This is a genomic window from Nocardia sp. NPDC060255 (assembly GCF_042727395.1).
GTDB lineage: Bacteria > Actinomycetota > Actinomycetes > Mycobacteriales > Mycobacteriaceae > Nocardia.
The window spans coordinates 1-109,940 of record NZ_JBHXAU010000031.1 but is presented as its reverse complement, the minus strand read 5'-3'; the positions used below and the strand labels follow the sequence as shown (position 1 = coordinate 109,940).

The 109,940-nt window shown below is 65.5% G+C and carries 125 protein-coding genes and 1 riboswitch (1 of these 126 running past the window's edge); of the genes, 68 read left to right on the top strand and 57 right to left on the bottom strand.

From position 1 onward, the window contains the following. From ACFWF1_RS38225 to ACFWF1_RS38200, 6 genes are all read left to right on the top strand, one after another. A protein-coding gene (locus ACFWF1_RS38225; protein WP_379292225.1) for a helix-turn-helix transcriptional regulator crosses the window boundary here: on the top strand, positions 1-548 show its 3' portion. Its footprint begins 433 nt before the window's first position; the window shows 548 of its 981 coding nt (coding positions 434-981); its start codon lies off the left edge, out of view; it ends in the stop codon at positions 546-548. Between the two features lie 324 nt (positions 549-872). Further along, complete coding sequence (locus tag ACFWF1_RS38220) at positions 873-1,436, top strand: hypothetical protein (RefSeq protein ID WP_379292224.1); 564 nt, start codon at positions 873-875, stop codon at positions 1,434-1,436. A gap of 17 nt (positions 1,437-1,453) precedes the next feature. After that, positions 1,454-2,035, top strand: coding sequence for a hypothetical protein (locus ACFWF1_RS38215; protein ID WP_379322266.1), 582 nt, complete (start codon positions 1,454-1,456; stop codon positions 2,033-2,035). 285 nt (positions 2,036-2,320) lie between these two features. Continuing rightward, positions 2,321-2,872, top strand: a complete 552-nt coding sequence (locus tag ACFWF1_RS38210) for a dihydrofolate reductase family protein (protein ID WP_379291063.1) — start codon at positions 2,321-2,323, stop codon at positions 2,870-2,872. A 46-nt stretch (positions 2,873-2,918) separates the two neighbouring features. Further along, on the top strand, positions 2,919-3,422 hold the full coding sequence (locus tag ACFWF1_RS38205) for a GNAT family N-acetyltransferase (RefSeq protein ID WP_379291061.1): 504 nt from the start codon (positions 2,919-2,921) through the stop codon (positions 3,420-3,422). A gap of 78 nt (positions 3,423-3,500) precedes the next feature. After that, positions 3,501-3,680, top strand: a complete 180-nt coding sequence (locus ACFWF1_RS38200; protein ID WP_379291059.1) for a DUF6011 domain-containing protein — start codon at positions 3,501-3,503, stop codon at positions 3,678-3,680. Between the two features lie 33 nt (positions 3,681-3,713). On the opposite strand, the gene ACFWF1_RS38195 is transcribed toward ACFWF1_RS38200, so the two are convergent. Next, positions 3,714-4,307: a DinB family protein gene (locus ACFWF1_RS38195; protein ID WP_379291058.1), complete on the bottom strand. Its 594-nt coding sequence runs from the start codon at positions 4,305-4,307 to the stop codon at positions 3,714-3,716. A 204-nt stretch (positions 4,308-4,511) separates the two neighbouring features. On the opposite strand from ACFWF1_RS38195, the gene ACFWF1_RS38190 reads away from it, so the two are divergent. Together ACFWF1_RS38190 and ACFWF1_RS38185 are read left to right on the top strand one after the other, a co-directional pair. Further along, positions 4,512-5,300: a glycerophosphodiester phosphodiesterase gene (locus ACFWF1_RS38190; protein ID WP_379291056.1), complete on the top strand. Its 789-nt coding sequence runs from the start codon at positions 4,512-4,514 to the stop codon at positions 5,298-5,300. 115 nt (positions 5,301-5,415) lie between these two features. Continuing rightward, positions 5,416-6,642: a lipase family protein gene (locus ACFWF1_RS38185; RefSeq protein ID WP_379291054.1), complete on the top strand. Its 1,227-nt coding sequence runs from the start codon at positions 5,416-5,418 to the stop codon at positions 6,640-6,642. An 88-nt stretch (positions 6,643-6,730) separates the two neighbouring features. Here the strand turns inward: ACFWF1_RS38185 and ACFWF1_RS38180 are convergent, their stop codons facing one another. Further along, the gene (locus tag ACFWF1_RS38180) at positions 6,731-7,165 is read right to left on the bottom strand and encodes a DUF4189 domain-containing protein (RefSeq protein WP_379291053.1); all 435 of its coding nucleotides are present in this window, start codon (positions 7,163-7,165) and stop codon (positions 6,731-6,733) included. A 182-nt stretch (positions 7,166-7,347) separates the two neighbouring features. Here ACFWF1_RS38180 and ACFWF1_RS38175 point away from each other — a divergent pair, with 182 nt between their 5' ends. After that, positions 7,348-8,088, top strand: a complete 741-nt coding sequence (locus tag ACFWF1_RS38175) for a VOC family protein (protein ID WP_379291052.1) — start codon at positions 7,348-7,350, stop codon at positions 8,086-8,088. Between the two features lie 60 nt (positions 8,089-8,148). Here ACFWF1_RS38175 and ACFWF1_RS38170 read toward each other — a convergent pair whose 3' ends face one another. Further along, a complete protein-coding gene (locus ACFWF1_RS38170) occupies positions 8,149-8,799 on the bottom strand; it encodes a TetR/AcrR family transcriptional regulator (RefSeq protein WP_379322265.1) in 651 nt (216 codons plus the stop codon). A 119-nt stretch (positions 8,800-8,918) separates the two neighbouring features. Here ACFWF1_RS38170 and ACFWF1_RS38165 point away from each other — a divergent pair, with 119 nt between their 5' ends. Next, entirely contained in the window at positions 8,919-9,911 is a 993-nt protein-coding gene (locus tag ACFWF1_RS38165) for a 4,5-dihydroxyphthalate decarboxylase (protein WP_379291050.1), read from the top strand. A gap of 46 nt (positions 9,912-9,957) precedes the next feature. Here the strand turns inward: ACFWF1_RS38165 and ACFWF1_RS38160 are convergent, their stop codons facing one another. Together ACFWF1_RS38160 and ACFWF1_RS38155 are read right to left on the bottom strand one after the other, a co-directional pair. After that, positions 9,958-11,004: a cupin domain-containing protein gene (locus ACFWF1_RS38160; protein ID WP_379291048.1), complete on the bottom strand. Its 1,047-nt coding sequence runs from the start codon at positions 11,002-11,004 to the stop codon at positions 9,958-9,960. Between the two features lie 233 nt (positions 11,005-11,237). Then, positions 11,238-11,816 carry a dihydrofolate reductase family protein gene (locus ACFWF1_RS38155; RefSeq protein ID WP_379291046.1) on the bottom strand — a complete coding sequence of 193 codons (579 nt, stop codon included), beginning with the start codon at positions 11,814-11,816 and terminating at the stop codon, positions 11,238-11,240. A gap of 198 nt (positions 11,817-12,014) precedes the next feature. Here ACFWF1_RS38155 and ACFWF1_RS38150 point away from each other — a divergent pair, with 198 nt between their 5' ends. The 4 genes from ACFWF1_RS38150 (at position 12,015) to ACFWF1_RS38135 (ending at position 16,302) form a co-directional block, all read left to right on the top strand. Further along, positions 12,015-12,746, top strand: coding sequence for a TetR/AcrR family transcriptional regulator (locus ACFWF1_RS38150; protein ID WP_379291044.1), 732 nt, complete (start codon positions 12,015-12,017; stop codon positions 12,744-12,746). Between the two features lie 59 nt (positions 12,747-12,805). Further along, the gene (locus ACFWF1_RS38145; protein WP_379291043.1) at positions 12,806-13,708 is read left to right on the top strand and encodes an NADP-dependent oxidoreductase; all 903 of its coding nucleotides are present in this window, start codon (positions 12,806-12,808) and stop codon (positions 13,706-13,708) included. A gap of 116 nt (positions 13,709-13,824) precedes the next feature. After that, positions 13,825-15,318 (top strand): MFS transporter, encoded by a 1,494-nt coding sequence (locus tag ACFWF1_RS38140; protein WP_379291041.1) that lies wholly within the window; start codon positions 13,825-13,827, stop codon positions 15,316-15,318. Positions 15,319-15,549: 231 nt separating this feature from the next. Next, complete coding sequence (locus ACFWF1_RS38135; protein WP_379291039.1) at positions 15,550-16,302, top strand: TIGR03084 family metal-binding protein; 753 nt, start codon at positions 15,550-15,552, stop codon at positions 16,300-16,302. A 3-nt stretch (positions 16,303-16,305) separates the two neighbouring features. Here ACFWF1_RS38135 and ACFWF1_RS38130 read toward each other — a convergent pair whose 3' ends face one another. Beyond that, positions 16,306-17,160 carry a DODA-type extradiol aromatic ring-opening family dioxygenase gene (locus ACFWF1_RS38130; RefSeq protein WP_379291037.1) on the bottom strand — a complete coding sequence of 285 codons (855 nt, stop codon included), beginning with the start codon at positions 17,158-17,160 and terminating at the stop codon, positions 16,306-16,308. A 70-nt stretch (positions 17,161-17,230) separates the two neighbouring features. Then, the gene (locus ACFWF1_RS38125) at positions 17,231-17,575 is read right to left on the bottom strand and encodes an EthD domain-containing protein (protein ID WP_379291036.1); all 345 of its coding nucleotides are present in this window, start codon (positions 17,573-17,575) and stop codon (positions 17,231-17,233) included. 104 nt (positions 17,576-17,679) lie between these two features. Between ACFWF1_RS38125 and ACFWF1_RS38120 the strand changes: the two genes are divergently transcribed. Together ACFWF1_RS38120 and ACFWF1_RS38115 are read left to right on the top strand one after the other, a co-directional pair. Then, the gene (locus ACFWF1_RS38120) at positions 17,680-18,162 is read left to right on the top strand and encodes a MarR family winged helix-turn-helix transcriptional regulator (RefSeq protein ID WP_379291035.1); all 483 of its coding nucleotides are present in this window, start codon (positions 17,680-17,682) and stop codon (positions 18,160-18,162) included. A 181-nt stretch (positions 18,163-18,343) separates the two neighbouring features. Beyond that, positions 18,344-18,979 (top strand): O-methyltransferase, encoded by a 636-nt coding sequence (locus ACFWF1_RS38115; RefSeq protein ID WP_379291033.1) that lies wholly within the window; start codon positions 18,344-18,346, stop codon positions 18,977-18,979. 66 nt (positions 18,980-19,045) lie between these two features. Here ACFWF1_RS38115 and ACFWF1_RS38110 read toward each other — a convergent pair whose 3' ends face one another. Beyond that, positions 19,046-19,678 (bottom strand): TetR/AcrR family transcriptional regulator, encoded by a 633-nt coding sequence (locus ACFWF1_RS38110; RefSeq protein WP_379291032.1) that lies wholly within the window; start codon positions 19,676-19,678, stop codon positions 19,046-19,048. A gap of 75 nt (positions 19,679-19,753) precedes the next feature. On the opposite strand from ACFWF1_RS38110, the gene ACFWF1_RS38105 reads away from it, so the two are divergent. Then, positions 19,754-20,620, top strand: coding sequence for an oxidoreductase (locus tag ACFWF1_RS38105; protein WP_379291030.1), 867 nt, complete (start codon positions 19,754-19,756; stop codon positions 20,618-20,620). Positions 20,621-21,209: 589 nt separating this feature from the next. On the opposite strand, the gene ACFWF1_RS38100 is transcribed toward ACFWF1_RS38105, so the two are convergent. Continuing rightward, positions 21,210-21,875: an SGNH/GDSL hydrolase family protein gene (locus ACFWF1_RS38100; RefSeq protein ID WP_379291028.1), complete on the bottom strand. Its 666-nt coding sequence runs from the start codon at positions 21,873-21,875 to the stop codon at positions 21,210-21,212. 471 nt (positions 21,876-22,346) lie between these two features. On the opposite strand from ACFWF1_RS38100, the gene ACFWF1_RS38095 reads away from it, so the two are divergent. Then, complete coding sequence (locus ACFWF1_RS38095) at positions 22,347-22,757, top strand: hypothetical protein (RefSeq protein ID WP_379291026.1); 411 nt, start codon at positions 22,347-22,349, stop codon at positions 22,755-22,757. A 104-nt stretch (positions 22,758-22,861) separates the two neighbouring features. Here ACFWF1_RS38095 and ACFWF1_RS38090 read toward each other — a convergent pair whose 3' ends face one another. After that, entirely contained in the window at positions 22,862-24,013 is a 1,152-nt protein-coding gene (locus ACFWF1_RS38090; protein ID WP_379291024.1) for an epoxide hydrolase family protein, read from the bottom strand. Positions 24,014-24,073: 60 nt separating this feature from the next. Here ACFWF1_RS38090 and ACFWF1_RS38085 point away from each other — a divergent pair, with 60 nt between their 5' ends. Continuing rightward, positions 24,074-25,036, top strand: a complete 963-nt coding sequence (locus tag ACFWF1_RS38085; RefSeq protein WP_379291070.1) for a helix-turn-helix transcriptional regulator — start codon at positions 24,074-24,076, stop codon at positions 25,034-25,036. A gap of 129 nt (positions 25,037-25,165) precedes the next feature. Here the strand turns inward: ACFWF1_RS38085 and ACFWF1_RS38080 are convergent, their stop codons facing one another. After that, positions 25,166-25,921, bottom strand: coding sequence for a multiprotein-bridging factor 1 family protein (locus tag ACFWF1_RS38080; protein WP_379291023.1), 756 nt, complete (start codon positions 25,919-25,921; stop codon positions 25,166-25,168). 251 nt (positions 25,922-26,172) lie between these two features. On the opposite strand from ACFWF1_RS38080, the gene ACFWF1_RS38075 reads away from it, so the two are divergent. Continuing rightward, positions 26,173-26,442: a hypothetical protein gene (locus ACFWF1_RS38075; RefSeq protein WP_379322264.1), complete on the top strand. Its 270-nt coding sequence runs from the start codon at positions 26,173-26,175 to the stop codon at positions 26,440-26,442. Between the two features lie 263 nt (positions 26,443-26,705). Here the strand turns inward: ACFWF1_RS38075 and ACFWF1_RS38070 are convergent, their stop codons facing one another. Continuing rightward, positions 26,706-27,113 (bottom strand): hypothetical protein, encoded by a 408-nt coding sequence (locus ACFWF1_RS38070; RefSeq protein ID WP_379291019.1) that lies wholly within the window; start codon positions 27,111-27,113, stop codon positions 26,706-26,708. A gap of 164 nt (positions 27,114-27,277) precedes the next feature. On the opposite strand from ACFWF1_RS38070, the gene ACFWF1_RS38065 reads away from it, so the two are divergent. The 3 genes from ACFWF1_RS38065 to ACFWF1_RS38055 are packed head-to-tail and all read left to right on the top strand — an operon-like array spanning position 27,278 to position 29,159. After that, positions 27,278-27,802, top strand: coding sequence for a MarR family winged helix-turn-helix transcriptional regulator (locus tag ACFWF1_RS38065; protein WP_379291017.1), 525 nt, complete (start codon positions 27,278-27,280; stop codon positions 27,800-27,802). A gap of 56 nt (positions 27,803-27,858) precedes the next feature. Continuing rightward, entirely contained in the window at positions 27,859-28,272 is a 414-nt protein-coding gene (locus ACFWF1_RS38060) for a hypothetical protein (protein WP_379291016.1), read from the top strand. Further along, a complete protein-coding gene (locus tag ACFWF1_RS38055) occupies positions 28,269-29,159 on the top strand; it encodes an NAD(P)H-binding protein (RefSeq protein ID WP_379291068.1) in 891 nt (296 codons plus the stop codon). The genes ACFWF1_RS38060 and ACFWF1_RS38055 overlap by 4 nt, the downstream gene beginning before the upstream one ends. Before the next feature lie 3 nt (positions 29,160-29,162). Here ACFWF1_RS38055 and ACFWF1_RS38050 read toward each other — a convergent pair whose 3' ends face one another. Further along, positions 29,163-30,425: an FAD-dependent monooxygenase gene (locus tag ACFWF1_RS38050; protein WP_379291015.1), complete on the bottom strand. Its 1,263-nt coding sequence runs from the start codon at positions 30,423-30,425 to the stop codon at positions 29,163-29,165. Positions 30,426-30,855: 430 nt separating this feature from the next. Here ACFWF1_RS38050 and ACFWF1_RS38045 point away from each other — a divergent pair, with 430 nt between their 5' ends. Continuing rightward, entirely contained in the window at positions 30,856-31,608 is a 753-nt protein-coding gene (locus ACFWF1_RS38045) for a transporter substrate-binding domain-containing protein (protein ID WP_379291014.1), read from the top strand. Between the two features lie 105 nt (positions 31,609-31,713). Here the strand turns inward: ACFWF1_RS38045 and ACFWF1_RS38040 are convergent, their stop codons facing one another. Continuing rightward, positions 31,714-31,989 carry a hypothetical protein gene (locus tag ACFWF1_RS38040; RefSeq protein WP_379291013.1) on the bottom strand — a complete coding sequence of 92 codons (276 nt, stop codon included), beginning with the start codon at positions 31,987-31,989 and terminating at the stop codon, positions 31,714-31,716. Between the two features lie 166 nt (positions 31,990-32,155). Next, positions 32,156-32,746 carry a CGNR zinc finger domain-containing protein gene (locus tag ACFWF1_RS38035; protein ID WP_379291011.1) on the bottom strand — a complete coding sequence of 197 codons (591 nt, stop codon included), beginning with the start codon at positions 32,744-32,746 and terminating at the stop codon, positions 32,156-32,158. Between the two features lie 102 nt (positions 32,747-32,848). On the opposite strand from ACFWF1_RS38035, the gene ACFWF1_RS38030 reads away from it, so the two are divergent. Continuing rightward, entirely contained in the window at positions 32,849-34,021 is a 1,173-nt protein-coding gene (locus ACFWF1_RS38030) for an epoxide hydrolase family protein (RefSeq protein WP_379291010.1), read from the top strand. A 72-nt stretch (positions 34,022-34,093) separates the two neighbouring features. Here ACFWF1_RS38030 and ACFWF1_RS38025 read toward each other — a convergent pair whose 3' ends face one another. Further along, a complete protein-coding gene (locus tag ACFWF1_RS38025; protein ID WP_379284122.1) occupies positions 34,094-34,513 on the bottom strand; it encodes a Dabb family protein in 420 nt (139 codons plus the stop codon). A gap of 304 nt (positions 34,514-34,817) precedes the next feature. Between ACFWF1_RS38025 and ACFWF1_RS38020 the strand changes: the two genes are divergently transcribed. After that, positions 34,818-35,216, top strand: a complete 399-nt coding sequence (locus tag ACFWF1_RS38020; protein ID WP_379291009.1) for a PPOX class F420-dependent oxidoreductase — start codon at positions 34,818-34,820, stop codon at positions 35,214-35,216. Here the strand turns inward: ACFWF1_RS38020 and ACFWF1_RS38015 are convergent, their stop codons facing one another. From ACFWF1_RS38015 to ACFWF1_RS37995, 5 genes are all read right to left on the bottom strand, one after another. Continuing rightward, on the bottom strand, positions 35,217-35,423 hold the full coding sequence (locus ACFWF1_RS38015; RefSeq protein WP_379291008.1) for a hypothetical protein: 207 nt from the start codon (positions 35,421-35,423) through the stop codon (positions 35,217-35,219). It abuts the gene before it with no gap. A gap of 77 nt (positions 35,424-35,500) precedes the next feature. After that, positions 35,501-36,055, bottom strand: a complete 555-nt coding sequence (locus ACFWF1_RS38010; RefSeq protein ID WP_379291007.1) for a hypothetical protein — start codon at positions 36,053-36,055, stop codon at positions 35,501-35,503. Beyond that, entirely contained in the window at positions 36,042-37,439 is a 1,398-nt protein-coding gene (locus tag ACFWF1_RS38005) for a WXG100 family type VII secretion target (RefSeq protein WP_379291006.1), read from the bottom strand. The genes ACFWF1_RS38010 and ACFWF1_RS38005 overlap by 14 nt, the downstream gene beginning before the upstream one ends. Further along, on the bottom strand, positions 37,436-37,723 hold the full coding sequence (locus ACFWF1_RS38000) for a hypothetical protein (RefSeq protein WP_379291004.1): 288 nt from the start codon (positions 37,721-37,723) through the stop codon (positions 37,436-37,438). Before ACFWF1_RS38000 ends, ACFWF1_RS38005 begins: the two co-directional genes overlap by 4 nt. Beyond that, positions 37,720-37,881, bottom strand: a complete 162-nt coding sequence (locus tag ACFWF1_RS37995; RefSeq protein ID WP_379291003.1) for a hypothetical protein — start codon at positions 37,879-37,881, stop codon at positions 37,720-37,722. The genes ACFWF1_RS38000 and ACFWF1_RS37995 overlap by 4 nt, the downstream gene beginning before the upstream one ends. A 244-nt stretch (positions 37,882-38,125) precedes the next feature. Here ACFWF1_RS37995 and ACFWF1_RS37990 point away from each other — a divergent pair, with 244 nt between their 5' ends. Further along, positions 38,126-38,596, top strand: a complete 471-nt coding sequence (locus ACFWF1_RS37990) for a GNAT family N-acetyltransferase (protein WP_379291002.1) — start codon at positions 38,126-38,128, stop codon at positions 38,594-38,596. Between the two features lie 142 nt (positions 38,597-38,738). Here ACFWF1_RS37990 and ACFWF1_RS37985 read toward each other — a convergent pair whose 3' ends face one another. Further along, a complete protein-coding gene (locus ACFWF1_RS37985; protein ID WP_379291000.1) occupies positions 38,739-39,344 on the bottom strand; it encodes a TetR/AcrR family transcriptional regulator in 606 nt (201 codons plus the stop codon). Positions 39,345-39,422: 78 nt separating this feature from the next. Between ACFWF1_RS37985 and ACFWF1_RS37980 the strand changes: the two genes are divergently transcribed. Further along, positions 39,423-40,082, top strand: coding sequence for an O-methyltransferase (locus tag ACFWF1_RS37980; RefSeq protein ID WP_379290998.1), 660 nt, complete (start codon positions 39,423-39,425; stop codon positions 40,080-40,082). 78 nt (positions 40,083-40,160) lie between these two features. Here the strand turns inward: ACFWF1_RS37980 and ACFWF1_RS37975 are convergent, their stop codons facing one another. Beyond that, a complete protein-coding gene (locus tag ACFWF1_RS37975; RefSeq protein ID WP_379290997.1) occupies positions 40,161-40,646 on the bottom strand; it encodes a MarR family winged helix-turn-helix transcriptional regulator in 486 nt (161 codons plus the stop codon). Positions 40,647-40,839: 193 nt separating this feature from the next. Here ACFWF1_RS37975 and ACFWF1_RS37970 point away from each other — a divergent pair, with 193 nt between their 5' ends. Together ACFWF1_RS37970 and ACFWF1_RS37965 are read left to right on the top strand one after the other, a co-directional pair. Further along, the gene (locus ACFWF1_RS37970) at positions 40,840-41,736 is read left to right on the top strand and encodes an LLM class flavin-dependent oxidoreductase (protein ID WP_379290995.1); all 897 of its coding nucleotides are present in this window, start codon (positions 40,840-40,842) and stop codon (positions 41,734-41,736) included. Next, positions 41,726-42,166, top strand: coding sequence for an SRPBCC family protein (locus tag ACFWF1_RS37965; RefSeq protein WP_379290993.1), 441 nt, complete (start codon positions 41,726-41,728; stop codon positions 42,164-42,166). The genes ACFWF1_RS37970 and ACFWF1_RS37965 overlap by 11 nt, the downstream gene beginning before the upstream one ends. Before the next feature lie 85 nt (positions 42,167-42,251). On the opposite strand, the gene ACFWF1_RS37960 is transcribed toward ACFWF1_RS37965, so the two are convergent. The 3 genes from ACFWF1_RS37960 to ACFWF1_RS37950 form a co-directional block, all read right to left on the bottom strand. Then, on the bottom strand, positions 42,252-42,509 hold the full coding sequence (locus ACFWF1_RS37960; protein WP_379290991.1) for a thioesterase family protein: 258 nt from the start codon (positions 42,507-42,509) through the stop codon (positions 42,252-42,254). A gap of 69 nt (positions 42,510-42,578) precedes the next feature. Further along, positions 42,579-43,904, bottom strand: a complete 1,326-nt coding sequence (locus tag ACFWF1_RS37955; RefSeq protein ID WP_379290989.1) for a DoxX family protein — start codon at positions 43,902-43,904, stop codon at positions 42,579-42,581. A 105-nt stretch (positions 43,905-44,009) separates the two neighbouring features. After that, complete coding sequence (locus ACFWF1_RS37950) at positions 44,010-44,582, bottom strand: DUF6959 family protein (protein ID WP_379290987.1); 573 nt, start codon at positions 44,580-44,582, stop codon at positions 44,010-44,012. Between the two features lie 109 nt (positions 44,583-44,691). Between ACFWF1_RS37950 and ACFWF1_RS37945 the strand changes: the two genes are divergently transcribed. From ACFWF1_RS37945 to ACFWF1_RS37930, 4 genes are all read left to right on the top strand, one after another. Next, positions 44,692-45,015: a putative quinol monooxygenase gene (locus tag ACFWF1_RS37945; RefSeq protein WP_379290985.1), complete on the top strand. Its 324-nt coding sequence runs from the start codon at positions 44,692-44,694 to the stop codon at positions 45,013-45,015. 217 nt (positions 45,016-45,232) lie between these two features. Further along, complete coding sequence (locus ACFWF1_RS37940) at positions 45,233-45,550, top strand: DUF222 domain-containing protein (RefSeq protein ID WP_379290984.1); 318 nt, start codon at positions 45,233-45,235, stop codon at positions 45,548-45,550. Positions 45,551-45,656: 106 nt separating this feature from the next. After that, complete coding sequence (locus tag ACFWF1_RS37935; protein WP_379290982.1) at positions 45,657-46,082, top strand: hypothetical protein; 426 nt, start codon at positions 45,657-45,659, stop codon at positions 46,080-46,082. A gap of 384 nt (positions 46,083-46,466) precedes the next feature. After that, the gene (locus ACFWF1_RS37930; RefSeq protein WP_379290981.1) at positions 46,467-47,651 is read left to right on the top strand and encodes an alanine--tRNA ligase-related protein; all 1,185 of its coding nucleotides are present in this window, start codon (positions 46,467-46,469) and stop codon (positions 47,649-47,651) included. A 62-nt stretch (positions 47,652-47,713) separates the two neighbouring features. On the opposite strand, the gene ACFWF1_RS37925 is transcribed toward ACFWF1_RS37930, so the two are convergent. Next, a complete protein-coding gene (locus tag ACFWF1_RS37925; RefSeq protein WP_379290980.1) occupies positions 47,714-48,052 on the bottom strand; it encodes a hypothetical protein in 339 nt (112 codons plus the stop codon). A gap of 130 nt (positions 48,053-48,182) precedes the next feature. Continuing rightward, positions 48,183-48,629, bottom strand: coding sequence for a MarR family winged helix-turn-helix transcriptional regulator (locus tag ACFWF1_RS37920; RefSeq protein ID WP_379290978.1), 447 nt, complete (start codon positions 48,627-48,629; stop codon positions 48,183-48,185). Positions 48,630-48,713: 84 nt separating this feature from the next. Here ACFWF1_RS37920 and ACFWF1_RS37915 point away from each other — a divergent pair, with 84 nt between their 5' ends. After that, entirely contained in the window at positions 48,714-49,109 is a 396-nt protein-coding gene (locus tag ACFWF1_RS37915; protein ID WP_379290976.1) for a nuclear transport factor 2 family protein, read from the top strand. A gap of 283 nt (positions 49,110-49,392) precedes the next feature. Here ACFWF1_RS37915 and ACFWF1_RS37910 read toward each other — a convergent pair whose 3' ends face one another. After that, positions 49,393-50,037 (bottom strand): hypothetical protein, encoded by a 645-nt coding sequence (locus tag ACFWF1_RS37910; protein WP_379290974.1) that lies wholly within the window; start codon positions 50,035-50,037, stop codon positions 49,393-49,395. A gap of 172 nt (positions 50,038-50,209) precedes the next feature. Between ACFWF1_RS37910 and ACFWF1_RS37905 the strand changes: the two genes are divergently transcribed. After that, entirely contained in the window at positions 50,210-50,779 is a 570-nt protein-coding gene (locus ACFWF1_RS37905; RefSeq protein WP_379290973.1) for an HIT family protein, read from the top strand. A gap of 5 nt (positions 50,780-50,784) precedes the next feature. On the opposite strand, the gene ACFWF1_RS37900 is transcribed toward ACFWF1_RS37905, so the two are convergent. After that, the gene (locus tag ACFWF1_RS37900; RefSeq protein WP_379290971.1) at positions 50,785-52,350 is read right to left on the bottom strand and encodes a nitrilase-related carbon-nitrogen hydrolase; all 1,566 of its coding nucleotides are present in this window, start codon (positions 52,348-52,350) and stop codon (positions 50,785-50,787) included. A 104-nt stretch (positions 52,351-52,454) separates the two neighbouring features. On the opposite strand from ACFWF1_RS37900, the gene ACFWF1_RS37895 reads away from it, so the two are divergent. The 3 genes from ACFWF1_RS37895 (at position 52,455) to ACFWF1_RS37885 (ending at position 54,445) form a co-directional block, all read left to right on the top strand. Continuing rightward, positions 52,455-52,889, top strand: coding sequence for a MarR family winged helix-turn-helix transcriptional regulator (locus ACFWF1_RS37895; protein WP_379290969.1), 435 nt, complete (start codon positions 52,455-52,457; stop codon positions 52,887-52,889). A gap of 62 nt (positions 52,890-52,951) precedes the next feature. Beyond that, positions 52,952-53,911: a sigma-70 family RNA polymerase sigma factor gene (locus ACFWF1_RS37890; protein WP_379290967.1), complete on the top strand. Its 960-nt coding sequence runs from the start codon at positions 52,952-52,954 to the stop codon at positions 53,909-53,911. Positions 53,912-54,019: 108 nt separating this feature from the next. Beyond that, on the top strand, positions 54,020-54,445 hold the full coding sequence (locus ACFWF1_RS37885; RefSeq protein ID WP_379290965.1) for an SgcJ/EcaC family oxidoreductase: 426 nt from the start codon (positions 54,020-54,022) through the stop codon (positions 54,443-54,445). Positions 54,446-54,622: 177 nt separating this feature from the next. Here ACFWF1_RS37885 and ACFWF1_RS37880 read toward each other — a convergent pair whose 3' ends face one another. Together ACFWF1_RS37880 and ACFWF1_RS37875 are read right to left on the bottom strand one after the other, a co-directional pair. Further along, the gene (locus ACFWF1_RS37880; RefSeq protein ID WP_379290963.1) at positions 54,623-54,826 is read right to left on the bottom strand and encodes an alpha/beta fold hydrolase; all 204 of its coding nucleotides are present in this window, start codon (positions 54,824-54,826) and stop codon (positions 54,623-54,625) included. Positions 54,827-54,866: 40 nt separating this feature from the next. Further along, a complete protein-coding gene (locus ACFWF1_RS37875) occupies positions 54,867-55,559 on the bottom strand; it encodes a TetR/AcrR family transcriptional regulator (protein WP_379290961.1) in 693 nt (230 codons plus the stop codon). A 115-nt stretch (positions 55,560-55,674) separates the two neighbouring features. Here ACFWF1_RS37875 and ACFWF1_RS37870 point away from each other — a divergent pair, with 115 nt between their 5' ends. The 3 genes from ACFWF1_RS37870 (at position 55,675) to ACFWF1_RS37860 (ending at position 58,772) form a co-directional block, all read left to right on the top strand. Beyond that, the gene (locus ACFWF1_RS37870; protein ID WP_379290959.1) at positions 55,675-56,238 is read left to right on the top strand and encodes an ester cyclase; all 564 of its coding nucleotides are present in this window, start codon (positions 55,675-55,677) and stop codon (positions 56,236-56,238) included. Positions 56,239-56,241: 3 nt separating this feature from the next. After that, complete coding sequence (locus tag ACFWF1_RS37865; RefSeq protein WP_379290957.1) at positions 56,242-57,087, top strand: MBL fold metallo-hydrolase; 846 nt, start codon at positions 56,242-56,244, stop codon at positions 57,085-57,087. 110 nt (positions 57,088-57,197) lie between these two features. Further along, positions 57,198-58,772, top strand: coding sequence for an AMP-binding protein (locus ACFWF1_RS37860; RefSeq protein ID WP_379290955.1), 1,575 nt, complete (start codon positions 57,198-57,200; stop codon positions 58,770-58,772). A 237-nt stretch (positions 58,773-59,009) separates the two neighbouring features. On the opposite strand, the gene ACFWF1_RS37855 is transcribed toward ACFWF1_RS37860, so the two are convergent. Next, the gene (locus tag ACFWF1_RS37855) at positions 59,010-59,675 is read right to left on the bottom strand and encodes a hypothetical protein (protein ID WP_379290953.1); all 666 of its coding nucleotides are present in this window, start codon (positions 59,673-59,675) and stop codon (positions 59,010-59,012) included. Positions 59,676-59,804: 129 nt separating this feature from the next. Between ACFWF1_RS37855 and ACFWF1_RS37850 the strand changes: the two genes are divergently transcribed. After that, a complete protein-coding gene (locus ACFWF1_RS37850) occupies positions 59,805-63,677 on the top strand; it encodes a hypothetical protein (protein ID WP_379290951.1) in 3,873 nt (1,290 codons plus the stop codon). Between the two features lie 182 nt (positions 63,678-63,859). On the opposite strand, the gene ACFWF1_RS37845 is transcribed toward ACFWF1_RS37850, so the two are convergent. Then, a complete protein-coding gene (locus tag ACFWF1_RS37845) occupies positions 63,860-64,129 on the bottom strand; it encodes an NAD(P)H-binding protein (protein WP_379290949.1) in 270 nt (89 codons plus the stop codon). Here ACFWF1_RS37845 and ACFWF1_RS37840 point away from each other — a divergent pair. The 4 genes from ACFWF1_RS37840 to arfB all read left to right on the top strand — a co-directional run bounded on the left by ACFWF1_RS37840 (position 64,013) and on the right by arfB (position 67,842). Continuing rightward, entirely contained in the window at positions 64,013-64,780 is a 768-nt protein-coding gene (locus ACFWF1_RS37840) for a TetR/AcrR family transcriptional regulator C-terminal domain-containing protein (protein WP_379290947.1), read from the top strand. The genes ACFWF1_RS37845 and ACFWF1_RS37840 overlap by 117 nt on opposite strands. A 228-nt stretch (positions 64,781-65,008) precedes the next feature. Next, entirely contained in the window at positions 65,009-66,118 is a 1,110-nt protein-coding gene (locus ACFWF1_RS37835; RefSeq protein ID WP_379290945.1) for an NAD(P)/FAD-dependent oxidoreductase, read from the top strand. Between the two features lie 37 nt (positions 66,119-66,155). Next, positions 66,156-67,130: an RNA polymerase sigma factor SigJ gene (sigJ, locus tag ACFWF1_RS37830; protein ID WP_379290943.1), complete on the top strand. Its 975-nt coding sequence runs from the start codon at positions 66,156-66,158 to the stop codon at positions 67,128-67,130. Positions 67,131-67,413: 283 nt separating this feature from the next. Beyond that, entirely contained in the window at positions 67,414-67,842 is a 429-nt protein-coding gene (arfB, locus tag ACFWF1_RS37825) for an alternative ribosome rescue aminoacyl-tRNA hydrolase ArfB (RefSeq protein ID WP_379290941.1), read from the top strand. 84 nt (positions 67,843-67,926) lie between these two features. Here arfB and ACFWF1_RS37820 read toward each other — a convergent pair whose 3' ends face one another. Beyond that, on the bottom strand, positions 67,927-68,349 hold the full coding sequence (locus tag ACFWF1_RS37820; RefSeq protein ID WP_379290939.1) for a hypothetical protein: 423 nt from the start codon (positions 68,347-68,349) through the stop codon (positions 67,927-67,929). A 268-nt stretch (positions 68,350-68,617) separates the two neighbouring features. Between ACFWF1_RS37820 and ACFWF1_RS37815 the strand changes: the two genes are divergently transcribed. Then, complete coding sequence (locus ACFWF1_RS37815) at positions 68,618-69,106, top strand: hemerythrin domain-containing protein (protein ID WP_379290937.1); 489 nt, start codon at positions 68,618-68,620, stop codon at positions 69,104-69,106. 611 nt (positions 69,107-69,717) lie between these two features. Next, positions 69,718-70,302 (top strand): hypothetical protein, encoded by a 585-nt coding sequence (locus ACFWF1_RS37810; RefSeq protein WP_379290935.1) that lies wholly within the window; start codon positions 69,718-69,720, stop codon positions 70,300-70,302. Between the two features lie 375 nt (positions 70,303-70,677). Here ACFWF1_RS37810 and ACFWF1_RS37805 read toward each other — a convergent pair whose 3' ends face one another. Both ACFWF1_RS37805 and ACFWF1_RS37800 read right to left on the bottom strand, forming a co-directional pair. Further along, positions 70,678-70,890 carry a hypothetical protein gene (locus ACFWF1_RS37805; protein ID WP_379290933.1) on the bottom strand — a complete coding sequence of 71 codons (213 nt, stop codon included), beginning with the start codon at positions 70,888-70,890 and terminating at the stop codon, positions 70,678-70,680. A gap of 648 nt (positions 70,891-71,538) precedes the next feature. Then, positions 71,539-72,363, bottom strand: a complete 825-nt coding sequence (locus ACFWF1_RS37800) for a HEAT repeat domain-containing protein (protein WP_379290931.1) — start codon at positions 72,361-72,363, stop codon at positions 71,539-71,541. Positions 72,364-72,496: 133 nt separating this feature from the next. On the opposite strand from ACFWF1_RS37800, the gene ACFWF1_RS37795 reads away from it, so the two are divergent. After that, positions 72,497-73,105, top strand: a complete 609-nt coding sequence (locus tag ACFWF1_RS37795) for a hypothetical protein (protein WP_379290929.1) — start codon at positions 72,497-72,499, stop codon at positions 73,103-73,105. Positions 73,106-73,297: 192 nt separating this feature from the next. On the opposite strand, the gene ACFWF1_RS37790 is transcribed toward ACFWF1_RS37795, so the two are convergent. Further along, positions 73,298-74,029: an alpha/beta hydrolase gene (locus ACFWF1_RS37790; protein ID WP_379290927.1), complete on the bottom strand. Its 732-nt coding sequence runs from the start codon at positions 74,027-74,029 to the stop codon at positions 73,298-73,300. Between the two features lie 656 nt (positions 74,030-74,685). Further along, positions 74,686-75,165 carry a hypothetical protein gene (locus ACFWF1_RS37785; RefSeq protein WP_379290925.1) on the bottom strand — a complete coding sequence of 160 codons (480 nt, stop codon included), beginning with the start codon at positions 75,163-75,165 and terminating at the stop codon, positions 74,686-74,688. Positions 75,166-75,230: 65 nt separating this feature from the next. On the opposite strand from ACFWF1_RS37785, the gene ACFWF1_RS37780 reads away from it, so the two are divergent. From ACFWF1_RS37780 to ACFWF1_RS37770, 3 genes are all read left to right on the top strand, one after another. Beyond that, positions 75,231-75,923: a TetR/AcrR family transcriptional regulator gene (locus tag ACFWF1_RS37780; protein WP_379290923.1), complete on the top strand. Its 693-nt coding sequence runs from the start codon at positions 75,231-75,233 to the stop codon at positions 75,921-75,923. Between the two features lie 605 nt (positions 75,924-76,528). Then, positions 76,529-77,092, top strand: coding sequence for a dihydrofolate reductase family protein (locus ACFWF1_RS37775; protein WP_379290921.1), 564 nt, complete (start codon positions 76,529-76,531; stop codon positions 77,090-77,092). A 215-nt stretch (positions 77,093-77,307) separates the two neighbouring features. Beyond that, complete coding sequence (locus tag ACFWF1_RS37770; RefSeq protein WP_379290919.1) at positions 77,308-78,510, top strand: glycoside hydrolase family 76 protein; 1,203 nt, start codon at positions 77,308-77,310, stop codon at positions 78,508-78,510. Positions 78,511-78,749: 239 nt separating this feature from the next. Here the strand turns inward: ACFWF1_RS37770 and ACFWF1_RS37765 are convergent, their stop codons facing one another. Continuing rightward, a complete protein-coding gene (locus ACFWF1_RS37765; RefSeq protein ID WP_379290917.1) occupies positions 78,750-79,355 on the bottom strand; it encodes a TetR/AcrR family transcriptional regulator in 606 nt (201 codons plus the stop codon). Positions 79,356-79,510: 155 nt separating this feature from the next. Here ACFWF1_RS37765 and ACFWF1_RS37760 point away from each other — a divergent pair, with 155 nt between their 5' ends. Beyond that, the gene (locus tag ACFWF1_RS37760; RefSeq protein ID WP_379290915.1) at positions 79,511-80,710 is read left to right on the top strand and encodes an FAD-dependent oxidoreductase; all 1,200 of its coding nucleotides are present in this window, start codon (positions 79,511-79,513) and stop codon (positions 80,708-80,710) included. Between the two features lie 23 nt (positions 80,711-80,733). Here the strand turns inward: ACFWF1_RS37760 and ACFWF1_RS37755 are convergent, their stop codons facing one another. Then, on the bottom strand, positions 80,734-81,102 hold the full coding sequence (locus tag ACFWF1_RS37755) for a hypothetical protein (RefSeq protein ID WP_379290913.1): 369 nt from the start codon (positions 81,100-81,102) through the stop codon (positions 80,734-80,736). A 543-nt stretch (positions 81,103-81,645) separates the two neighbouring features. Between ACFWF1_RS37755 and ACFWF1_RS37750 the strand changes: the two genes are divergently transcribed. Continuing rightward, entirely contained in the window at positions 81,646-82,347 is a 702-nt protein-coding gene (locus ACFWF1_RS37750) for a DUF2306 domain-containing protein (RefSeq protein WP_379290912.1), read from the top strand. Between the two features lie 56 nt (positions 82,348-82,403). On the opposite strand, the gene ACFWF1_RS37745 is transcribed toward ACFWF1_RS37750, so the two are convergent. Further along, on the bottom strand, positions 82,404-82,592 hold the full coding sequence (locus tag ACFWF1_RS37745; protein WP_379290910.1) for a hypothetical protein: 189 nt from the start codon (positions 82,590-82,592) through the stop codon (positions 82,404-82,406). Positions 82,593-82,796: 204 nt separating this feature from the next. Between ACFWF1_RS37745 and ACFWF1_RS37740 the strand changes: the two genes are divergently transcribed. Next, positions 82,797-83,696 (top strand): class I SAM-dependent methyltransferase, encoded by a 900-nt coding sequence (locus ACFWF1_RS37740; RefSeq protein ID WP_379290908.1) that lies wholly within the window; start codon positions 82,797-82,799, stop codon positions 83,694-83,696. Positions 83,697-83,857: 161 nt separating this feature from the next. Here ACFWF1_RS37740 and ACFWF1_RS37735 read toward each other — a convergent pair whose 3' ends face one another. The 3 genes from ACFWF1_RS37735 to ACFWF1_RS37725 form a co-directional block, all read right to left on the bottom strand. Then, positions 83,858-84,733 (bottom strand): MBL fold metallo-hydrolase, encoded by an 876-nt coding sequence (locus ACFWF1_RS37735; protein WP_379290906.1) that lies wholly within the window; start codon positions 84,731-84,733, stop codon positions 83,858-83,860. 10 nt (positions 84,734-84,743) lie between these two features. Next, positions 84,744-84,811: riboswitch (guanidine-III (ykkC-III) riboswitch) on the bottom strand. Between the two features lie 60 nt (positions 84,812-84,871). Further along, a complete protein-coding gene (locus ACFWF1_RS37730; protein ID WP_379290904.1) occupies positions 84,872-85,621 on the bottom strand; it encodes a HEAT repeat domain-containing protein in 750 nt (249 codons plus the stop codon). Between the two features lie 53 nt (positions 85,622-85,674). Beyond that, a complete protein-coding gene (locus tag ACFWF1_RS37725; protein ID WP_379290902.1) occupies positions 85,675-86,370 on the bottom strand; it encodes an SDR family NAD(P)-dependent oxidoreductase in 696 nt (231 codons plus the stop codon). 92 nt (positions 86,371-86,462) lie between these two features. On the opposite strand from ACFWF1_RS37725, the gene ACFWF1_RS37720 reads away from it, so the two are divergent. From ACFWF1_RS37720 to ACFWF1_RS37705, 4 genes are all read left to right on the top strand, one after another. Continuing rightward, positions 86,463-86,915 (top strand): MarR family winged helix-turn-helix transcriptional regulator, encoded by a 453-nt coding sequence (locus ACFWF1_RS37720; RefSeq protein ID WP_379290900.1) that lies wholly within the window; start codon positions 86,463-86,465, stop codon positions 86,913-86,915. Positions 86,916-86,984: 69 nt separating this feature from the next. Further along, on the top strand, positions 86,985-88,976 hold the full coding sequence (gene ligA / locus ACFWF1_RS37715; RefSeq protein ID WP_379290898.1) for an NAD-dependent DNA ligase LigA: 1,992 nt from the start codon (positions 86,985-86,987) through the stop codon (positions 88,974-88,976). Between the two features lie 266 nt (positions 88,977-89,242). Next, positions 89,243-89,572 carry a hypothetical protein gene (locus ACFWF1_RS37710; protein ID WP_379290897.1) on the top strand — a complete coding sequence of 110 codons (330 nt, stop codon included), beginning with the start codon at positions 89,243-89,245 and terminating at the stop codon, positions 89,570-89,572. Positions 89,573-89,598: 26 nt separating this feature from the next. Further along, the gene (locus ACFWF1_RS37705) at positions 89,599-89,859 is read left to right on the top strand and encodes a hypothetical protein (protein ID WP_379290895.1); all 261 of its coding nucleotides are present in this window, start codon (positions 89,599-89,601) and stop codon (positions 89,857-89,859) included. Positions 89,860-89,865: 6 nt separating this feature from the next. Here the strand turns inward: ACFWF1_RS37705 and ACFWF1_RS37700 are convergent, their stop codons facing one another. Together ACFWF1_RS37700 and ACFWF1_RS37695 are read right to left on the bottom strand one after the other, a co-directional pair. Next, positions 89,866-91,305, bottom strand: a complete 1,440-nt coding sequence (locus ACFWF1_RS37700; protein WP_379290893.1) for a carboxylesterase/lipase family protein — start codon at positions 91,303-91,305, stop codon at positions 89,866-89,868. Positions 91,306-91,333: 28 nt separating this feature from the next. Next, complete coding sequence (locus ACFWF1_RS37695; protein WP_379290891.1) at positions 91,334-92,239, bottom strand: MBL fold metallo-hydrolase; 906 nt, start codon at positions 92,237-92,239, stop codon at positions 91,334-91,336. A 101-nt stretch (positions 92,240-92,340) separates the two neighbouring features. Here ACFWF1_RS37695 and ACFWF1_RS37690 point away from each other — a divergent pair, with 101 nt between their 5' ends. After that, on the top strand, positions 92,341-93,222 hold the full coding sequence (locus tag ACFWF1_RS37690) for a helix-turn-helix domain-containing protein (RefSeq protein ID WP_379290889.1): 882 nt from the start codon (positions 92,341-92,343) through the stop codon (positions 93,220-93,222). 26 nt (positions 93,223-93,248) lie between these two features. Here ACFWF1_RS37690 and ACFWF1_RS37685 read toward each other — a convergent pair whose 3' ends face one another. Beyond that, positions 93,249-93,944 carry a DUF2993 domain-containing protein gene (locus ACFWF1_RS37685; RefSeq protein WP_379290887.1) on the bottom strand — a complete coding sequence of 232 codons (696 nt, stop codon included), beginning with the start codon at positions 93,942-93,944 and terminating at the stop codon, positions 93,249-93,251. Positions 93,945-94,180: 236 nt separating this feature from the next. Between ACFWF1_RS37685 and ACFWF1_RS37680 the strand changes: the two genes are divergently transcribed. The 4 genes from ACFWF1_RS37680 to ACFWF1_RS37665 all read left to right on the top strand — a co-directional run bounded on the left by ACFWF1_RS37680 (position 94,181) and on the right by ACFWF1_RS37665 (position 99,354). Next, positions 94,181-96,151 (top strand): S9 family peptidase, encoded by a 1,971-nt coding sequence (locus ACFWF1_RS37680; protein ID WP_379290885.1) that lies wholly within the window; start codon positions 94,181-94,183, stop codon positions 96,149-96,151. Between the two features lie 159 nt (positions 96,152-96,310). Next, positions 96,311-97,714 carry a cytochrome P450 gene (locus ACFWF1_RS37675; RefSeq protein WP_379290883.1) on the top strand — a complete coding sequence of 468 codons (1,404 nt, stop codon included), beginning with the start codon at positions 96,311-96,313 and terminating at the stop codon, positions 97,712-97,714. A gap of 56 nt (positions 97,715-97,770) precedes the next feature. Next, on the top strand, positions 97,771-98,844 hold the full coding sequence (locus ACFWF1_RS37670; RefSeq protein ID WP_379290881.1) for a hypothetical protein: 1,074 nt from the start codon (positions 97,771-97,773) through the stop codon (positions 98,842-98,844). Between the two features lie 162 nt (positions 98,845-99,006). Continuing rightward, the gene (locus ACFWF1_RS37665; RefSeq protein WP_379290879.1) at positions 99,007-99,354 is read left to right on the top strand and encodes a hypothetical protein; all 348 of its coding nucleotides are present in this window, start codon (positions 99,007-99,009) and stop codon (positions 99,352-99,354) included. A 17-nt stretch (positions 99,355-99,371) separates the two neighbouring features. Here the strand turns inward: ACFWF1_RS37665 and ACFWF1_RS37660 are convergent, their stop codons facing one another. From ACFWF1_RS37660 to ACFWF1_RS37635, 6 genes are all read right to left on the bottom strand, one after another. Beyond that, positions 99,372-99,560: a hypothetical protein gene (locus tag ACFWF1_RS37660; protein WP_379290877.1), complete on the bottom strand. Its 189-nt coding sequence runs from the start codon at positions 99,558-99,560 to the stop codon at positions 99,372-99,374. 142 nt (positions 99,561-99,702) lie between these two features. Beyond that, complete coding sequence (locus ACFWF1_RS37655) at positions 99,703-100,341, bottom strand: DUF3558 family protein (protein WP_379290876.1); 639 nt, start codon at positions 100,339-100,341, stop codon at positions 99,703-99,705. Between the two features lie 213 nt (positions 100,342-100,554). Next, positions 100,555-101,145, bottom strand: coding sequence for a DUF1877 family protein (locus ACFWF1_RS37650; protein ID WP_379290875.1), 591 nt, complete (start codon positions 101,143-101,145; stop codon positions 100,555-100,557). A 25-nt stretch (positions 101,146-101,170) separates the two neighbouring features. Beyond that, positions 101,171-101,605: a YdeI/OmpD-associated family protein gene (locus ACFWF1_RS37645; protein ID WP_379290874.1), complete on the bottom strand. Its 435-nt coding sequence runs from the start codon at positions 101,603-101,605 to the stop codon at positions 101,171-101,173. Between the two features lie 38 nt (positions 101,606-101,643). Beyond that, the gene (locus ACFWF1_RS37640) at positions 101,644-101,937 is read right to left on the bottom strand and encodes an iron chaperone (RefSeq protein ID WP_379290873.1); all 294 of its coding nucleotides are present in this window, start codon (positions 101,935-101,937) and stop codon (positions 101,644-101,646) included. Between the two features lie 210 nt (positions 101,938-102,147). Next, entirely contained in the window at positions 102,148-102,501 is a 354-nt protein-coding gene (locus ACFWF1_RS37635; RefSeq protein ID WP_379290871.1) for a VOC family protein, read from the bottom strand. Positions 102,502-102,661: 160 nt separating this feature from the next. Between ACFWF1_RS37635 and ACFWF1_RS37630 the strand changes: the two genes are divergently transcribed. Then, entirely contained in the window at positions 102,662-105,481 is a 2,820-nt protein-coding gene (locus tag ACFWF1_RS37630; RefSeq protein WP_379290869.1) for an ATP-binding protein, read from the top strand. 8 nt (positions 105,482-105,489) lie between these two features. On the opposite strand, the gene ACFWF1_RS37625 is transcribed toward ACFWF1_RS37630, so the two are convergent. Together ACFWF1_RS37625 and ACFWF1_RS37620 are read right to left on the bottom strand one after the other, a co-directional pair. Then, positions 105,490-106,119: a glyoxalase gene (locus tag ACFWF1_RS37625; protein WP_379290868.1), complete on the bottom strand. Its 630-nt coding sequence runs from the start codon at positions 106,117-106,119 to the stop codon at positions 105,490-105,492. Positions 106,120-106,357: 238 nt separating this feature from the next. Beyond that, positions 106,358-106,924 (bottom strand): DUF1120 domain-containing protein, encoded by a 567-nt coding sequence (locus ACFWF1_RS37620; RefSeq protein WP_379291067.1) that lies wholly within the window; start codon positions 106,922-106,924, stop codon positions 106,358-106,360. 826 nt (positions 106,925-107,750) lie between these two features. Between ACFWF1_RS37620 and ACFWF1_RS37615 the strand changes: the two genes are divergently transcribed. Continuing rightward, entirely contained in the window at positions 107,751-108,131 is a 381-nt protein-coding gene (locus ACFWF1_RS37615; protein WP_379290867.1) for an avidin/streptavidin family protein, read from the top strand. 100 nt (positions 108,132-108,231) lie between these two features. Here ACFWF1_RS37615 and ACFWF1_RS37610 read toward each other — a convergent pair whose 3' ends face one another. After that, on the bottom strand, positions 108,232-108,777 hold the full coding sequence (locus ACFWF1_RS37610) for a DUF2199 domain-containing protein (RefSeq protein WP_379290866.1): 546 nt from the start codon (positions 108,775-108,777) through the stop codon (positions 108,232-108,234). 219 nt (positions 108,778-108,996) lie between these two features. On the opposite strand from ACFWF1_RS37610, the gene ACFWF1_RS37605 reads away from it, so the two are divergent. Continuing rightward, a complete protein-coding gene (locus ACFWF1_RS37605) occupies positions 108,997-109,614 on the top strand; it encodes a DUF6461 domain-containing protein (RefSeq protein WP_379290864.1) in 618 nt (205 codons plus the stop codon). Positions 109,615-109,940: the final 326 nt, after the last annotated feature.

Here is a 109,940-nt window from a genome sequence, read left to right as displayed (position 1 = left end):
CCATCGTGGCCGCGGTCCGGCGCGCGGTGCTGGCCGGACACAAGCTGCGTATCCATTACGCAGCGGTGGACCAGCTCCCGGAGTGGCGCACGGTGGACCCGATCGGCTTGGTCACCGTGCGCGACCAAGGCTTTCTGCTGGCCACCAGAGCCGGCGCGGACCGCACCTACCGGCTGTCGCGGGTCTTGGCCGCCGAGGAACTCCCCGAACTCGCACAGCGACCGGACCGGGTCGATCTGGACCGGGCCTGGCAGGAACGCAGCACGCAGTTCCGGGCCGCGGGCGACCAGGTCTCCGTACTGATACGGGTGAACCCGGCGCAGCGGGCGGAACTGTTGAGCACCGCACTCGCCGTCCGCGCCGAAGAAACCGACGCGGACGGCCGGCTGCGACTGGAGGTGACCTTCCAAGATCCGAAACACGCCGAATGGGCGCTGTGGCAGCTCGGAGCGAACGCGGAAGCCCTTGCCCCCCAATGGTTACGCACTGCTATGCACAACCGTGCCGCCGAAATCGCCGCCCGCTACGAAGCGCCATCCGGAAAGTGACCACGTGCTCGTCGGATTCGATGAAGTCGACCAAGTTCGGGCCAACCCGACGCCACGCCCCAACAACCAACCGCCACTTGACAAATCAGCGGGACTTAAACACTGACCTCGACTTCTGCCAACGAGCCCGCGTGCAGCGCTACACCACCTTCACGGGGCACTGCTGGAACTCCTCGAAAGTGGTGTGGCGGTGCTAAAGCGCTGTAGCGCAATGCGGTGTCGGCTGTCTGAACGACTACAGATTCTTACGTCACGGTGCGACGCTCGTCCAATGACCAGCGCTGGATCCACAGCGCAGGAATCTCTCTGATCCGAGGCCTCGCGATGGAAGCACTCACCGTAGTCGGCGTCATCGCGGCGCTGCTGTTCGTCGGATGGTTGGTCGCGACGGTCACGAACAAGGTCGAGGAAACGGCGACAGACCTCACCGACAAAGCAATCTTCGGTCGAGCGCGCCGGACCGCGAGCGACCTGGGAACGTCGGCGCTGAGAATTCGGACGTCCGTTCCGTCCGACAAACTGTGGGAAGAGCTCGCCTACCGCCTGCCGCTGCCTTCGAGTAAGCCGCGCTCCGTCCAATCATTATACGTCGCAGGCGAATTCCCGAGCTCCACGCCCGGGAACCACGGAATGCGCGTCGACTGGAACGACTGCATCCGATCCGGCATCTTCGTCGTGGGCGAGGAGGACAGCCGGACCGTCTGCGAACACGCGATGCTGCAATGGGCCGACAACGGACAAGTCATGCGCAACGCAGTGACACATTTCGAAACGCTCCGAGAGAACCTCGTCGCGATCGTCCGGTCCATGGATCCGGCATCACGCGCCGTTCTAGTCGACGAGAACGATCGGGAAACTCCATTCACCTCCGCGCGACAAGCGTCCTGAACGAAAGCCGACTCACGATGCAAGGACTGCTCATCATCGTCGGATTCCTGATCGTCGTCACGATGGGAATGTGGCTCCTCGAGACCGTTGTCGGCGGTCTGGTGTCCGGCTTGTTCGCGGTGGTCGCCGCACCATTCAAGGCCGCTGGCCGAGCACGCGAGAAGAACAAGATGGACACCTACGTCAACGGTATCGACTTCGATACCGCGGCGCCTGCCGAGCGACTGCGCGAGGCACTTGCCGATCACTTCAACAAAGGTGAACTACATCCCGCAAACAAAGTCATCGTCCACACCGATGAACCCGGAAGGTTCATCATCGGCGTCGCTTGGCACGAACAAGTCGAATTCACAATGGAAGACGGCACAAAAGGGCACGGCTCCGGTCTCCCCGTGATAGTCGCCGAAATTACCTACCAGCCGCGTGGACCACGCACCATCGGCAACATGAAGCTGACCCGATTCCCACACGACGCGGGCTGGGCGGAGAACGCGGTCATGGAGGTCATCTTCCCGTGGTGCTACGCACCGATCCACGACCTCGACCCAGCCGTGCGAATCAGCAAGCATCAAGCCGTGACACGCACAGGGATCGCATGACCGACTCGCCCTCGCGCGATGCCCCCATCAGTTCCCTCCGAGCAGTGCTGCCGTTATGGACTGTCCGCCTCCAGTACCAATACCGTCATGTCCAGGAGTCTTTGGTAGTACTCGCGACCGTAGTCGTCCAGCTCGGGGATAACCCGAATGAGGGGACGTTCGGCAGACATACTCAGCAGGCGTGGCACGCTGAAGAAGGAACCGCCGCTGGACGCTTAGCGGAATCGGAGGTCTGTCACTGGTGTTCGCCGATGAGTTTCGAGCGCGCAGGAGGTCTAACCGGTTATGAGGAAACTGATCTACGGGTTCAGCGTGTCCCTGGACGGCTATATCAACGACCGTGACGGCACCATCGACTGGAGCAACCCGGACGACGAGCTGCACCAGTTCCACAACGATCGCTACCGCGACATCGAGATCTCGCTGCACGGCCGCCGCCTGTACGAACTGATGGCCGAGTACTGGCCGCACGTACCCGAGGACGCGCCGCCGATCCAGCGTGAGTTCGCCGGGCTCTGGACGTCGAAGCCGAAAGTCGTCTTCTCGCGGACGCTCACCGAAGTCCAGTGGAACAGCACGCTGGTCAGCGAGAACGCGGTCGAGGAGGTCCGCAGGCTCAAGGCCGAGGGCAACGGCGTCATGGAGGTCGGTGGCGCGAGCCTCGCCGCCGCACTGATACCCCACGACCTCATCGACGAGTACCAGATATTCCTCATGCCGATAGCGCTCGGCGGCGGCACACCGTTCTTCCCATTGCTGGACAAGCGCATTCAGCTCCGATTGACCGAGACGAAGCACTTCAACACCGCGGTGATGCTGCGCTATCACGTCGAGTGAGCGGATCATCGCCCGGCTAGTCCACTACGAGCCGCATACTGCCCGCATGAAAGACCTGGTTATCCGGACGGCAGGCCCGGGAGATCTGTTGGCTGTCTTGGCAATCCACGACCAACTCACATCTGACGACGCATCGCGCCACTCGGCGACGGATCGTCAGCAGCGAACCTGGGCGCGGATGATGCAGCGGTCCGGCGATCTCACGGTCTACCTCGCCGAGATCGACGGCGAGCCGGTCGGGACCGCCACCCAACTGCTGATGCCGCACGTGACTTACGACTGTGCGCCAACCGCGTTCATCGAGGCCGTCGTCGTCGAATCCAGCTACCGCCGCCGGGGAATCGCCAGCGCGATGATGCGGCGCTTACTCAGTGACGCGCGAACGGCCGGGTGCAACAAGGTTCAGCTCTTATCCCACAAGCGCCACGCCGCCGACGGGGCACATCGGCTCTACACCTCGCTGGGATTCGAGCCGGAAGCAGAGGGATTCCGCCTGTACCTGCGGCAAGTCCCGGCGGCGGTACAAGCTGCCAAGGACGCCGCGTCCTAGCGTGCGGTAGGCACCGTTTTGTGTCGGTGCCCTGTGTCAGGCTGGGAACATATCGACCCACGGCCGGAGGAGAGTTGGATGGCCGAGACTGACAACAAGCCTGAGGCCAGACTCGTTGCGCACTGTCGGCGCTGCCACGGTTGGCTGCTGTCCACGGAATCGGTCGCACTCGGGATCGGACCGACCTGCGCGATCCGTGAACGTGCCGAACAGCGCGCCGCCGCACGAGAGTTGACGCTGTTCGATATCGCAGCTTGAGTCTGTCTCGGCCTCGAATACCAGAAGTCCCGGTCAGCCGAGTCCGGCCGCCTGCTTCGCGGCGTCCTCCAGCTTGGACCGATAGTGCTGCCACCAGGTCGGGTCGCCGGTGGGCATGTTGTCGTTGCCGGCGAGCAGGCCGGCCGCGCCGTCGATGAGTTCGCGGAGGATATCGGCGTGTCCCGCATGCCGATTGGTTTCGGCGGTCACGTGCACGAGGACCCGGTGCAGTGTGACGGTTCGGTGGTCCGCAGACCACCATGGAACCGAGCCTTCGGCGGCGAGGTCGAGGCTGTCGATAGTGGCGTCGGCATGCGCCCAGGCCCGGCGGTAGAACCCGATGATGTCCGCACGCGACTCCGCGGCGGTGGCCCACATGTCGGCGGTGGGATCGGCCTCGAAATCGTGCTGGTTGATGGCTTCGTCGTTCGGCCGGCCGAAGGTGTCCCCGAAGTAGCCGAACTCGACGGTGCCGAGATGTTTGACCAGGCCGAGCAGGTTCGTGCCGGTAGGGGTCACGGGCCGGCGAACGTCATACTCGGACAGCCCCTCGAGCTTCCACAACATGACTTCGCGAGCATCCCGCAGATAACGGTGCAGATCCGATTTCGGATCAGAAACTGTCATGCCGAGCACTCTGCCAGAGCCCCACCCGAATTTGCCTCGCCACCAACAACATCCACTTGCCGAGCGGCACCCACTGCCTGCGATGGGTGGCCGGATGCGTTCTGGTGATCGGTTCGCTCTCTCCGCATTCTGCGGCCGACACTATGTTCGCCGGGCCGCAAACGGACAGGTCGATGACAGGAACGCCTGTGGCACAATCACTTTGTGTCCGCGACCACTGAGGGTGTCACAGTTGTTGCACATCGAGGTCTGGCGGCCGGCCTCCCGGAGAACACGTTGGCTGCGTTCAAGGGCTCGGTCGCGCTTGGGGTGGACGGTATCGAGATCGATCTTCGGGTGACCGCCGATGGACATGTGGTCGTGATGCACGACGACACGGTGGATCGGACCACCGACGGGCACGGCCGAGTCGTCGATTTGACGCTTGCCGAGATCAAAGCGCTGGATGCCGGTCGCTATGCCGGTCCGCAGTTCGGTGGCGAACGAGTGCCGACCTATCGGGAAGTGCTCGAGGTGCTGCAAGGCAGTCGAATGCAGTTGCTGCTGGACATCAAAGACTGTCCACCAGACGCGATCGCGGCGGTAGTGGACGTCACCGCGCAATATTCCGCATCGCGCGAGGTGATCGTCGGGCCGCGCACTGTCGCCGACTTGCGTGCATTCAAGAAACTCGATCCGCGGTTGCGTGCGCTGGCGTTGGTGCCCGGGCGTCAGGATGCGCCACCGGAATTGCCCGTCATCACGGAATTCGTTGACGCGGGAGCAGATCTCATCCGGCTCTGGCCTGGGTGGATCCTCACCGAGGAAGGTGCGCAGCTCGTCCGGACGGTGCTCGAGTTGGGGACGCCGGTGTGGACTTGCGCCGATACCCTCTACGGCGATATCAGGGCCGACGAGCCAGCGGATGATCTCCGTCGTCTTGTCGACGCTGGTGTCAGCGGCATTATGACCAACCTTCCGGAGCTCCTGCTCGACATCGTGCGCTCGCACTGATCGCCTAGTTCTGAAACGCGAACTGCGCGACAAGTATTGGCACAGTCGACTGCCTGGTGCATTAAGCTCCCGGACACGCGAACTAGAACAGGTTCTCCGGGGAGGGGCTGACGCTATGCGGGCAGTGTGGATCGTGATGTTGCGGGCTGCGGTTGTTGCCGTGGTTTTCGGGTTGGTGGCGACGGGGGCCGGTTGGGCTGTGGCGGTGCCGCTGCCGGATCAGGATTCGTTCTACGCCGCACCTCCCGGTATTGCGGGACTGCCTAATGGCACAGTGGTCGCGTCCCGGGCGATCGAGGCGGAGTCCTTCCTGATACCACTGCCGGCGGACGCGTGGCAGGTGCAGTACAAGACGATCGACAATCACGGGCGGCCCAGCGCTTACGTCGCCACAATTCTTGTGCCGCAGCAAGAATGGACCGGCATCGGTCCTCGTCCGCTGGTTTCGTATCAGGTCGCGGAAGACGGTGTCGGCTCGAAATGTGCACCGTCCTATGCGTTGCGCGGCGGCATCGACGGCGGTCCGAGTAACGCGTTCGCCGAGACGGGGGTGATTCGTCTTGCGCTGCAACAGGGTTGGGCCGTGGTGGTGCCGAACTATCAGGGGCCCGATTCGGACTTCTCCGGTGCCGACGGATATGCCCACGGCGTGCTGGACGGTATTCGCGCCGCCAAGTCGTTCGCACCGGCGGCTATCGACCGCGCCGCTCCGATCGGCCTGTGGGGGTACTCCGGCGGGGCGCAGTCCACCGCTGTGGCAGTCCAGGCACAGAGCGTCTACGCCCCGGAACTGCAACTGACCGGCGTGGCACTGGGCGGGGTGGCGCTGATCTGGAGGCCACCATGTCGGGCTTCAGCGGCGGCGTCGCGGGCGGTGCGGTCGTCGTCGGACTGGGCCGGCCTGAACCGGTCCTATCCGGCGGCGAATGTGCTTCAGTACCTCAATGAATCGGGCCGCGCGATGCTGGCCGCCGGCCACACCGATTGCCTGCATGACGCCGCGCTCGCGCACCCGTTTCTCAACGCGGCGGACTTGGAGGCTTGGCCCGGCTCGATCACGGACAACGCCGAGTTGAGCAGCGTCGTCCGCATGGCCAGCCCACTGTTCCGCGCAGGCTCCCCCACCGCGCCGGTGCTGCTCTATCACGCGATCGCCGACGAGTTCGCCCCCATCGGTGCCGCCCGGGCACTCGCCGGAAAATACTGCGCCGCAGGGATTCCGGTGCAACGAGTGGAGAGCCCGATCGGCGAGCACGGCACCGAAGCCGCGACCGGACTCCCCACCGCCCTGACCTACCTGGCCGACCGCTTCACCGGAAAGCCCGCTCCCAGCACCTGCTGACGAACGCTCATCATCGAGATCGGACGATGCGCCGACGCCGAGAAGACCCGACCCCCAACAGGTTCCGGGTCTTCCGAGCCGACTGCGGTCAGCGCGCGTTGGCGGTGCAGACCACCTTGCTGACCTCGGCGCCGGACTTGTCCGCGGAACCGACATTGGCCAGCATCGCCGGCGGGTAGACCCGGGCGAGACTGGTGTAGGCGGCGAACAGTGCGAGCTGGCGGTCGGTGCCCGCGCCGGTGGCGACGGCGTGCTTGGTGTAAACCAGCGCACCGCAACCGTTCGACCAGTCCACCAACAGGATGCAGTCGGTGACGCCGCCCTGACCGCACGTGTCGAGCGCCTCGTCGACGGCATCCTCACGGCTCAGCGCGTCGATGCTGGTGCCGTAGCTCCAGTCCGAGGCACTGAACGCGATCGCGCCGTACAGGCCGGCCGCATTCGCCGTGCCGGCGCCGAACACCGACCCGGCCGCAAGACCCACCGCCGCGATCGCGACGCCGGCCTTACCCATGAACTTCATCAAGCACTTTCCTTTGTGAACACGTGTAGCGGACGTTGACCGACGAATCATGGCGCATCATTGTCCGATTCGCGCAATTCGCCCTGGCGAGATCACACTCCCCGCCGGCAGCTATCACCGCAACGGTTCGACGACGGTATTCGGGTATGTCGTGGCGGGACGGTGTGCATAGGATCGCCGACATGGCGACACGGCTTGTGCAAGTCAATATCAAGGCTCGGGACGACTCCGCGCTCGGCCAGTTCTGGGCGGACGCGCTGGGCTGGGGCGTTTCCAGCGAGGGCCCCGGGGTGACCAACGTCGGACCCGTTGGCCTGGCTTGGCCGGACGCCAGCACCCTCTACGTCGATGTCGTCATCGTCCCGGATCCCGAAACGGTGAAGTATCGGGTGCACATCGATCTCGCCACCACGTCGGTGGCCCATCAATCGGAATGGGTTGCGCGCCTGCAGGATCTCGGCGCGACGCCCGCCGACGTGGGGCAGGGCGATGTCCCGTGGACGGTGCTGGCCGACCCGGAGGGCAACGTGTTCTGTGTGCTGGAACCTCGGGAGATCTACCGGGACACCGGGCCGATCGCCGCGGTGGTGGTCGACTGCGCGGATCCGCGGGCCATGGCCCGATTTTGGGGCGGGGCGATGGACTGGACCCTGCACGACGTTACCGATGACCACGCGACGTTTCGTTCGTCCAAGGGTGTCGGCCCCTATCTGGAATTCATCCGCAGGCCCGGTGTGCCGACCGTCTGGAACCGCTTCCATCTCGACCTGCTGCCGTATGCCGGTGCCGATCAAGCGGCGGAAGTCGCCCGACTGCGGGCGCTGGGCGCTACCGACCGAGACCTCGGCCAGGGCGATGTGCCGTGGACGGTCCTGGCCGACCCGGAGGGCAACGAGTTCTGCCTCCTCGGCCCGGGGCGCTGACCGCCCTCACAGCATTTAGCAGAACATACTGTGCTGCAATAGTTTTCGACTGTCGAACCGTTATGGTTCGACCGTGTCAGCGCGGAACAGTCCAGTGTCGTTCAGTACGACGCGGACGTCGTGCGCGAAGCCGGCGGTGTCGTCGAGCCCGAAGGCCGTGTGCTGCAACACAAAACCGTGCAGCAATGCCATCACCACCCGCGCACCGCGATCGGGATCCAGCTCGGTCGACACACTGCCCGCCCGCTGACCATTGCGGAGCGCGTCCGCGATACGTCCGCGGACCTGCTCGAAGCCCGCCTCGGCCTGCTGTCGCAGCCCTTCATGGCGTAGCAGCTCACCCCAAGCCTGGACGGCTACGCGCAGCAACTCGTCGACGGGGACGGCCTGGCCCGTCGCGTCGATGGCGACGTCACCGCTCACCGGGTCGACCGCCGCCGCGACCAGATCGGCGACCGTCATATCGCCGTTCACCTCGACGAGACGCTCGACGGGAGCGAACATCACACGGAAGGCGTCGCCCGCGATCTCGACGATGATCTCTTCCTTGCCGGCGAAGTAGCGGTAGGGAGCGCCCACCGAGACGCCCGCTTCGGCGGCGATATCGGGCATCGATGTCTGATGGAACCCGTCCCGCGAGAAACAGCGGCGCGCCGCCGCCACGATTTGCGACCGGTTCGCTGCCCGATGGTCGTCGGTGAGGCGCGGCACGGGACCCCTCTTTCGTTCCGTGAATGAACGATCATTCGCCTTGACAGTAACAGGCTCTCCCCGCCACGATAAAAAATGAAAGGTCGTTCACGGAAGCGGCCGGGAGAGGGAGTTCTGTCATGACCGATCCACAGCTCGAGCTGGGCGTCTACCGGTACGAGCACACCGAGCCACTGTTCGACGGGCGAGTCGCGATCGACGGCGTCGACGCACACCTGAACACCTCACCGCTCATCTCCGATGTCTTCCAGCGCATGGCCAAGGGCGAGCTGGACATCGCCGAGTACGGGCTGACCTACTTCCTGCGTTCGTTCGACCTCGCAGATTCGCCGTTCCTGGCCCTGCCGATCTTCCCGAACCGCAACTTTCGCCACTCGGCACTGTTCGTGAACGTAGACAGCGGAATCGAACGGCCAGCGGATCTCGCGGGCAAGACGGTCGGCGAGTTCGCGCTCTACGGCTCCGATCCGGGCGTCTGGGTGAAGGGCATCCTGGCCGACGAATACGCGGTGACGCCGGACCAGATCGACTGGGTCATCGGCGGCACCGACCATCCCATCCCCTCGTTCGACTGGATCCCGCAGCCGGTCCCGGACGGCGTCCGAGTCCGCCACACCGACGGCGACCAGACCTTGGCCGCCATGCTCGAAGCGGGCGAGATCGACGCCCTGTTGTCGGTCGATGTGCCGCAGAGCCTGCTCGACGGCTCGACGCAGACGATCCGCCGACTATTCGTCGATTATGAAGCGGTGGAACGGGATTACTACCGCCGCACCGGCATCTTCCCGATGATGCACGTCGTCGCGATCCGCCGGGAACTGGCCGCGGTGCCCGGCCTGGTCGCCTCGGTCTGCCGGGCCTTTTGCCAGGCCAAAGACATTGTGCAGGAGCACTATCGGGTTAATGCGGCGAAGCAGCACATGGCCGTGATCACCCCTTGGTTCAGCGAACTGTTCGCGGAGAACCGTGCGCTGCTGGGCGAGGACTGGTGGCCCTATGGTCTCGACGCCAACCGCAAGGTCGTCGACACTTTCCTCCGCTATCACCACGAGCAAGGCCTGTCCAAGCGCCTCCTCACCTGTGCGGATATCTTTGTCCCCGGAACCTATTGAGCCTCAACGTCTTTGCCGCGTAAGCCACAGCCGGTCGGGGTCACGCTCAGTCGGCGATGGGGTCGAGCGGGTTGCGGCGAGTGACGAGCAGCGGGTCGGCCGGGGTGAAGGGGAGTTCGGGGAGGGCGTCCAGCGCGACGCCGAACGTTGCGGCGAGGACCTTGCGCGAGTAGGCGCTCGTCGACGCCCGGTAACCGATATCGGCGGGAGTCGGCTGGTCGAAGAAGATGAGCAGGTGAGTTTCCGGTGCCTCGACGACCTCGATGTGGTGCGGGTAGGCGCGCGGGACGAAGTAGACCTCGCCCTCGCCGACGATGTAGGTGTCCAGCGCACCGTCCGGGTTCATGATTGTCATCCGCGCCGAACCCTTGTGTACGTAGCCCATTTCGGCGGTCACCGGATGCCAATGTGGTTCGCGCATACCGTCTTCGGCGATTCGCAGGGAATACATCGAGATGTCGTGCAGCGCAGGCCAATACTGTTCCCGGGCAAAGCGGACCGACCCGGCCGAGGACACCAGCGGTGGCGCCATCGCTTCGACGGCGAAGTGGTGCGGGTCGCCGAAATGGGCGTTCGCCGGGATGTCGGGAGCACCTTCGCGGCCGACGATCAGCTTGGCGGTGGTGCTGCGCCGGATGTTCGTGAAGTCCTCGGACGGCAGGTCGTAGGTGTTGCCGAGCACCGCATCGGTCATCGCGCCGAGGGCGGCGCTGAAGCCGAAGTCTTCCGGTCGCTCGTGCCGGAACGCCAGGATGAATTCCGCGTCGGTGTCGCCGACGTTCTCCACGTGGTGCAACGCACCGGATTCGATGTGGAACATCTCGCCGGCGCTCACCAGGAACGAGGAGAATTTGCTGCCGTCGTCCAGTACCGACACCAGCGCTTGGCCGGCCGTGCAGTAAGTCAGTTCGGTGGCGTTGACATGCCAGTGCGGCTCGCGGATCGCGCTGGGCGCCAGCGTCAGGCGTTTGATGGACAGCCCGGACAGCACCGGGAAGTTGTCGGCGGTGAGCCGGTGGATCGAACCGAGCTCGCTGCGATATACCTCTTCGCCATCCAATAGTGAGGCGACATGGATCGACGGTTTACGCATAGCTCCACCTTGTTCGCAGGGACAAGATCATGCGCGTCGAGCATCCCGATGTTACTCGCGCGTTCGATCAGCGCAGTACGCGGAATGGCAGCGTGTGGCGCACCGTTCCGTCGAGCCGCGACCGAGCTGACGAGCCTTCACCTGATCACGAAAGGTGAAGGCATCAGCCAACTTCGACCATATCAGCGGAGACAGGCTCAGCGCCGCCGGTGTGCACCAGCCCACACGAGGGCTCAGGGGTGCAGGGTGGGCCGGTAGACGAGTTCTTGGATGTTGCCGTCGAGGGTGCGGCTCTCGATCAGCTCGAGGTCGAAGTCGGCCGCGCCCTGGAAGATCGGGGCGGCACCGTTCTGACCGGTGATCACCGGGAACAGCGTCACCTGGACGCGGTCGACCAGGCCGGCCGCCATCAGCGCCCGGTTCATCGACAGGCTGCCGTGCGAGCACAACGGCACGTCGGACTCCTTCTTGAGCCGGGCGATGACGTCGACGGCGTCACCGCTCGCGACGGTCGCGTCCGGCCAATCGAGCGGTTCGTGCAGCGTGCTCGACACCACCGTCGCCGGCAGGTTCCGCATCCGGGTGACCCACGGATCACCCACCGTCTCCTCGAGGCCTGAAGTCAGCAGTTCCACGAACATCCGATAGGTGTTGGCCCCGAACACCATTCGCTGCTCGGCCTCGAACAGGGCGAGGCGATGGTCGAGCAGTTCGGGGCCCTGCTTGCCCCAGTAGCCACCCCAGTCGCCGCCGCTGACACCGCCGAAGCCGTCGAGGCTGGAAAAGACGTCGAAGGTGTACGTGGCAGTCATGATGTTCTCCTCAAGCGTGGTTGATCGGGTACGTCGATAGAGACGGGACACCACGGCGAAACTCATCGCCGTTCGACTCAGGAAGTCCGGTCGCCTCGGCGCCAAGCCACAAAACCATCAGAACGACTGAACACTGTTCGTCTACGAACAGTGTTCATCTATTGAACAGTGTTCGTCCGCCGTGCTACGGTGGGGACTGTGGCCGAGAAGAGTCCCCCGAACAGGGCTGTTACGCGTGATCAGTGGGAAGCGCAGATCGCGGCGCTCGACGCGACGGAAGCACCGCGGCGAGTTCGTAAGGAGCCGATCACGGTCGGCGGGATCCTCGCGGCCGCGTTCGGGTTGGTCGAGGCCGAGGGGTTCGACGCGTTGACCATGCGTCGTGTCGCTGCGGCGCTCGGGACGAGTCCGGGTGCGCTGTATGCGCATGTGCGGAACAAGGCGGAGCTGGACGATCTATTGATCGGGCAGCTGTGCCGGAAAGTGACTATCCCCGAGCCGGATCCGGCGAATTGGCGCGCGCAGATCGCTGACGTGTGCGGGCAGTTGCGTGACCAATATCTGCGCTATCCGGGGATATCCCGCGCGGCACTGTCGGCGGCACCGAACAGCCTCGACACGTTGCGGATCGGCGAGGGCATGCTTGCGATCCTGCTGGCCGCCGGGGTGTCGCCGCAGAACGCCGCGTGGGCGGTCGACTCCGCAGTGCTGTACGTCGCCGCGTACAGCTTCGAGGCCTCGCTGCGCCGCGATCCGGTCACCGACACCGACGGACGGACCTTGGATCGAGCCGAACATATCGCTCGACTGAAGATGTTGCCTCCCAAGCACTTTCCCAACATGGTCAGCTATGCGCACGAGCTGACCACCGGCGACAGACACGAGCGGTTCGACTTCACCCTCGAACAACTGTTTCGCGGACTGGACTAGGTCGCGACAGACCACAGCAATCGACCGGCCCGCACTCGGGCCGAGGACGGACGACAATCATGAAGGCAGCTCGTTTCGACCGATTCGGGGGCCCGGAGGTCCTGGAGATCGTCGATCTACCCGACCCGCACCCGGGCCCCGGCCAGGTCCGGATCGCGGTGCAGGCCGCGGGCGTCAACGCCAGCGACTGGAAGAAACGCGAAGGGCTGATGGATCAGGAACTTCCGCAGACCTTGGGTTACGAGGCGGCGGGCGTGGTGGATGAGCTCGGCGCGGGCGTCACCGACGTCGCGCTCGGCGACCGGGTGTTCGGATTCAGCGCCGACGGCGCCGCACAGGCGGAACTGGTGGTGTTGTCCTACTACGCACCGATTCCGCCCTCGGTGGGATTCGCCGAGGCCGCCGCATTGCCCGCAGCCATGGAGACGGCCGCGCGGGCGCTCGACCAGCTCGGCGTCGAGGCCGGTCGCACGGTACTGATCAACGGTGCGTCCGGCACAGTCGGTAGTGCCGCAGTGCAGTTGGCAGTCGCCCGCGGCGCGCGGGTGATCGGCACCGGCAGTCCGGCCTCCCATGATCTGCTGCGCTCACTGGGCGCGGAACCCGTCGCCTACGGCGCAGGCATGAGTGAACGGGTCCACGCGCTCGCGCCCGAGGGCGTCGATCTGGCGCTCGACATCGCGGGCAGCGGTGTGCTGCCCGAGCTGATCGAACTCGCCGGAGGTCCGGAACACGTCATCACACTCGCCGATTTCACCGGCGCTGAGACATACGGCGTGCGGTTCTCCCGAGGATCTTCCGGTCGAGCGCTCTACGTAATCGACCAGATCGGCGAGCTGGTCGAGTCCGGACAGTTCACACTTCCCGCCGTGCAGACCTTCCCGCTGACCGAGGTCGCAGAGGCACACCGTGCCGGAGAGTCCGGTGGGGTGCGCGCGAAGCTCGTGCTGCTCCCCCACTGACCTCCGCTACCCGAATAGCTCCTGCGTGACCCGAGTGTGTCGCGCCCACAACACGATTCGCGATGCCGCACGCCCGCATCGGCGTTGACGCCTGCACACCTGACTGAGAGGTCACCATGAGTTCTGCCATCTCATCGATTCGTTCCGACCACCCGACAACCGGCAACGCCGGCCGCAACCGCTGGCTGGCCTTGATCGTGCTGAGCCTGGCCCAGCTGATGGACATCGTCGACAACACCATCATGAACATCGCCCTACCCAGCGCCCAGCACGACCTGGGCTTCTCCACCGACGACCGGCAATGGGTGGTCACCGGTTACGCGCTCGCCTTCGGCAGCCTCCTGCTCCTGGGCGGCAGGCTCTCGGACTTCTTCGGACGCAAGCGAATGTTCCTCATCGGCGTCGGCGGATTCGCCGCCGCCTCGGCGCTCGGCGGGGCGGCCGGTGGTCTGGAAATGCTGCTCGTCGCGCGGGTCGCCCAGGGCGTGTTCGGTGCGCTGCTCGCACCGGCCGCGCTGTCCCTGCTCTCAGTTACGTTCGCGGACAACGCAAAAGAACGCGGCCGCGCGTTCGGCATCTTCGGCGCGATCTCCGGCGCGGGCGGCGCATTGGGACTGCTGCTCGGCGGGATCCTCACCCAGGGACTGTCGTGGCGGTGGTGTCTGTACGTGAACATCGTGATCGCCGCGATCGCGTTCGCCGGTGCGCTGGCGGTCCTGCGTGACGGCGACCGCCCCGAACGAGTCCGGCCCGACATCGCGGGCACAGCGACTGCGGTCTTGGGCCTGGCCGGTCTCGTCTACGGACTCGGCAACGCCGAATCCCACGACTGGCACAACCCTGCGACGCTCGCGCCGATCATCGCGGGAGCCCTGCTGCTGGCCGCCTTCGTGCTCATCGAACGCCGCGCCCCGCATCCCCTGCTGCCCCTGCACGTGGTGCTCGACCGCGTCCGCGGTTCGGCTTACCTGACCGTAGCGATCACCGGTACCGGCATGTTCGCGGTCTTCCTGTTCCTCACCTTCTACCTGCAGAACACGTTGGGGTTCAGTCCGATTCAGTCCGGTGCCGCGTTCCTTCCGATGATCGCCATGGTGATGGTGGGTGCGGTGTTCTCGGGAACGGCGCTGCTGCCGCGCACCGGGCCGCGCCCGCTCATCCCCGGCGGTTGCCTGCTCGCGGCGACCGGAATGGCGCTGCTCACCGGCATCGGCACCGACTCCGGTTATGTCACCGGCGTGCTGCCTGCTTTGCTCGTCATCGGCCTCGGATTCGGCTTCATCTTCGGCCCGATCCAGAACGCCGCGACCAGCGGCGTCGCACCGCATGACGCCGGCGTGGCCTCCGCGACGGTCAATACCGCCCAGCAGATCGGCGGGGCCATCGGGTTGGCCGTGTTCAGTTCGCTCACCACGACCGCCATCAACGACTACCTCACCACCCACGCCGCGACCGCGACCCAACCGACGACCATCGCACAAGCGACGATCAGCGGCTACCACCTGGTGTTCTGGATCGCCGCAGCAGTGTTCCTCGGCAGTGCCGCGCTGGCCGCACTACTCTTCCGCTCGGGCCCGCTACCCGCCAATCCGAATGTCGCCGTGCACTGAAACCGGATTGGCAGCCGCGCCACCCCATCCGTAGCCACCGAGGCGAGTTGCCCGTCAGTTTTCAGTAACTCTGCAGGTCACAGGGTTTGCGGCGCCTTGATCGGCTCCCATAGGCTCGGCGGAAACGAGCAAGGCGTCGTAGATCACCGGCTCTGTCCGTCCAGACGGGATAAACCCGTTGCCGTCAACGTGTGTGAGAGTGCTACTGGGATGTTGGATTACGGCATTGACATGTCCGACGTGCAGCGCGACGTCGCACTGCCCGACTTGGTGGCCGAGGGCTACGAGCTCGACGCCCTGGTATCGGCGCAGGCCGACTGGTCCGAGGACACGCCCGCGGTGGGGTGGACGATCGCCCACCAGATCGCCCATCTCGCTTCCGCCGACGCGAACGTGCTCATCGCCATCCGGACCCCGGAGGCGTTCGACGCCGTGCTGAAGCACGCGGAAACCCTTGGCCCCCAATACCGTGATATCGATGCCGCCGAGGGTGCGGCCCTCCCCCGAGCGGAACTGCTGGAACAGTGGCGCGCCGGTCGCGTCGAGGTGGCGGCGGCGCTCCGTGACATTCCGCTGGACCAGCCGTTTCCGTGGTATGGCGCGGAGCTGACCGCGAAGCTCATGGTGCCGCTTCGCCTGATGGAAACGTGGGCGCACGGGCAGGACATTTTCGACACGCTGGGTGTCACCCGCCATGCGACGAATCGGCTCCGGCCGATAGCTTCGATGGGCGTCGTAGGACGAGAGCTGTCCTTCTACACTGCCGAATTACCCACTCCCGCAGAGCCTTTCCGGGTCGAACTGACCGGCCCCGACGGCGCGGCCTGGGCGTGGGGCCCAGCGGATGCCGAACAACGGGTGCAGGGCAGTGCCCTCGATTTCTGTCTCCGCGTCACCCAGCGCAGGCCGCTGGCCGAGACCGACCTCACCGCAGTCGGCGCGGACGCCCAGAAGTGGCTCGACATCGCCCGTATCTTCCTCTGAAGCTCAGTTCATCTGCACCGAGCGGATCGAGTTGCCCATGACCATGCGGTCGATCGCACTGATGGCACTGCCGGGATCGCTCGCGGCGCCGACCGTAACCAGCAGGGGCACATAGTGATCGGCCGTCGGATGCGCGACCGCGGCGCCGGGCGCCTTGCGCCGGTAGTCGGTCAGGGCATCGACATCGCCGCGCCCTAGCGCGTCGACCGCCCATTCGTCGAAAGCTTTGGTGTGTGCGGCGAGATCCGGGCGGCGGAACACCGCGAAGCTGTGGGTCATGAAGCCCGAACCGATGACCAGCACGCCTTCGTCGCGCAGTGATCGCAGGCGTGCGCCGAACTCGACCAACGCCGCGGGATCGAGGCTGGGCATCGACAGTTGGACGACCGGAACGTCGGCCGCGGGATACATCGCCATGAGTGGGATGAACGCACCGTGGTCGAGGCCTCGGTCGGCGCGCTCGTGCACCGTGGTCGCCGGACTGAGCGTGGCCGTCAGCCGACGGGCGAGGTCGGTCGCGTCCGGGGTCGCGTAGGGCAGGGTCTTGTAGCGGGGATGGAAGCCGCTGAAGTCGTAGTAGAGCGGGGTGCCCGCGGCCGCGCCCGAGATCGCGGCCGGTGCGTCCTCCCAGTGTGCCGAAATGATCACGATGGCTTTCGGTTTGGGCATGGACTGCGCCCAGGTGAACAGGTCGTCGAGCCATTGCGGGTCGTCGAGGGTGAAGGGTGCGCCGTGGCTGATGAACAGGCTCGGCAGCGCTCCGTCGGCGGGGACCCAGAGCCGGTGCTCACCGGCCTGAGGGAGGACCCGTGCGAGGTGGTCGTCGTAGGCCCCGGCCGGGCGGTGCGAAGTGGTCATGTCGTTCCTTATCGGAAGCGGGTGCGACTCCGGGCGGCCTGATCGTCAGATCGCCCGGAGTCGTTGGGGCTCAACCGAAGATCGGGGTTTCGGTGGTGTAGAGGAAGCGGGTCTGCGAGCGGTCGATGAACTTCTCCTCGTCCGCGGCGATGGTCGTGGTGTAGGTGTCGGAGGTGAACCAGCGGGCGGCGTCGGCGATGTCGTCGACCCATACCTCGGCGACACCGTCGTAGTAGGCGGTGGTGATGCCGGGGATCTCGTCGTCGGTGGGCAGCAGCTGGACGTAGCGCCGAACCGGGACCTCGCCGCTGGGCACGCTGGCGATCAGTGGCGTGTGCTGCTGCGTCCAGTACTCCACGAACTCCTCGTGGGTGAGGTCTGCCCGCCGGGTCAGGAAGACGCTGAGCTTGATCATTGGGAACTCCTCGAGATTGACTTGCCTGGGCAACTCGAACCATAGACCCTCTTCACTTGCCTAGGCAACTACTTTCTCTTGCCTGGGCAAGTAGTCTGGACCGCATGGACGAACCGACACCCTGGCTCGACGCCGAACAGCAGGCCCTCTGGCAGGACCTGCTCACCGTCGTGATCGCGCTGCCCACGGCCCTGGATCGGCAGTTGCAGCGCGACGCGGGCATCTCGAACTTCGAGTACAGCGTGCTCGCCCGGCTGTCGATGGCCGATCAGGAGACCATGCGGCTCAGCGAGCTGGCCAAGGTCTGCAACAGCACGCTCCCCCGGCTGTCGAAGCTGATGGACCGCTTCGAGGTTCGCGAGTGGATCGTTCGTAAGATCGACCCGAGCGACGGTCGCTACACCTTGGCGACACTGACCGACAGCGGTCGGCAGAAGGTGGTCGACAGCGCCCCGGGACATGTCGAGCAGGTGCGCCGACTCGTGTTCGACCCGCTCACCACCGCGCAACGCCGCCAGCTGGGTACGGCACTCTCAGGCATCGCCCAGACCGTGCGACGGGAAACCGGCGGTAGCCCTGCCGAATAACCCTTCACCACAGTCGAATCCGATTCGCGCTGTCCACCTGCGCCCGCCGCACGCAAGGTTGGCCGTTTCGAGGTCTTAGATGGCCGTCCACCGCCAATCCGCCATATTAGCCTTGCCTTATAACCAAGCCCGTAGGGAGGCCGCCCAATTTACTTTGGGCCACAACGGATTAGGGGACCTGATGATGACCGACACGCACCGCCCGCTCCGCGACCCCGCCGTCGATGCCGTCATCGCCAGGCTCGCTGCGGCGCAACAGTATCGGCCAGATGACCCACGCGACGGTCGTGCGCGCGATCCGCACGACTACAGCAAGTACGGCTACTCGATCGCGCAGGAGCAGGGTGACCTGATCTACCTGCTGTGCCGTGGCATTCGGGCCACCCGGACCGTCGAATTCGCGACCTCCGTCGGCATGTCGACGCTCTACGCGGCGGCCGCCGTGCGCGACAACGGCGGCGGCACGGTGATCGGCTCGGAGATCGTGCCGACCAAAGTCACCGTCGCCCGGGCCAATCTCGCCGAGGCCGGACTCGCCGACTACGCCGAGATCCGCGAGGGCGACGCGCGCACCACACTGCGCGACCTCGGCGGTGCGGTCGACTTCGCGCTGATCGACGGCTGGCTCGGCGCCGAACCGTCGCTGGCCCGCGAGGTCATCGAGATCATCACGCCGCAACTGAACATCGGTGCCTATGTCATGAACGACAACGCCGAACCCGATTTCCTTGCCTACGTCCGCGATCCGGCCAACGGCTTCCTGTCGGTGACCTTGCCGCTGCACGGCGGCACCGAACTGTGCGTGAAAGTGGCTTAGCCATAGGCAACCTCAGCGGAAAGGTCGCACTGGTCACCGGCGGCAGCCGCGGCCCGGTCGAGCTCCTCACCGCCACGCGGAGCGCCCCGGTGCCATACCCAGCGCATTGAGCCACAGATGCGTAAGGGTCACCGCGGTGTCGTCGAGTGAGATGCCGGACTTCGATGCCTGATAGAATGCGCGCTCGGTCATCCAGACGAGCGCGGTCGTCACAGCATGCGCGCCGGTCGGGGCGTCGTTATCGGGCAGCCCGGCGCGTTCGGCGATCGCTCGGGTGATGTCGCGGATAGCGGTGACGGCGGAATGCCAACTCTCGCCGACAGCCGCGACAGTGGGGGTGAGCTCGACGGCCGCACGCATGACGTTGCCATGATCGCGCCACATGTCGCGGGTCTGGTCGATGCTGCGGCACAGGGCGTGCGCCGGTTCGCCGGAGGCGTCGGCAGCTTCGATTTCCGCGCGCAGCACGGCCACGGTTCGTTCGACCAGCGCGGCCAGGACCGCGTTCTTGGAGGCGAAGTAGAAGTAGAACGCGCCCCGGGTGATGCCGACCGCCTTGGTGATGGTCTCGATCGTCATACCGTCGAATCCGATGGTGGCCAGCTGCTTTTCGGCGGCGTCGAGGATGTCCCGCTCACGCTGGTCACCCTTGGTGGGCGTGGCGCGGCGGCGGCCGCGGGTAGTTCCGGTCTCGGGCACGGACATGATTCTACCCCGAGGCGATTATTTTCTACACTGTGTCAATAATGAGTGACAGAGTGTAGATTTCTTGACATGACTGATCCGACCACCGGCAAGACCTTCCTCATCACCGGCGTGAGCTCCGGCTTCGGACAGGCGATCGCGCGCAAGGCCATCCAGGACGGTCACGTCGTGGTCGGCACGGTCCGGCACGAAGCCGACGCCGCGCGGTTCCAGGCGCTGCATCCCAGCCGCGCCATCGCGCGCGTTCTCGATGTCACCGACGACGATGCGGTCCTGGACACGGTGCACAACATCGAATCCACGATCGGTCCGATCGATGTCGTCATCGCCAACGCCGGATACGGCCACGAAGGGGTATTCGAGGAGTCACCGTTGGCCGAACTGCGAAACCAGTTCGCGGTCAACGTCTTCGGTGCGGTCGCCACCATTCAGGCAGTGTTGCCGCACCTGCGAGCCCGGCGATCGGGCCACATTCTGGGCATCACCTCCATGGGCGGGCTGATGACGGTGCCCGGCCTGGCCTACTACCACGGCAGCAAGTACGCCCTGGAGGGCATCCTCGAGACGCTCGGCAAGGAGGTCGCCGGATTCGGCATCCACGTCACGGCCGTGGCGCCGGGCTCGTTCCGCACCGACTGGGCGGGACGATCCATGGTCCGCACCGAACGCTCGATCCCGGACTACGACGAGCTGATGGATCCGGTGCGCGCACGCCGCCAGGCTGCCGACGGCAATCAGCTGGGCGATCCGGAAAAGGCTGCGGCCGCGATACTTTCGGTGATCGAGGCAGCAGATCCGCCGGCGCATCTGGTACTCGGCTCCGATGCGCTGCGTCTGGTGCAGGCCGGCCGGGCGGCCGTGGATGCCGAAATCGAGAAGTGGGCCGACCTGTCACGCACCACGGACTTCGCCGACGGGGCGCAACTACCGGGCTGACTCGGTAGGCGGCCGTACCGCGCCCGCAGTCCGGACGAAGGTCCGGACGCATGCGCGCCGAAGGTCAGCTGTAGCGGGGATTGAGGGTTTGGAAACATACCTAGCGGCGGGAATCCGGGCGGGCGGCCTGCGGCCACTCGCGTTGCGGCACAGGTCCACGTGAGTCAGCTCTGTTCATGTTGTGCCGCCGCTCTTTCCGGCCGCGCGGATCCATGGCCCGTGCCGTCGCCCAGAGCAACAGCAGCACGAGGAGCGCGGCGCCTCCAGTGGTTGCCCAAAACAGCATCTACTCCCCGAATTCCTTAGCTTTGCTACGATGCGGTGGCAATGCTTTCCGCATTCCGATGATCAACTGGCAGAGATGTTTTCACGCCTCGGGTAAATACGCGACCTGACGGCGGACGAAGCTCAAACATTTGGTTGTCGCACAATGAAACCCTCTTGTTCCTAGAGGTTTTCACAACGACCGAGCGTTGATGCTCGCCCGCAGCGATAACCGGAATCAATCCGGTCGGGTGACCAAATGCGAAGGCTGGTCTAGTTATTCGTGCACGGCACAGTTCTTGATTCCTCAGATCCACAGCCACGGTTAGGCCACCAGCTGGAGCCAGGCGTCGGCGATGGCAGCATGACCGGCAGGAGTGGGGTGCACGCCGTCGGCGGACCAGTGCTCCGGGTCGGTTGTCGTGGCGAGCTTGGCGAACATGTCGTCGGCGGTGAGCAGGTATGCGCCGTATTTGTCGGCGAGTTGGTGTACGACTTGGATCTTCAGGTCCAGGTCTGCGCGCCAACCCTTTCGGACCTCATCGTCGATGCGCACGTCACGCTTCTCGATGACGCCGCGAATAGGCAGGAGGAACGGCTCGATGAGGATCAGCTCGACACCGGCCTCGGCCAGGGGCGCCAGCAGTCGGCCGTAACCGGCCGCGTAGTCCTGCGCGGGGATCACGTAGCCGTTGCCCGGGTCGAGCGTGTGCCAGCCGACATCGTTGATGCCGGCAAGGATCGACACTACGTCCGGGCCCGCGTCGAGTACATCTGCCTGCCAACGGGATTCGAGGTCCATCACCTTACTGCCCGCGATCCCGGAGTTCAGCCAGGTCACGGCTCGCTCCGGGTGCCTGCGTCCCCACTCGTCCGCGATGCGCAGTGGGTAGCCGAACCTGCCGCCGTCCTCGCTCTCGAGCCGGTCCGGGTCGGTGATCGAATCACCGGTGAACATCACCGTGGTTCCTGGGCGAAGGGTGATCGTCATGTGTACTCCTGAACTTTATTGGGGGAAAGAATGATTCACATCGCAGGACTGCCGAGCCAATGGCCTGCGATGAATCAATGTTTTTCGAGGACTCTTGCACCGTCCTGGCGCGCTGCTTGCGGAGCGCTTGCGCAGGTACCCGCGATACCGAGTCGATCACGCCCATACGGGCCGATTCCCTGCTCGCGCACCAGGGCCACAGCTCCACTTTCGGGCACTGACCGACGCGCGACAGGTGTTGCGCTGCAACAGAATCACCCATACAGTTCAAGGTGGGGTAAAGCACGTCGGCAAGGGGGGCAATGTTGTGTTCGTTGCGTCCGGAACATCTCGGGTCGAGGCATGCGAGGCATTCGCTCTCCATCTCGCCCGGCGTACCTGACCACTACGCGAACCAGCTCCGCCGGAGCGAGCAGGCGTCTGCCGTTACCCACATCCAATTGATCTCAATGGTTCACTGAGGGGCGACAAATGGACACTCGACTAAAGACCAGCAGCCGAGCCCGCCGAGCTTGGACCTGCGGTGCGGTGGCGGCGATGGCGGGGACCATCGCGATCACAGTGCCGCCCCAAACGGCCTCCGCCGACATCACCAGCTTCGATCGCAGCGTCGTCATCGCCGCGGACACCCTGCACGCGGGCACCACCTATTCGGTGAGCGTTTTCACGCTGCTCGACACCTGCACCGCGAAGCTGCAATCCATCGTCGGTGGCCAGCGTGTGCTTCTCGGCCAAGCTCTCGGTCAGGGCCCCTACGGATCCGCCAGAGCCACCATCCAATGGACCCCGGCCAGCCCAGGGACCTACGAACTGATCGCCCCGATCCATTGCACCAACGGCTATTTCACCGATCAAGGCGAGATGACTGTCGTCGTGAACTGAGCGTGGCCCAAGAGCGGAGGGCCAGGACCAGGCGAGCGCGCGGCCGAATTACCGTGAACCGCAGGCCCTGGCACTCATCCGTCGTGAGCTCTACTCCTGCAACCCTATTGGCCGAGCGAGCGGAAGAACTCGCGGATGTCGGTGACGAGTTCGGTGGGGGCTTGCAGGGAGGCGAAGTGTCCGCCTACTGGATACTCCGTCCAGCGGACAATGGTGTGGGCCAAGTCCGCGAGGCCTCGGACAGCGCGGTCACCGTGGAAGTTCGCGACGCCGGTCGGCACACCGGAGGGCGCGGGCTTGCTACCCCACGACGATCCGGACTCCCGGTATAGGCGGGCGGCCGAACCGGCGGTGCCGGTCAGCCAGTAGGTCGTGACGTTGGTCAAGATGGTGTCGCGGTCGATGGGCGTTTGCTCGGTGGCGGTCGGGTCCCAGTCGACGAACCATTCGAGGTTCCAGGCCAGTTGGCCGGTCGGAGAATCGTTGAGGGCGTAGGCGATAGTTTGTGGGCGCAAAGACATTTGGGTCGCGTAGCCGTTGTGCCCGAACCACCACATCTGATTGGCGACGGCCTTCGCCCGGTCCGCTTCCGACAACCCCGCAAGCTCCTGTCCGGAGCCGGTCGCCGTCGCCGCGTCGGCGAGTGCGTTGACATGGACGCCGATAACATTTTCCGGCGCCACCCGCCCGAGCGCGGGCGAGATGAGGCTGCCGAAGTCGCCGCCCTGCGCGCCGTAACGCTGGTAGCCGAGCCGTGCCATCAGCTCCGCCCAGGCTCGCGCGATCCGCGTCACGTCCCAGCCGGTGGCGCGGGTCGGGCCGGAGAACCCGAATCCCGGTACCGACGGGGCCACCACATGGAACGCGTCGGCCGGGTTCCCGCCGTGTGCCCGCGGATCGGTCAACGGTCCGAGGATGTCCAAGAAGTCGGCCGGTGTGCTGGGCCAGCCGTGGGTGAGGATCAGCGGGGTCGCGTCCGGCTCGGGCGAGCGCACGTGCAGGAAATGCACTGTCTGCCCGTCGATTTCGGTGGTGAACTGCGGGATCGTGTTCAACCGCGCCTCGTGCGCCCGCCAGTCGTAGCCTTTGCGCCAGTACTCGGCCAGGTCGGTCAGGTAGTCCTGGTCGACCCCGTAGGACCAGCCGACACCGGGCAGCGCGTCGGGCCAACGGGTGCGGTCGAGTCGGTCGTTCAGCTCATCGAGGGCGGACTGCGGAATGTCGATCCGGAAGGGCGTGATCGCTGTTGTGGTCATTACTCAAGCATCTCCCTGTATAGGACAGGAACGGTCCTAGTCATGCGGGAAGATGTGTTCATGCCGGAAACCACCTCCGCCCGCCTGCTGCGGCTGCTGTCGCTGCTGCAGATGCATCAAGACTGGACCGGAACCGAACTGGCCGAACGACTCGACGTCACGACCCGCACCGTCCGCCGTGACGTGGATCGGTTGCGGGAGTTGGGGTATCCGGTCCATGCCATGCTGGGCCCCGTCGGCGGATACCGGCTCGGCCCGGGCGCGTCGCTGCCTCCGCTGCTACTCGATGACGACGAGACGGTGGCCGTCACGCTCGGCCTGCAGGCCAACGCGACCGGCAGCGTCACCGGCATCGAGGAAGCCTCGCTACGCGCGCTGACCAAAGTAGAGCAGGTGCTGCCGACGCGGCTGCGGCATCGGGTCGACGCCCTGCACAACGCGGTAGTGGCGATGCCACCCCGGTATGGTCCCGGCCCCGCCGTCGACGCCGCCACGCTCACCACCATTTCCGCCGCCATCCGCGCCGCCGAAACGCTGCGTTTCGACTACCTCAGCCATGCCGGTGGCGAAACCCGGCGCAGCGTCGAACCGCACCGCATCGCGCACTGGGGCCACAAGTGGTACCTCGTCGGCTGGGACACCGACCGCGCCGACTGGCGCACCTTCCGAGTCGACCGAATGTCATTGCGCACCCCCAACGGCCGACGCTTCACCCACCGCCCCTCCCCCGGCGGCGACGTCGTCACCTACCTACGCCACACCATGGGCTTCGCCCTGTGGCCATACCGTTCCGTCATGCGCGTCCACGTCCCAGCCGAGGACCTCATCGGCCGCGTCGAAGGCATAGTCACCCCCCTCGACGAACACACCTGCCGCCTCGAAATGGGTTCGGACTCGTACGCATTGGTCGCTCTGGCGGTCGGCATGCTCGACGTAGAATTCGAGGTCGAATCCCCACCAGAACTGATAACCCACCTCCAGGCCCTCGCCGGCCGCTTCACCCGCGCCACGAGCAAGGGATAGATCATCCTTTGCGCGGCGCGCGAATTCGGTTGTCAGTGTTGGGATCTAGCATCAGCACCAGCGAGACGGAGATCTCGGCGGTGCGAGTCGGGGACAATCGCGGACCTGTCTTCGATATCGGACGTGGCGTCAGCCCAGCGGCGGTACATGATCGAAGTCGGGTGGGCGATCGTAAGCCTCGATCGCGGCCTTACTGGTGGAAGCATCTTGTAGCACCAATTCCCAAGGCCCCGAGTTGATGTCGAAGTTCTTGCCGTAACCGATCCACTTGCCGACCATGCGATGACCGGTCGGCTCGATCAATAACTGGATGGCACCGCTGTACCGCGCGCCTCGATAGTAGCCGTTCGGGTTTGTGTCCTCGGTCCATGTGCCGGTCGCTACTCCGCTGTCGACATCTAACTCCATGGCCACGGTCGACGGTGCAGAGCCGGACAGGCTCCGCACTGTGAGGTGGTCACCATGCTGAAGGATCACGACGTAGTGCCCCGTGCTAAAGGTCTCCTGCCGCCCCGAGGAGTAGTACTCGTAATGCGACAGCCAGATGCCCGAGCAGTTTCCAGGGTTGGGGCGTGGTCGTGATGCCGTGGCTGCGCTCCCGACCTGAGCCGACTGCGGCAACTGCAGGTCGTGGCCGCCTCGGCCGTCGTCTGCGACACGCGCCATGACGAACCCGAGATGCTCGATCGGCATCCCCAATACCCGCTCGAGAGCGCTTGCGTGCGATGGGTGAGGCGTACGGGTGATGCCGGACTCCCAGCGCTGCACCAGTCGTTTGTTTGCGCTGGTGCAGCCGATCTCTCGTAGCGCACGGGCAAGATCGTCCTGACTCATCAATCGCCCCATTCGTGCGGCGCGTAGAGCTGTGTTGGGTGCGGTCGCCATAGCCGCCACGATAGTCCTCAACTCTCAGAAATGACACCCAAATGTCACCCTGATCAGCACCAGTAGGACACCCGAAGTGACGTCGCATGGCCGCAGCATGTTCGGACACGCTAGAGGCGGCCCCGCCGTCGGGATGACCAACTCCCCGTTCGGCCCCGGCGGCGGGTGCTCACCAACCGAACATCGAACACGGCAGGGGTGACGCGATGAGGTTCAACTGGTGGCGAGAATCCGAGTCGGACGGCACATCTGTGCAAGAAATCGTGGACCGCGTACAGGCCGAATGGAGAGCTGAGCGCCGACGTGGCCGGGCCACGGATGACCACCTCGCCGACACGAGTATGTGGCCACAGGGCTGGCCGCATGAAGCCCCGGACTACAACCTCGGCATTCTCGAAGCCCACAAGATCATGCAGCAGCATCGCGACTGCCGCGCCGACATGTGCCCTCGCAAGGCGGCGGCACGACGAGCACTGATCGCCGCCGGGCGGATGAAGCCCGACACCTCACGGGAGTACTGAGCGGCACACGCCGTTTGGGGGACGGTATGGAAACCCTTTGCTTTACTTCATTTTCCGGGCCACTGTCGCATTCGCCATGGTCGCCGTCGGTGCCGGTCCGGCACTCGCCGTGCCGATACCAGTCCGAGCGCAGCGTGCGACTTGCGTATCGGTTACGACAAACCGACCTTGCATGGGTTGGCGGCGGGGATACGAGATACACTGCCGGACAAGCGATCACATGAAATTGAGGCCTGCTGCTGGACTGGAGTCGGTGTGGGTTGTCAGGCGTCGGGTGACGGCAGGTGACCCAGGTGGCCGATTACGCGCTGGCGCAACAGGAGGTACTCGTCCCAGCGGCGTGGGGATGGGCCGCGCGGACGTTGGATGGTCCGGGGGGTGGTGATGAGCTGACCGTTGCGGAACTGGCTGCGGGTCAGGTCCAATTCGATGCCGGTGGGTAGGCGATTCCACCAGTGGAAACCGTGCTGCTCTCCCGCTGATCGCACCTCGCCGACCAGGAGATCGCCGCCGAAGATGTCGTTGACGATCAAAGCTGTGATGTCGCAATGTCCCCATGCGGGGTTGTCCGGTTGCCAGCCGGACCTGACAAGGTCGTCCGGGGAGCAGGTGTCGGCGGCCCAACTTGCGCGTAGTGCGTTGTCGATGGCGAGGAGGTCCCAGACTGTCATGGGGCACAGGATGCCATCCGCCACCGACAAATCTCGCCGTGGCCGAGCTGGCCCCATCGGCGGGCTCAGGTTGCGCAATCCTGTGCACCCCAGCGGCCGACCTTCCCGGGGTCTGTGACGGAGGCAACTTTGACTGCAAGATAATTAGGTGCCATATTACTTTCATGGCCACGGATCCGGAAGCCCCGGAAACACCTACCCTGGGGCAGGCGCGGACGCAGCTGCGGCGCTACGGGCTGGAGTCCGAGATCGATCCGCAGGCGGTACTCGTCGCGGTGCGACTGCTGGCCACGGGGGCGCGGCTCGGGCAGGCGACCGAGACGCACTTCGCGCGATTCGGGCTGTCCACCGGGCGGTATCGGTTGCTGGCCGACCTCGAGGACGCGGACGGCGAGAAGTCACCTTCGCAGTTGGCGGCGAGCCTCAGGGTAACGCGCGCAACGGTTACCGGGCTGATCGACGGCTTGGAGCAGCAGGGTCTGGTGTGCCGGCGCGCTTCGGCCGAGGACGGTCGCGCCGTGGTGGTGGTGCTCACCGCCCGCGGCGCGCAACTGTTGCGCGATATGGCCGCCGAGCATTTCGGGCGCTTGCAGTCGATGGTCGGCGGATTGACCCGCGCGGAACGCACGGTCTTCCTCGACCTGCTCGAGCGCATCGGCCACGGCATGAGCGCGCTCACGGCGGACTGACCGCCGGATACTGTTCTCGAGCTTTTGCCTGTCCATATAGTTAGGGACCTAATCAGATGAACACAGCTATTGCACCTCCTCGATTCATACTGTGGCAAGAGGCGCTTTTCGCCTACCTGGCCCCAGCGGTGTGCGCGGGCGCAGGCGGATTGATTACCGGGCAGGCAGATCTACTCCGCGCCGCGGTGACGTCGATCGCCGGGACATCCGCGCTGGTAGCTCTGCTGCTGGGAATGTGGCTGCGGTACAGCGGAATTCGACGCCTTCGCCTACGCCGCGCGTCGGCCCTCGCCCTTACGGCGACCTTCGGGTTCAGCGCAGCCGCGCTCGCCGCCTTCGCGGCCCAAATCATCACCACCACAACCTCATTCCCCGACCGCATTCGCATCGACTTCCCGATCGCCGCCGCACTGGCCGCCACGATCATCACCTGGCGCTGGTGCGCGATCCAACGAAAGGCCTGCACATGATCGTCGTCATGGGAGCCACCGGCGCGACCGGCAACGCGCTCCTGACCCGCCTGCTCGCCCTCGGAGTACCCTGCCGGGCACTGAGCCGGAACCCAGATCGCCTGCACGCCAATGGATATTCGCCTGCAGCCGAAATCCGGTACGCCGACGCAGCAGACCCGGCCTCGCTGCGAGCCGCATTCCAAGGCGCGACCCAACTCTTCCTCACCATGACCAACAGCCCCGCCCAGGTCGAACTCGAAACGCGCACCATCGAAACCGCCGCGGCGTGCGGTATCGAACACATCGTCAAACTCTCGGCACCGGCAGTCGCCGCCAACTCGCCGGTGACAGTCGCACGCTGGCACTACGCCATCGAGGAGGCCTTACGCACCACCGACCTGACCCGAACCATCCTGCGCCCCTACGCATTCATGCAAAAACTGCTCCTCCTCGGCCCCCAGGTGGCAACCCAGGGCACCATCACCGGAACCATGGGCGAGGCAGCCTGTAACTACGTCGACTGCCGTGACATCGCCGACGTCGCCGCAGCAGCCCTCACCAGAGACGAGATCGCCGGTGGCACATATCTTCTCACCGAATCCCAAACCTACAGCTACCCCCAACTGACAGCCCTGCTGACCTCCATACTCAACACTCCGATCCGCTACATCGACCTATCCCCCACCGACTTCCGCCAACACCTCACCGAAAACTCTGGCCTACCACCCTGGCTGGCCGACCACATCACCGAAATCCAGCAACTGGCCATCGCCCGACCAGAACACCCAACCGACACCGTCTCCACCATCCTCGGCAAACCCCCACGTACCTTAGAGGTCTTCCTGACCGAAAACCTCGACACCTTCCGGCATCTCCCAGTTGAAGCCTCTCGAAACGTTATGTGACGCTTATGGTTTGGCCGATGCGGCGATCGGCGGTCCGGCCGGGGCCGTGGAGCCCAGTGTCCCCGCGTAGTCGGGCAGCTCGACGCCGTTGATCGCGCGCTCGATCAGGTCGGTGAACCATTCACCGGCGTAATCGATTTCCGGCTCGGCGTCGGTCTCGGAACCGTCGCGGCTGCGCGTGTGCAACCGGCCGATCTCCTGGTTGGCCTCCACGTACGAGCGCATCTGTCGCTCGTAACTGGCGAACCCGGCTTCCGGATCCCACCCGGCGGCGGCCAGTTCTCCGGCCAGCAGGTAGGCGCCGACCAGGGCCAGCCCGGTGCCCGCCCCCGACATCGGCGACGCGCTGAACGCCGCATCCCCGAGCAGCACCACCCGTCCGCTGGACCAGCGATCCATCACCACCTGGGCGACCTGGTCGAGGTAGAAGTCCGGGGTGTCGTCCAGGTGCGCGAGGATGTCCGGGGTCAACCAGCCCAGACCGGCGATCCGCTCGCGCAGCAGGCGCTTCTGGGCTTCGACGTCGCGGTAGTCGACGTCGAAATCGGCTGAGGGGAAGGAGAACATGGCCATCGCCCGGGTGGCGTCCTGGATGGGCCGCAGACTGGCCGAGCGCCCGGACTCCTGGTAGTCGAGCAGCCAGCGGTCCAGTTCGAACTCGTTGGGCACGCTGTAGAAGGCCAGCACCAGCCCGAGGTGGCGGACGAACTGCTCATGCGGCCCGAAGACCATCGCGCGCAACGCCGAGTGCAGACCATCGGCCCCGACCACCAACTCGAAACGCCGCCGGTCACCGCCCGCGAAGGTCACGTCGACGCCGTCCGCGTCCTGAGTGAGCTCGGCGATACGGTCGCCGAAGATGTACTCGACGCCGTCGCGGGTGTCGTCGTAGAGCACCCGGGACAGGTCCCCGCGCAGGATCTCGATCTCCGCGATGTAGCCGTCACCACCGTTGTCGTCGGCACGGAAGGTCTCCAGCACGTTCCCGTCCGCGTCCACGGTGTGCGCGCCGGCGGTGTCGGTGCAGGCTGCGCGTACCGCCGCGTCCAGCCCCATCAGCTGGATGACCTCCTTGGCCACACCACGCGCATCCACCGCCTGCCCACCCGGACGCAACTCGGGAGCCCGCTCCACCACGGTCACCTCGGCACCCCACCGCCGCAGCCAGTGCGCCAGCGCGGGTCCCGCGATGCTCGCCCCCGCCACCAACACCCTGGGACCATTCACCCGGATCGTGTTCTCCTGTGCCGAGTTGTCGACGCTCATCACTGCCTCCATACGTTTCCTCCCGCACCGGAACAGTCCCGGCACAGGCCCACCGCTATCGGTGTATCCAGCCATACCGACTACGTGTCCACACCGAATTCATCGGTATCACCGAAAATCGTGTCCACTCTCCCGCAAACACCCTCAACCTTCGGTCACATCCTGCCCTTGACTCCGCTCATGCAGGCCGCGCGGAGATCACGGGTCGTCCGCAGCCCAGGACGGTGATCGCAGAGATAACACTGTGACGGGGCATGCTCGGCGAAGATTCCGCTGCGCGTCGAGTTCTCTATCGGCCTAATTCCGCATAGCAGCACTCGGCGCAGCGCAATGCGGATACCGTCGATCAGATCGCCTCGGAGTTTCCTGAGTCGGGTTTGTGTGGTGCGTGGACGTATTTGCTGTCCGCCCACCGAAGAAAGGGAATCCCGTGCGTCGCAAGCTGTTCGCCGCCGTTATGCTCACCGTCCTCGCCGCCTCCGGGCTCAGTGCCTGCGGCAGTGCCGACCCGAACGTGTTGAAGATCGGCACCGAAGGCGTTTACGCGCCCTTCAGCTACCAAGGCTCCGATGGCAAGCTCACCGGCTACGACATCGAGGTAGTGCAGGCGGTCGCCGAAAAGCTCGGCAAGAAGGTCGAATTCGTGCAGATCCCATGGGATGCGATCTTCGCCGGACTCGAGTCGAAGCGCTTCGACCTCATCGCCAACCAGGTGACGGTGAACGATGAGCGCAAGACGAAATACGCGCTGTCACAGCCGTATACGTTCTCCGAGGGGGTGATTGTCACCCGAACCGAGAACAACACGATCACCACACTCGCCGACCTGAACGGCAAGACCTGCGCGGAGTCCGCGACAACCACCTGGGCCAAGGTCGCCACGAACGCGGGCGCGAAAATCGAAGCGGTGGAAGGCTTTGTGCAGGCTATTCAACTGCTGAAGATCGGCCGGGTCGACGCCACCGTCAACGACAATCTCGCCGTCGCCGAGTACACCAAGAAGACCGGCGATACCAGCGTGCGGATCGCGGGCAAAACCGGTGCTGCCAGCCTGCAGGCGTTCGCGGCCCGCAAGGGTGATGCGCTGATGACCGATGTCGACAAGGCGTTGGCGACCCTGAGCACCGACGGGACGCTGGCGAAGATTTCGGAGAAGTACTTCGGCACCGACGTCAGCAAATAGCCGTCCAGATACGTTGCCGGACAGGCGATCAGGAATGCGCTGAATGCGGCAGGCGGGCTGTTCGGGCGCCCTCCTGCCGCACTCGGCACGCCTACCGAATCGATGCTAACGGTGTCCCATGGTGGGGTCGCCCGCACCACCCCCGGCCCCAGGGTTGCTCGGCCCGCCTTGCCCGGCGCTCGGGTTGCCCGGCTGCTGCCCCATATCCGAATCACCGGGACCGCCCGCCAGCACGGAACCCGAATGCCCGGCGGGCACGACGTTCGAAATGGGGGCTACCGCTTGACCGGTAACCAACGCGGGAACTGTCAGCGCGACGGCCGCGGCCGCACCGGCGATGCCGACGACAGCGATGCCGCGGCGAACGGTGAACAAGCTCATCGAAACTCCCGATCCAGAACGACGACGGATCGTCGCCGTTGTCCAGGCCGCGACCGTTCGGCCGGGCCACCGTCGAGACTAGGCAGCCGAGGGTAAGGACAGCGTCAGGCGGATATAACAGTGCGTCACGAAGCGTGAACGTCGAATATGCTGGCGGGCAACAGGATTAATCCGCAATGGACCGCGACCACTCCGCTGATCTGGCGTTTTTGCTGGCATTGAAACGCGCCTTCTTCTGCCGATTCCCGCACGTGTTCATGTCACACCATTTGCGGGTGCGACTCTGGCTGGTGTCGAAGAAGGCGGCTCGGCAGGTCGGCGATGCGCACAACGCCAATTTTCCGTCTCGTTCGCCCGCGATGATGCTGATCGCATCGGCGGCGATTACGCCTAGGGCATCTACTACGCCCGTAGTCGAGCCGAGTCGCCACTGCCGATTGCGCTCGAGCGTCAGGATGGCCGACGCCCGACCCTGAATGCTGCGGTCATTGATGATGCGGACGGCAGACGCGGGGAGCGCGTCGTTGCTCGCGGACGCCGTCGCGGCGGCGTGAATTGCTTCCCTCAGTTCCCGAGCGAGTTCGAGCTGGGCGGTGGTGCAGGAATCCACGGCGAGGCCGCTCACTGCCAGCCAGTCGACGAGTCGCTGCGGCGTGGGAATGCGTTCGACCGCGTCGCCCTGACGCTCCGTCAGCGTCGCCGTGAAGCTGGTGGCCAGCACGGCACCGAGGCGAAAGTCAGGGAACCCGGCATGCATGGAACCACCTTAGCTGGTTGCACCTCGACCTCGAGACATGTTAGAACCGTCTTAGCCGGTTCGCGGAGGCTCGTGGCCGGTCCCCGATGGCCAGGAGGTCTCATGAACCGTCCAACCAGCGACGTGCAAGCATTCGAAACTCACGCAACCGACGCCGACCTCGACGATCTATGGGCACGATTGGTCGCAGCGCGGCTGCCGGAAACCGAGACGGTCTATCGCGCCGCGCCCGACCCGCGTCGATGGGACCAGGGCGTGCCGCTCGCCGACCTCGTCGATGTCGTGCACTACTGGCGCACCGGGTACAACTGGCGGTCGTTCGAAGAGCGCCTCACTCGAATCGGCCAGTTCCGCACGACAATCGACGGTCTGGGAATCCACTTCCTGCACCGCCGATCCACGCGCACAGACGCCACTCCGCTGATCTTGACGCATGGTTGGCCAGGCAGCATTGCTGAATTCATCGATGTAATAGACGAATTGGCAGATCCGAAAGACGCAGACGCGCCGCCGTTCCACGTCGTGGTTCCATCGCTGCCCGGCTTTGGTTACAGCGACAAACCGGCCACCACCGGGTGGGGCACCGAAAAGATCGCGGCCGCATGGGTGGAACTGATGGGGAGGCTCGATTACCACAAATTCTTAGCCCACGGCGGCGACTGGGGCGGCAATATCACCACGGTTCTCGGTGGCAGGTTCCCGGCGCACATCCTCGGCATCCACACGACGTTCGCGGAGGCGCCGCCCGGGCTCACAACCGACGGACTGACAGCCGTCGAGCGCAAATGGACCGAGGAAACCCGCCATTTCTGGCGCCACCGCGCGGCATACGCGAAACAGCAGGCGACCCGGCCCCAAACCATCGGCTACTCGCTCGTCGACTCACCGGTCGGGCTGCTCGCCTGGATCCTCGACAAATTCGCCGAGTGGACAGATACCGCCGACAGCCCGTTTGAAACGATTTCCAGAGACCGCATTCTCGACGACGTCACCCTGTACTGGCTGACGCGCACTGGCGCATCGGCGGCCCGTATCTACTACGAAAGCCACAACTCGCTCGACCCCGAACTTCGGGTCGACGTCCCGTCGGCAATCACCATGTACCCCCGCGACATCGAGAAATATCCGCGGCCCTGGGCACAGGAGCGGTTCCGAAAGATCGTCCGATGGAACTCGCCCGAAACCGGGGGACATTTCCCGTCGCTGGAGGTTCCCGAGTATTTCGTCAAGGATCTGCAAGAAGGTCTCGCGGCAGTGCTGGCCGCTGCTCGGTGAACGCGGCCGCCGACCGTGGGTAACGCGAAACCCCCTGTCGGACAGGTTGTCCGGCAGGGGATCGGGGGTGGTTTACTTCTCGCCGTGGTGTCCCGGGGCGGCGCTACCGCTGTATTCGCCGAGGTCGGAGACCAGCTTGGTCAGTTCCGGGTCGCTGTCGTAGCGACGCTGGTGCAGTTCGGCGATCTTCTCCGCCATCGCCGGGTCCTCGTCGTCGGTGATGTCGAAGGAAGCGAACTTGTCGACCAGGGGCAGGCCGACGCGGTCGGTGTTGCGGTGGGCCGGGTGGATCAGGTATTCCCAGTAGCCGGCGAGGTCCTCGATGACGAACACCGCGCCCCACTGGTATTCGCCACCGAAGTCGGGGCCGACCACGAACGACTTCACCGAGGGGATGGACCGGCCCTGGTTACGCAGGCTCTCGAGGGCTTCCTCGACGGCTTCGGGGGAGGCGTCGGCGCGGAGGGTGAAGCGGTTGCCGTGGTAGATCATGTCTTTCATCCTTCATCAGGTGAGCCGCAGGTTGTGCGTACTCGGTGGTTGGTGGTGAATTCGTTCAAGCCGTGCTCGCTTGCTGACATCGAGATTTCCATCCGCGCACCGGTGTCCGCGTCGGTGATTCCTACCTAGATACGCAGTCGAGTCGGTGACTACGTAGTTGAGGCCGCGTGCTCATCCGAGGGCGATCCCGTGGATCCAAAATCTAGCAACGCTAGACAAGCTAGCCGACGACTGTTACCGTTGCTTCAGTTGCTAGCACTGCTAGAAAATCGAAATGCACTGAGGAGTAACCGAAATGACCTTCACCAGCAACGAACAGCAGTTCCTCGCGGAGGCCGGGATCGGCCGACTGGCCACGGTGTCACCCGACGGCGTTGTGCAGAACAACCCGACCAGCTATCGAGTGAACGCCGACGGCTCGATCGACATCGGAGGCATGCGGATGCGGGCCAGTCGAAAGTTCCGCAACGTCGAGGCGGGCAGCCGGGTGTCGTTCGTCATCGACCAACAGGTTTCGCTGGAGCCCTACGTGATTCGCGGCATCGAGGTACGCGGCACGGCCGAGGCGCTCGGCGACGAGGAGCCGCCGTTCCCGCCCCAGGAACGCGCGGTCATCCGAATTCACCCCGAACAGATCATCTCCTGGGGCATCGACGGCGGATCCTTCGACTTCGTCAGCCGCAGCGCCCAGTAGTCAACGGGCGCGTCGCATTGCTCGGTACAGCAGCCACAGCGCCAACGCGACCGGGGTCAGGACGGCCGCGAACAGGATTCCGGCGAACATTCCGTAACCGTGCGGATCGAAGGACAATCCGGTAACGCTGAGCACTATCTCGCCGACGAGCAGCACGATCAACGTGGCGGTGCAGGCGAACGCGCCGAGCACCACGCGTCGCAGCACTGTCCGTAAAGTGCTTGTGCGAGTATCGCTTTCCGGCATGTTCATGTTCGGATCCATGGGATTGGCTTGTCCCGCAATCACTTCGGGTCGGAAGTGCAGATGGCCAGGAACGACTTCTGGTTCTCCCGTTGGACTTCCGGCGCGTCCAGCCAGCCACGCTTGCCGAACAGGTAGCTTCCGGACGGGTGCTGGGCCGACTCGCGCAGCACCTGGGCGACGTCGACCCTGGCGCCGTAGGCCTTCGGGCCGTCAACGGAGAAGTTGAGCGAACCCGCCTTGGTCCAGTCGTAGTCCGCGGGCAGCAGTTGCTGGACCTGGAGCGGTCCACCGGTGTCCGGGGCGGATCCCCCGGCGGTCCGCAGCAGGTCCATGCGCTCCACCGGCACCCCCGGCCGCGGCGCGGTCCACGTCTGCTCGGCGCTCTGCTTGGTGCCGGAGTCGAAGATCAACGTCAGGCGGGTGACGCCATCGCATGGAGTGCCCGTCCACAGTTTCAGGACGCCGTCGTCGACGCGGAACCCGGCCGCAGGCGGCAGCGACGGCGCGAACTGCGCCTTGGTGTCACACGCCGCGGTCACCGCCGCCAAGACGAACGCAGCGCAGGCGACGCGCAGCCACCTAATATCCACCATCGGAAAGTCCCGCGTCCCTTTCGGTCTCGTCGCCGCCGGTTATCTGCTCCCACACATAGGAGGCAAGGAACCCCGTATAACCTTCGCGCGCCCACTGCTGGGAGTGGCGCTCCTCGTGGTGCATCAGTCGGTCCAGATCGAGATTCCCCCGGTATGGGCCATTATCGCCGTCGTACCACGCGTAACCCGACCGCGCCACCTCTCGAATCTGTTGCGCCGGATCTTTCGGGTCGTCGACGTTCAGCATGAACGTGTCGCCCCAGGTCGTTCCGCCGTGCTGGCTGAACTGGTCCTGAATGAGGTTGCCGCCCAAGCCCATCATCATGCCGTTCGGGGTGGTCACCAACCGGCCGCCGTTGCCGTGCACGAAGCTCACATCGTCGTCGTAGCTCCAGGAGTTCTTCTTCTGCCGGTCGATGATTCGCCGCAGTTCCGCGGATCCGTACGGGGTCGGCTTGAAGTCGGTCGATTCGCCTTCGGTGCCGTAGTCGGTGCCCGCGTTCAAGATATAGGTCATCCGCACCGCCTTGGCGGCGTCGTCCCCGCTGATGTTGGTCGGCATCAGGAAGAACGACTTGAAGATCCCGTCGCCGTCCTCGTCCTCCCGGATCTCCTCCAAGCCCTCCAGGATCTTGAAATCATCAGGGGTGATGTGGTTTTCGGCGATCATCTGCTTGATCGTGTCGATCGACACGCCCCGGCGCACGGCGTTCTCCAGCCACTGCCGGTAGTAGCCGGACACCGGCGGCCCGGTCAGCAGTCCGGCGTCGCGCAGCGCCTGTTCCATCTCGGCCACTTGCGCGTCGAGTTCGCCGCCCTTCATGGCATCGGCCAGGGTGCTCGCGCCGTGGTCGCTGATCTTGTGGTCCAGCGCGAGTTGCATCACCCCGGCGACGGTGCCGTCGATGTTCTTCGCCGTGGTGAGTATCGCCTTGGTTTCCTGCTCCAGCTGCCTTTTGATGGTTTCGCGGTAGCGCTGGGTCTCGGCGCGGTCTTCGGCCTCGGTCCGCGACTTCGGCGGCGGGTCGGCGGGCTTGTTGTCCACGATCGTGCCGTCGTCGGCGATGCGGTACTGATAGGTGTCGGCGAGCGAATCATTGTTGGCGACGCGGGTTTTCAGGGCGGACACGTCGTCCGAGGCATCCTGCAGAGCCCGCTCGACGGCGGACAGCTCCGCGATGAGGATCTCGGCGTTATCCCGTGTCTTCCCCAGCGAACTGCGGGCGAGTTCACTTGCGGGGCCGTGCCATTCGGGCAATTTCCGGGCGTCGTCGAGCTCGTCCTGCAGCCCGATGAGTTTGTCCCGCCGCCCACGCAGATTGGTAGCCGACGTGTCGAGCGCTCCGGCGTCCCATTTGCGGACGTCGTCGTAGCCGATAGTCATCGCCCGAAAGCCCTTGCCGCCTCGGCCTCATTTTCGGAGTACAACTTCGCGGCCGCGGTTATCGTTTCGTTCCACCGGCCGATCTCGCCGGCCCATCCCTTCGCGCGCTCATTGAACGTCGTAGCCAAGGTCGGCGCCTTCTTTGCCACCTCACCACCTGGCAATGCTGTCGCGATCGCCTCCATGCCGGTGCCCGGCTCCACCTCCCCGGCCTGCGTGGCGGCCGATCCTGCCGCTTTGGCCGCCTCCCGCAGCTGATTGATCTGGACCTCGAACCCACTCACAGTCCGTGACCTCTATCCCTGTCGTCGATTCCGCGAAAAACCTTGCGGCTCATCGGCGATCGAATCTGCACATTACGAATAACCGCTGCCGCAACGGCAAGCTGGTCGGCCAGACTATGCATAGCTTCGTTGTCGGCCTGCATCTTCGTGTCCGGCATGAAATTTCCCCCTGGCGCACTATCAATTGACTACGTAGTGCGTGGGGACGATGGTATCGCTCATCGAGATCCACATCTCGCCCCTGATTCCGGGGGCTTCACGCGACGAGATTCATCAAAGATATTCTGCTGGAATACTTCCCGCATACCGTGCAGGGAGTTGCCCGGGGTGATACCAGGTCGGCGATCCGCTCGCTGCGCTACCGAGACCAGTCGAGGCAGCGGCTCATGATGGAATTGGGGCATGGACGAGATCATCTTCCGGTCCGCGACGATCGATGACCTTTCAGCGCTGGTGACGATGCTCGCCGACGACACACTCGGCAGTTCGCGGGAGTCCGCAGACGATCTGAGCGTGTATCGCGCGGCGTTTGCCGAGATCGAGAACGATCCGCGACAGGAGCTGCTGGTCGCCGAACACCACGGTGCCGTGGTCGGAACAGCGCAGCTGAGCATGTTGCCCGGACTGGCCCACAGGGGAGCAGTACGGGCGCAGATCGAGTCGGTGCGGGTGGATCGACCACTGCGTGGCCACGGCCTGGGATCGCAGCTGATCGAGGAGTGCGTGCGGCGGGCCCGCGAACGCGGTTGCGCCCTGGTGCAATTGACCTCGCACGGCAGTCGGGTGGAAGCACATCGTTTCTACGGCAAGCTCGGATTCGAGGCCAGTCACGTGGGTTTCAAGCTGAGCCTGGCCGACAACTCGGATCGATGAGCCACACTTGCCGCGATACTCACACGCCCGAATATCGAGACGTTCCCGAATTCCATTGAGTCACAGGCGAAGCAACGATTGCCTCGCATCCCTGCGGCGAAGGTCGACCGGATGAAACTCGAGATGCGGCGTCGTTGGACGTTCAGGGACCCGGCGGCCGGCGCAGTACATGCGCGACGAGTCGGTCGGTGAACTCCGGCGAGACGGGCTCGCCGGTCACCAGCACCCGGTAGTAGATCGGGCCGACCAGCTGGTCCACCAGGAAATCGATGTCGGTGCCGGGCGGCAGTTCACCGCGGTCGAGTGCGCGCTGCAAGGGCAGGCGATCGCGTTCGCGCTGCTTGCCGAGATGGTCCGCGCGTAGCCTGGTCGCGATCTCCGGGTCGTGCTGCGCTTGTCCGGCGAGGGCGCGGAAGACGGCTCCGGCGTCGGAAGTCGTCAGGAATTCGGCGAGATTCCGTAGCTGGCAGCGCAGGTCTTCGATGAGGTCGCCACTGTCGGGCGGCGTGAGGTGCTGCGCGGCGTCGTCGGTGAAGGCGTCCAGCAGGATCTCGGTCTTGGACGGCCACCAGCGGTAGATGGTCTGCTTGGCGACGCCGGCCCTGGCCGCGATCCCTTCGATCGTGAGCCCCGCGAACCCGCGCTCGACCAGCAGATCGTCGGTCGCTTCGAGTACCGCTCGGCGCGCCTCTTCGCTGCGCCGATGCCGATTTCCGCGATGGACGGCACGGTCGGTGTCGCCTGCCATTCGAGTTCTCCTCTCCCGGTACTGGAGCGAGCGTACTCAGTCCTAGCCACAACGCAACGTTGCGTCTACTCTAGCGGCATGACCAACACCTTGCAGAGCGAATCAGTACTGACCGTGCTCGACCGTTTGTTCGCCGCGGCCGCCGTCGAAGACGAGCTCCCTTCCCCGTGGCCCGCAGGCCGTTCGTACGCCGACGCCTCCGCACAGGAACGCGCGGACGCGCTGGCCGACGTCCTCATGCCGATCTCCGCACGCGGCGGCACCCTGCTCTACACGCTCATCCGAGCCGCGCGGCCGGAGACGGTCGTGGAGTTCGGCACCTCGTTCGGGATCTCGACCATCTACCTGGCCGCCGCGGTCACCGACAACGGCGTCGGCCGCGTACTGAGCACCGAGCTCAGCACGGCGAAAATCGCAGCCGCGCAAGCGAACCTGACCGAAGCGGGAGTGGCCGAGCCGGTGACGATCCTGCCCGGCGACGCGCTCACCACCCTGGCCGAAGTGCCAGGGCCGATCGGCCTCGTACTGCTCGACGGCTGGAAGGACCTGTGCCTGCCGGTCTTACGGCTCCTCGAGGATCGGCTCGCCCCTGGCGCCATCGTGGTCGCCGACGACACCACCATGGCTTCCATGGGCGACTACCTGAACTACGTCCGCGATCCGGCCAACGGCTACGCCTCGGTCGACTTTCCCGTCGAGGACGGCATGGAGATCAGCTGCCGGACAGCTTCCGCCTGAGCGGAACCTCTTGGCGGCCAACTGATCAGCGGTTGGCCGCCGGTCACGTAGCACGGCGTCGACCTGCCGTAAGCCAGGCTAGGCGCCCGCGAGGTCTCGCTCGGCAACCATCGCCAGCAGGCCGAGCACGAGCTTCCGTTGCGACGCGGGCACACCGTCGAACGCGCGGGCTTCCGCCGCGTCGCGAGCCACGGCGAACTCGGCATAGGCCCGCTTGCCCGCCGCCGTGATGCGCGGGATCCGCACGCGGCGGTCCGTCGGATCGACGGTGCGCGTGACGAGCTCCTGCCGTTCCAGCCGATCGAGCACGCTGATCAGCGTCGACTTGTCCACGCACACAATGCGACTCAGCTCGAGCTGGGTCGCGTGCTCCCCGTCGGCGAGTGCCGCGAGGACGAGCCAGTCCCGCATGTCCTTCAACCCGATCTCGACCGCGGCGCGATCGAGATGATCCGCCATGCGCGCGTTCGCGGCATGCAGCAGGAAGGCGAGGTCGGCCGGTCGGCCGTACATGTCGGAGACCTGATCGCTCGCTACGACGTCGGCCGGTCGTGAAGTCGCCATGCGATGCACGGTAGCCGGTCGAGCGAGTTAGGTCAAGTTCAAATCAATTGAATCAAGATCATCTTGACTCAAACGATTTGAACTCGTATGTTCGACCTGCCCAGGACGTGGCACTTCGCCGCGTTGCCAGCCTCCGGCATCCGAGAGTCCTTCGGGCACGCAGTAATTGGCTCGACACAGAGAGGAATCACTTGTGCGGATCGGCATCGGACTTCCGAATCAAGTGCGCAACGTCAACCCATCGGTCATTCCGCGCTGGGCGGCGCGGGCCGAGGAAGCGGGGTTCTCCACCCTCGCCACCACCGGGCGCTATGCGTACCCGAGCGTGAGCGACACCGTCGCGCTGGCGGCCGCGGCAGGAGCGACCACCACGGTCGGGCTGCTCAGCGCGGTCCTGCTGGCCCCGACGTGGCCAGCCGCCTTGCTGGCCAAGGAAATCGCGGGCATCGACGGTGTTTCCGGTGGCCGCCTCACCCTCGGCATCGGAGTCGGGTCGCGCGCGGACGAATTCACCGTGCCCGGGCACGGACTGTACGCTCGCGGCGCACGCTTGGCCGCCGACCTCGCGACCTACCGCGAGGTATGGGGCGGCGAGCCGGTCGGCAACGGACCGAATCCCGCTGTGCCAGCAGGAAGTCGGCAAGTTCCCCTGCTGTTCGGCGGTTACTCCGCACCATCGCTGAACCGCATGACTCGCTGGGGCGAGGGCTATATCGGCGGTGCGCTGCCGCCGGCGATGACGGCACCGACCTTCGAGGCGGCGAGACGAGCCTGGCAGCAGGCAGGTCGCCAGGGAGCCCCGAAACTCGTCGCGCTGGCCTACTTCGCAATGGGCGACACCGAAACCGGTCAGGCGAACGTCCGGGACTTCTACCGGCTGGCCCCCGAAGCCCTTGCCGCCGAAGTGGTGCTATGCACCACCTCGAAAATGATCGAGCAGTCGATCGCGGACAACGCCGACCTCGGTGTCGACGAGATCATCTTCCTCCCCGCCACCGACGACCTCGACGAGGTCGCCCGGCTTGCCGACATCGTCGGCAGCGGAGTCGCACCAATCACCGAGTCAGGAGTTGCGTCGCATGGCGCCTGAGCTGCAAATATCCCGGGACATTGTCATCACCGCACCGCCGTCGGCAGTGTTCGCCGCACTGGCCGACCCACGCAAACACGCGGACTTCGACGGGTCCGGCACGGTCAGGAACGCCATCTCCGGCCCGGATCGACTGACCTTGGGAGCCCAATTCGGCATGTCGATGAAGCTGTTCGGCGTCCCTTACCAGATCACCAACACGGTCGTGGAGTTCGACGAGGACCGTCGCATCGCCTGGGCGCACCCCGGCAGGCACCGCTGGCGCTATGAGCTGGCGGAGTTCGATGGCGGGACCCGGGTCATCGAGACCTGCGACTTCTCCACATCGCCGATCGGCGTGGTGCTGGTGCGCACGCCGTGGCGCCGCTGGAATGTGGAGGGCATCGAGAAGACGCTGCCGCGACTGAAGGCGCTCATCGAGAACAACTGAATCAGTGCTTTCGGATGTTCGAGAGACGTTGGCGGCCAACCGATCAGCGGTTGGCCGTCGGTACGCATGACCGCGTTTCTCCGGGTCAGCTCCGTGGAAATCTGATCGTGCGCCCCACACCGTCGGGATGGCCCGCCGCCCGCTGTTCACCAGCGAACCGGGTGAGTCGGTCGCGGACGTCGACGGGTAGCGGGACGGTTCTTCTCGTCCCGAGGTCGACGTGCAGGTCCAATTGTTCGGAGACGGCGACCCGAGTCCGGTCGCCGAGGTTGTGTACTTCGTGAAAGAAGTGCAGCCGCTTGGCATCTACGCCGAGCAACCAGGACTCGGTCGCTTGGGGCAACCGCCGCCCACGCACCCTGCCCGAACCCTGTTCTTGCGAAACCGCTTTGGGTCCTCGGCGCAGCCGGGCTCAACGGTTGTACGGCTGTTCCTGGACCCAGCTGAAACCGCGTTCGAGCAGCGGGAAGGACTTCGGGTCGAGTTGGGTGAACGAGGTGTGGATGCGATGATCGGCATAGTCGTCGGCGTCGATCACCATGCGGCCGGAGCTCGGCCACCAGTAGGTGAGACGTACCCGGACCGGGGTTTCCTCGTAGGTGCCCAAGGCAATTCGGTGGCGCAGGTCGATGAAGTGGCGCTTCGGGTCGATGGTGCCGCCGTACACCTCGAAGGAGTCGTCCATGTGCTGGATGGTGAGCACCATCGGGTCGGAGACATGGAAGGGCCGGTCGATAATGACTCGGCGCCAACGCAATTCGTCGGTGAGCAAGGGGTCGCGGGGATAGCCCTCGGAGGAGAAGCCGTCCACCCGGTAGATGCCGTACAGGTTGGGGGTTTCCTTCGACCACTGCTGCCAGTTCTGCGCACCGAGCACTGCGAGCAGGAGCAGCCCGACCACCAGCTGTGCCACGACCGCGAACCGGTTGGCCCGCGCGGAACCGAACAGCGGCACGGGCCTGGTCGCAGGCGGGGCTTGGCCGCCGAACAGCACCGCCAGCAACCGGCGCGCGTAGGGGGCGAGCAGGAACAGGCTCAACAGCAGGAACTGGGATGAGACCGTTTTCAGGCGGATATCGTAGGTCATGTTCAGCAGGAACACCTGCGTCATATCCACCGCACACAACAGCGCTCCCGCCGCAGTAGCCCGCGGCACAAGCAACAGTACGCCCGCCAGCAATTCCGCTGCGCCCAGCGCGATTTCGTACGGTTGCGACACACTGACCTGCGACCACAGCACGCCCTCCGGGCTGAAATTGCCGTAGGGCTCCACCAACCGATTCAGCACGAACGGCATCTGCGTCGGGATCGCCTTGGCCATCCCGAAATAGAACATCGCCAGCGCCAACATGAACCGCAGATACACCTGGGTCCAGGCGAACAGCCGGGTGTAGGTCTGCCTACGATCCAAGACCGACCACACCGCCGTGGCCACCGCCGACAACACCATCAGAAGAAACAGCGCGGTCCACTGAAACGCGCTGTCGCTGCCCACCTGCGTACTTGTCACATGCAGACCGAGCACATGAGTAGCCGTCCACTCGATCGGCGGGCGCGCGAGGGTCAACACGTGTAACACCGAGCCCCCACCGATTCCGATGCCCGCCAACAGAATCGGCGTCAACCCGAGCACACACGCCAGTCCGAGCGCACCGAAATAGCAAACACCGAAACGAAACCCGATGCGCGTCAACGGATGCCAATATCCCGCGACCACTCCCCCATCCTCCTGCGGCACCGGACCTCCCCCATCGACAACATTGCGTCGTGACCGTAGGCGCGGATCCTTAACGAGGACCGCCCAGTCCGCTTAACAAGCCGCATTGCTGTCCCACGAGGACTGTTACGGGTCCCGATCGCGGCGGCTCTCGTGGGTGAGCACGTCGAACAGAGTGTCCAGACGGATTCGCAGCGCCTCGTTCGGCATTCCGGTGATCGCGACCGAGACATTCGCTCGACCGTCCTCTCGCTGCACTCGGACGGTCAGCGAAGTCGAGCCGATCAGCGGATAGTCCAGCGCCGGCGCCTGCTGGACGGCAGCGGTGATCGCAGTCCAGTCCGAGTTGTCGAAGTCGTAATCGATGTAGCTGCTGGCGAGTTCGAGAAAGAGGCGGAGATCCTGCGAACAGATCCGACCGGATGCGAGCAACTCGGCGCCGACCTCGTCGGAGGCAGTCGCGTAGGGCAGCGGCATACCGTGCTCGGTGAGCGTCGCGGCGTACAAGGCAAGGATCTTGGAAAGCTCATCAGCAAGCTCCTGGACCTCGGGTGCCGTCCTGGCGGCCGCACGGGCAGCAGCCTCGAGGATCGAGAACGAGTCACCCTGAACGAAAACCCCGGGAAACCTGCGCCAAGGCAATCGAATAACGGTGACATTGCCTCGCGGAGCAAGCAGTTCGACATCGACGCGTTCCATCCGGCCATCATGGTCGACGATGCCCGGGGCTGCGCCACTTCAGCACAGGACAGCAAGCGGGCGGTCCGGAGTAGGCTCGCGCGCGGATAGATCATGCGAAGGGGCGAACATGGCCAGCGAGAATATGTTCAGTGTCTACGGGCGAATGACCGCGCTGCCGGGTCGGCGTGACGAGCTGATTGCCGTGCTTCTCGAGGGATTCCGCGCTGGCGACGAGGGTGGCGGCCTGCTCTCGTTCAGCATCAACACCGCCCTTGACGATCCGGACACGATTTGGCTGACACAGTTATGGATCGACAGGGAAGCGCACGACACGACCACCCGTACCGAGCCGGTCGCCGCAGCGAGTCGCCAGATACCTCCGCTCCTGGCTCAGCAACCCGAAGGCAGCTACGGGCACGCCATCCATGTGCACGGTCGAACCCACGGGTGACGAGGCACAAGTCCGGATGCCCATACCTCGGCACCCGTGATCGACTGTCCAGCAACGTATCTCGGATGCCGTCAGGCAACCGCACGGCGATGTCGCATATCGCGCGTTCTCACTGGCACATGTCCTGATCGAGTGAGATCGCAGTGGCGCCGAATCGGGCACACCGAGCAAGCCGAATAGTCGAACATATGTTCTATCCTGCGGTAGGGTAGCTCGCGTGAACATACATTCGACCGCGCTCGCGCCGGATGCTCAAACGGCCGGATGGCCGAAGCTGGCCGATGTCGACTTGCTGCGCACCCTCGTCGAAACCGAACGCCGCCGGAGGCAACTGGATGCCGCCATGCGCGCTGCCGTCGCTGAAGCCGAGCGTCGTGGCCTCGCCGCAGACACCGGCTATCGGGACACCGTGGAGCTATTGACCGATCTGCTGCGGATCAGTGCGCACGAAGCGCGTCGGCGAATCGGATTCGCGGCTCCGCAGGCCCGCCCGCGTTCTAGAAAGGTGTGGAGGGTGCTGGCAGCCGCAAGCTGAGGTCGAGCTCGGGTGCGTCGACCGGCGCCCGGAGTGCCCGACCTCACCTACCCCGCCGGTCGGCGGAGTTGTTCAGCCGGTTGACCGGCCGCAAGGCCCGCCGCTGATGATCGCCGGATCGGGAAACCGCCTGCTACGCATCGCCGCTGAGCACGCCGACGTGATCGCCCTCCCCGGTGCCGCGCTGCCGAAGACCGGGCTGCCGAACGCCATGACCCCGGACGAACTCGCCGACCGTGCGGACTATGTCCGCGGCCTGCTCGACGAACGCCGCGATCAAGTGGAATTCAACCTGCTGGTGTGGGCGGTAGGCGCTCCGGCCGAGTGGAACACCGTGATCGATCGGCTGCGCCAGTTCCAGCCGGGCTTCACCGAGGACCGAATCCGCACCGCCCCCGGCGTTTTGGTCGGCACGCCCCAGCAAATCGCCGACCGCGTGCGCGAATGCCGCGACCGCCACGGAGTCACCTACTTCACGATGATGGAAATGGACATGGAAACCTTCGCGCCCGTGATCGAACTCCTGAAATAGGTCCTGCTTCAGGAGTTATCGACCGCCCCCAACCTCTTCCAGTATGGGCTTGACGCGATGGGATTCGGCTCGGAATTCGGCGGCTGTAGCAGGAAGCCTCGTCAGGTAGCCATTGAAGCTGGTGCCGAAGCGGGCGCCCGATCACCACACCGGCCGATATTCGGTCGCACTCCGCACGACCTGGTTGCTACCGTGCAGCCATGAAGGTCAATTCACGAATCGCCGCCGCGGCCGCACGAGCTCTTCGCTCGCCGGTCGCGCCTGCCTGACCTCTTTCTTCCTGGCCGGCGACCGGAAACGGTCCGCCGGTGTGCGTCGGTCTTGTTGCCGGACTTGCTATCTGCGGTCGCTTCCGGTCGATTTCACATCGATGGAGCAACCACCGTGATAACGACAGACCAAACCATTCAAACCTTCCTCGATTTCTTCCGCGAACGCGGGCACGAACGCACGCAGGGCGGATCACTCATCCCCGTGCCGGGGGATCCGGTGCTGTTCACCACCTCCGGGATGCACCCGTTGACCCCCTATCTGATGGGCCGACCCCACCCGCTGGGTCAGCGACTCATCAGCCTGCAACGATGCCTGCGCACCACCGACCTCGATGAGGTCGGTGACGACACCCACCTCACTGTGTTCGAAATGCTCGGGTCCTGGTCGCTCGGCGACTACGGCGGCCCGCAGAGCCTGCGTTGGGGCTTGGAACTGCTGCGCGACGGCTTCGGCATCGACCCCGGCCGGATGCACGTCACAGTGTTCGGCGGTGACGAACAGGTCGAGCCGGACTACGATTCCTGGCGCACATGGGACGAGCTGGGCCTACCGGTGGAACCGACCACTGACGAGAACTGGTGGTCCAACGGCCCGACCGGACTCTGCGGACCAGATTCGGAGATCTTCATCTGGACGGGAGACGAAATGCCGCAGGGCACACCGACTTCCGATGACCGATGGGTGGAGGTGTGGAATCACGTCATGATGCGATACTTCCGGCATCCCGACGGCAGCCTCGAACCACTGCGCCGGCCCGGCATCGACACCGGCCTCGGCCTGGAGAGGCTGGTGCGAATCCTGCGAAACACGCAGTCCGTCTTCGAGATCGATGTGTTCCAGCCCTGGCTGAGCACTCTGCCCCGAATCTGGGGCCCGCTGGACGACCCGTCGCTGCGACTGCTGTCGGACCATCTGCGATCGAGCATCGCCGTCCTCGGCGACCGGGTGACGCCGTCGCCGTCTGGTCGAGGTCACATACTCCGCCGTTTGATCCGCCGCACCCTGACCACGCTGTGGCGCGACGATCCGACCCGCACCCTGTCCGACTTGCCGATCGAGCTGGTGGAACACACTCTCGGGCACTTCCGGCAAACTGTGCCCTCCCACGAGGTGCGCACCATCCTGCTCGACGAGGAACGCAAATTCGATCTGCTACTCCAGCGCGGACGAAAGGTCCTGTCCCGCAGCCGTTTCACCCGGCCGTTGACCGACAACGACTACCACTACCTGCATGACACGCACGGCCTGCCCCGCGATCTGGTGGTGTACTTGAACACCCAAGCCGATGTCGGTTGACCAGGCAGGACACTGCCAGGCCGTAGCAGATTCGATCAGCGCAGGGTCTCGCCGGCCCGCACTCAGCGGTGTGATGCGGTGACAGGCACAGGGTAGTCCGAGGGCGCGCCTCTTCGGTCGACGGCGCGGGTCGGTCCGGTTTTGAGGTTCACCGGTGGATACCACACGCCGCGCCACACCGGGACTCCGAGATAGTGGGGATTCACCGGCAGTGGCTCGGCCAGCGAGATGTCGACGGTAATTCGGTGCACAGGTGGCAGCAGTCCGTCCGGGAACAGATCCGCAACCATCGACAAGCAATCCCGCACATCGAAGCCGGTTACGCCGACGCCCTGCCAGAACCGAGCGTCGAAGGATTCCTGCGGGTCGAATTCGATCCAGAACCGTCGCATCGTGGTCATCCGCGTTTTCCTCCCACCGGCACCGATGTCGAATGCCGAGCCCGATGATCCCAGAGTTGATCAGCGTCTACCACTCGATAATTGGCAGTAGCGCGCGTTCGGCCCGGGCGCCAGAACTCCTCGGCCCGGCTCAGCCGAATGGTTCCTCGCGGACGAACCGGGTCAGTGCCGCGGCGAACGCCTGCGCTTCGGACTCGGGCCATGCGGCGAGATGCTTGTCGAAGCGGCGGGCGAGCCGGTCGCGCATCACATCGACCGCTCGCTGTCCGGGTTCGGTCAAGCTGAGCAGGGTGGCTCTGGCGTCGTCCGGATCCGGTGCGCGTCGCACCAGCCCGGCCTGCTCGAGCCGGGTGGCGTGGCGGCTGGTCACCGACCGGTCCAGGCCGATCTCGGCAGCCAGCGCGGCCGCACTGCGTGGGCCGAAGCGGCCGAGGGCGCTGAGCACCGGGTAGGTCGTCGTGTCCACCGCCGGGTCCAGTCCTTCGGTGAGTTCGGCGTAGATCCCCTCCCTTGTCCGTCTGCGCAGCAACTCCGCGATGGCGTCGGCGACGTGGGCACCGGGTCCCTGGTGTGACATGTTTCAAGAATAGCGTGCATCGAGCACGCATATGCGATAGCTTGATATGCGTGCACAGAGCACGCATCTGATTGGAGAGTTCTCATGGCCACTACCACCAGCATTGCCACCGCACTCAACGACCTGCTGTTCGACCGGCAACTCGATGTCGACTCCGCCGTCACGCGTCACTTCGCCGACGGCTATCGCCAACGCACCGACGGCGTGTGGAGCGACCGCGCCGAATTCGCCGCGCACATCACGCATCTGCGCGAGGTTCTCGTCGGCGGACACGTCGAGGTGCACGACGAACTGATCGTCGGCGATCGCTACGCCGACCGGCACACCGTCCACGCCAGCAAAGTCGACGGCACTACAGTCGCCTTCGAGGTGCTGGTCTTCGCCGAATTGACCCCCGACGGTCGCTTCCAGCAGATCATCGAAACAACCAGCATGGTGTCCGGACGAGAAGAGGATCAGAATCTGGGCAGTGCCCGCTGACCGTTCGCCGATGCGCGGATGCCACGGTGCGGCAGACGGCAGACGGCAGACGGCTCAGGGCCGAGATTAGCGTGTGGGAAGTGTTGTCAGCCAGTCGGTTTGGATGGTCGACCGACGCGTGCCGCAAGAACGGCGGTCGCTTACAGTGCGATACCCATCGCCCACATCGCGGCAGCGGGTTCTGGCATCGCGACGGTGAAATCGCGGCCGTTGGTCAAGTGCAAACACAGCGCTGGTCCCATGTTCGGGGTGAAGAACCACGTGACCGAGCGATCAATGCGCGCTACTGGGCCCCGGTGAGGACCGCGGCGTCCACGTATCGTGGATCGCAGGCGATCGCGGTGAAACTCCACTTGTCTTCGGCGTCAACCGATTCCTCTGCCTCGGCCAAGCGGTCGAGCAAATCGAAATAGCTTGTCTCGGCCGGCCGTAGGTCCGCGATCGTCGCCGTGAGATCGATATCGGTGGCGAATCGGGCGCCGTCGACACCCACCGACAAGGTCGCCAGCCATCCGTTCGAATCGGCTGCGAACATCGACCCGCTGGTCTCGGCCCAGAACAACACCACGCTCGGGGCCGGCTCGGAGCTCAATCGCCCTGCTGCGGCGAGCATTACCAGCGCGGTATAGATGTTCGACTCACAGAACCCGAAGTGCATCAGATACGCCTCGAGCGCCCCCTCCTGATACCGGAGGACATAGGTCAGCCCGCCGGTGTCCTCGCCGAAACAGTCGGCGAAATATTCTCGCGGCGTTATCCCCTCCTCGGCTTGGCGCCAATCCGGCACCTTCCCGTCCCAGAACCACCGGTCATACATCGCGTCGCGATTCTCGATGACCTGAGGACCCGGCGCAGGTGTCGCCAGCCACTGCTCGAATGCCACCCGCCCCATAGGAATTCGAGCAGCAACGACAAACGTGTCCGACACGACCCGGCTCCTCATCGATCTCGACGGCGCCCACTGTCCCGCGCCCACGCGCCATCCTAAGATCGAACACTCGGCAACGGGCCGAGATGATCTCGGCCCGTTGACCTTCCAGGAGTCGGACCGCCGAGCGAGCAGGAGATCGGTCACACCACGAACGGGAGCAGCAGTAGTCATGGAGCCACAGAACACATCGGTACAACGCCCTGGAACATCCAGCACGGTCGGGACGATCGATACCGACGCCTACATCGCCCGAGTTCAAGCCGAAAACGCCGCCGGTCAGTGTTTCATCTGCGAACTGGCCGACGAACAGACAACCCGCACCCACGAAACCGTCGCCTACCGTGACGAACACTGCATCGTGTTCATTCCGCCCTACCCTCGCCTCTACGCCTACTGCCTGCTCGCACCCCGGCGCCACGCGACAAATGTCGTCTCGGACTTCACCGAGGACGACTACCTCGCCATCCAGCTGCGTGTCCATCGCCTCGGCCGGGTCCTGACGCAAATCACACCCACCGAACGCCTCTACGTGTTCAGCTTCGGCAGCATGCAAGGCGTTTCACACGTGCACTGGCACCTGGCGCCGCTCCCACCCGGAACACCCTTCCGTGAACAGCAGTTCGCCGCAGTGGACACACCCGACTACCTCGTCATCGCACAGGCAGAGCGCGATGAACTGGCACAGCGGATCGGAGCCGGTATGGCCGCCCTCGCCCAGCCGAACGAGTCGCGAGCGTAACCGCATCAAACTGCCGAGCGTCGCGGGATCATGGCGATGCCCGCCAGCACGAGTGCGCCTGCCAGGCACAGCCAGGCGAAGATGTCGCCGGTGAGCCGGTAGAGCGTGGTGGTGCCGTGGGTCGGGACGTCCACGATCCACGGGTCGTGGTCGACGGTGGTGTCCTGGGTCGAGATGGGTTGTCCGTGCGGGTTATAGGCGGCCGACCAGCCGTTGAAGTCCTGCCGGACCAGTGAGTAACCGTTCTCGATCGCGCGCAGGCTCGACATCTGGGTGTGCAGCCGGCCGAACTCTGGCCAGTCACCGCCCGGCACCAGCATGATGTCGGCATCGGCGTGCATCATGGCGGGAAAGTCTGCGTCGTAACAGATTACGTTCGCGATTCGACCGTAAGGGGTGCTCACCACGGGCACTTTTCCGTCGCCGGGTGTGTAGGTCTCCAGGCCCGGAATCGGGTGCGCCTTCTGATAGCTCCAGAGCAGGGCACCGTCCGGGCCGATGAAATGTGTCTCGTCGCGACCGTAGGGCGCGGTCGGCAGGTAGACGTTGGCGGCGACGTCCAGATACACCTGCTCGTCTCGGGCGACGGCCTGCGCGGCGGCCAGGAACGCCGATTCGTCCGAGACCGAGATCCTGGCCGCATTCTCCGACCAGACAACGATTTTCGCGCCGGCTCGCGCGGCGCGCCGAGTGCCGTCGAACAGGCCGTCGATCACCGCCTTCGATTCCAGTGGCACCGTGGCCGGGTCGAACTGAGGTACGTGCATCGGGTCGAACCCGGGTTGGCCGAGTGCCTTCATTTCCACGTCCAAGGCCGCTGTGCTGGGATTGATACCAGCGATGCGTACGGCCTGGGCGGTAGATACCGGAAAGAACGCCAAACGTGCGCTGCCGCCGACAATTACGACGCCGAGCACCGCCGCGTAGACGACGGGCACGCGCGCGGTGCGCCAGGACAGCGGACGCTCCCACACGTGGTTCACCACGGTGGCGAGGGCGCCGATAACGAATCCGATAGAATACGGGCCGGTCAGTGAGATCACCTGCAGCAGAGCGGGATTGGTGTACTGAGCGTCGGCGAGCAGACCGTAGGCCGTGCCGAACGGACTGAAAACTCCCATCACGAACTCGCATACGGCCAGCAGCATCGGAAACAACAGCAGGCCGGCGACCGTGCCGAGCCGCGGCGCGAGCAGGCGGTCCACCAGGTAGGGCAAGGCGAGCACAGTTCCGAAGCCCACCCCGCCCAGCACTGTCATGCCGGTCAGTGGAACGGCCACGTGCCACAGAAAGAACATCGCGGCTCCGACACTGACCAGCCAGACCAGGCCGACGCCGACGGCCACCTTGCTGGTACGCGAAAAACGCAGCAGCAGTATCGAGACCAGCCAAGCGGCCAACGGGATATCCCATCGGCCGTTGACCGCGAACAACGACAGCACCGCACCGGCGCCCAGCCACAGATAACGCCATCGATCCGGCGGTCGCCCAGCACTCGGCGAAGTGCCGGGCAGCGCTGTGGAGCCAGTGTCGACGGGGTCGGATCGCAGATTGCTTGTGCCCGTGGCCATTCGAGATCTCCTGAATCAAATGCTTGGATCGTCCAAGTGTCGGTAGTCTCTCACGCCAATACTTGGAGTTGTCAAGTGTTTGAGTGACCAAGTATTGTCGGGTGGTGGCGAAGCAGGCAGACGCGGAAGAATCGTTGATCTATGACGTACTGGACCTGGTTTTCGCCGTGGCCGAGCAGACCAATGCGCTACTCGCCGACGCCGTCGGCGACCTGGGACTGACCGCTGTCATGGCCAACACCCTGTGGAAGATCGAACCATCCGCGACCCCGTCGATGCGGCAGCTCGCCGCCAGCCTGGGCTGCGACCCGTCCACGGTGACCTTCCTCGCCGACCGCCTCCAGGACAAGGGCCTGATCACCCGAGAGGTCGATCCGGCGAACCGGCGGGCCAAGATCGTGACCCTCACCGAGCGCGGCCTCGACGTACGGCGACGACTCGCCGCGGCAATGCGCACCCAGTCGTCCATTGCCCACCTCAGCCCGGCAGAGCAGCGACAGCTCAGCCGGCTACTGACCAAAGCCGCACGAGCGAAATAGGCGGAGACCGAAGCCATTACAGACCGGTATGGTGCTGGCGGCGGCAGTGGAGATGAGGCGCGATGACGAGGGATGACGGCTTCGATCGTCGGATCGAACCGTTCCGGACGGAGCTGCTGGCGTACTGCTACCGCATGCTCGGCTCGGCGCACGACGCGGAGGACCTGGTCCAGGACACGTATCTGCGAGCCTGGCGGGCGCGCGAGCAGTACGACGATACGCGCAGCTCACTGCGCACCTGGCTCTATCGGATCGCGACCAACGCCTGCCTGACCGCGCTGCAACGTCGCGGCGGCCGGCCGCTGCCGTCGGGCCTGGTGGCCCCGGCGGATCCGCTCGGACCACTCGTCCGGGGCGAGCACGCCTGGCTGCAGCCCCTACCGGATTCGTTGCTGGACACCGGCGATCCGGCCGGGGCCGCGATCGATCACAGCACCCTGCGTTTGGCATTCGCCTCCGCCCTGCAGCACCTGTCGGCACGGCAGCGCGGTGCGCTGATCCTGCGCGAGGTGCTCAGCTTCTCCGCGGCCGAGTCGGCGGAAATCCTCGGCACCACAGTCGTTTCGGTGAACAGCTCGCTGCAGCGGGCGCGTACTCGCCTGAAGGGGATCGGCGTCGGGCCGGAACGGATCAGTGAGCCGTCCACGGCCGAGCAGCGCGCCTGGGTCGAGCGCTACATGACGGCGTTCGAGCACGCCGACGTCGAGGGCCTCAAGCGGTTGCTGACCGAGGACGTCATCATGGAGATGCCGCCGATGCTCAACTGGTTCGCGGGCCGCGGCAACTACGGCCTTTTCATGGAATGGGTCTTCGAGGCGGCCGGGAAGGACTGGTCGCTCGAGCGGGTCACCGCCAACGGCGGCCAACCCGGATTCGCCGCGTATCGGCGTGTCGATGGCGGGTACGAACTACACACGCTCCAGATCTTCACCGTCACCGCCGCGGGGATCAGCCGGAATTCGGTGTTCCAGGATCCCGCGGTTTTCGCGGCCTTCGGACTGGCGGCTCGACTCGACGATTAGATCCGAGATTTCTTTCCGGCAAGCGCGATGAGTTCGGGCGCCGCCGCCGGTATGTACTCCCGAGTTCGCCGGAACACTCCAGCGAGCCGATCAACAAGGGAGACTTCGATGTCGAACAATCATGCCGCCGACGAGGCCGCGATCCAGGCCGTGCTCGCCGATTCCTACAAGGCGTGGGCGGCGGGCGACGCCGACGCCATGGTCGCCGACTACACCGCCGACGCGACCGCCATCATCACCGGCTCGCTTCGCGGCAGCCGCGAGGTGATCCGCCAGAACATGGCACTGGCCTTCGAGGGGCCGCTCGCGGGCAGCTCGACCTACAACAAGCAGCTCAGCATCCGCTTCCTCGGCCAGGACGCCGCGATCATCATCAGCGAGTCCGCCATCCTGTTCGCCGGCGAAACGGAGGTTCCCGGCGACGAGCGAAAGGTGAACGCGACGTGGGTCTTCGAGAAGCGCGACGGTCGGTGGCTGATCGCCGCCTACCACAACAGCCCGGTGCTGACGCCCGCTCAGTCAACCGCGGCGTGAAGTGAGCAGCTGGCTCTCATCCGCGGATGAGAGCCAGCTGGCTCGGCAATCAATTACACTCTCCCCCAGTGGATTTCGCTTCGATATCGACGACCGGGATGGTACATCGCGCGGACCTCGACATGAGGAAGACAGGGCGACTTCGGACGCCAGCGCAGGCCGTGCCGAATGCCGGGGTCAGAGGGCCGTGAGGAATTCGTCGACGGTTTTGGCGAAGCCATCGGGGTCGCTGGTGTAGATGAAATGGTCGGTGTCGAGTCCGGCCAGGCGGGTGTTGAGGCGGCGTTGAATCATCGCGTCGGCCTGTTCGCGGGGGATTACGCCTTGGGTGGCGCGGATGAGCAGGGCGGGGCAACCTCCAGAACTCTCAAACGCATTCATCCGCCGGACCTGACATGCCCCCGATTCAGGTGACAATGGTTCAGCTGTTCGGCGCCGAGGCGTTGATGCGGGCGACGAGCGCGTCGAGCGTCAAGTCCATCGCGAAGTCGAACTCCGCCTGGCTGTCGAACCGCGCCAGGTAGGGAGCGGCCTCGACGACGGCGGGTAATCCCGACTGCGCCAACGCCTCTCGGCGCGCGGCGATGCCCGGGAGGTCGCTGGTTCCGTAGGTCGGGCCCGCGTTCACCTCCCGCAACAGCGTGCCGACCAGGGTCGCCAGCATCGTTCGCAGCAGATGGACCGCTTGGTCCGGCTCGCACCCCACGGCGAGGAGCACCTCGAGGACCGCCTGGGTCGGCGCCAAGCCCTCCCGCGATCCCAATTGCCGGGTGAGCACCAACGCCGCGGCCGCCGGATGCAGCAGCGCACGCTGCCGGAACGCGTCCGCGATGGCACGCAGGTCGGCGCGGAGATCACCAGTGCGCGTTGGTAATTCGATCGATCCCAGGAGATGTTCGGCAACCGCGTCGAGTAGTCCATCTTTGCCATCGACGTGGTTGTACAAGCTTTTCGGATCGACTCCGAGCACTCGAGCCACCGCCCGCATGCCGACCGCGCCGACTCCCTCGTCGCCGATCACCGCGAGCGTCGCCTCGACGATCCCCGCACGGCTGAGCTGGCCGGCACCTTTCGGGGGTCGGCCGCGGCGCGCCGGTGCAGCGTGACTGGTCATCAGACCATCCTGCCGCACACCGTTGATTAAATCCACACCGTGGGTATATGGTCGGCGGTACATAAACCCACGCTGTGGATATCGAAGCCCCGCATGCGTCTCCCAGGAGTCACTGATGTCGACACGATTCACCTTGCCCCCCGAAGACATCCTCCGCGCACGGGAGAAACTCGTCCTCGACCATTTCCATGACGAGGTGCTGCAGGACTGGGACGCAACACTGTCGACGTTCCCGCATCCGCATTACGAGCTGATCGCCCCGATGGTCGTCCACGACGGCGACGACGAGGTCCGCGACTACTACCGCGACACCCGTCGCGCCTTTCCCGACCAGGACCACGAGATCATCGCGCTGCGCCACAGTCACGATGCGGTGATCGTCGAATTCTGGCTGCTCGGAACACATTTGGGCCCGCTGGGGAAGATCCCACCGACGGGCTCGGCGCACCGGACCAGAATGACGGCCTACTTCGTCTTCGACGAACACGAGAACCTGGTGACAGAACGCATCTACTTCGACCAGCTCACCATCCTGAAGCAACTGCTGGGCGGACTGGACAAGCGCAACCCCCGCGAGCTGCTCACGCTCGCCCGAGCAGCAGCCGGCGCCGTCGCCACGGCAGGTGCCCCGCCGGATCCGCGACTGCTCACCACCACACCACCGAATCTCGGTGCGTGACGGATGAAGGTGCATCACCTCAACTGCGGCACCATGCGCCCGCTGGGCACACCCGACGGCCTGGTCTGCCACGTCCTGCTGGTGGAAACCGACACCGGCCTCGCGCTCATCGACAGCGGACTAGGCCTGCGCGACGTCGCCGATCCGGGCGCCCGGTTCGGGCCGAGCCGCTTCTTCGTCCGCCCGCGGTTCGACGAGAACGAAACAGCCATCCGCCAGCTCGAGCGCCTCGGCTTCGACCCGCGCGATGTCCGCGATGTCGTCATCACTCATTTCGACGCCGACCACAGCGGCGGACTCGCCGACTTCCCCTGGGCCAGAATCCATCTCACCGCAGCCGAAGCGAATGCGGCACTCAATCCGAGAGGTTTCGTCGAAAGAGGACGGTATCTCCCCACGCAACACGACCATCACCCGACGTACGTTCTGCATACGCCCGGACAAGGCGAGCCGTGGCACGGTTTCACCGCCACCGAAGAGCTCACCGATATCGCGCCGGGTGTTGTCCTGATCAGCCTGCCCGGGCACAGCCGTGGCCATGCCGCCGTCGCCGTAGACACCGGCAAACGGTGGATCCTGCACGCCGGTGATGCGTTCTATCACCGCGGGCAGATCGACGGCACCGGCCGGGCACCCCGGGCGCTGACCATGCTGGAGCGCGCCGTCGCGCACAGCATGGCCGATGTCCGGGCCAACCATGAGCGGCTCGCCGAACTGTGGGCGACACCGACGCCCGATCTATTCCTCGTCAATGCGCACGATCCCGTTCTTCTTCGCCGCGCCCAGCAACTCGACGAAACTGCGGCGATCAGACGCCCGGACGGTCGAGTTCGACAACCAGGCGACTAGTTCTCACGGAACATGCTGCGACAGAGTCGATATCGGCTCAGAGACACACGCTGAACGGGTTTCGGATACAGCCGAACTCACTCGATCGTCGAGATGGCAGACTCCCAGACATGATCGATACTCCGCCGAAAACGCCGACCCTCGTCTGCGGCGCCCGCACCCGCACGCAGCCCGAAGCCCTGCTTCGCGCAGGTCGGCTCGGGTCGGCGATCCTGGCCGCCGGCATCGATCGCGGTGACAAATGCGTCATCATGGCTCGCAACGACCTGGAATTCCTCGAGGTTTCGGTCGGCATCGCGTCCACCGGGGCCAACCCGCTGCCGATCAACACCCGTTGGACGGCAAGCGAAGTCGCGCACGTCCTCACCGACGCCCAAGTGCGCCTGATCTTCTCGCACACCGAGTTCGTGCCCATCCTCGAAGCCGCTCGCGAACTGGCGGGCAGTGCAGCCCGCATCGTCGAAATCGCCATGACCCCAGAGCTTCTCACCGAGGGCGGCTGGGATCTCGCCCTGGCCGAGCCCACCGGTCGCCACGACTCGCTGGAAGACTGGATCGCCGCGCACCCCGAACCCGTCGGGCACATCGAAGGCGCGATCGCCCAATCCATGGGCGTCATCTACACCTCAGGCACCACGGGAAAACCCAAAGGTGTTGCACGCGAACAGATGACACCGCACCAGCTGCTGAGTATCGCGGGCGCGACCGCCCAGCGGATGGGCTTGGCCCCCGGCGTGCCGATGCTGGTGGCCGGACCGCTGTACCACACCTCCCCCAACGCGATCGCCGTGCTCGGACTGCGGATGGGCGCCGACATCGTGATCATGCCCAAATGGGACGCCCGCAAGTTCCTGCACTTGGTCGACCGCTACCACATCCAGCAGGTCAAAATCGTGCCGACGATGGTCTCGCGCATTCTGAGCGTGCCCGCCGAAATCCGTGCCGCCTACGACCTTTCCAGCCTCACCCACGTCATCCATTCCGCCGCACCATGCCCGCCCGCGCTCAAGCGGGCCGCCATCGACCTGTTCGGCGATGCGCTCTGGGAGTTCTACGGATGCAGCGAGGCAGGCACGATCACTTGGATCAGCGCCGCGGACTGGCTCGACCACCCCGGCAGCGTCGGCCGCGCCACCGACGGCTCGGCAGTGCACATCGGCGACGAACAGGGCAACGCGCTGCCCGTCGGCGAGATCGGCCGCGTCTGGGTGCGCGGCGCCGACTACTGGCCGCAGTTCGAGTACCTCAATCAGGGCGCACCGCACTCCCCCGTCGAGGGCATGCTGTGGGTCGGCGACCTCGGCTATCTCGACGAAGAAGGTTTCTTGTATCTGACCGGCCGGGACGCCGAAGTGGTGATCCGAGGTGGAGTGAACATCTACCCCGCCGAAATCGAGAACACCATTGCCGCCATCGATGGCGTCGAGGACGTGGCCGTGTTCGGCATACCCGACACCGGCGATCTCGGCGAGCTCGTGGCCGCGCACATCCTGGCCCGCCCCGGTGCGAACCTCACCGCAGATGCGGTCCGCCGCACACTGTCCGGTCAACTCGCGAATTACAAGATGCCCGCTCACATCGAGATCGTGCAGTCGCTGCCCCGCGACGACAGCGGCAAGGTCTACAAGCGCCAGCTCCGAAACCGTTACGCCACAGACGCATCCGGGGCGTTCATCGACGGATGACCGAGGTCCGGACCGACTCGTCGGCTTCGGCGTACCGGAGGTGGGGTTCGCCTTTCCCCAGACCGGGTGGCTGATCTCCGAACTCGACTCGGTCGCGGCGTGGCCGAGATTCGCGTTCCGAACGCCGTAGCCCGGTTCCGGCGCGATGCGTACCCGATGGTGGGGACCCGCCCCACTCGAGCACGCATCGCGCCGGGTCACCCTCGGCGACAGCAGAATTCGGCTACGCCGGGCTGATTACTGCTTCCAGATCTTTATGGCTTCCATCCGCTTGCCCTGCCCCGACGTACCCACCCAGAGGTCGGTACCGCACCTGGCCTCCTGCCAACCGTCGCCCTCCACATGGGCCTCCGCACAAATGGGCGGGGAATTGGCAATATAGATATGAACGCCCTCCAGGCGGCGACCCAGCCCCTCGGTTCCGGTCACCGCGGGGGTGCCCCCGCTTTGGCAGCTCCAAGAAGGATCGTCGCCCTGGTCCTGGATGTGGCCTTTGAGGCAGAGATAGCCGATGTTCGCATGCACTTCGAGCTTCTCGATCCGACGGGATTCGCCGGTCGTGCCGGCAACGTAGCCGTCACAGGACTGGCCCAACCAGCCAGCGTCCTGAACGTGGACCCGATAGGTGATCAGCGGGTTGCTGACTGGACAATCTGTATTGCGTAACTCTGCGGCACTCGGGGGTGCCGACCCGGCGGGCGCGGCCTGAGCGGGTACAGAGCTCATCGACAGCACCGTCGCGGCGAGAACGGATGCGCCCGCAATTACCTTGACTTTGGACAACAGATTCATCGTGAATTCCTTGCTGATGATCGGCGTCGCACCTCGACACGCGTCGAGGGCTCGGAACCTCAGCCCACTCCCCTCCTGAAGGCTGTCGACGACATCGGCGGCCAGCTCCAAGTGGGGATTCCCCTGAAGGTCTTGCGGTGTGGACTGCGTTAGGTTTAGCCCGGATTCGTTGTTCAGCGTCGATCTCCTTGCGCTGAACAACAATTGCCGAACAACGGTGTGGGATGCGGAGGGGGCACGGTGCCACGCTCGGAACGCCTGCTCGATGCTGATGGCGGGCAATTGTGCCTGTTGGCGATGGATCTACGCGGCCTGCGAGCGAAGGCGGGCGGGCCGACCTACCGCGAGTTGGCAAGGCGGGCACACTATTCGGCGGCGGCGCTGTCCGAGGCGGCGTCCGGCCGCAAGCTGCCGAGTCTCGCGGTAACGCTGGCGTACGTGCGGGCATGTGACGGCGACGTGCCGGCATGGGAACAGCGCTGGCGCGCGCTGGCCGCCGAACTCGCAGCAGCCCAAGCGCTTCCGCCCGCGCTCGCGAACGACGGGCAGGCGCCGTATGTCGGGTTGGCGGCGTTCGAGCCACAGGACACCGACCGCTTCTTCGGTCGCGACAACCTCATCGAGGACCTGCTGGCGCAGCTGCCACGCCACCGATTCCTCACCGTCGTCGGCGCGTCCGGGTCGGGCAAATCCTCCTTGCTGCGCGCCGGTCTGATCGCCCGAGTCCGCGCGGGCGCGACCCCGTCTAGTGCCGCGCTGGTGTTCACGCCAGGACCGCACCCGATGGAAGAGTGCGCGATCACGCTGTCCACCCTCGTCGGCCACACACCCGGCCGCGTGCACACTGATTTGCTGGCCGACGCCCACGGCCTGCACCGGTTGGTGCGCCAGGCGCTGGCCGAACAACCCGCCGAGGCCGAGCTCGTGCTGGTGGTCGATCAGTTCGAAGAGGTGTTCACCGTCTGTCCCGATCGCGTGGAACGCGAGCAGTTCATCGATACGCTGCTGGCCGCGGCGCAGGCACCGACCAGTCGCTGTCGCGTGGTAATCGGTGTGCGCGCGGACTTTTACGGCCGCCTCACCACGCATCCAGGTTTGGTGGCCGCCTTGCGCGACGCGCAGGCGCCGGTCGGACCGATGAGCGTCGACGAGCTACGGCAAGCCATCACCGGTCCGGCAGCGCGGGCCGGGTGCGTGGTGGAAGGTCCGCTGCTGGCGGCGCTGATCGCGACGACCGCCGGGCAGGTGGGCGCGCTGCCGCTGCTGTCGCACGCGCTGCTGGAAACGTGGCGGCGGCGCCGCGGCACGACGTTGACCCTGTCCGGCTACCACAGCGTCGGCGGAGTCGACGGAGCCTTGGCGCAAACTGCCGAGACGTTCTACACCGGCCTCGACATCACTCAGCGCGTGGCCGCCAAACACCTACTGCTGCGGCTGATCGCGCCGGGCGAGGGCACCGAGGACACCAAACGCCGAGCCGCGCACGACGAACTCGACGACGATGTCACTCGCGCGGTACTCGACCGGATGGCCGCCACGCGACTGGTCACGGTGACCGAGCACGGCGTGGAACTCGCGCACGAATCCCTCATCCGGGGTTGGCCGCGCCTGCAAACCTGGTTGGACGAGGACCGGGACGGCCTGCGCACCCATCGTCAGCTGGCCGAGGCGGCCGAGGCGTGGGAGGCGCTGAACCGGGATCCGACGCTGCTGTATCAGGGAGTTCGCCTGGCTCAGGTGTCCGCATGGTCGCATCCGGGCCGCCGCAACATGGCCGATCGGGAGCGGCAGTTTCTGCACGCCAGCATCCAGGCTCGAATCGACGAGCAGGCGAGATCGGACCGACGGTCTCGCGTCACCCGCCTGCTCACCGTCGCTGTCGTGGTCTTCGCGGTGCTGGCCACCGTCGCCGCGTTCGTTGCCGTACAACAGCGATCGACCGCGCTGCACCAGCGCGACGATGTCGTCTATCGCAGTGTGATGGCCGAGGCCGACCGGATCACGGAGCGTGAGCCGTCGCTCGCGGCGCAATTGGATCTGGTGGCCGCGCGTCTGCGACCAGCCGATCCGAACAGCCGCAACCGACTCGTCGCCACCCAGAACACGCCATTGGCCGCCGCGGTCCACGGACATGGTGGCGAAGTGACGCTGACATCTTTCAGTCCCGACGGACACACGCTGGCCAGCGCCGGCGAAGACCACACCGCGCGGCTGTGGGACGTCCGCGACCCGGCGCGGCCGCGACCGATCGGCCAGCCGCTGACCGGCCACACCGGCTGGGTGTTCGCGGCGGTGATCAGCCCGGACGGCCGCACGCTGGCGACCGCGGGCGACGACAGCACCATCCGACTGTGGAACATCTCCGACCCCGAACACACCACCGGTCTCGGGCCTCCGCTTACCGTCGGTAGTGGCTCGATCTATCTGGTGGCCTTCAGCCCGGACGCACGCACCCTCGCGGCCGCCGGCGACGACCACACCGTCCGGCTGTGGAACGTGGCCGATCCAGCCCATCCGATATCGTCCGGTCCGCCCTTGACCGGTCACACCGGGCCGGTGCGCTCGCTGGCGTTCAGTCCGGACGGCCACACCCTGGCCACCGGCAGCGACGACACCACCGTGCTGCTCTGGCACGTCGCCGACCCGAGCCATGTCACACGCGTCGGCCCCGCGCTGACCGGGCATACCGCCATCGTGCTCGCGGTGGCATTCAGCCCCGACAATCGCCTGCTCGCCACCGCGAGCGGCGACCGAACCGTCCGGCTGTGGGAGGTCACCGACCCGGCCGGCCCGATCCCGGCCGGCCAGCCGTTGACCGGGCACACCGCGGGCATCTGGTCGGTGGCGTTCAGCCCCGACGGCCGTCGGCTGGCCACCGGCAGCGACGACGGCACCGCCCGGCTGTGGAACGTATCCGAGCCGGCACATGCCGGGCCATTGGCCGTGCCGCTCGCCGACGGAAACAGCACCGTCTACACAGTCGGTTTCAGCCCCGACGGCCACACCCTGGCCACCGGCAGTGCCGACGGCACGATCCGGCTCTGGTCCCTGCCGATGACCGTCCTGGCCGGGCACCGGGCCACCGTGAATTCCATCTCCTACAACCCACGCGGCACGTTGCTCGCCGCTGGCGCCGAGGACAACACAGTCCAACTCTGGGACACCACCGATCCGACGCAGCCGATCCAGTCCGGCCGCATTCCGGCAGCACCCGGCTACTTGCAGTCCTGTAGCAATTGCAACACCTACGTGCGATTCAGTCCGGACGGACGAACTCTCGCCGTGCTCAGCTACGCCAGAATCGTCCAACTATGGAACGTCGCCGACGCGGCCCATCCCACGATCCTGGGACCGACGCTGGAACTGAACACCAGACACGCCAGCTTCTTCGCGTTCAGCCCCGACGGAAGAACGCTGTCGACCGGACACGACGACAACACCGCGCAACTGTGGGACGTGGCCGACCCGACCCACCCCGCGCCACTCGGACAACTCACCGGCCACACCAGCTACATCACCTGGACCGAATTCAGCCCGGACGGCAAGACTTTGGCCAGCGCGAGCACCGACGACACCATCAGACTCTGGAACGTCACCAATCCCACCCACCCCACACCGACAGCACAACTCACCGGCCACACCAACGGAGTCAACACCCTCGCCTTCACCCCCGACGGTAAGACCTTGGCCAGCGCCAGCACCGACCACACCATCAGACTCTGGAACGTCACCAACCCCACCCACCCCACACCGACAGCACAACTCACCGGCCACACCAACGGAGTCAACACCCTCGCCTTCACCCCCGACGGCAAGACCTTGGCCAGCGCCAGCACCGACCACACCATCCGATTCTGGGACGTCACCGACCCGAACCACCCCGAACCCGAAGGACAACCGGTAGCCACCCGAGCGGACGCACCACTCGATCTCGCCTTCAGCCCCGACGGACACACCATGGTCAACGCCGACGGCACCGACACCATCCTCCTGTTCGACCTCGACACCGACCACGCAGCCCAACGCATCTGCCGAATAACCCACGGCACAATCACCCGCCAGCAATGGCAAATCCACCTCCCCGACCTCCCCTACCGACCCCCTTGCCCCTGACAATCACCGCTTCCCCGTCACCCAATTTCACTCTGCTACAAGACTATTGGCAGTAACAGGCGTGCTGATGGGCAGGGCGACGCGGCGGAGCTCATCGCCTCGCAGCCGGATCAGCAGGCAACATTCGAAATCTCAATTAGGCCCTGCCGCTTCACCTTCGAGAACCTTGTCAGAAAAACCAGCTAGGAATTGGAGCGTCCGAACGCCTCGCGGCGGAGGATATCAATAATTGTCGGTGTGCCCTCAGTGGTGATCACTTCGACAGTTTCCCGGGTACGACGCCCGTCGACGACTGCGCGCAGCAGCGCGTCGGCGAGGTCTATGCGCGCGGTGTAGTGGCCAGGCGTGGGTGGGGTGCGAATCTCATAGCTGGTGCGGATATTGCGATCGAACAGGCCCGCCGCCCGCATGATGGTCCAGTCCATGTCGCTTGTCCGCACGATGTTCTCCATGCGCGGCCGTCACCGTCCGGGCGCAGCGAACCGCCGATAACTCGCGCGCGAATCATCGACGCCGCAGTCGCCCTGCTCGATGAGGAGGGCCTCGAGCGCTTGACCATGCGGCGCCTCGCCCAGCGACTCGGCACCGGCTCCACCACGCTGTATTGGCATCTCGACACCAAGGACGATGTGATCGACCTCGCGGTGGACGCGATCTTCGGCGAGACTCCGATTCCGAAGCGGCACAGCGAGGACTGGCGCGCCGATCTCACTACCCTGCTGACCGAGTGGCGCACCACCTTGCTCCGCCACCCATGGACTGCCGGCCTGGCGGCCAATCGTCGGCCGCTGCTCGGTCCGAACTTCCTCGCCTGGATGGAATTCCTCCGAGCGACGCTGGTGCGGGCCGGGCTCGTCGACCCGCATGTCTCCGCCGCGAGTTGGGCGCTGGTCAGCCATGTCGCAGGCTCGGCCGCGAGCGAGTCGAGCCTGCGACTGTCCGAGGCGGACATTCGCGCGAGCGAGGAACTCGTTGCAGCACAGTCGGATCGGTATCCGACCCTCGCCCAGGGCGGCTATCTTGCCGGGTCCGATTGGGCCGCGAACTTCGAGAACGGCCTGACCTATCTGCTCGACGGGCTCGGCGCACATCTACAACGGTGAGCTCTAACCTGACGCCCGATTGGTGGAGATCGAGGACAAGTTACACACTGCTGTCCGAAGACCAGCCGGAAAGGCTCACCGAGGTCATCACCGAATTTCTCGCCCCCACAGCCGACAGGCTCCACCGGTGAGCTAGCCGAGACCGATGCACCAGGCATGGACTTGTCACGAATCCCCCATCACGCCGGTTCAACCTTGTGATCGCATCGGCGACCGTAAGGAGAGATTGTGGCGCACCGAATCGTTGTACTGGGAGCTGGATACGGCGGGCTCACCGCTGCCGTTCGCACTGGGCGTCTGCTGCGCCGCCAGGACGTTCGAGTGATTCTGGTCAACCGCAGTGACCGGTTCACCGAGCGCATCCGGCTGCATCAACTGGCTGCGGGGCAGGAGCTCTCGGATCGGCCCCTGGCACGGATGCTGACCGGGACCAAGGTTGAACTGGTGGTGGGGACGGTTGTCGGGCTCGATCCGGTCGCGCGGCGGGTGCGGGTGGCTGATGCGCCGGAGCCGCTTGGATATGACACCTTGATATACGCGTTAGGCAGTGGAGCGGATCTGGATGCGGTGCCAGGGGTACGCGAGCACGCGTATTCGCTGGCCGAACTAAACCCGGCTCAGCGCTTGCGCGCTCGGCTGCGAGAACTACCCGGCGGCGCGGTTGCGGTGGTGGTCGGCGGCGGGCTCACCGGTATCGAGGCGGCTGCCGAACTCGCTGAGGCATATCCGCAGTTGACCGTTGAGATGGTGACCGCGGCACCGGTCGGCGGCTGGTTGTCCGCGCATGCCCAGCGACACCTGCGCCGATCACTACAGCAGCTGGGTGTCGCCGTCCAGGACGGACGACACATCGTGAAAGTCGTTGCGCGCGAACTGCTTTTCGACGACGGATGCCGCAGAAACGCCGATCTGATAATTTGGGCCGCCGGTTTCCGGGTGCCCGCCCTGGCGGCCAACGCAGGGCTGGCCGTCGACGCCGTCGGCCGGATGATCGTCGACGACCGGCTGCGGTCGGTCTCGCATCCCGATATCTACGGCGTCGGAGACGTTGCCGCGGCACCTACCCCGGGCGGTACCCGAACCCGCATGTCCTGTCAGACCGCGATGCAGATGGCACCCTATGTGGCACAGGAGATCAACCGAGCACTACACGGCCGACCTTCGAAACCCGTTGCCATCCGCTACATCTGGCAAAACATCAGCCTGGGCCGTCACGACGGGGTCACGCAGTTCACCCACGCCGACGACAGCCCGGCCGGTCCAGCCCTCACCGGGCGAGGCTCGGCGCGATTCAAGGAACTGATCTCGCGCACCGCGCTGCGACAGGCCCAACGCTGAGATGCGGCCACCGGCACGCGCGTGGCAGGCTGCGGTGATGGGGGCGCAGACACTCACGGAATTCCAGGCACACCGGGGTCAGCTGTTCGGGCTGGCATATCGGCTGCTCGGCGACGCCACCGAAGCCGAGGACGTCCTGCAGGACGCCTACCTCAAATGGGACGCGCGGGCAGCGGCCGCCGAGCCGGTGCGGATCCCGTTGGCGTGGTTGACCAAGGTCGTGACCAACCTGTGCCTGAACCGGCTGGCCTCAGCACGCAGTGTCCGGGAACAGTACATCGGATCATGGCTGCCCACACCGGTGTTCACAGCGGACGGCGTATTGGGCCCGCTGGAGACCGTCGAGCAGCGCGAAAGCGTCACCCTGGCCATGCTCGCGCTGCTCGAACAGCTCACCCCGCCCGAGCGGGCGGTATTCGTACTGCGCGAGGCATTCGACTACCGCTACCGTGACATCGCCGACGTGCTCGACCGAGACGAAGCCCATGTGCGGCAACTGTATCGACGTGCCCGTACTCGAATCGGTCAGCAGCACAAGCGATTCAACGCCGACCCCATCCGCCACGCCGAGATTGTCACCCGTTTCTTCGCCGCCGCGGTCCGCGGCGAGGTAGCGGCTCTGGAGGAGTTGCTGGCAGCGGACGTTGTCGCCTGGGCCGACGGAGGCGGCCGAATGTCACTGGCACGACGTCCGATCCACGGCCGCGACCACGTCACACGCTACTTCGCCGCACTGTCCCGCAACCCCCGCGCGACTGGTATCACCCTCACCATCGGCCTGATCAACGACCAACCCGCCGCCCTGGCCCACCGAGACAACAAATTACTCGCCATCGTCTCCATGGTCATAGTCGATGACCTGATCACCGCGTTCTACTCGATCGCCAACCCGGACAAACTCACCTTCGCCGCCGCCCAATACCGAACGAACCCCGGCGGCGCACTCTCGTCGACCGCCATAAGAACTCAGGTGCGCGTGGAGAGTGAATCCCCCGGCGGTCGACGCGACTAACAGCGCGACTGCGGAAACTCCCTCGTCGCCCACGGCCTCGGCATCGCGCTTGTCCCCGAACCAGAAACACCGCATCCCGACCTGCTCCGTATCGCCCTCAATACCCCCACGACCGCACGATCGGTCTCGTCTCCGGCCGGTTCGACCGGCACGGGTCGCGGCATGTTCCGACGGCCTGGTTGTTACCCGTCGATAAGGTCGTCGCTATCGTGAATGGCGAGGTCGCCATTCAGTCGAAAAGACGGCTAGTCGACTCGCGGACAGGAAAGAGCGGCGTCGGATCATGGTGGAGGACCTGACCGTGACTCGGGGGCTGGTGATAGCCGGGTCGGAGTTGCGTGAGCGGTTCTCACGGTCGTCCGGTCCGGGAGGGCAGCACGTCAATACCACCGACAGCCGGGTGGAGCTGTCGTTCGACCTTGCCAACTCGCCCTCCGTGCCGGAGTGGCTGCGCACCCGGATGCTCGACCGGCTGGCCACCCGCCTGGTCAACGGGGTGCTCACGATCGCCGCATCGGAACAGCGCGCACAGTTGCAGAACCGCGCAGCCGCTCGCGAACGCCTGGCCGCGTTACTGCGCGACGCCGCTGCCGCCCCGCCACCCACACGCCGAGCCACCAAACCCTCACGCGGAGCAAAGGAACGGCGCATCGCCGCGAAGAAGCGGCGCGGCGTCACCAAACGCAACCGCCGCGCCTCCCCCGACGACTAGCCGAGGTCGGCGTAAGTCGAAACGCGATTCCCTCGGCGTGCGTTGTTTCGACCGAGCGCACTCGCCACGACACGATCCGGATGTTCACGACCCCCAATAGATCTCCCAAACTCCGTCGTCCCCCTCGTGGATGCCTTCGAAGAAGATGTGATGCACGTCGACGCCGTCGAACCACTGCGACTGCTGGCGAGTGCTCCGTTCCGTCTCGCCGACAGCGGCGACAAGGTCACGCACCGTGAACCACTTACCGTTGGGGGCTCGGTGTTCCACGGGATCGCCGAGCCCCCGCAAGTTCAGCACGGGCAGGTCCAGGACGACGCGGTCGAACTCGTCGTCGGTCAAGTCCCGAAAGTCCCCGTCTTCGAACACATTCGGCACAAACGAGACTTTCGTGATCGTCGCGGTTGCGGTCGCACTCTGGTTAGACAGGTTCGCGACATTCTTGGTCGGTTCCGTCAACTCGATCGCCAACGTCCCGGACAACCCATTGAAGAACTCCAGTGACATACGAGGATGATGGCACGGAGCACCGACACCTCGCGCCCGCCGACCTCCCCTCGACCGCGCGCACACCGCATAGGATGTGGTGGTGTCGCGTGTGCGCGCCGGGTGGACGGCGTCGGCATGGAGGCACCGCATTTCAGGAGGCAACCATGGGACCACTTTTCCTGCCCTGCTGACACCGGGCGCGTAACAACCGCTGCCCTAACACCTTTCAGACCTTCGTGCATTCCTGCCATCAGCGAAGGCTGTCTCCTCCGCGAAAGATGTCTCCATGCCCACCCCTCCCCAACGCGCCCACGCCCTGGGCCGCGAACTGATCGACACTCACGACCGGTTGCGTAGCGAACTACGCCGCGTCGCCCGTGCACTGGACGACTACCGGGGCAACGAGCCGATCGCCCCGCTCCGGGACCTGCGCGCGCACTGCCTGGCTTTCTGCCAGGCCCTCACCGACCACCACACCAGCGAGGATAAAACAGCGTTTCCCGTTCTGGCCCAGCGCTTCCCGGACCTGGCCCCGGTACTCACCGAGCTCTCCGCCGACCACCATTTGATCGCGGACATCCTGACCCGGATGACCACCACACTCGCCGATCTCAGCGCCGAGAATCTAGCGGCAGTACGCGGCGAGATCGCGGGACTGTCGGCCATTATGGAATCCCATTTTCAGTGGGAGGAACGTCGAATCACCGCTGCCCTCGACGAACTGCCGAGCGCCGAATACACCGCTGCGGAGCTGTTCGACCGCAGGCAACGATAGGTCAGGGATTTGGGCGGGCGTGGTCGTCCGCCGGTATCCCCATCGCGCCCTGCGAACTCATCCTGCATTCGGTGCAGGTTCAAACGATCATCGCGACACTTCGCCTGCTTGGGCGGTCACGGCTTCCACGCGGCGCTTGCCGATTGAAGGCTGCGAACCCCTCATCTCCGCCCGCCGGCCCTTCCTTGGTCAGCCAGGCCAGCAGCCCGCTGAAGTGCTCGCGGTGCGTCAATCTCGCACCGTCGTCCGGCAATTCGGTGAGCACGAACTCGTGCACGCCTCGTCGCGATCGGCTGGACAACGTCTATCCCGGTCGCCTGTCGCGACGTCGCGCTGACTTGTCGGTCCCCTGCGGTACGTTGCCTCATGTTGCGGCAATACGGTTGCAATGCTTGATATTTCGACACCCCGGACATCGGGGCAGATAGTGGGGGGACTCCATGGGATCACAGGGGCGACGGCCGATGCACGCGGTCGTCAGATATGGAATCGCGGTCGCAGTGGCGGTCGCGATGGCGACGGTAGGCGGAACGATGGCGACAGCCGACGCCGACCAACCATCCTCGGGCTGTACTTATGCGTCGGGGTCGAACCCGATCAACCAACCTGCGGTGTCCAGCACGACCCCGCAAGTGAATTCGACCTATACGGTCAGCGCCGCCGTACTGAATCCGAACACCACCGTCGTCTTCAGTGACGTCGGCCCGGACGGAACGAGCGTGCCGATCGGCTCACCGGTCGTGGTAGCGGATGGCGTCGGCACCACAGCCAGCGTCCAGTGGACTCCCACCACCGCGGGCACCCATCGACTCTATGCCGCGGAGTCCGGCCCCGGCTGGAACTTCACCTACGGCCCGACCACCTGCGGCGTCGCGCCAGCGGGCTGCACCTATGCCTCGGGGTCGAATCCGGCCAACCAACCCGCGGTGTCCAGCACGACTCCGCAAGTGAATTCGACCTATACCGTCAGCGCCGCCGTACTGAATCCGAACACCACCATCGCGTTCAGCGACGTCGGCCCCGACGGAACGAGCGTGCCGATCGGCTCACCGGTTGTGATCGCCGATGGCGTCGGCACCACCGCCAGCGTCCAGTGGACTCCCACCACCGCGGGCGCCCATCGGCTCTATGCCGCGGAATCCGGCCCCGGCTGGAACTTCATGTACGGCCCAACCACCTGCACGGTCGCGGCCTAGCGGCATGGCGGCACAGACGTGCGGTGGATCCAGCGCCTCTGTGCCCAGAGTAGGTGCCGGGAGAACACTCTCCGATAGAGACGTGACCTCTCGAGTGCGCGCGGTCGCCGCTCCCCTCTCGATTGAGGGGTGCGGCGACCGTGACGGTTGTCGGGCCGGTCCGCCCGCGGTGCCGCGCAGCCGCTGCGGGATCGGATCGCCGGTCTCGGCCCGCGTAAAAGCGTTCTAGGACTTAGCAATTGGCATGGGTGCCCCAGGCGGGAGTCGAACCCGCTCGCGGCCGCTTTAGAGGCGGCTGCTCGTCCGTCGAGCATCTGGGGCTGAGGTGAGGTGACCGGCACGCTCGCGCTGCCGGCCACCTCACATGATGACCGATCAGGCTGCGTCCGGATCGTCGATCCGGTCCCGCAATTCGGTGTTCGCGGTCGCGGCTCTGGCGGCTCGGTACTCCTCGGCCGTCAGGGATCGCCCGAGCTCGTCGAGCGTCCGCAGCACGAACCGTTGCGTGACGACGCGGCGGTTCAGCACGTCGAGCGCGGCGGTCTGCCGCCACACCTTGCGCTGCAGCCAGCGCGTGGCCGTAGGCATATCCCCGGCGAGTTGGGCGCGCAGCGCGTCTCGCTCGGCGGCAAGTTCGACGAGTTGAGCACGCAGGTCGCTCAGCTAAGTATCGATGGAATCAGTCATGTTCTCACCTCCCCTCGTTCAGCGAAGGCGAGTGGGAGGTGGGCGATTAGCCGGCGAGCGGCTGGTTCGAAAGCGGCAGCCGTCAGAGCACCGTCGAGATCGGGTTCGTGAACCCGGACCAATCGGTGGCCAGCCGCAGCGGCATCGGCGCACAACCATCCGAGAGACAGTTCGTCAGGTGCGGTGAGCACCACCAACACATTCGAGGTAGCGTGCCAGCCAGCGACCACGTCGGGATGGGCAACGGCAAAGTCGAACGCGGCATGTACCGCCTGAGCAACCTGTATCCCCGGTGCCAGATCGGCGCGAGTAACCAGATAGAGGCGGAGCGGAACCTAAAGATGCGGCACGAGATCAAGGATAACCCCTCCGTGGCCTACGGCACAGTGCCTGTTCAGGTTTCGGCACTCTAAGGTCACGTCGTGCCCGAGCTCGAGAACGATACGAACGTCCCGTAGGCGGAGCCGGGCGCGTTGCGCGGAATGAATCAACGCCGAGGAAGACGACAAGCGTCGAGCCGCCGCAGATCGAATCATGCAGCGACACCAATTACCCTATTGCGGAACCAGTTCCGGATTCGCGGGCGGCGATTGCGGCTTGGATTCGTCGTAGGGTGCGGAGGCCCTTCTTCGCGGCGACGCTTACCATGCCGTCGAAGACGGTGGAGCCACGGTCATTGGCCATCAGCCGTTCCAGGGTCGGCACGGCGCGGTCGTCGCCGGTTGAGCCGAGTGCGACGGCCGCCCAGTAGCGCTGGTCTGGGTCGGCGCTGTCCGCTGCCGCGCACAGTCGCGGGATGACGTCCGGGGCGAAGGTGGCCAGGGCGCTCGCGATGTAGCCGATGCGGTAGTAGCGGCGGTGCTCGAATTCGTTCCAGAGTGCGGCCAGGGCCGCCTCGCCGCCGATCAGACCGAGGGCTTCGGCGGCACGTTCGCGCATCCCGACGATCGAGTCCTGCAGCACGGGTGTGAGCGCCGGGACGACCGATTCGTCGGCGAGCGTGCCCAGGGCGATCACCGCTTGCTCGCGAGCCATCTGTTGTGAGTGGTCCAGCATCGCGACGAGACCGGGAACTGCGTCGCGGAAGCCGAGCGCCGCGCAGCCCATGGCCGCCCAGGCCTGGCAGTTGTATCGAGTGTCGGCCAGCGCTGCGAGCAGCGGTGCCCGCAGCGTGTCGTCGCCGAAGACCGCCGCCCGGTTCAATGCCCGGCTGTACAGGGACCGGTGGTAGTCGGGATAGTCGCGCACGAGCGCGCACAGTGCTTCCTTGGCGGATGCGTCGCCATCAGCGGCCCGCACGAGCAGCAGGCGCAGATTCTCCTCGCGGGTGTCGAGATCACCATCTTTGAGGAGTCGCACATCAGCTGGGTTCACCGCCCAACGGTACCTGGCCACAATCTCCTCCCCTGACCACGTTCGAGGTGGTCAACACCGCACGTGAACCGATTCGACGGAGTCGCGCCGAGGTGTTTTGGCGGTTCGTGTGGCCCTGACAGATCATGTGCGGGTGAATTCAGATCAAATCAGCATGCAGACTGCGGAACTGGCCTCGCGATTCGGTGTGCTGGCTCCGCATGTCGAGTCGGGCGATGTACCGGACTGGTGTGCGGATGGAGTGCAACCGCGCTTCCGCACAAGGCAGCCGGTTCTCATCATCGGGCCTGCTTTCGACAAGCTCTCGCCGGCCGAGCAGCAGGGGGCGCTCGCGGCGGCGATGCTCAGCTTGGATCTCCAGTGGACCGGGCGGTACAAGCCCTTGATCGCTACGATGCTGTTGGTCATGCCGCCCTTGCTGACGCTCATCTTCCTTGTCAGCGGAGCTATCGGACCTGTATCAGCACCATGGCACTGGGCGCTGGTGGCCTTGATGGCATTCATTGTCGTTCGGTTCGTGGTGCATCTTGTGTTGGCTCGACGCATCATCTACGTGCTCGACCGCCGGATGACCGAGGCGTTCGGCCAAGGGTTGGTCCATGCGATATTTGATCTCGACGATCGCAGCCGAGCCCAGGCCCGAGGCGCAGTAGGAATTCTCATCAAACTCGGCGTGCCCAGCAAGATTCAACGAACGAATCGACTCGGCACAGATCTTCTGAAAAATCGGGCCGCTTCGTAGGCCAACCGATCAGCGGCCGACCTCCACAGGCGTCAGTCCGGAGACGAGCCGCCCCCGACCGGGCGGTACCGGCCCGGTCGAGAGTGGTTGTGCGGCTGGACACCGCCATCGAGGAGGGCCGGAACCTGTCCTCGATGGCGGCATCCTGGGCCGACAGTTCCTATCGACTGCTATCGGCCTGGCGGGCCGCCGTTACGTCAGGTGCCGGGTGAAGAACCGGTTCCCCTCCTCCCCCGCGTGCTGTGGGACGCCGGTGTGCCCGCCCATATTGGCGTTCAGCGTTTTCTCCTTGGAGCCGAAGGCGTCGAACAGGTCGAGGGCCATTTGCCGATCGTTTCCTTCGTCGTCCCATTGCAGCAGGACGTGCAGCGGAATGGTGACCTGCCGGGCCTCTTCGATAATGGCGCGGGGCACGAAACTTCCCGCGAACAGCACGGCGGCGGAAATGCGCGGCTCGACCACCGCCAGCCGGACGCCGATGGAGATCACCCCGCCCGAATATCCGACCGGGCCGCCGATCTCCGGCAGCGCGAGCAGGTCGTCCAGGGTGGCCTGCCATTCCGGGACCGCCTTGTCGACCAGCGGGAGGATGAGCCGGTCGACGATATCGTCGTCGACCGGGCCGCCGGCCGCCATCGCCCGATGCAGGTCGGCGAGGGCCTGATCGCCTGCGGCGGAACGAGGTCGATCACCGCTCCAGGGGAGCTCGATGGTGGCCGCGGCATAGCCCTCCGCCACGGCGTGCCGGGCTCGGGCCGCCAGTCGCGGGTACACCTTGCGCAGCCCGAGAGGAGGCGGGCCGAGCAGGATCAGCGGGGACGGTGTGGCGGCGGATGCGGGCGTCCACAGGATGCCGGGGATCTCGCCGAGGGTGAATTCGCGCTCGAGGACGTTGTCGAGGCGCTTTTCAGAAGTGAATTGCATGGTCGTGCCTTTCGGGAGCTCATAAACGGCGCTCCCGGACGACCTATCGCCCGACCGTGACCCCAGAGGGGAGCACCCATATCGATATTGCGTTCACGGGTACCACCTCCTCGTTGTCCAACACGGTTTCTGAAAACTAGCAGTGATCGTCGTTGTCCGCCAACAGGTTTTCGCGGAGGGGCGGTGCGGCGCTTCTCAGAGCCTGCTGGCGTCCTTCCTCGGATGAGTCGGGAACCGAGAGGTCCGCTCGATGCGGCAGGATGTCGTCATGCGTTTTCGTGGCAGTCTGCCGTTTCGCGGCCATGTCGTGTGGCTTACTGCCGACCAAGGCGGTAGGTCGTCGGCACCACCATCCACTCCGGCCGAGCAGGACTATGCCGCAACAGCATTCGTCCCTCCATACGGTCTGGACGACGGGTTGGCCTCGTTTGTCCTGCGAGTCGATGACCGATCAGCGTGGTGCTCACCCGCCAGCGCTGGATGGCTGACCGTAGCGAACACGGGTGCCCACACGGTCCGGGCGGGCTCCGTTGTCGTCGTCACCGAAGGCCCGCGCAACGTCGGCTACTTTCACGTGAGCGAACTGCTCGAAGGCGCTACAGACGACTGACTTCACACGGCCGCGCGTATCTGCTCGACGACACGATCATGGACATTCACTCCGGCCTGGAGTCGGGTCGCGGATTCTGTTGCACCCCAGCGGAATACCGCATCTCGATGTCCGCGACGAGCCGACCGTAACCTTCCTGAGCTTCGCCGAGGTGGCGCCAGGCCGCGCGTTGCACCTGCTCGTTGACGGGATGCAGGACCGTCCATCGTGCCTGGACGTATGTTCCGACGACGCGACTGAGGACTTCACCGAGGGAGTGGGACTCCTTGCGCGCGTCCAGGTTTCGATGCACGTGCAACGCGGCCCACGAATCGATCGCGGCGACGATCCGCGCGATCTCGGCGGCTGCGTCGAAGTCGACCGGATCAGCTTGCTCCGATATCCGAGCCGCGTGCAGACCCCCAAGTTCACGCGCCCACTCGACCAGTGGCGTCGCCGCGTCGAAATGCCCGGGTATCGCGGCCAGCAGCGCCTCCGGCGACAGCACCGCCGCCGGTTCCACCTCGTCGAGATCATGACGGCGCATGTCTCCCCCAGATTCATAACAGTGTTATGCCCGTAGGATAACGTCGTTATGGAGCAGTGGCAAGAGTGACCGCGGAATCGGACCAGTCGCCGAGTAGACGCGCGCAACTGATCGAGGCCAGCATCCAGTTGCTGGAGGAGGTCGGCCCGGAAGCATTGCGGGCGCGCACAGTTGCCACCAAGATCGGCGCGTCCACGATGGCCGTGTATACCCACTTCGGCGGCATGAACGAACTACTGGAGGCGGTCGCGGCGGAGGCCTTCGCGCGCTTCGGTGCCGCACTGAGCATCCCCGATACCGACGATCCGGTCGCCGACTTCTTCGTCGCCGGCGATGCGTACTGCACCTACGCACTCGCCAATCCGCAGCGCTACCGGCTGATGTTCGGCCTCGTGTCCCCGCAGATGACCCGGCCGGCGGCAAGAAACCTCGGCACCACCGCCGTGCCCGTCGAATCTGGCATCGACACAACGTCTTTCAACCAGATGATGCACGTCGTCGAGCGAATGGTCGAAGCAGGGCGGATCCGTCCAGACCCGATCGCCGATATCGCGGGACGGCTGTGGAGTTTGGTGCACGGCGTGGTGCTCCTCGAAATGACCGGCTACCTCGGTCAAGAAGGACACGCCACCACCAACATCCTCGGCCCCGCCACCATGGACCTACTCGTCGGAATGGGCGACGAGCGCACCCGCCTCGAACAATCGAGAGTCCGCGCGGCCGAACGACTCGCCACGCATACACCGGACACCGGGTAACCCAGCTCGCACAGGCAATACCGGGCGCTCGCTGCCGAGGATTGCGATCGCCGCCGCCGAACCCTGTATTGACAGTTGCGCGACGGCGGCGACCTTGAAATTCAAATCCTGGAAGTATTCGGCGCTATCGACTCAGCGCGCGGCGGGCGCGGTGGCGTCTTCGATTCCGGCGGTCGGGATCTGCACGGGATGACAGTCGGCGGTCGGTGATTGAGCGGACAGGGACTGCAGCAGGCAGCCGATATTGATGAGCGAACCGGACCCTGAGCTGCCCGTTCCAGCCTGAGCCGCCGGGGCCGCAATGAAAAGCGCGGCAGCGCAAAGCAATCCGCCTGCCATAAGTTTACGAGTGATCATGGTGGATTAATCGGCGACCGCGGTAGGCCCGTTGCACGCCCAGCTGCCCCCAATTCACTGGTGTTTCGCTCCGGCTCACCCTCAGCCGCACTCTGTCTCGGGATCTGCACTCGCAATAGGGCCCTATTGCGAGTGCAGATCCCGAGAGTTGGTGCGGCTGATGCTTCCGGATGTCGAGAACGCGACGCGGGCTCCGTCCCAGGGGTACAGCGGCCACAACGGGCCGCGCGACGAAGGAGGATCACGCCATGCGCAAGCTCGTAGTCCAGCAGTGGGTTACCGTCGACAACATTGCCGCGGAGGAGGACGGCGGGCTCAGCTTCGTGTCCGGGGAGTCCTTTTCCGAGTCGACCGACCCTGTGTTCAATGCGAGCGTGCTGGGGCTCATCGACTCGGTCGACACGATGATCCTCGGCGCGAATACCTACGCCCAGTCCACGGGGTGGGCGTACGCCGAGGACCAGGGCGAGTACGGCGAGAAGCTCAACAACCTCACCAAGTTCGTTGCCTCGTCGAAGCTGGCGGACGCCCCCTGGGGCGACTTTCCCGCCGCGACCATCACGCGCGACCCGGCCGCCACCATCCGGGAACTCAAGGAGCAGAGCGGCAAGGACATCTGGCTGTGGGGCAGCTTGACACTCATGCGCTATCTGTTCGACGCGGGCCTCATCGATGAAGTCCGGATGCTGGTCAGCCCGGCCGCACGCGGCAAGGGGACACGCCTTTTCGAGGATCGGCGAGACCTGGCGCTCATCGAGGCCGCCGGCTTCGAAAACGGCGTGGTACTTCTGCGCTACGAGATCAAGAAATAAGCGGAAAGTCCGACCTCCATGGGCAGGCGTCGCGCCGCCCATGGAGATCGCGGCGGCGGCCTGACCAGCGGCGAAACGGTATTCCTCGATGTCGAACCAATGGTTGACGCCCACTCCTGGCCCAGCCGGTCGACACGCTGCGGTGGTCGTCGCGAGATAGAATGTAGCTGCATGATTTCCGGCTGCGGATCGTTCAGTAAAGGGAGTCCGAGCGGATGGATCGCCGGAGCAAGGGAATCAGCCGGCGCAGTGTGCTGGTGGCGGGCGGCGCCTCGATCGCACTCACGGTGCTGGCCGAGCCGACGGAAGCGATGACGATCACGCGGAAAATAGCCGCGGGTCCCGACGAGCCGGCCAAGCGGGCGAGCCTGGCCGAACAGGCGATCGTGCAGCGACACGTACGCACGCTCTGGGGCCAACCACAGATGCGACTCGGGATGCTGTTCTGGCCCGCGTCCTTGGTGGACCGGTCGTTCGTGAAATGGTGTATGTGGTGGCAAGCCCACCTGCTCGACTGCGCGGTGGACGCCGCGTACCGCGCCCGCACCCCCGAACGCGTCGCCCGGGTCGCCGCCATCGCCCGCGGTATCCGCACCCGCAATCTCACCGGCTGGACCAACCGGTACTACGACGATATGGCCTGGCTGGTGCTGGCGCTCGAACGCGCCGACCGGCTGCTCGGCATCCGATTCGGCGGCGCGGTCGGCGAACTGAAGGCCGACTTGATCGACGGCTGGAACCCGTCCGTCGGCGCGGTGCCCTGGCGCGCAGGCGACGAGTACTACAACACCCCCGCGATCGGTCCGACCGGTATCGCGATGGCCCGCTTGGGCGAACTGTCCCGCGCCACCGAGCTTGCCGATTTCATGCACACCCGATTGCGCGACACCGGCAGCGGCCTGATCCTCGACGGCGTCCATGAGCCCGGCGGACGGGTAGAGCGGACCGTGCACACCTACTGCCAGGGTGTCGCCATCGGCCTGGAAACCGAATTGGCTTTGCGCACAGGCGAATCGGACCATCACAAGCGCGCGACAGACCTCATTGCCGCGACCGGCGACCGGCTCACGAAGGCCGGAGTGATCGCCGCGGCCTCCGGGGACGATTCCGGCCTGTTCATGGGCATCCTCGCCAGATATCTCGCGGAAGCCGCACTGGCCCTGGGCGACCCGACCGCCGCGCGCATCGTCCACGCCTCCGCGCGGGCGGCCTGGGAGAATCGCGCCGAGGTGGACGGGCTACCGCTGTTCGGTCCGGACTGGACCCGCCCGGTCACCGTCCCGCAGCTGCCGGGGACCCTTACCCAGCTCACCCGCCCGACCGCAGCGACCACGAACCTGAGCCACGATCTTTCGGTACAGCTGAGCGGGTGGATACTGCTCGAAGCAGATCACCAGCTCACCGCCGCGGGACTCTGAGAACCCAACGCCTCACGAATATGGTTCCGACACAGCACATCTGGTCGCGGGATCCACTCCGGACCCCGCGATAGCCACCGCCCCGGTTATCTAGTCACCATTTCGTGCAGCGACTGTCCGACTGTCCGGAGGAGTCGTCGTTGTGCCAGTTACCTTTTCGGTCATAGTGCCAGCTGTTGCCATGCGGATCGCCGGGATCGGTCGCACCAGGATGGTTGCGTCCGTACCAGCCGGAGTAGTCAGGTGCGGTCGCGCCTCGTCGACTCCCGCACCGTGGCCGTCCACCCGGCGTCGAGCAGCCCGAAGATTCCGTCGAGTGCCGACTCTGGGTCGTCTTGTCCGTGCACGAGGGTGACAGCTTCGAGGGCGAAGTGGGCCAGCGCTTGGGCGACGGGATCACCCTCGGGCAGTCCGATGTCGGCGACAATCGCTGCGGCCACGGCGTTTTCGTGGCGCAGCCAGATGCGGCGAGCGTGCTCGCGCAGCGCCGGAGTCGAGTCGATCAGGTGTAGAAAGTCTGCGAAGCGAGGGTCGGTGCGGACCTGCCGGGAGCGCTCATCGTGCAGCAGCCGGCGCAGCGCCTGCGGAATGGAATGCCCGGCCGGACGCTCGCGGACGGCGGCGACGAGCGCTGCCTCGCGGTCTTCGTCCTGGTCGAAGACCAGTGCTTCCTTTCCGTCGGGAAAGTGCTTGAACAGCGTGGCCACCGAGACGTCGGCGGCGTCCGCGATCTCCCGCACACCGACCGCGTCGTAGCCGCGCTCCAGGAACAGCTTCACCGCCGCGTCCGCAATGGCTTGACGGTTGGCGGCCTTCTTGCGCTCGCGACGTCCCGGTTCGGTCATGAGCTCACCTTACCTTGTGGGTAGAACAAATATAAATGTAGAACAGTTGCACTTTTAGAACGGATCAACCTATCCTGAACGAGGCAGGCCACCCGGCCTGCGCCCAGCAGCGACAACCCACACCGCCGCACCATGTTCGGAAAGGATTTACTCGCATGACCACACCCAGAATCGCCATCATCGGCGGCGGCCCCGCCGGTTTGATGTGCGCCCGCATCCTGCAGGGATACGGCATCCAGCCGACTGTGTACGACGCCGACGACGCCGTGGACTCCCGCGACCTGGGCGGGACACTCGACCTACACGCCGACGCAGGCCAGATCGCACTGGAAGACGCCGGGCTGATGGACGCCTTCCGGGCCTTGGCCCGAGTCGAGGGCCAGGCCAAGAGCCGCCGGGACCAGCACGGCACCGTCCTGGCCGTGTTCACTCCCGACGAGGGCGACGAGGCAGCTCCCGAGATCGACCGCGGCCAGTTGCGAACGATGCTCTATGAACACCTGCACCCCGGCACAGTCCGCTGGGGACACAAACTCCTGCAGGCCAATCCTGCCGAAAACGGCACGCACCGACTGGAATTCGCCAATGGCGCCAGCGCGGAAGTGGACCTCGTCATCGGCGCCGACGGCGCGTGGTCGCCGGTTCGCCGGTTACTCACCGACGCGATACCGCAGTACCTCGGCGTCTGCTTTCTCGACGCCCGATTCGACGACGTCGACACCGAACACCCTGACGTCGCCGCGATCGTCGGCAACGGTCACATGTTCTCCAGTGACGGCGCAGGCCGCGCGGTGATCGTCCAGCGCAACAGCAACGGCGTGGTCCGCGGCTACGTGGCCTTCCGCGCCGAACTCGACTGGTATGTCACGGCAGGCGTGGACATCACCGACCGTTCGGCCGTCCGCGCCTACCTCTTGCGGGAATTCAGTGAATGGTCCCCGATCATGCGCCCCCTGATCACCGACAACGACAGCGACTACGTACTGCGCAGCTTCTGGGCCCTGCCCGCCCCGCTCACTTGGAACCACACCCCCGGTGTCACCCTGATCGGCGACGCGGCCCACCTGATGGCCCCCTTCGGCGGCCACGGCACCAACCTCGCACTACTCGATGGCGCGGAACTCGCACACGCCATCAAAAAAGAGAACACCCTGGACGACGCGATCGCACGCTACGAAACAACGATGTTCCCACGATCCGCCGAACTCGCCGTGAGCTCGAATACCGCGCTCACCCGGTTCTTCGCCACCACTTCCCCCGACGCACCGCACCTTCCCCCAGACCACGCACAGGAGCACAAGAACTACGAGGCGAGGGCGGCCGAATATCGGCGCAGGCAAACCGAAAGCGCATAGCAACCATCCCCCGGAAATCGAAACTACGGGGTGTCGGGTCGGATTCTCCGAGGCTTGGCCATGCGCCGGATACCGGCGGCCGGGCCGTCGTCACCGGCTCGTTTCCGCCGCAACGCGCCGAGGTCGATAACGCTCGCGTCCTGCTCGGCTCCGCTCGGATCGTGCTCCGGGGCGCGGGCGGGGTCGACCGGCCAAGCGCCTGTCTCACCCTGTAGTTCCGATCGAGTTACGGGTCTGGTCGGTGCCGGGTCGAAGTGGGAGCCGCCCTCGGCACGCCAAGTTTTACGCGGCCGCTCGCCGGCGTCCTCCGTCATACGCCGCGGGCGGTGCGGCAGCCGGATGAGTTTCGACGCGCCGTCGCCCGCCTCGGCCCGACCGGTCTCGGTCGCCATCAGTCCTTCCAGTTTCCTGCGCAATCGTTCCACCGCGTCGAATCTGTTTTCCCCTGGCCCGGGCAAGGATCCCGGATTTTCCCGCTCCGACATCTAACTACCAGCCGACGAGTGCCATGGCACCCGCCGACGCCACGACCGTCGGTACTACCCCGAGCTGATCTCCGAACTTCATCCTGCTCACATCACGCACGCCCGTATTCTCCCCTAGGACCGCCACACTCGTTCCATACCCCCGTCCCCACTTCGCACCAGAGCAGGTCAGCGCGACAGTCGCGGATCGAATTTCCGAAGAGTTCACTCCCGATGCACGGTATTCGGATCTCAGCTACGCGCAAATATCTGTCACTGTGACGGCACCGTCCGCCCCACCCGAATCGGTACCACCGACCTCGCGATCCGCGCCTGAGACTCGTTCACCCGGCACCAAACGTTTGCAAAACTTACAGCTGTTACCTCTTGCCTAAAATCGACTTACAGCCGTAGCCTTACATGTGTTACGTCAGAGGATCGCAGCATGGGAGTCGTCGTATGTCCGCAGTCATGTCACAGGCAGTTCGTCGGCGCTGGTGGTGGTCCTTGTGGGGTCTGCTGACCGCACTGGCGATCGGTATCGCAGTCTTCTTCGTGACGCCGTACCTGTTCGGTAGTTCGACCGTGCCGATCGACCGCGGCATCGTGGGGTACTACGCGAGCCTGGTGGTGCACGCAGTGCCTGCTGGTCTGGCGTTGATCATCGGGCCGTGGCAGTTCGTGCCGCAGTTGCGGATTCGTTTCCCTCGGTTACACCGGATAGCGGGCCGGGTGTACCTGGTCTCGGTCCTGGCCGCCTCGGCCGCGGCGTCGTATGCCGCCGCAGTGACGCCGAGCGGTTTCCCGTTGCAGGTCGCCTTTTACATGCTGGTGGTGGCGTGGTTGTACACGGCCGCGAAAGGCTATCGAACGATCCGCCGCCGCGAAGTGCAATTGCACCGCATCTGGATGATTCGCAACTACGCGTTGACCTTCGCGGCAGTCACGCTGCGTCTATACCTGCTTGCCGGTACGGAAGTGGCGAAATTCATCCCGTCACTGGAGTACCGAGACATCTATACCGCGAGCGCATGGGCCTCCCTCCTGGGCAATGTGCTTGTCGCGGAATACTTCATCATCCAGCGCACGCTGTCGCCGTTGGCCCGCCGCGGCCCCTCAGTAGTCCGCCGAAAGGCAGTCCCACAAGGCCTCGCAAAAGTTGGACAATCGTGAATTCCGGATCGAGCGAGTCATCCACGGGTATTCGGAGCGATCGGTGCCGCGGATGGCTACGGACGGTACCGGCAAAATTGCCCTTGATCCGGCTGCGGCGGCAGCGTGACTACGGGAAAGCAGAGCCCTGGCCCGGGCATCGCAGGGTGGTCATCCCCGATGGTCGCGACAAACGTCGCCGCGATGATGGCGATCACCATTGCCGCTGCCATGCCGAGCATGACCTTCAGCTGGGTGTTGGTCATCTCGCACCTCGATCACTGGTCGATACCAGCTGAATCGCACCTGGCGCCACCGTGTTACGCACGCCGCGCGGTGCGCCTGCGCGCGAACAACTTCCATGGCGCGTCGGGTTGATTCCCGTTGGGCGTAGTTTGGGTCGGCGGACCTAAGATCGTGCCGACCGTTCGTATTGTGCTGTGCCATAGCTACTTATCGGAGGAAATGCCGTGCGTGCTGAGGGAGACTCCTGGGACATCGTGAGCAGCGTCGGCGCCACCGCACTGGGCATCGCCGCCGCCCGAGCCATGGAGACCGCCAAACCTGACCCACTGGTGCGCGACGAGTACGCCGCACTGTTCGTCCGGGCCTCCGGTCATGAGCGAATGATAGCCATGCTCGAAGGCCCTGCGGCCCAGGATGATTGGCTGCTCGGCTCGGGCATGATCGGCCTGCGCACCAAGTTCTACGACGACCATTTCCTCGCCGCGGCCGCCGACGGAGTACGCCAGGCGGTGATTTTGGCTGTGGGCTTGGACGCGCGAGCCTATCGGCTGCCGTGGCCCGCGGGCACCGTCGTGTTCGAACTCGATCAGCCCGAGGTGCTCGAATTCAAGCGCCGAGTGCTCATCGACAACGACGCGCAGCCGTCGGCCGATCGGCGCGAGGTCGCGGTGGATCTGCGTGAGGACTGGCCCGTCGAACTGCTCGACGCGGGTTTCGACGCGTCCGCGCCCACGGCGTGGCTGGCGGAGGGCCTGTTGCCGTATCTGCCCGGCGCGGCGCAAGAGGGGTTGTTCGATCAGATCACCCAGTTGTCCGCGCCCGGAAGCCATTTGGCCTTCGACTGGATCGGCGACTATCAGAATCTGGATCAGGTGACCGAGCACCAGGGCGACAACACCCAGAACTCACCGATGGCCGAGATCGATCTGAGCGAGCTGTTCTACACCGATCACCGCATCGAGCCAAAGGACTGGTTCGCCGCCCGCGGCTGGTCGGCGAACCCGGAGCAGGTGCCGACACTGGCCGCCCGTTACAACCGCGAATTGCCGCCGATCCCGGAACCGCTCGCGCCGATGTTCCACAGCTCGCGCTGGGTGACGGTCGCGAAACCGCGCACACCATGACGCAGTCGGCCACCGAACGGGAGCACGATTCGGCCGCGCCCAGCGGCAGGTACGGCACGGCTGCGGCAGATCCCGGATGACTCATCCGAATTCGGTGGCGGACATCAGCCAGTCAGGCCGTCCGTCAGCCGATCACGCTGTGCCGCAAGACCATTGCGCCATCAAACGGGCCACAACACAAAGCTGGCGAACGCCTGCGGTTCGCGCGAATCACCCATTTCGTTGATCGCGGCACGGATCTCCCGCAGCTGGTCGGTCGTCATCTGCAACGGCGGCTCATCGGGCTGATAGGTGGTGCGAATCGGATAATCTACCCCCGGTTCGCTGGTCATTTCGATGTGACAGCCGAGAACGTAGGTAACCGGTCGCCGATCAGCGAACTCGATCAGCCGGTCGATGCTGCGAGCGAAAGCCGACCAGTTCTGAATGTAGAGCCGCCCGGGATAAACCGTGTCGCCGGTGAGCAGGAACCCGGTCCACGGGTCGTAGAACGTGACCGCCGCCTGATGATGCCCGGGCGTAGCCAGGCATTCCAGCACGCGTCCGCCCAGGTCGACCCGCGCCACAGCGTCGGGATTCTCGGTGAACCCGAAGAACTTCCACGCGGTCGCCAAGTCACCGCCGATCACCGTGGTGTCCGGGCGGCCGATGAACTGACCGTCGCCCGCGACGTGGTCCCCATGCGCGTGCGTGTGCAGCACGAGCAGCTGATACCCCGCTCGCGGATGACGCGCGAGCCAGCCCTCGATCAACTCGTCGACCACGCGACGCAGCGGAAAGAACTCGGCGGACGCGGTGGCACCGGTGTCGATCAGCACCGCACGATCGTTGCCGAACAGCAAGAACAGAAAGGGGGCTTCGTAATTGACCGCCATATTCTGCCGGAGGATGACGGTGTGCTCGTCGTAGCCATGAACCTGGATGTCATCGTCGGTGTTGTGCTTGGCCGACTCCGAACCGTGGATCCACCGGACGTCCAACACATGACGCTGGGGCGTTCTCCCAGCGAAATCGATCAGCGATGTGCGCGCGCTCATGACGCCTCCTCGTGCGTCGTCTTGGCAGGCCGGGTACGGCGCATCTCGTCCGGGGCAGGCGCGTACAGCCGCCGCTGCGAAATTACCACGGCACTGCAGGTCGGCCGAATGCCATGCCCGCCAACAGATCCACGACCGCTACGGTCGCGCCGCGGCAGCACGGACATCGGAATCAGGATCGGCGGCCAAGCGGGCCAGTAGTCGCCGTGCCTCGCCGCCACGATATCTGCGCAATGCGAACGCGAACGCGTATCGAACCTCGGGGTTGGCATGGTCGACCAGGTACGCGACGTCGGCGACAGCGCCACGACTACGACGGCCCAAGCCGTAGAGCGCGTCCATCAGCTCGTCATCATCCGCCGCATTCCGAAGTTGTTCCAGCAGTTGCGGTTTCGTGAGCTCCGGGGATTCGGTGGGGTATCGTCGGCGCAGGTCGGCAGCCTTGAACCCGCCGCGCCCCAGGCAGGCTGGACAGGCGCACGGCCGACGACCGTGCGCGTTCGGGTGATAGCGCCACCCCGTCACCTGCCGTACATGTCGAACCCGATGCAGCTCGGCAGGGGTGATCGGACGGGGTACGACGATCTCGTATCCGCGCGCATCCTCGGCGTGCAGGATCAGCGAAACGGCCTCAGCCGCAGTCATTTCCGTCCCGGCTGCCGAGTAGTGCCCCACGCGGACGGGTTCGTTGTCGGATATCCGGAAATGCACCGCGACAATCAGCCGCTGTCCCCCGCGCCGCAACTCACGCAACCACTGATTCGACAGCACATAGGACGGCATCACCGGCATACAGAACACCCCGCCGCCATAACCGGACATGGCAATGCCCGCCCGGCGGATTCGACGAGCATTCTTCTCCGGTGTCAGGTGCACCAACAGGGCCACAGCATTAACCGTAGCGATCTTGTGCTATGGATCCCAGCCGATATCGGCGATGCCTACGCGGGGTATCGAGCGTCCCCTTCGTCTTCGGCGTGGTGCATATCCCAGAGCAGGTCGGCAAGATGAGCGGGGTCGACGGTGGGCACCTCCCAGAACGGCTCACCCGCAGCCTTGGCGCGTTCCATCTCGGCGTGCCAGGCACTGTTCTCGATACCCGCACCGATATAAAGGCCGCCGACATAGACGCCCTTCTCGGCCACCTCGGCATGCAACGCCTGGAGATAATTGCGTTGCGCGGCCAGGGTGAGCCCGCCTGCGACGCGCGGATTGCCCTGCAGGGCACTGGCTCCTTGCGCACTCAGGATCGCGCCGCTTCCTCGGATCAGCATGGCAGGCAAGAACTCTCGCACCAGTTCCAGCAATGTGTAGACGCCGAGCCGCATGAGGTCTTGCACGCGCTGCGGCGTCAGGTCGAGCACTGGGACGAACCCGTCGGCCGCAGCGCCGTAATAGAACGCGTCGACATCGCCGACCGCAGCGCGAATCTGTGCGGCCAGTGCGGGAACGCCATCGGTGTCGGCCAGGTCGGCGGTGATGACGTGCGCTGTGGCACCCAGGTCCTTGGCGAACAACTCGAGTGGTTCGCGGCGTCTGGCGACGAGCACCACCTCGTAACCCTCTTGTGCGTAGCGGTGCGCGACGGCTTGACCGAGGCCAGGACCGGCGCCGAATACTGCGATCGATTTGGACATGAAACACCTTCGATAGCAACGAGAATCAGAACACTCGTCATGGTATCTGATCATCAGCATTACTGACGATCAGAACCGTATATGGTTATGCCGTGCCCATCCAAGACCAGCCGCACCCCTCTGACGAAGGCGAAGTCCCCCGGTTGGGGTATCTGCTAAAACACGCAGCCCTGCGCTACGGAGCGCTGACTTCGACGGAACTCGCGCCGATCGGCATCGCCCCACAGGAGTGGGCGGCCTTGAACTGCCTGAACGAGCAGGATGGCCGCTCCCAGAAAGAAGTGGCAGAGCTGCTCGGCATCGACCGCACGACCATGGTCGCGTTGATCGACCAGCTCCAAGTCAAGGGCTGGGTCGAGCGTCGCCCCCATCCCGGCGACCGCCGCAAGAACACCGTCGGCCTCACCAAAAAGGGACGCGACATCTTGCGACGCGGCATGCGCGTCATCGACGAGTGCGAGCGAATGTTCTTGGCCGCGCTCGGCGAATCGGCCGCCGAACGGCTGAAGCACGACCTGCACACCGTGATCGTCGCCAGCCAGTAGCGGGCCGATCCGCGGCACCCGGCCGCCAATGCGCGCAGGTGTCGGTGGGTATCGGTAGCGTCTGGTGCTGTGGAAACTGGGGAACATATCCAAGAGCTCGCGGATCGCATCGTGGCGCTGCGCGACGCCTACTATCAGGGCTCGCCGCTGGTCGCCGATGCCGACTACGACGCGGTCGAGGACGAACTACGTGCCCTGATCGAGGCGAACCCGGACCTCACACCGGACCCGAATCCGCTGGATCAGGTCGGCGCGCCCGCCGTGCTGCACGCCCCGATCCGGCACTCGCGGCCGATGCTGTCGCTCGAGAAGGCGACCAAGCCGGAGCAGGTCGAGGCGTTCTTCAATCGCTTCCCCGGCCAGTCGGTGGTGGTGATGCCGAAGCTCGACGGCTTGTCCCTGGCTCTGGTTTTCGAGGACGGGCGGCTGGCCCGCGCGGTGACCCGCGGCGACGGCACCACCGGCGACGACGTGACCATGCTGGTCCGCGCATTGGTCGACGGCATCCCCGCGCAGATCGACGTCCCCGGCCGGGTGGAGGTGCGTGGCGAGGCGGTGATGCTGCGTTCGACCTTCCTCGCCTACAACACGGCGCATCCGGACAAGCCACTGATCAATCCGCGCAACGCCGCCGCGGGCACGCTGCGCGCGAAGGACCCGGCCACGGTCGCCGAACGACGCTTGCAGTTCTTCGGCTTCGACTTGGACACCGCTGACGACGAGGCTGCGGTCGACCTCGAAGAGGGGCTGCGAGCTCTCGGCATCGCGGGTGCGCAGATGCGGCACTGCGCCGACGCCGAGCAGGCGCAGGCGGCGATCACCGCGATCGAACAGGGCCGCAACGACTTGGACTACGACCTCGACGGCGCGGTGCTGCGACTGGCCGACCGAGATGCCTACGCGGCGGCCGGAACTCGCTCGAACTCCCCGCGCGGCGCGCTCGCGTTCAAGTTCGCCGCCGAGGAGAAGACCACGCTGCTGCGCGAGGTGATCTGGGACGTCGGCAAGACGGGCAAGATCGTCCCGGTCGCCTGGCTGGAGCCGGTGTTCGTCGGCGGCACCACGGTCACCAAGGCGACGCTGGCCAATCAAGAGGTGATCAAGGCCCGCGACATCAAGGTCGGCGACACGGTGCTGGTCCGCCGCGCGGGTGACGTGATCCCGTTCGTCGCAGGCGTACTCGATGCCGCCAAACGCACGGGCGAGGAGGTCGAGATCGTGCCGCCCGCCGTCTGCCCCTCATGCGGGCAGCCGGTGACCGAGCAGGGCAACAGTCGAGAATTGTTCTGCACCAACGTCGCTTGCCCCGCACAGACGGTGCGCAGGCTGATCCACTGGGCGTCGCGCGCGGCCGCGGACATCGACGCGATCGGTGGCGTGTGGATCGAACGCCTTGCCGAGGCGGGCATTCTGGAGAACCCGTCGGACTTCTACACCCTCACCGCGGAGCGCCTGCTCGAATTCGACCGCATCGGCGAGGTTTCCGCCGCGCGCATGATCGACTCGATCGATGCCAGCCGCCAGGTCGGCCTGCGCCGCGCACTCATCGGCCTGGCGATCCCGATGGCCTCCGACGGCACCGCCGCGCGCCTGGCCCGCTCGGGCTTCGGCTCACTGGAGGAGGTCGCCGACGCAGGCGAGGAACGCCTGGTCGCGGTGGAGGATATCGGACCGAAGGTCGCCGCCTCCCTGGTCGCACACCTCACCCGCCTGCGTCCTGAACTGGAACGGCTGCGCGAAGCGGGCGTTTCCCTCGACGTACGCGAGGAAGACCTTCCCCCGGTCATCGCGGCCGGCGCCCCCTTGGCAGGCAAGACGGTGGTGATCACCGGCGCCATCAGCGACCCACGCTCCGGCGAAAAGGTCGCCCGCCCAACGTTCCAACGCCTGTGCGAGCAGGCGGGCGCGACCGCGGCATCCTCGGTCTCGGCGAACACCGACATGCTCATCACCGGCGCGGGAGTCGGCGACAGCAAGCTGACCAAAGCGGAGAAACTCGGCGTCGAGGTCGTCGACCAGGGCGAGATCTGGAACCTATTGATCGACGCCAAAGTCGTCTAGACCTCGCCGGGCCGCATATCTCGGGTGCGCGCGGCCCGGCGGGTGCCGTACCGTGGCTGAGTCCCCGCCCCGAAGAATCCTTCGGCGGCGGTTCGGACTCCGGTTCATTCTGTAGAGGATTCGAGGTGGTGACTTATATCCCAGGCCATGTAGCCGTCCGTTGTACCCCCACGTCCTGATTTCTGAACGTGTCCGGGGCGGACGTCGCGCTGGCCTGAGTTGCGTCACCCATCCCTGCTTTTCGTCATTTCCTGACCCTGCTCGCGATGGCGGTCCCCGTTCTGCTGCTCGGGTTCGGTCTCGGCATGATCGGCGGACCGGTCGCCGACCTGACTCTCGCGCAAGTTCCGCACGAAAGCGCCGGTTCGGCCTCAGGCCTGTTCAACACCGCCTTACAACTGGGCGCGGCCTTCGGCGTCGCCCTGACCGGGCTCGGGTTCTTCGCCGCCACCGGCGGCTCATCCGCGAGTGCGCTCAACCGCGACGCGTTCACCGGCGTGCTGTGGTGGGTCGGTGGCGTCTTGATCGTGATGTGGGCCTTGATGTTCTTGCTGCCCAAACACGCGGGGGTGGAAGCACCGGCCACTGTCCGGTAGGAATACTCATGATCTGACTGCTGTGGGTGTATCTGGCCGGGCTGACGATCTTTTGCTGGTTCATGTCCGACGGCGGGGACGCCGATGATTGGCAGTGCCCCGCCGGGCGGCTGCTGGGGGTGGATAGATACAACAGCCGCACGCCGGAGTACCTGAACCAGGCGCAAGCGCTCGCTATGCCCGCGTTGGGGATTGCGTTCGTGGCCTTGTTCGTCGCGTCGATCGCGTATGCGGCAACTAGCAGCCGTGTCTGCAACCCGGCGATGGCACCAGATAACGCGCGATAGACGACATCAGTCGGCGAAGGTTTTCACCACTGGTTGCCGCGGGTCATATGCGCCCCAGCCCGGATCCCCGGTCCGCGCGAAAGCTAGCCAGGCACTGTGCATTTCGGCCGCGAGACCGACCGGCACGTCGCCGGGACCGAGCAGGCCGGTGTCCCCGCGCAGCCACGGCTCGTCGACCACGTCGAACACGAACGGCAGCTCGACGGTGTGGGTAGCGCCGAGCCGCCCGTCCAGAGCTGTCGAGCGGAACCCGAACGAGTAGACGTGGGTGCGACCACCCGAGATCCGCGTGTGCGCCTGCACCATTCGCGCCGTCCCGGTCTCGAACAAGGCGTCCCCGAGCACCGCGGAACGCAGCTCGCCAGGTGTCGCATCCGGCCGTTCCGCACGGAACTCGGCGACCGCCGCCGCCGGGTCTTGGTACACGCGGTCGGCGACAGCGAGCAGGTCGGCCTCGGTCGAGGACTCCAAATTGCCTGCAGGCACAACGTATAGGCGCCCCTCCTCGGTGTTGGTGCCGATCAACAGATCGACATCACCGGCCGGGCCATCGGCCAGACCGTCGGCAGGCTGGACCGGAAGCACCAGGCTGAACGGGCTGAGACCGACCAACGGATCCGTGGCGGTGTCGGTGCGCAGGTCCAGGCCGCCCAAGGCAGGCAGTATCGCCAGGAAACGCTCGTCCGGAATCGCGGCGAACGCCTCGGCAGTCGGGGCGACACCCAGCGCGGCGGCCGCCGCCGAGGTAACCCGCCGCGCCTGCTCCGGCGTGAAAGCACCAGTGCCATTACCGCTTTGGATAATCGCCCGACGGAACAGACCTTTCGCCTCCGGTGTGGCGAGCAGAGCGCCGACGATCGTCGCACCCGCCGACTGACCGAACACCGTGACGTTGTCCGGGTCACCGCCGAAAGTGGCGACAGTGTCGCGCACCCAGCCGAGCGCGGCGACCACATCGAGCAACCCACGGTTGGCCGGAGCGCCTTCCAGGTCGAGGAAACCAGGAATGCCGAGACGGTAATTCACCGTGACGAGCACGACGCCGTCGCGAGCGAAGGCGCTGCCGTCGTAGAGCGCGGCCCGGGTCGAGCCGGTGACGAACCCGCCACCGTGCACGAAAACCATGACGGGTCGTTTGCCGCTGTCGCTGGCAGGGGTGCGGACATCGACGGTCAGATATTCCGCGCCCCGCACCCAGCCGGGTCCGAAGTAGGGAATCATGTCGAGCTTGCCGAAATCGCGGGCGGGCTGGGGAGCCGTCGGCCCGGACCGGGTGCCGTCGCGGACATACGACCAGCCCGGATGCGGCGTGGGCGGCGCGAAACGACGGGTACCGGCCGGGGCCATCGCATAGGGAATGGCACGGAAGAACTCACCGGACTCGTCGCGCCCGCCGCGCACGGCGCCCGCCGGGGTTTCGACGACCGGGTCTGGATATTCAGGCATCGGGAAACACTTCCTAATCTGGGAGGGTTCAGGAGATGCGGGAGAAGCCCGCCCACTCTTTGATCGAGAACTTCGACCCGGTGCGCTCGACCGTCGCCGCACCCTGGCCGCCGAAGTGCGCGGGAAAGACGAGCGCGTTGGTCTCGGCGGCCTGACCGAGCAGCTTGTGCCGGGTGGCGCCGGCTTCGGCCGGGTCCTCGCAGAAGCAGGAGTTGATGTCCGGCTCCACGATCTGCAGCGGGGTGTGCATCAGGTCCCCGACGAACAGCGCCCGGTCGGCGCCTGACTCCAGGGTCAGCACGGACGAACCCGGTGTGTGGCCGGGCGCGAGATCGAGCCGCAGGTTCTTGTCGATCCGATACGACCCGTCCCACAGGTGGGCCTGCCCGGCCTGGTGGATCGGCGTGACACTGTCCTCGAAGACGTTCTGGTTGCCGCGGCCGAATACGGTCTCGGACTCGTTGACCGGGTTCCAGAAGTCGAAGTCCCGCAACGGCATCAGGTAGGTGGCGTTCGGGAAGGTCGGCACCCAGGTGCGGCCGTCGAGGCGGGTGTTCCAGCCGACGTGGTCGATGTGCAGGTGGGTGTTGATGACGACGTCGACGTCCTCGGGGAACACCCCGGCGGCGGCGAGGTTGTCGAGGTAGTTCGTGTCGAGGCGGCTCCACACGGGTGCGTACGGCCGGTCCTTGTGGTTGCCGACGCCGGTGTCGACGAGGATCGTGCGCCCCTCGCTGCGCAGCAGCCAGGTCTGCAGCGCCGAGTGGCACTCGCCGGTTTCGACGTTCCAGAAGTCGGGTGCCAGCTCGCCGCGGTGCTCCTCCCACGAGCCCTCCGGGCTGTCCGGGAAGAACTGGTCGGGGCCCATCTCGACCGTGCCGTAAAACTCCTTGATGCGGGTGACGGTGACGTTGCCCAGGGTGATCTGTTCCATGTGGTCAAGCCTGGACATCGAAACGCGGACCAACCACTCCCGCTTTGTCCTACCACTGGCAGGGTGTGGCTGCGCCCGACCCGTCCCTGGATACTGGAGAAATGGACGGACCCGGACCACTCGGCGACTTCCTCCAAGCCCGACGGGCGAGGCTGCGGCCGGAGGACGTCGGATTGCGCGAGACCGGACCCCGCAGGCGGGTGAGCGGTCTGCGGCGCGAAGAACTGGCCCAGTTGGCGGGGGTCAGCGTCTCGTATTACGCACGGCTGGAACAGGGGATGTCGCGCGGGGCCTCGGCCGAGGTACTCGACGCGGTCGCCCGTGCGCTGCTGCTCGACGACCACGAGCGCGCACACCTCGACCGCCTCGCCGACGCCGCGCGCCATACCCCTCGGGTGCGCCGGCCACGGCCCGAGAAACTCGTCGACGAGACGCGCGACCTGCTCCGCGCCGTCGACGGCGTCCCGGCGCTGGTGCTCGGCCGACGCACGGACGTGCTCGCGTGGAACGCCCTCGGACACGCCCTGCTCGCCGGACATCTGGACTTCCACAGCCCGGACGACCCGGCGCGGCGGCCGAACATGAGCCGGATCGTCTTCCTGGACCCGCACTGCCGCGAGCTGTACGCGGACTGGAAACGCAAGGCGCGCGCGGTAGTGGGCAACCTGCGCATCGCCGTCGGCAAGTACCCGGACGACCCGCTGCTCGCGGAACTGATCGGCGAGCTGACGATGAAAAGCCCGGAGTTCGTGGCACTGTGGGGCGATCATCGCGTGACACCCTGCGACGCAGCGTCTTACGAACTGCACCATCCCGTCGTCGGCGCCATGACGGTGACGCAGCAGACCCTCTCGATCGCCCGCGCCCCCGACCAGGCGCTGATCGTGTGCACGACCCCCGCGGGTTCGCCCGCCGAGGAAGCCCTCGCATTGCTCCGACAGGCGAGCGAGGGCGTTACCCGGACGACGTCAGTATCTGTATAACACAGCGCTGCAACAGATTTGGATGCTTACGGCAGGTCGGAGAAGTGCACGTCGTGCGCCACCGCGGTCACCTGAAGTCCGTTGGGGCCCGGCTGGATGGCCGTCAGCTTCGCGCCGAGCGGCAGCTTCTGTAGCGGCACAACGAAGGTGAGGGTTCGGCGCAGCATCGCCAGGGGCATCGCGGGTCCGCCCGCCGCCGACTGCACCGACACCGGCGTGACCTCGATCCCGTTGTCGGTCGGCGCGACGGTGACGACGATCGTCGCGGGCACCGGGATACCTTCCACCGAGAAGGTCCCGGTGACTCGCAGCCCGTCCGGGCTGTCCGACATCGACTCCACTCCCTTTGGCGCGTAACCCTTTACGGTGTCGTAGGGAACCACGGCCGTCGCCGTCGCCGTTGCCGCAACAAGATTCGACGTCCGGTTGTTGAGCAGGTCGGTCAGCGGCGCGGCCACATCGGTCAGTGTGACATCGAGGTTGTGCACGGAGAGGTTCTGCTCGCTCCAGTCGCCCACCCGGATGCCGATGTCGTGATACTTGCCGTCCAGCGCCTGGGTCAGGAACGGGACGCCGCGAATATCAACGCTCGGTTGCTGCGGAAGCTGGTAGTCTGCCGCGATCTTGCGGCCGATCTCGTTCTGCGCCAGCACGACCGCGACTCGGTCGCCGGCGACCAGCGCGATCGCCAGCACAATGATCAATATCAGAAATGCGCGCATGCGCTCACCGGTTCGGTCATCCCACCATCATGCTTGCCTGGTCGAGTACATCTCGGCTCCGGCGGGGGTGTCGATGGACACGATCAGTCGGATAGGCCCGAGGAGCTGGGGCGATCCGGAGGCCGCCGTCGTGGACAGCGAGAGATTTCGGCGCCGAACGCTGGCCTTACCGAGCGGTTGCGTCGAGTTCGAGCATGCCCTCGATGGCACGGCCGACGACGACTAGCCTGGGCCCGGTGACTGTTACAGAGTTGCCCTTCGGGTCATGGCCGACCGCTATCACCTCCGAATTCGTCGTCACGGCCGCGGTGCGGCTGTGGGAGGTACGGGCGGACGGGACCGATGTCTATTGGCCGGAGGGACGTCCCGCCGAGGGCGGCCGGACCCAGATCGTGCGCCGCAGCGCGGACGGTACCGTCACCGACCTGCTGCCCGAGGGCATGGACGCGCGCACCGCGGTCCACGAATACGGGGGCGCGGCCTGGTTCGTGCGCGACGGCGTGCTCTGGTTCACCAACTGGGCCGACCAGCGGCTGTACCGGCTCGAGCCCGGCGGTGTGCCCGTACCGCTCACCCCGGTCCCCGCCACGCCGCGCGGCGACCGATACGGCGACGGCGAGCTCGCCCCCGATGGCCGCACCGTCCTGGTCGTCCGTGAAAGCCATCCGGTCGACGGACGCGGCGCGGTCGATGTTCGCAACGAGATCGTGCGCCTGTCCGCGGACCGCGAGTCGCAGCCGGAAGTCGTGGTGACCGGACCGGATTTCGTCGTCGCGCCCCGGCTCAGTCCGGATGGGGCTTCGCTCGCGCTGGTGTCGTGGGATCACCCGTCCATGCCATGGGACGACACGGTACTACGGGTGCGCGACCTCGCGACCGGCACCGACACCGTCGTCGCGGGCGGTCCGGGCGAATCGGTGATGGAACCGCGCTGGCAGCCCGATGGCTCGCTGCTGTTCCTCGCCGACCGCAGTGGCTGGTGGAATCTCTACCGCTGGGCGCCCGGCGGCACCGTCACCCCCGTGATCGAGCTCGATGCCGAGATCGGTATGCCCGCTTGGCAATTGGGCTCGTCGCGCTACACCGTCCTCGACGACGGCAGCATCGTCTTCGCCCGCTGGCGCGACGGCTACGACGGTCTCGGAGTACGCCACCCGGACGGCGCGGTGGCCGACCTGGACCTGCCCTTCTCCACGATCACCGCGATCGCGCGTGCCGATACGAACGCCGTTGTCGTGGTGGCGGCCACGCCGACTACCGAATTCGGCGTCTACCGCATCGAATTCGGCGGCAGCACACCACATGTCGAACCTCTCCGCCCACCACGGGAACTCGGCCTCGACCCCGCATCGCTCTCGGTGCCCGAGCCGATCTCCTTCCCCTCGACGGACCGCACCGGCGCACCACGGACCGCGCACGCGCTGTTCTACCCACCTGCGAGCAACCAGTACGGCGGCCCAGCAGGGGAATTGCCACCGCTGTTGGTCATAATCCACGGCGGCCCAACAGCTTCCGCGCTGCCGACACTGTCGCTGGGCACCCAATACTGGACCAGTCGAGGATTCGCGGTCGTCGACGTAAACTACGGCGGCTCAACCGGATACGGCCGCGACTACCGCGATCTACTCAAAGACGCATGGGGCATCGTCGACGTAGCCGACTGCGTCGCCGCGGCCAGCTGGCTCGGCGAACACGGCCGAGTCGACCCGCAACGGCTCGCCATCCGCGGCGGCTCGGCAGGCGGCTACACCACCCTCGCCGCCCTCGCCCGCCCGGACACCCCCTTCGCCGCCGGCGCAGACCATTACGGAGTCGCCGACCTCGAAGCCCTCGCCGCCGACACCCACAAATTCGAAAGCCGATACCTCGACGGATTGATCGGGGAATTCCCGGCCAGGCGCGACATCTACCGCGACCGATCCCCCATCCACCACGTCGACCAACTCCGCAAACCCCTGATCGTCTTACAGGGCAGCGACGACCCGATAGTCCCGCTCAACCAGTCACAAATGATCGTCGAGGCCCTAAGAGAACGTCGAATTCCCGTGGCATTCCTCGTCTTCGAAGGCGAACAGCACGGCTTCCGCCGCGCCGAAAACATTCGCCACGCACTAGACGCCGAACTGAGCTTTTACGCCCAAGTCTTCGGATTCAAACCACCCCCGGCCGAAAACATCGACCCGGTAACCGTTGAAAACCTCAGCTAATGCGTCTGACTGCATTCCCCCCGCGGAGGTACTCGGGGCGCCCGAGTACCTCGGTAGCTGATCCATAAGTCCGGCAGTTACTCGGCCTACACGACGTTATTATTCGAAAATTACTGTGCGCCTGTAGGTTCCCAGCATCCGGTTGTCTCGAGTGCAACGATGCCTGGAGGAGTCTTGACATCAACAATTGCGACCGCTCCGAATAGACTTCCGCTGTTGGGCCATTTTGTTCCGATGCTGCGTGATCCGGCGGGATTTGTGGCATCGCTGCCGGCTTACGGTGACCTGGTTCGCATCGGCATGGGGCCGATCACGGCCGTCATGGTCTGTGACCCGTCTCTGACACAGCAGGTGCTGCGGCACGATCGCGTCTTCGACAAAGGCGGGCCGGTGTTCGATCGCGCCAGGGAGGCGATCGGCGATGGCCTGGGTACCTGTCCGTACTCGATGCATCGCCGGTTGCGGCGCCTGATGCAGCCCGCGTTTCACCCGTCTCGCATGGCCGAGTACGCGTCGGTCATGAGCCGGCAGATTACCGAGATCGCCGAATCCTGGCACGACGGGCAGATCGTGGATGCCCGAGCACAGATGAAAACGCTCACCTTGCAGGTGACCACCGCGACGTTGTTCGCCCATTCGGTGCCGAAGTCGAGTCTGCATCGCATCTTTCGCGACGTCGATACGGTCGTCGACGGCGTGATGCGGCGGGCGATCATGCCGGCCCCGCTGCTGCGGTTGCCGATCCTGGGCAACCGCGCGTACTGGCCGGCGATTACCCGTTTGCGTGCCGTCATCGGTCAGGTCATCGCCGAGCGTCGCGCCGCGGACGTGCATCCCGCGGACCTACTCTCGGCCGTGATCGACGCTCGCGACACCGACGGCGGCGGACTGAGCGACACCGAGATCATCGACCAAATCCTCACCCTGTTCGTGGCAGGCACCGAAACCACCGCCAGCGCCCTGCAGTGGGCGCTACACCTGCTCGACGAACATCCCGACCTTGCCGCGCGGCTGCGGATCGAGCTCGATACCGTCCTGGCCGGGCGGCCCGCCCGCTACGACGACCTGCCGCACCTGCCGCTCACCAGCCGAATCATTACCGAAACCTTGCGCGTGCGATCACCGTTCTGGCTCGCCACCCGCACTGTCACCGAGGACACCGAGCTCGGCGGGCATCCACTGGCGAAGGGCGCAATCGTGGCTTACAGCCCCTACCTTTTGCATCATCGCGCCGACCTCTACCCCGATCCCGACCGTTTCGACCCCGACCGGTGGGATCCCACCATCGCGACCCCAGCGCAACGCAGCGCCCTGATCCCCTTCGCCGACGGTGCCCGCAAATGCATCGGCGACACCTTCGCCGTCACCGAAGCCTGCCTGGCGCTGGCCACCATTCTTGCCCGCTGGGAGCTGCACGCCATACCCGCCCAAGACTCCAGTCCCGCCCTGTCCTCGATATTGCGCCCCAGGAAGCTGCGTATGCGTGTCACTGCCCGGCACGCCCCTGCGGTCTCGGCCAGCGATCCCGATGTGCTCGGGACTTCGTCGCTCCCGGGCCGCTGACAACGCTCAGTGCTCCCGAAACCGAGATGACCCGACAGCGCTCGAGCGAGGACCTCATGACCGACATCCCCACCACGCACCGCGCCATCGCTCCCGACGTCCGCTACGTGATCCCCAGGATTGTCAGCAGTTTTCCGAGCGAGGTTCATCCTCTCTACGACAGGACCGTCGCGTCGGTGAACGCGCGGTTCCGCCCGTTCCTGCTGGACTACTTCGAGGAGCGCGAGAGCGACAGCCGCCGCACCGACAAATTCCTCGGCCAGAGCCACCCCTACTGGGGCGCCTTGTGTTTCCCGCACATCCTCGAAGAGCGGTTCTTCGGGTTCATGACCTGGATGCTCGCCACGTCCCTGGTGGACGACTCCTTCGCCGACCCGCGTATCCACCAGGTGCCCGGCGAAGCGGAGGCCCTGAAGCAGTCCTACGTCGCCCTCCTGCGGGGGGAACCGTATGCGGAGAACCGGCGCACCCGCGCACTGGCCGCCGCGGTGTCGCACTACGGCGGTCCCTCCTCCCAGGCAGTGATCGACCGCATGCTCCGAGCCTTGGTCGACGTCATCGAATCGAGCCTGCGGGAACTGCAGGGCGGGGTATCGGCCAGCTTCGCCGATATGGACACCTATCTGCGGTTCCGCCGCACGAACGTGTACGGGGAGTGGCTGAAGCCGATGACCGAGTGGGGGCTGGGCATCGACCTCGACGAACGCGCGACCGAAGCCGGTACTCTCCGGCATCTCCACGATCTGGTCATCGACCACTGGATCCTGGTCAACGACATCTTCTCGTTCCCCAAGGAACTCGAAGCCGGGGAAGACATGAACTGCGTCTTCCTCCTCATGGACCGCGAAAACCTGTCGCTGCAACAAAGCCTCGACCACGCGGCAGCCCTCGCTATGGCGACCGAACAGGAATTCGTCACTGCCAGAGGCACACTGGCGACCGACCACCTCCCACCCGACCACGACGTGCGGCGGTACCTGCTGGAGCTGGAGCACATGATCTCCGGCAACCTCCAATTCCACCGCTGGACGAGCCGCTACCACGGCTACACCCGAACCGACCGCCAACAGAACGGCTCCGCCGAACAGACGTCACTGTACCGACGCGGAGACACACACAACCCCCTGTAACAGTTCATCTCTCATGTTCAACGCCACTTCTCGTGCTCGATCAGCGCTGTCGGCGACGGATGTGCATGTGCTGGAAGCGGCTGCGCGCGGGCAAAACCGGCTCCGGCAAGGGCGCGGCGTCGGCCGGTGCAGGACGGGCCGCCGGATCGATAGAGTGTTGCCGTGAAAGAGAACTTGGGCAAGGGCGATGGTTGCGAACTGCCTGCCAGCGCTGTCCATTGGCTCAGCGACGATCCGCAACCGGGCATCGTTCTAGTCGAGTTGGTAGATGCGCATGGGCGACCTCACCAACTGGTCGGTAAGAGCGCCTACTTCGGCGCGGAACTGCTTCCGACATCGGCCTATCCGTGCCCGACCACGGTCGAGTGCACTATCGAGGACATCGACGACGGCATAGCTACCGTCAGCACATGGTGGTTGTCCGGTGGCCCCGACGACGTGCCGTTCGTCTTCGATGTACGGCTGGACGTTCTCAGTCCGACCGACCGCCTGCCACCCCGGAGATTCTGACCTAGAGCGTATCAGCATCAACTATCCGAACCAGGTAGCGAGTCCATCAGGGCTGCAAGGGTTTTCCCGAGGACGTCGTCGGCCTCCCAGTCGTAGAACTCGCCCTGGATTGCCCGCAGATCGAACGGCGGATCGTCCTGCTTGCGGTCCCAGCCCCACAACCACCGGACATGGGCTGCCGCAACGGTTTCCACGGCAGTCAGCACGTGGACTGCTCCCCCATGGCCCAGCACCCGATCTTCTGCATCATTCGCTGCTCGTCTCATCAGTCGATAATCGGCAGCGAACAGCCGTACTGCCAGGCTGCCCGCCTCCTGGTACCGGGACACCCGCAGCGCTATCGCTTGCTCAGGGCAGATACCCGACCAGAGCTTCGCCGATACGACGCGCCGCGGCACATGGTTCTTGGGGCGCATCGGGCTGCAGATTCCGCGTGACGAAGACGGCCAGGCCGCTCGGTACCGTGACGCCGATGTAGCAGCCGATTTTGTTCGTGTCTTGGGCGGCGTGGAATTGGTAGGCCGCTCGGTCGCGGATCGGTACGGGATTGACATCGACGTAGCGTCCGGTCTGGATAAAGTCCTGGACCGTCTTCCTGGTCGACACGATCGTCAATTCGGACTTGCCCGTGACGGACGGCCAACGACACGTACTGTCACCCGAGCTGTCGGATCCGGTAAGCACCGTCTTGCCGTCGGGGCGAAATCCCACCTTGGTGATATCCGCCGCGGCTATCCCACAGGGATCCCAGAGCGCGGCGGGTGCCGCCGTCGCGGGCTGCTGGGCAGGCGCGGCCGTCGCATTCGGACTCGCGGTATTCGAATCTTCGCTTCCCGCAGGCGGGTTCACACTCCCGGCCGACGTGCTCTCGACCACAGCGGTTGTCGGCGCCTGCGAGTTACCCGGGGCCGGTTGACCGTTGGTGGAACTGCTGCCGCATCCCGCGAGAAGCACTGCGGCACCGACGGCCACGACCAGGGCACCCACCGATTTCCTTCTACCGGACATTCGCGAAACCCCTTCATCACCAATCGTTTTGGAGAGCGATTCACCTCCCCCGAATCCGACTCTACGGTTGGCATCGATAGCGCAGCAAACTTACAGTTGCCCCCAAAACGGCTGCCCCGAAAACTGTGGCGGCCCAGCCGAGAGACGTCCGGCTACGGCCCGTTCCCTGAGGCACGCGCCCGATCACCTGGTTCAGTCGAGTGTCACCAGCACGCATTCGTCCAGGTCGGCAGCAAGTCGATACAACTTCGCATACTGGGCAAGTAGATCAAGAAGATATTCGCGATCCTGCGGACTCTTATAGACACCGGCTGCCACCATCGCGTCAGCGTCGAACAGTCGAGCAGCGCTGTCCACACTATTCTCCACATAGTCGGCTACGGTCCGCGCAATAGCTGGGCGGACGAATCGGAGCGTAATCCCTTGCCCCGCAGTCGCACCCGAGGCGAAGGGCTCGGCCCCGAATACGGTGATCTCGGCCAGCCCGCTCGGATTGCGTCCATCGCCCTCCCGGCGGTTCGGCGCAAGTAACCAGTAGACGGCATCCCATGCCCGCGTAGTGAAGGTTCGGTCGAGGATGCCGGGTCGCTCGAGCACGATCTGGCGAGCGACGGGCGCCAGCTCTTGCCAGAGGGGATCGTCCCGGTATGCGGAGTGGGCCAGATCCTCGGTCGCCAACCTGCCGAAGAACACAATCGCATCCTCGGCCGCCGCACGATCGCGCATCGCACGTGCCAGCAGCGGATCGTAAGGAATTGCCTGGTATCCAGCGTCGAGCCCCATCCTCAGACCATAGAACTCGGCACCATCAGCCCCGCAGGGTGACGATGGCCTTCTCGATGCGCCGCTGGCGCGTGTCGGGCTTCTTCGCACTCTCGATGGCGTGCACGTGCTCGCGTTTGCGGCTATAGGCGAGGTTGTCGTAGGCGGCGCGGGCGACGGGGTCGTCGTCCAGGGCTCGGGCGAAATCCGAAGGCTCGACGACGACGCGCGGCTGGCTGTCGAGCTCCAGTTCGACCTCGACCTCGTCGCCGATCGCTACTCCCGCGGCCTGCCGGTTGGCGTTGCTGAGGCCGAGCAGGTAGCGGCCGCGCATGAGGGCGACCCGGCTCTGCCAGGAATGCCCGTTGATCGTGATCGTCACCGGCGGGCGCGCACCCGCACCGAGCGCTGCGACCATTTCGGGCGGAACTTCCAGACCCCGCATGGGCTCGGGTGGCTCGACGTGGGTCCGAAACTTCATGTTCTTTCTCCTTGTTGGTCGCGGCTGCTCGGTGGGGTTCAGTTGGCCGCTTTCGCGACCAGTGCGCCGATCATCTGTTCGTCGGCGGAAGTGAGGCCGGTGAGGCCGAAGGAGGTGGGCCAGACGGTGCCTTCGTCGAGGGTGGCCTTGTCTTCGAAACCGAGGGTGGCGTAGCGGGATTTGAACTTCTCGGCGGATTTGAAGAAGCAGACGATCTTGCCGTCCTTGGCGTAGGCGGGCATGCCGTACCAGAGCTTGGGCGTCAGGTGCGGGGCGTGTTCGGTGACGATGGCGTGAATGCGTTCGGCGAGCGCACGATCGGCGTCGCCCATCTCGAATCTTGGCGAGGACGTCCGCGGTGCCGTCGGCCTTGGTGGCGCGGGCGCCGCGACGAGCGGCGGTCGCGAGTTCCTGAGCGTGGTCCTTCATGGCGGCGCGTTCCTCGGCGGAGAAGCCGACGGTGGGCTTGTTCTTGGTGGTGGTGCGAGTGGTCATTGTTTCCTCCGTGCGATTTTGCGGGTTGGGTTGCGGGGTAGACACTTTCAGCGATCTTGGAGCAGACCGAGGATGTTGCCGTCGGGGTCGATGACCTCGGCGACTCGGCGGCCCTGGCCGACATCGCGCAGGCCCTGCTGCACCGTTGCGCCCGCGGCGGTCAGGTCGGCCAGCGTGGCCTCGATATCGAGCACTTCCCAGTAGATGACCGGGGTGGTGATGGCCTGCGGGCCACCGTCGGGAACCAGGCCGATGTGGTGACCGTCGATCTCGAAGCCGACGTAGTAGGTGCCCTCGATCTGCGGCGGCACGCCGAGCAGGGCGGTGTACACGGCGGTGGCCGTGGCCAAGTCGGAGACGGGGTGCAGCACGGTCTTGATGCCCTTGGCCGCGGCGGTCATATGTGCTCCTGTAGGTCCGGTGTTTGTGCTGGTCGGTACGGGAACTACGTTAGGTTCGGCGAGACTGCGTGACATCCGTGGTGACCACGGAACCCGCCACTGAGCGGGCGCACGGAGATGCTCTCGCGCGAGTGAAGTGGCGGTAGGTGAGAATGTGGACGTGTCGAAGTCGAAGCTTGCTGCCGGGATCTCGGACCGTGAGGCCGAGGTACTCGCCCTGGTGGGGCAACATCGCAGCAATGCCGAAATCGCCGCGCAGCTGTTCATTTCCGTGCGCACCGTGGAGACCCATGTGTCCTCGCTGCTGCGCAAGGTCGGGGTTGCGGACCGGCGGGCGCTGGCCGGACGGGCGGACGAGTTCGAACAGGCAGCGGACCGCGGCGCGGCGGCCGCCGTGCTCCCCACGCCGCTGACATCGTTCGTCGGCCGCGAGCGGGAACGCTCCGCGCTGCGCGAGGCTGTGCGGGCGCAACGGCAGGTGACCGCGCTGGGGCCCGGCGGAGTCGGCAAGACGCGGCTGGCCTTGACTGTCGCCGCGGACCTGGCCGGCGAATTCACCGGCGGCGCATGGTTTGTGGACCTGGTGCCGGTGACCGACCCGGCGATGACCGGGGCCGCGGTCGCGCGGGCGCTGGGGCTCGGCGAGCAGCACGGGCGCAGTCTCGACGACTCGGTGTCGGCTGCGTTGGGTGAGCGCCGGGTGCTGTTGGTGCTCGACAACTGTGAGCATCTGCGCGACGGGGTAGCGCCGTTCCTCGAACACCTGCTCGCGCATTGCCCGAACGTGACCGTGCTGGCCACCAGCCGTGCGCGGCTGATGGTGCCGTTCGAGCAGGTTTTCACGGTGCCGCCGCTGTCGCTCGGCGATGACGTCGACGACGCCGTGGCATTGTTTGTGGATCGGGCCGCAGCACTGGGTTGGCCGGTGGACGCCAAGCACCTGGACCAGGTGCACGAGATCTGCGGGCGGCTCGACGGGCTGGCGTTGGCCATCGAGCTCGCGGCCGCTCGGCTACCCACCCTCGGACTCGACGGACTCGGCGCGAGCCTCGCGGATCCGTTGCGGCTGTTGGTCGGTGGCCGCCGCGCCGACGAACGGCATCAGTCCGTGCGGGCCATGCTGGATTGGAGCCAGGCGCTGCTGACCGCCGAAGATCGGTGCGTGCTGCGGCGGGTCTCGGTGTTCGTCGCGCCGTTCACCGCCACCGACGCTATGACAGTGGCGGGATCGCCGGAACTGGATCCGATCGTGGTCGCCGACGGGCTGGCTCGGCTCACCGAACAAAGCCTGCTGACCATGGTGCGTTCCGCGCACGGCACCCGGTACCGGGCATTGGAGACCATCCGCCAATACGAACGCGAAGAACTGGCCACCGCCGGTGAACTCGACGAAGTCCTTGCGCGCCACCTGAATTGGTGCACCGCGACCGCCGAACGGCTGCTCGCCGATCCCGCGCCGACTACCCGCGAATGGCGCGCCGCGTTCGACGCCGCCGCCGACGATATGCGCGCGGCACTGACCTGGGCGGCGGTGTTGCCCGAGCGTCGGGCTGAAGCGCATGGTCTGGCGATTTCCCTGGCGCAGTTGGCTTTCAGCAGAAATCTGATCACTGAATCCCAGCGACGCTACGAACAGGCGGCGGCGCTGACCGATGACCCGGCCAGCGCCGCCGCAGCGTTGCGGCGAGCCGCCGAGGTGGCCGGTTGCCGGATGCGCGGCGCGGACATGTATCGCCTCTACCGCGCTGCCGCCGAAACCGTCGGCGGTGCAGGCGATTCCGCGGCGTCAGCCCGGGATCTGGCGACCGCCGCGATCACCGTCTACCGCATGTCCGACACTTTCGCGCAGCCGGTTGCGCCGGGCGAGGCCGCGGCGCTGCTGTCCGAGGCGCGCGAACTCGCCGGTGCGGACGCGGCCGCACTCGCCGCCGTGGCCCTCGCCGAATGCGGTGTGCTCGCCGATCCCGCCATCGCCGAGGAAGTGTCGAAAACCGTTGCACCCGAGCCGATCACGTCCACCGGTTTCACGAGCACGGAACTGCCGGAATCGGGATCGCCCGGCACTGTGGCGATTTCGCTCGCGCACCGGGCGGTAGAACTGGCCGATCGCACCGGCGACCCGCTCGCCCACAGCGCGGCACTCGACGCCCTTGCCGCGGCCCAGCTCTGGGCTGGGGATGTCTTCGCCGCCGCCGAGACCACCCGTCGGCGAGTCGCCTTGCTGGCCTCCCTGCCGCTGACGCCCGCCAGTGCGCTCGAACGCGTCAACGCGCTTTCCGAGGCGGCCGACATCGGCATCGGCGTCGGCGACCTGCCGAATTCCCGCCGCTGGGCCGAACAACTGCGCGATCTGCCCTTACTGGCCGAGCGTGGCGATTTCGCCAGCTCCGCGCTGCTGGTCGTGGACGCCCTGCTCGGCAATCTCGATGAAGTACTCACCGGCAGTGGACGATTCGCCGATTCGTGGGAGCGCTCCGGCCGCCCCTCCGTCGCTAATCTCGCCCCGGCCGCCGGGGCCGTCGCGATGGCCCACGGTCTGCGCGGCGACGACGCCGCACGCGCCGAGTGGCTGGCTATCGCGGATGCCCTCGGCGGCAAGTCCGGCCATCAGGTCGCCTACCGTGCTGTCTTCGACGCCATCGTGCTGCTCGACCGCGGGCAACCCGAACAAGCGCTGGCCGAACTGGTCACCGAGCCGGATGAATTGGACGAGCACACCATCTGGATTTGGCGACACTGGTATGTCGCCCTGCGCGCCGAAGCCGCGGTCCTGGCCGGCCATCCGGATGCGCGCGGCTTCGTCGCCGCGGCTCGGACCACGGTGTCCGGCAACCCGATAGCCGGTCCGATCGTCGAGCGGGCTGCCGCCCTACTCGACGATGACCGCGGCCAACTGCAGGCCCTCGCAACGGAATTCGAACGAGCCCACTGCTCCTATCAGTACACCCGTAGCCTGACCCTGGCGGCTGACGGGTCCTGATCGACCGTTCAGGCGATGGCATCCCATACGTACCCGTCCGCGTCGGTGAACGAGCCGATGCCGCTGTCCATTACCAGGCGGTGCGATCCGCTGCCTTCGAGCGCGACTCCCGCCTCCTTGGCGGCAGCCTTGCGCGGGTACAACGCCAGGGTGACCGGCGAGCCCGGCTTCGCGAACTCGGCGTACTTGCCGCCGAAGCTCTTCGACGCCGTCAAGCCGCGGTCGACATAGAACTGCTTGCTGGCCTTCACATCCGACACGCCCATCAGCAACACGAGGTCGTCGATCTCACGGGTGAACGGGCCCTCGTCCTTCTTCTTCGAGGTGGCGATCTTCCAGATCGTCCCCTCCGGCGCCTGCAGCACCGCGCTGTAACCCCACAGGCTCTTCTTCGCGGGCTTGAGGACGGTGAACCCGACGTCGACCGCGGTGCCGACGAGACTATCGACGGTGGAGGGCTGCGACACCACCAGCGACAAGATGAAGCCGCGGAAGCCGGTCGTCGGCGCCTGCGCAGCCAGGAACCCGAGCCGGTCACCCAGTCCGAACGCGGCGTCGTAGATCGCGGCGGCGGCCTGCGGATCGGCCACCTCGAGGTGAATGTTGATGTCGGTGCTGATGTTCGTGTTGATTTCCATGCTCATAAAGTTAGATTCGGGGCCGCTCGGTCACATCCGTGCCGACCACGGAACACACCACTGAGCCGAGACTACGGGAGTACGGATCGACCACCGCCCGACCCACGCCTTAGCCCTTCCGAGATATGTTGCTGGACAAGCGATCAGAGGGAACTGAGGCAATTCGCCTCGGCCGATGCCGACCTCAGTCCCCTCTGATCATCTCACCAACAGGGTCGGTACTGTTTGGGCGAGCGGGTTACAGATACCTGACTGTCAGGGTGACGTTGCCGTCGATGGGGACTTCGTCGTTCAAGGTCAGGGTGTTGGTAGGGGCAATTATGGTGTGCAGGACCAGGTCTACTGTCAGTTGCCGACAGCGCAACGGTTGACTGAGGTCGTCCATGGATGCCACCGAGAGGAGTCGGCCTGCCCTCCAGACGGCATCAAAGTTCCAGGTGTCGCCTTGGTCATCGGAGGTAATGGGTAGTACCTCCACACCGTCGGCGACCGCATTGCGCAAGACGACGACATACCAGCCCAGCTTTTCGGTTTCGTTGATCAGCCCAAGGCCATAGTTGCCGGGCTCCACGGCCGAGTACGCGCGGTTGTCGATCGACTCCAACGCAATGAGGGTCGCGGCGTCACAGGTCACCGAGAGCGACGTCATCTGCTGGCCGAGCACCGTCGGGCTATCCGGGTTCAAGTCCTTGACAGAGATCTTCCCGTAATCGACCACACCGCCATTCGACAGGCTGGGTTCGCAGGCGCTGGGGGTGATCAAGCCCCTGGTCGTCTGATCGGCCGCCTGAGCGCCGGATAGCACGCGGAGAGTGAGGCTCGATCCCTCCGTGTTCGTCACCTTGGGGGACGTCGGAACGGTCACGACCGGGGACTTCAGTTCCGCACCCGAGTCGAGCCGCACGACGTAGTAGAACTCGCCGGTGATCGCTTCCTTCTCGGGAGCAGCGCTGCCGCTTGGGGATTCGACTGTCGGCCGTGACTGCACCGGCGCCGACTTCGCCGACCCCTGCCAAAATGCCGTGATGGCGGCGCTCGTGATGGTGATACCCCTGTCCTGCTCCTGGATCATCCAGTCACCCGGCAGGGTGTAAGTGATACTGTCCCCGACTTGTTCGACGATCGGTGCGGGCAACTGCGGTCTGGTTTCGGCGCTCATGTGTGTGGGGCTCCTCGGTCATCCATGGGCAGCCACCGACCGTTCGGCAACTGCGCAAGTCCAAGTACTGCAACACCTGCCGAACCACCGAGAAAGGATTGCAAGACAATAACTCTCGGCACGATCGACCGTGCTCAAGATTCTCACAGGTCGCCCGCCCGCGCAGTCGAATCCACTTCCGCGCTCGACGGCTCCCCTACGAGCGACCAGTCAAGCCGACTCGGCAGTCGCGACCGACCAGCAGCCGCCCGCGCCGCAGCCTTGCCGACGCGCGCTCATCGACAGAACCGGACATGACTGACCGGCTGGCCTGTCCCGGACGACGGACAAGCTGAACACACTCGTTTCGACAGGTGCGCGCGTTGAAAACACAGGGGCGATGCTATGACCCCAGTCCGCCCCGGTACCGGGCAACGGGTGCCGCCTGGATCGACGACTCGGCCATCGAGCCCCTTACCGATATGCTGCGGATATGGCTGACATCGATTGGAAGGGACTGTGGCGCAACGAATACGGCTCGCGCCTCACCATCACCGACGACACCGGCGGCACGCTGACCGGCACCTTCGAAACCGCCCTGCGCGACAGTGCTTTCGCAGGCTCCGCAGTCCCGATCCAAGGACTGCACATCGGCCCCTGCGCCCAATTCTCCTTCGTAGCCGCGGGCGACATCCCCGCCATCTGCTCCTTCACCGGTCTGCTCCGTGACGGAAACCTGCACGCCGCTTGGCATCTGGTCTCCGACCAGGCCGTCAAACCCCCAAGCCCCGGCGCTCCACCCGAACTGCTCACCCTCCCCTGGGCCCACGCGGTGCTCACAAACAGCGACACCTTCACTCGCGCAAGCGACTGACCGCGAACCCACCGAAACCCCAGACCGCCGAGCCCAGCGCGCGAGCCAATGAGATCTGCGCGCAAGCAGCTCGGTCAGGGCAGCAGCAGATGTCTACCGTTCACTCGACCGTGGGGTTCGCGTGCAGGAGTTGTTCAGCGATCGATCGGACGCGAGCCAGCGTGATCCCGGTCCGCTGTTCGACGGCCAGCGGATGGTCAGTGGGCTCTAATTCGATGAGTGGCCGACTCCCTACCGGCTGGGTATGAAGATTGGTCTCCAGATCCACAGTCGTCGGTTCGTACAGAGGAAGTTCCGTCGCCAGCCACCCGAAATACGGTGGCTCCTCGGCCCGCTCGGGCTTCTCCCACAACTCCGACATCCTGTCGAAATTGTGCTTGCTGACCGATACCCACACTCCCCAGTCGAACTCGCCGCCGGTATCCACGATCGGCAGCACCAGGCGCGCCCGCACGAAAAAATGCGTGTCAGCGATGACGCACTGTTCCTCTCCCAGCACGCTGCCCGGTTGGCACGCAAGGTCGGCGTTCCAAAACGCGGGTGCGAGGGCTCCGTAGCTGAGTGGCGGACCCTCATGTAGTTCCGCGCAGCACGAGCAGGAGAAGGTGGAGCTGATAGACACGCCAGAAGCGTATTGCCCCACCATAGATCAGCACCTTCCGGGGGCGCAGGGGTGACGCCGGCAGTCGACCGGCCTAGTCCGGGGCCCGTCCAACGTCCGCTCGGAACGCGCGGGTCGCGGCATAGCGGACGTTGGACTTCTCGCGAGTCCCGCAACAGCCCGGCGCGTGGAACCGGCTTGTCCGCCGCTACTAGAGGATGGCCCCGGGCCAGATGTCGGTGGCTCATGGCAGTGTCAGCCGCTGTGATTGCTTCAGCTGATGACGACACCGGTGGCCTCGGGTGGCTGTACGACAGGAATCTGCCGCTGGTCGGCCTCACCTTCGCGCGTCAGATCAACGCCCGAGAGCTATTGGAGCGGATGGGCGTCGACCGAGACACGGTGGCGGTGCGCGGGATGGACGACTTCCATTACGAGCTGGGCGGCGTTCTCTACGAACGTGACGGATATGTGGTCACCGCAGGGCATTACCGAAGCTGGGCCTGGGCTCAGGAGCACGGTAGCTGGAAGTCGAGGGAAGACCGAGGACTGGTGCTGCGCGCCTCGATCGGGACCGCGGCACTGGAGCTGCACGCCACCATGAAACCGGGATCGGTGTTCGGATACGCCGAGAACGGCCACCTCATCACCGGCCTCGACACCACCGACCTCTTCACACGGACAGGCAGTGACCCGCACCGCTTCGACACCGAGATCCAGGCCGTCGGCGCCCGACCCGAAGAACACGAATACGGCCCCCGGGGGTCCCTCGGACTGTTCTACCGGCTCGCAGAGAACCTCGGCGTCGGGGTGCTTGAAGAAGATGCTCGCATCGACCGTCCCGTCCTCAGCGGTCGGCTCCTGCCCCCAGCCTCGCAATAACTACCGAGTCACCCGACACGCGCGCCGACGTTTCGTGTTGGTGGGCGAGGTCGTCCATGTTCTGCACAGCTACTGTGCGCGCACGGTCAGCGACCGGGAGTCGCTCGCCCCATGATCGAGATGATCTCGCCCCGTTGATCTTCCCAGGGCGAGCGGGGAGAATTCGGCGAAGTCCAATACTTACCAGACCGGAAACCGGTGGGGGCGGGCCCAAATATGCCCCCCCCCCCCGCGTCGATAACCAAACCATCCTGGCTAGAAATAAATATGCCGCCCCCCCCCCCGGCGTCCCCACGCGCCCAACAAAGCCCCGGCCCCGCCGACCA

Coding starts and splice junctions, on each gene's coding strand:
- ACFWF1_RS38005 (WP_379291006.1), bottom strand. CDS start 37,439: ATGACTATCGGCTACGACGACGTCCGCAAATGGGACGCCGGAGCGCTC.
- ACFWF1_RS37735 (WP_379290906.1), bottom strand. CDS start 84,733: ATGAGCGCGCGCACATCGCTGATCGATTTCGCTGGGAGAACGCCCCAG.
- ACFWF1_RS37695 (WP_379290891.1), bottom strand. CDS start 92,239: ATGGAACAGATCACCCTGGGCAACGTCACCGTCACCCGCATCAAGGAG.
- ACFWF1_RS38205 (WP_379291061.1), top strand. CDS start 2,919: ATGAAAGACCTGGTTATCCGGACGGCAGGCCCGGGAGATCTGTTGGCT.
- ACFWF1_RS37615 (WP_379290867.1), top strand. CDS start 107,751: ATGGCTGACATCGATTGGAAGGGACTGTGGCGCAACGAATACGGCTCG.
- ACFWF1_RS37650 (WP_379290875.1), bottom strand. CDS start 101,145: ATGGGGCTCGACGCTGGATACCAGGCAATTCCTTACGATCCGCTGCTG.
- ACFWF1_RS38055 (WP_379291068.1), top strand. CDS start 28,269: ATGATCGTCGTCATGGGAGCCACCGGCGCGACCGGCAACGCGCTCCTG.
- ACFWF1_RS38115 (WP_379291033.1), top strand. CDS start 18,344: ATGATGACCGACACGCACCGCCCGCTCCGCGACCCCGCCGTCGATGCC.
- ACFWF1_RS38090 (WP_379291024.1), bottom strand. CDS start 24,013: ATGACCACAACAGCGATCACGCCCTTCCGGATCGACATTCCGCAGTCC.
- ACFWF1_RS37995 (WP_379291003.1), bottom strand. CDS start 37,881: ATGCCGGACACGAAGATGCAGGCCGACAACGAAGCTATGCATAGTCTG.
- ACFWF1_RS37845 (WP_379290949.1), bottom strand. CDS start 64,129: ATGGAGAACATCGTGCGGACAAGCGACATGGACTGGACCATCATGCGG.
- ACFWF1_RS37760 (WP_379290915.1), top strand. CDS start 79,511: ATGACCACACCCAGAATCGCCATCATCGGCGGCGGCCCCGCCGGTTTG.
- ACFWF1_RS38085 (WP_379291070.1), top strand. CDS start 24,074: ATGCCGGAAACCACCTCCGCCCGCCTGCTGCGGCTGCTGTCGCTGCTG.
- ACFWF1_RS38215 (WP_379322266.1), top strand. CDS start 1,454: ATGCAAGGACTGCTCATCATCGTCGGATTCCTGATCGTCGTCACGATG.
- ACFWF1_RS37635 (WP_379290871.1), bottom strand. CDS start 102,501: ATGACCGCCGCGGCCAAGGGCATCAAGACCGTGCTGCACCCCGTCTCC.
- ACFWF1_RS37905 (WP_379290973.1), top strand. CDS start 50,210: ATGGAGCCACAGAACACATCGGTACAACGCCCTGGAACATCCAGCACG.
- ACFWF1_RS37625 (WP_379290868.1), bottom strand. CDS start 106,119: ATGGAAATCAACACGAACATCAGCACCGACATCAACATTCACCTCGAG.
- ACFWF1_RS37765 (WP_379290917.1), bottom strand. CDS start 79,355: ATGACCGAACCGGGACGTCGCGAGCGCAAGAAGGCCGCCAACCGTCAA.
- ACFWF1_RS38065 (WP_379291017.1), top strand. CDS start 27,278: ATGGCCACGGATCCGGAAGCCCCGGAAACACCTACCCTGGGGCAGGCG.
- ACFWF1_RS37935 (WP_379290982.1), top strand. CDS start 45,657: ATGATCGCCGGATCGGGAAACCGCCTGCTACGCATCGCCGCTGAGCAC.
- ACFWF1_RS37875 (WP_379290961.1), bottom strand. CDS start 55,559: ATGACCAGTCACGCTGCACCGGCGCGCCGCGGCCGACCCCCGAAAGGT.
- ACFWF1_RS38010 (WP_379291007.1), bottom strand. CDS start 36,055: ATGGTGGATATTAGGTGGCTGCGCGTCGCCTGCGCTGCGTTCGTCTTG.
- ACFWF1_RS37670 (WP_379290881.1), top strand. CDS start 97,771: ATGACCGACATCCCCACCACGCACCGCGCCATCGCTCCCGACGTCCGC.
- ACFWF1_RS37880 (WP_379290963.1), bottom strand. CDS start 54,826: ATGAATGCGTTTGAGAGTTCTGGAGGTTGCCCCGCCCTGCTCATCCGC.
- ACFWF1_RS38060 (WP_379291016.1), top strand. CDS start 27,859: ATGAACACAGCTATTGCACCTCCTCGATTCATACTGTGGCAAGAGGCG.
- ACFWF1_RS37920 (WP_379290978.1), bottom strand. CDS start 48,629: ATGTCACACCAGGGACCCGGTGCCCACGTCGCCGACGCCATCGCGGAG.
- ACFWF1_RS37890 (WP_379290967.1), top strand. CDS start 52,952: ATGACGAGGGATGACGGCTTCGATCGTCGGATCGAACCGTTCCGGACG.
- ACFWF1_RS37950 (WP_379290987.1), bottom strand. CDS start 44,582: ATGGAACGCGTCGATGTCGAACTGCTTGCTCCGCGAGGCAATGTCACC.
- ACFWF1_RS37945 (WP_379290985.1), top strand. CDS start 44,692: ATGGCCAGCGAGAATATGTTCAGTGTCTACGGGCGAATGACCGCGCTG.
- ACFWF1_RS37815 (WP_379290937.1), top strand. CDS start 68,618: ATGCCCACCCCTCCCCAACGCGCCCACGCCCTGGGCCGCGAACTGATC.
- ACFWF1_RS37805 (WP_379290933.1), bottom strand. CDS start 70,890: ATGCCTACGGCCACGCGCTGGCTGCAGCGCAAGGTGTGGCGGCAGACC.
- ACFWF1_RS38185 (WP_379291054.1), top strand. CDS start 5,416: ATGCGGGCAGTGTGGATCGTGATGTTGCGGGCTGCGGTTGTTGCCGTG.
- ACFWF1_RS37865 (WP_379290957.1), top strand. CDS start 56,242: ATGAAGGTGCATCACCTCAACTGCGGCACCATGCGCCCGCTGGGCACA.
- ACFWF1_RS37860 (WP_379290955.1), top strand. CDS start 57,198: ATGATCGATACTCCGCCGAAAACGCCGACCCTCGTCTGCGGCGCCCGC.
- ACFWF1_RS38080 (WP_379291023.1), bottom strand. CDS start 25,921: ATGGCGACCGCACCCAACACAGCTCTACGCGCCGCACGAATGGGGCGA.
- ACFWF1_RS38180 (WP_379291053.1), bottom strand. CDS start 7,165: ATGAAGTTCATGGGTAAGGCCGGCGTCGCGATCGCGGCGGTGGGTCTT.
- ACFWF1_RS38195 (WP_379291058.1), bottom strand. CDS start 4,307: ATGACAGTTTCTGATCCGAAATCGGATCTGCACCGTTATCTGCGGGAT.
- ACFWF1_RS38100 (WP_379291028.1), bottom strand. CDS start 21,875: ATGACGATCACCCTTCGCCCAGGAACCACGGTGATGTTCACCGGTGAT.
- ACFWF1_RS37975 (WP_379290997.1), bottom strand. CDS start 40,646: ATGGCGACTTCACGACCGGCCGACGTCGTAGCGAGCGATCAGGTCTCC.
- ACFWF1_RS38035 (WP_379291011.1), bottom strand. CDS start 32,746: ATGCATGCCGGGTTCCCTGACTTTCGCCTCGGTGCCGTGCTGGCCACC.
- ACFWF1_RS38140 (WP_379291041.1), top strand. CDS start 13,825: ATGAGTTCTGCCATCTCATCGATTCGTTCCGACCACCCGACAACCGGC.
- ACFWF1_RS38105 (WP_379291030.1), top strand. CDS start 19,754: ATGACTGATCCGACCACCGGCAAGACCTTCCTCATCACCGGCGTGAGC.
- ACFWF1_RS37790 (WP_379290927.1), bottom strand. CDS start 74,029: ATGCAATTCACTTCTGAAAAGCGCCTCGACAACGTCCTCGAGCGCGAA.
- ACFWF1_RS37925 (WP_379290980.1), bottom strand. CDS start 48,052: ATGACCACGATGCGACGGTTCTGGATCGAATTCGACCCGCAGGAATCC.
- ACFWF1_RS37870 (WP_379290959.1), top strand. CDS start 55,675: ATGTCGACACGATTCACCTTGCCCCCCGAAGACATCCTCCGCGCACGG.
- ACFWF1_RS38145 (WP_379291043.1), top strand. CDS start 12,806: ATGAAGGCAGCTCGTTTCGACCGATTCGGGGGCCCGGAGGTCCTGGAG.
- ACFWF1_RS38030 (WP_379291010.1), top strand. CDS start 32,849: ATGAACCGTCCAACCAGCGACGTGCAAGCATTCGAAACTCACGCAACC.
- ACFWF1_RS38175 (WP_379291052.1), top strand. CDS start 7,348: ATGGCGACACGGCTTGTGCAAGTCAATATCAAGGCTCGGGACGACTCC.
- ACFWF1_RS38160 (WP_379291048.1), bottom strand. CDS start 11,004: ATGCGTAAACCGTCGATCCATGTCGCCTCACTATTGGATGGCGAAGAG.
- ACFWF1_RS38130 (WP_379291037.1), bottom strand. CDS start 17,160: ATGACCACTTCGCACCGCCCGGCCGGGGCCTACGACGACCACCTCGCA.
- sigJ (WP_379290943.1), top strand. CDS start 66,156: ATGGGGGCGCAGACACTCACGGAATTCCAGGCACACCGGGGTCAGCTG.
- ACFWF1_RS37770 (WP_379290919.1), top strand. CDS start 77,308: ATGGATCGCCGGAGCAAGGGAATCAGCCGGCGCAGTGTGCTGGTGGCG.
- ACFWF1_RS38220 (WP_379292224.1), top strand. CDS start 873: ATGGAAGCACTCACCGTAGTCGGCGTCATCGCGGCGCTGCTGTTCGTC.
- ACFWF1_RS37990 (WP_379291002.1), top strand. CDS start 38,126: ATGGACGAGATCATCTTCCGGTCCGCGACGATCGATGACCTTTCAGCG.
- ACFWF1_RS38040 (WP_379291013.1), bottom strand. CDS start 31,989: ATGAGCTTGTTCACCGTTCGCCGCGGCATCGCTGTCGTCGGCATCGCC.
- ACFWF1_RS37915 (WP_379290976.1), top strand. CDS start 48,714: ATGGCCACTACCACCAGCATTGCCACCGCACTCAACGACCTGCTGTTC.
- ACFWF1_RS38095 (WP_379291026.1), top strand. CDS start 22,347: ATGGACACTCGACTAAAGACCAGCAGCCGAGCCCGCCGAGCTTGGACC.
- ACFWF1_RS37690 (WP_379290889.1), top strand. CDS start 92,341: ATGGACGGACCCGGACCACTCGGCGACTTCCTCCAAGCCCGACGGGCG.
- ACFWF1_RS38120 (WP_379291035.1), top strand. CDS start 17,680: ATGGACGAACCGACACCCTGGCTCGACGCCGAACAGCAGGCCCTCTGG.
- ACFWF1_RS38155 (WP_379291046.1), bottom strand. CDS start 11,816: ATGACTGCCACGTACACCTTCGACGTCTTTTCCAGCCTCGACGGCTTC.
- ACFWF1_RS37885 (WP_379290965.1), top strand. CDS start 54,020: ATGTCGAACAATCATGCCGCCGACGAGGCCGCGATCCAGGCCGTGCTC.
- ACFWF1_RS38210 (WP_379291063.1), top strand. CDS start 2,321: ATGAGGAAACTGATCTACGGGTTCAGCGTGTCCCTGGACGGCTATATC.
- ACFWF1_RS38025 (WP_379284122.1), bottom strand. CDS start 34,513: ATGATCTACCACGGCAACCGCTTCACCCTCCGCGCCGACGCCTCCCCC.
- ACFWF1_RS37755 (WP_379290913.1), bottom strand. CDS start 81,102: ATGGCGACCGAGACCGGTCGGGCCGAGGCGGGCGACGGCGCGTCGAAA.
- ACFWF1_RS38200 (WP_379291059.1), top strand. CDS start 3,501: ATGGCCGAGACTGACAACAAGCCTGAGGCCAGACTCGTTGCGCACTGT.
- ACFWF1_RS37820 (WP_379290939.1), bottom strand. CDS start 68,349: ATGTCACTGGAGTTCTTCAATGGGTTGTCCGGGACGTTGGCGATCGAG.
- ACFWF1_RS37965 (WP_379290993.1), top strand. CDS start 41,726: ATGGCGCCTGAGCTGCAAATATCCCGGGACATTGTCATCACCGCACCG.
- ACFWF1_RS38020 (WP_379291009.1), top strand. CDS start 34,818: ATGACCTTCACCAGCAACGAACAGCAGTTCCTCGCGGAGGCCGGGATC.
- ACFWF1_RS37640 (WP_379290873.1), bottom strand. CDS start 101,937: ATGGGCGACGCCGATCGTGCGCTCGCCGAACGCATTCACGCCATCGTC.
- ACFWF1_RS37700 (WP_379290893.1), bottom strand. CDS start 91,305: ATGCCTGAATATCCAGACCCGGTCGTCGAAACCCCGGCGGGCGCCGTG.
- ACFWF1_RS37985 (WP_379291000.1), bottom strand. CDS start 39,344: ATGGCAGGCGACACCGACCGTGCCGTCCATCGCGGAAATCGGCATCGG.
- ACFWF1_RS37645 (WP_379290874.1), bottom strand. CDS start 101,605: ATGAAGTTTCGGACCCACGTCGAGCCACCCGAGCCCATGCGGGGTCTG.
- ACFWF1_RS37745 (WP_379290910.1), bottom strand. CDS start 82,592: ATGACCAACACCCAGCTGAAGGTCATGCTCGGCATGGCAGCGGCAATG.
- ACFWF1_RS37675 (WP_379290883.1), top strand. CDS start 96,311: ATGCCTGGAGGAGTCTTGACATCAACAATTGCGACCGCTCCGAATAGA.
- ACFWF1_RS37750 (WP_379290912.1), top strand. CDS start 81,646: ATGTCACAGGCAGTTCGTCGGCGCTGGTGGTGGTCCTTGTGGGGTCTG.
- arfB (WP_379290941.1), top strand. CDS start 67,414: ATGGTGGAGGACCTGACCGTGACTCGGGGGCTGGTGATAGCCGGGTCG.
- ACFWF1_RS37685 (WP_379290887.1), bottom strand. CDS start 93,944: ATGCGCGCATTTCTGATATTGATCATTGTGCTGGCGATCGCGCTGGTC.
- ACFWF1_RS38050 (WP_379291015.1), bottom strand. CDS start 30,425: ATGAGCGTCGACAACTCGGCACAGGAGAACACGATCCGGGTGAATGGT.
- ACFWF1_RS37610 (WP_379290866.1), bottom strand. CDS start 108,777: ATGGTGGGGCAATACGCTTCTGGCGTGTCTATCAGCTCCACCTTCTCC.
- ACFWF1_RS37900 (WP_379290971.1), bottom strand. CDS start 52,350: ATGGCCACGGGCACAAGCAATCTGCGATCCGACCCCGTCGACACTGGC.
- ACFWF1_RS38135 (WP_379291039.1), top strand. CDS start 15,550: ATGTCCGACGTGCAGCGCGACGTCGCACTGCCCGACTTGGTGGCCGAG.
- ACFWF1_RS37980 (WP_379290998.1), top strand. CDS start 39,423: ATGACCAACACCTTGCAGAGCGAATCAGTACTGACCGTGCTCGACCGT.
- ACFWF1_RS38125 (WP_379291036.1), bottom strand. CDS start 17,575: ATGATCAAGCTCAGCGTCTTCCTGACCCGGCGGGCAGACCTCACCCAC.
- ACFWF1_RS38165 (WP_379291050.1), top strand. CDS start 8,919: ATGACCGATCCACAGCTCGAGCTGGGCGTCTACCGGTACGAGCACACC.
- ACFWF1_RS38070 (WP_379291019.1), bottom strand. CDS start 27,113: ATGACAGTCTGGGACCTCCTCGCCATCGACAACGCACTACGCGCAAGT.
- ACFWF1_RS37785 (WP_379290925.1), bottom strand. CDS start 75,165: ATGCGCCGTCATGATCTCGACGAGGTGGAACCGGCGGCGGTGCTGTCG.
- ACFWF1_RS37775 (WP_379290921.1), top strand. CDS start 76,529: ATGCGCAAGCTCGTAGTCCAGCAGTGGGTTACCGTCGACAACATTGCC.
- ACFWF1_RS37710 (WP_379290897.1), top strand. CDS start 89,243: ATGGCGGTCCCCGTTCTGCTGCTCGGGTTCGGTCTCGGCATGATCGGC.
- ACFWF1_RS37725 (WP_379290902.1), bottom strand. CDS start 86,370: ATGTCCAAATCGATCGCAGTATTCGGCGCCGGTCCTGGCCTCGGTCAA.